The sequence below is a fragment of the Aeromonas sp. 602200 genome (genome assembly GCF_049173895.1).
Classification (GTDB): Bacteria; Pseudomonadota; Gammaproteobacteria; order Enterobacterales; family Aeromonadaceae; genus Aeromonas; species Aeromonas veronii_A.
Window position 1 is genome coordinate 229,008 of record NZ_JAAKSL010000001.1, and the last position, 115,343, is coordinate 344,350.

Below are 115,343 nucleotides of genomic sequence, written 5' to 3' on the forward strand. Positions count from 1 at the left end.
TGGCATGGTGTGGGGTTGGCTGCCCTGCGGGCTGGTCTACTCCATGCTGACCTGGAGCGCAGCGGCCGGTTCGGCCAGTGGCGGGGCGCTGATCATGCTCTTTTTTGGTCTCGGCACCCTGCCCACCCTGTTCGCGTTGGGCGGGCTCGCCGATCGCCTGAGATACTGGCTCACCCTGCGCAGTTTGCGCCTTGGCGGTGCCCTGCTGCTCATTTTGTTCGGGGTGCATACCTTCTGGATTGGCATTGCTTCCTTTTGAAACCCTATCCAAAACGGATGAGTTGATGGTAAACTTGTTTGATATAAATCAATTATTCGTATGAGCCTATGATCCCGGAAAAGAAACCTGGCAGACGTATCCAGAGCGGTGGCTGTGCAATTCATTGCCAGGATTGCAGCATCAGTCAGCTCTGTATTCCCTTCACTCTGAACGACAACGAGCTTGATCAGCTGGACAGCATCATCGAGCGCAAGAAGCCGATCCAGAAGGGTGAAGAGCTGTTCAAGGCTGGCGATGAGTTCAAATCGCTCTATGCCATCCGTTCCGGGACCATCAAGTCTTACACCATCACCGAGCAAGGGGATGAGCAGATCACCGCGTTCCACCTCGCTGGCGATCTGGTCGGTTTTGACGCCATCCACAAACAGGCCCACCCCTCCTTCGCCCAGGCGCTGGAAACCGCCATGGTATGCGAGATCCCCTTTGAAGTGCTCGACGATCTCTCCGGCAAGATGCCCAAGCTGCGCCAGCAGATCATGCGTCTGATGAGCAACGAAATCATGGGCGATCAGGAGATGATCCTGCTGCTCTCCAAGAAGAATGCCGAAGAGCGCCTCGCCGCCTTCCTGCACAATCTGTCGGTACGCTTCTCCGAGCGCGGTTTCTCCGCCAAGGAGTTCCGTCTCTCCATGACCCGTGGTGACATTGGCAACTATCTGGGACTGACCGTCGAGACCATCAGTCGTCTGCTTGGCCGCTTCCAGAAGTCCGGTCTCATCAGCGTCAAAGGCAAATACATTACCGTACTGGATCAAGTCGCCCTTGGCATGATGGCCGGTGCCACTCGCCCACCCTGCGGCTGATTTTTCCGCTTACCCTCTCGCTTTTTTCCTGCTTTCCCTACCGGATCCTTTCCTCTGGAATGTGATCCGGTACGTTCCCCATACCCTCCTCCTGCGCTAAGCTGTAATGGCTAAGATTCTGCTGTCATTGGACTTTTCCAAGGAGGAGAAGATGGTCAAATATCAGAATATTCTGGTGGTTATCAATCCAGAAGAGGAGCGTCAAATCGCCCTCGAACGGGCAGTCAAAGTCGCCGAGCTGGACGAAAACGCCCATCTGACCCTGCTGCTCACCATCTATGACTTCTCGTATGAAATGACTGCCATGCTCTCGGTGGACGAGCGGCAAGAGATGCGCGACGGCGTCATTTCACAGCGACGTGAGTGGCTGGACGAGATCCTGACCCCCTATCGGGCACAGGGGATCGAGTGCGAAGTGAAAGTAGTCTGGCACAATCGCCCCTTCGAGTGTGTCATTCAGGAAGTGCTGGAGCAGCGCCACGATCTGGTGGTCAAAGCCACTCACCACCACAGCTTCCTGCAAACCTTTATCTTTACTCCCACCGACTGGCACCTGCTGCGCAAATGCCCCTGTCCGGTGCTGCTGGTCAAAGAGGGTCACTGGCAACGGGGCGGCAACATCATCGCCGCCATCAACTGCTCAAGCGACGATCCGGATCAGAAACTGCTCAACGAACGGATCACCCAGGAGGGAAGCGACATCGCCGAGCTGCTGGGCTCCAACCTCTATCTGGTCAACACCTACCCGGGCACCCCGGTCAACGTGGCCATCGAGCTGCCGGAGTTTGATCCCAACGCCTACAACGAGGCGATCCGCAAACACCATGAAAGCCTGCTGCTCAGCCATGCCGACAAGTTCGGTATCGGTCATCTCTGGACCCGGGTTGCAGAGGGGCTACCGGAAGAGGTGTTGCCGGATATGGCCGAAGAGCTCAAGGCGACCTTGATGATCATGGGCTGTGTAGGGCGTACCGGTCTTTCTGCAGCTTTGCTCGGCAATACCGCCGAACATGTGATTGACCGCCTCTCCTGCGACATCCTGATCCTCAAACCGGCGGACTACAGCTGCCCGGTCGACAGTCGTCGCAATCGATCATAAGGTGCCTGGCACCTTGCCCTCCCCCGGGACATGGCTATAATAACGCGCTTATTTGTGTCCCGGGTTTTACGAGCATGCTAGAAGAGCTGAACGCCAAAGAAAAATACAGTTTCAACAAACTGCAAAAGCGCCTGCGGCGCAACGTAGGTCAGGCCATTGCCGACTTCAACATGATTGAAGAGGGCGACAAGGTCATGGTCTGCCTCTCCGGCGGCAAGGACAGCTTCGGTATGCTCGACATACTGATGAGCCTCAAAGCCAGCGCCCCCATCCATTTCGATCTGGTTGCCGTCAACCTGGATCAGAAGCAGCCCGGTTTCCCCGAGCACGTGCTGCCCGAGTACCTGGACTCCCTCGGCATCGAGTACAAGATCGTCGAGGAAGATACCTACTCCATCGTCAAAGAGAAGGTACCGGAAGGAAAAACCACCTGCTCTCTGTGCTCACGGCTGCGCCGCGGTATTCTCTACCGCACCGCCCAAGAGCTGGGTTGCACCAAGATTGCCCTTGGCCACCACCGCGACGACATCCTCGAGACCCTGTTCCTCAACATGTTCTACGGTGGCAAGCTCAAGTCCATGCCGCCCAAGCTGGTGAGCGACGATGGCAAGAACGTGGTGATCCGCCCGCTGGCCTACTGCAAAGAGAAGGATCTGATCCGCTACGCCGACGTCAAAGCCTTCCCCATCATTCCGTGCAACCTGTGCGGCTCGCAAGAGAACCTGCAGCGTCAGGCCATCAAGCAGATGATGCAGGATTGGGATCGCCGCTTCCCCGGTCGTATCGAGACCATGTTCACCGCCATTCAGGACGTGATCCCGAGCCACCTGCTCGATCACAAGCTGTTTGACTTCAAGAGCATCAACCGTGACTCCGGCATCATCGATGGCGGCGACAAGGCGTTTGATCCGCCCGAGATGCCAAAGGCGCCGCTGCTGGATATCGACGAGATGGACATGCTGGATGTGATTGAAGTGCGCTAAGCCGCGCTCACAGGGCAAACGCCACGCAATAAAAAAGGAGCGATAATCGCTCCTTTTTTGCTTTCTGGATTGGCCTGTCACTGCGGTGACAGCACCACCAGCATCAGCCTTTGTGCAGCCAGGGGGTCAGTCGCAGCACGTCACCCTGCAGGCGCAGTTGCCCAGCAGCGAACGCGGCCAGTTGCTCATTGCTAAGCAACAGATGGCCTTCCTGCCAGGGCAGCGCTTCCTGACGGGCGCCATCAATCAGATAAGCAGTGCCGCTCTGCTGCACCAGGGTAATACGTACCCCTTCCATCTTCGGCAGGAAGTGCTTGCCGACCATGCCCGCCATCTTGTCGAGCAACGACTGCATCTGCTGCTGACGTGCCGCCAGCTCCGCCAGCGGCAGCTCGGGCCCGTTCGGCGCGTCGGCCATCACCTGTACCGTCATATCGCAAGTGGCGTGCTCTTCTTTAAGGCCAACGGTCACGATCCCCTTGTCGAGGTTGAGATCCTCATCAAAAGGCAGGCGCAATTCGCTATCAACCGTTACCTCGCCCGCCACTTCCTTGCTGTCGGTTGCAACCCGGGCAAAGGTGAGGCCGCAGCGCTGACCATTTTGCGGATCGGTCAGATAAAACCCCAGTCTGGCGTGACCAAACTCCCCTTTGGCAAAGGTCTTCATCTGGCTGTAGAAGGTGCTGTATTGCAGATCCAGCACAGGCTCAGCCAGCGCCAGCCCAGGCAGCAAGAGCGTGGCCAGCAGGCTCTGGCGCACAGCCTTGGTCACTCCATATCGACGGGTCATTCAACGTCCTTTTGCATCATGCATTGAAATGGTTGGGGCCTTCTGTCACCTCGTTAACCTCTACCCCCACCCCGCAAAGATCCCGATAGAGGATCCCCTTGCAGTTGAAATAGAGCGGTGCCACCCAGATAAGCCCCAACCCCATGGGGATCAGAGCCAGGAAGAAGAGCGCGGTCATCACGCCGTGGAACAGCACAATGCTGGGCCAGCCGCGTGCAAAGAGCTTGAGAGAGACCAAAATGGCCTGGGGCGGCGTCAGGCCGCGCTCCAGCACCAGCGGGACGGTAAAGAGCAGCCCCATGCCGATCAGGGCTGAGGGGATGAAAGAGAGTACGGCGGGCAATCCCAGCAGATCGAACAGCGGGCCAAACAGGCTGGTGAGCAGACTGCCAAGCAGGCTCAACATGCCGAGGCGTACAAAGTGGCGGAAGAAGTCGAACACCTGGTTGGCACGGGCACGCACCCCGACCGACTGCTGCAACCCCAGCATATCGAGGGAGCTGGTCATGGGGGCCATCACCACCGTCATCAGCAAGCTCAGCACCATGGCCACATTCATCTGGCTGTCATCCCCCAGGTAGGGCAACAGCAGCACATTGCTGAGCAGGATCCAGATCGCCGTCACCCCGACAATCGCCAGCAGCAGGCCAAATCCGGTACGGCGGGTCTGTTGCCATCCCTCCTGGATGACCCCTTTCAGATCAAGGCGGTAGCCCTGGTTCAGAGACTGCTCAAGGGAGCCGCCAATACGCATTTTATTACTCAATTGACTATCCAATATCGAAAACGACCAAATCAGGTGGCACATTATAGCGATTTGGTCTGCTATTCGTAGCCGTTTTTCCTGCGCACTTGCGGCTAATTCAGGCCAAAAAGCCTTTGATTTCATAGATTGGCTGCATAGAATGCGGCCCTCTTTCAACACGATGGCCACTGGCTGGGGTGAGACTGGCGGATGATGAACAATCCACAGGTAATTGTCGCGCTGAACAAGATCAGCAAAAAATACGATGGCAAGGTGATCCTGAGTGACCTTGACCTTGAAATCTACGATGGTGAATTTCTTACCCTGCTGGGCCCCTCCGGCTGTGGCAAGACCACCCTGCTGCGCCTGCTGGCCGGGCTCGAATCGGTCGATGGTGGCACCATCCATCTGGCCGGTGACGAGATCACCCATATCCCCGCCGAACACAGGCACATCAACACCGTGTTCCAGAGCTATGCGCTCTTCCCCCATATGACGGTGTTTGAAAACGTCGCCTTTGGCCTCGAGATGCAGAAAGTACCGGCCAGCGAGATCCGCCAGCGGGTCGAGGAGACCCTCGCCATGGTGCAGCTCACCGAGCTGGCCAACCGCCGCCCGGATCAGCTCTCCGGCGGTCAGCAACAACGGGTCGCCATTGCCCGCGCCGTGGTCAACAAGCCCCGCCTGCTGCTGCTCGACGAATCCCTCTCGGCGCTCGACTACAAGCTGCGCAAACAGATGCAGAGCGAGCTCAAGGCGCTGCAACGTCGCCTTGGCATCACCTTTGTCTTCGTCACCCATGATCAGGAAGAGGCGCTCACCATGTCTGATCGCATCCTGGTGATGGAGGGGGGCCAAATCATCCAGCGCGGCACCCCGCGCGATATCTACGAGTCGCCAGCCAACCTGTTCGTGGCCCGCTTTATTGGCGAGATCAACGTGATGGATGGCAAGCTGATCAATCAGCGTGAACCCGGTATCTGGCAGGCCGAGGTAGAGGGGCGCGAATGCCTGCTCCATACCACCTTGCCATTCCAGCCAGACGACAAGGTACTGGTGCTGCTGCGCCCGGAAGATCTGCGCATTCTCGATCAGGATGACGATCAGAGCGGTGCGCTGCGGGGCAATATCCGCGAGCGTAACTACAAGGGGGCGACGCTGGATTCGGTGATCGAACTCGAAAGTGGCAAACAGCTGCTTATTTCCGAGTTCTTCGACGAGGATGACCCCGACTTTGACTACCGTCTGGGTCAGGAGGTGGCGATCCACTGGGTCGACAGCTGGGAGGTGGTGCTGCCCTATGAGCCTCACTAATCTGCGGGTACCGCACAGCTTTGCCCACAATGGCTTTCGCAACGGGGCCATCGCGCTGATCCTCGGCTGGCTGACGCTGTTTGTCTTCCTGCCCAACCTGATGATCATCGGCGTCAGCTTTCTGACCCGTGATGAGTCCGAGCTTATCGCGCCGCTCTTTACCCTGAGCAACTATGGACGCCTGCTGGACCCCCTCTATTTCGAGGTGCTGCTCCACTCCCTCTGGCTGGCGCTGCTCGCCACCGCCATCTGCCTGCTGGTGGGCTACCCCTTTGCCTGGCTGCTGGCCCATCTGCCAGCGCGTATCCGCCCGCTGCTGCTGTTTCTGGTGGTGGTGCCGTTCTGGACCAACTCCCTGATCCGCACCTATGCGCTGAAAGTGCTGCTCGGCACCCGGGGGCTGATCAACGGCTGGCTGCTGGATCTGGGGCTTATCGAGCGGCCGCTGCAGATGATGTATACCGAGGTGGCCGTCATCATCGGGCTGGTCTATGTACTGCTCCCCTTTATGGTGCTGCCGCTCTACTCCAGCATCGAGAAGCTGGATGGCCGTTTGCTGGAGGCGGCGCGAGATCTCGGCGCCAACGGCTGGCAGCGGCTGGTGCGGATCATTTTGCCCCTCACCCTGCCCGGCATCATCGCCGGTTGTCTGCTGGTGTTTCTGCCCGCCATGGGGATGTTCTATGTCTCCGACTTGCTGGGAGGTGCCAAGCACCTGCTGATCGGCAACCTGATCAAGACCCAGTTCCTCAACAGCCGTGACTGGCCCTTTGGCGCCGCCATCAGCGTGATGCTGACGGTGCTGATGGCGCTGTTGGTCTACTGCTACTGGCGGGCGGGCAAGCTGCTCAGCAAGAAGGGGGAGCTGGCATGATGCGCGCACTGAAGGCTCTGTTCTTGCTGCTGGTGTTTGGCTATCTCTATGTACCCATCGGGGTGCTGATCGCCAACTCCTTCAACCTGTCGAAATATGGCATCGACTGGCGCGGCTTTACCCTGGGCTGGTATGAGAAGCTGTTTGCCAGCGCCAGCCTGATGCAGGCGGCCCAGCACTCCCTGACCATCGCCGCCCTCACCGCCACCGCAGCCACCCTGATCGGCACCCTCACCGCCGTGGCGCTGTTTCGCTACCGTTTTCGCGGCAAGCAGTATGTGAGCGGCATGTTGTTCGTGGTGATGATGTCCCCCGATATTGTGATGGCCATCTCCCTGCTGACCCTGTTTGTGGTGACCGGCATTGCGCTCGGCTTCTGGTCGCTGCTGATCGCCCACATCACCTTCTGTCTGCCGTTTGTGGTGATCACCGTCTACTCGCGGTTGTGCGGTTTTGATGTGCGGATGCTGGAAGCTGCGCGGGATCTGGGGGCTGGCGAGTGGATCATCCTGCGCCGCATCATACTGCCGCTGGCCCTGCCAGCGGTGATGGCGGGCTGGCTGCTCTCCTTTACTCTGTCGTTGGACGACGTGGTGGTCAGCTCCTTTGTTACCGGCCCGGCCTACGAGATCCTGCCGCTCAAGATCTACTCCATGGTCAAGGTGGGGGTCTCCCCCGAGGTCAACGCCCTGGCCACCCTGATGCTGGTCGCCTCCCTCGGGATGGTGCTGCTGGCACAACTGTTACTGCGCAAACGGCAGGGCTGACCCTGCCCGTTTCGTCCCCGCCACCTTTGGCGAACTCTGTCACGGTGGGCCGCAAGGCCCCATAACCCCAAGGAGTTGTTGATGACAATCCAACACAAGGCCGGCGCCCTGCTGGCAGCCGCCCTCACCCTCACCACCCCGCTGCTGAGCCAGAGCGCTCACGCGGCCGACGACAAGGTGGTCTACTTCTACAACTGGTCGGAATATGTGCCGGACGGCCTGCTGGAACAGTTCCAGCACGAGACCGGCATCAAGGTGATCTACTCCACCTACGAATCCAACGAGACCCTCTACGCCAAGCTGAAAACCCATGGCGACGGCTATGACGTGGTGGTGCCCAGCACCTACTTCATCTCGAAAATGGCCAAAGAGGGGATGCTGCAGCCGCTGGATCGCGCCCAGCTACCCAACTTCAAGCACCTCGACCCCACCCTGCTCAACCACGAGTACGACCCGGACAACCGCTATTCCATCCCCTATATCTGGGGCGCAACCGGGATCGGCACCAACACCGACATCATCGAGCAACCGGTTACTAGCTGGAAGCAGCTCTGGGCGCCAGAGTGGAAAGAGAGCCTGCTGCTGATGGACGATGCCCGCGAGGTGTTCCATATCGCGCTGGTGCAGCTGGGCTACAGCCCCAACACTCAAGACAAGGCGCAAATTTCTGAAGCCTTCGAATACCTGAAAAAGCTGATGCCCAACGTCAAGGCGTTCAACTCCGACAACCCGGCCGACCCCTTTATCGCCGGTGAGGTCAATATCGGCATGCTGTGGAACGGCTCGGCCTACGGCGCCCAGCGCGAATATCCCTCCATCCAGATGACCTACCCCGAAGAAGGCGCCGTGCTCTGGATGGACAACCTCGCCATCCCGGCCAAAGCCAAACATGTGAAAGAGGCCCACGCCCTGATCAACTTCCTGATGCGCCCCGATGTGGCCGCCAAGGTGGCCGAGGCGATTGGCTACCCCACCCCGGTCAAGGATGCTATTCCACTGCTCACCCCGGCGTTTCGCAATAACCCCATGGTCTTCCCGAGCGACGAGATCAAGCGCAAGGGCGAGTTCCAGTCCGATGTGGGTGATGTCTCCCGCCTCTACGAGCAGTACTTCCTGCAGCTGAAAGCCATGGTGGCCAAGGCCGGTTAAATCGGCGGTTAATCGGCCCTCACGGGCTTAATGGATAAAGGGGGCAATATTTGCCCCCTTCTCTTTTTAACCACCAGCTCAATTTTTAAGCACGACAGTCATAGACACAGAGAGGCACAGGCGCGCATCGATTAACAGCAAAATATATAGATAGTCATCTTTAAGCCAGACAGACCACAATTTTTGTAAGTGCTCCACTGCAGCCGGCTTCAGATCAAATTTGTAGGGAAATATGAGGGGGGCGATGTATTTCTCCATTTAGAAGGGAGGAACTCATAGCGACCCCACTGTGGAGATATAGGCAAAATGGATGTGTTTATGGGGAATAACTGTGCAATTTTATCGAAACAGCTAACGTCCGATTACGATTCGCTAATCTAACTAACAGTCTTTATACCCCCTTTTCATAGGACAAATTATTATTTAGTGGATCGCCATATGCACTCTCTAAAACAGTATTTTGTTTATAGCTTGACATTTTTTCCTCCATAACGAATTTAAAATTAACTATCGATGGTAGCGGTTTATTATGAACTTTATAGTTACGTCTATATGTGTTTACTTCACTTTGATTCAGTCGCTTACAAACAACACCACCTTTTGATTTGTTAAGACCAACATCTGGTCGGCATGAAATATTTACACTCCCCAGTTTTAACTCACTCCAATTGCTGTATGCTGAAGATAAAAAATACCCTTGACGATTATGTTGATCTGAAGGGTTAGCTTTCAAATTAGCCTCCAACTCGGAACCTGCCTTCACTATAAAATAGCCAACAGAATCTAACACCCAATTACATCGGCCAGGCAATAAATAGTCTTTTGACACTTTTACACTGAATCTGTTTGATTGATATTTCTTAATGGGGTTATCTATTTGCCATCCCCTGAGTCTAGTATTTGCAGGTATAACTCCGAACGCATAAAAAGTTTTGCTGCAAGTAGAGTCAGTTTTATTAGATGCAATGAAAGTACTATTAACAGCTAATTGATACCCCTTATCAAAAGGAAACTCGCCCTGAATAGTAAACAATTCTGTTGGGGTGGGATTAATCTCTGGCTCAATATAGGGCTCTTTAAGCCACCAGTACCACCCTCCGCATATCACTGCCAAAGCTACAAAACCCGATATCAGTTTGGTTTTATTTTTGATATTGCTTGACTTTCCCTTGTCATCATCCATTGATCACCTCTTTATTTTCCTTAACCTACTTCCTACCTTTCCTTAAAACTCTCAATTTCGCTGAGTTTCACTCCCCTTCTCTTAGTAAACAACATGGCTACTGCATATATATTTTCAACTCCCTACATGCTATTTTATAACCGGATTAAAGCATGATAAAACATTACAGCTACCATGACAGCAGTGGAAAGTTTGTAGAAGAACATGGTATCAAACGCAAACGATTGCAGTCATCAAAAAGTTATCTAAAAAGGCCGTTTTCTGTTTGATGATCTAAATGAAGATCAATCTTGTTAGATAGGATTCATTGTAACGACCCAAACATTAGAATATCTGATGACGATCAGATCGTGCAAGAGCGGGAGAACAACCAAGGACGCTACTGTGCCCCAGTCCTTTCAGTACCAACCACCCATCCTCAGGTATCAACTATCCCATCAAGTTCAACACCATCTGATTTGCGCCCTTAGCCGAGGAATTTATGAAATGGGCAAACAAACCGATTAATTCTGCGCTTTTTCATCGCCCCTTAGGGGTGTAGATTGGTTGGGGGCAAACGTTGCCCCCTCTCTTTTTTCATGACCCCTCGAGATATCACGGAAAACACGCTTTTCGCCGATATCGCGGGTGGCCTGAGCCAATCAGGAGTATTCATGTCCGATCTGACCCTCTATTTCGCTCCCGGCACTTGTGCCATGGCCGTGCAGATTGCCCTGCTGGAAGCGAATGCCCTGTTTCAACCCCGTCTCGTCAACCTCGCCGCAGGGGAGCAGCGTGATCCTTCGTATCTTGCCATCAACCCCAAAGGGCGGGTGCCTGCCCTTGTCACCGAGCAGGGCACCCTGACCGAGACCCCGGCCCTGCTGTACTATGTGGCACAGCGCTTCCCCGATGCCAAACTGGCGCCGCTGGACAACCCGTTCCTGCTGGCCCGCATGCAGGAGGTCAACAGCTTCCTCGCCTCCACTGTGCATGTCTCCCATGCCCACGGTCGCCGTGGCAGCCGCTGGGCCGATGACGAGCAGGCCATTGCCGCCATGCAGCAGAAAGTCGCCAGCAATATGCGCGATGGCTTTGCCCAGATTGAGCAGCACTATCTCGCCGGTCCCTGGGTACTCGGCGAGCAGTTCAGCGTGGCGGACATCTATCTGTTCGTGGTCGCGGGCTGGCTGAAAAGCGATGGGGTCGAGATCAGTGAATTCCCCAAAGTGGCCGATCATTATCAACGCATGCTGAGCCGTCCGGCGGTCGCCAAGGCACTGGCCAACTAACCATAAAATCAATAGCTCGATAAATAACAAGGGTGTCAGGGCTCTGCTGACACCCTTCCGGCCTCCTCCCCTGTACTTCTTCTCCCGCCTTTGAGATCGTTTTCACATTTCCGTGGTTTTGCCGTGGCCCTTCCTTAGTAAAAAGCCTATCTTTGCGCCATGACGCAACCGGTTGCGTAACCGGTTGCCTAGCGGTTCACAGATTGACGGGCCAAGGCCTGATGAGGTGCTGTATGAAACGAGGCGTACTGCTCAATGCTCCCCTGAGTGCTCTGGTGGCACAGATGGGCCACACCGACGAGATCACCGTCTGCGATGCAGGCTTGCCCATTCCGGCAGGTCCGGAGCGGATCGATCTGGCGTTGATGGCGGGCACCCCCAGCCTTGAAACCGTACTGACCGCCCTGCTCACCGATCTGGTGGTGGAGAAGGTGATCATGGCGAGCGAGATCAAGCAGATCAGCCCCGCCGCCCATCAGGCGCTGGTCGATCAGCTTGAGGCCCACGCAGCCGCCCAGGGCAAGCCCATCGCCATCGAATACTGCCTGCACGAGGAGTTCAAGACCCGCTCCCGCCAGAGCAAGGCGATCGTGCGCAGCGGCGAGGTGACTCCCTACGCCAACCTCATCCTCTGCGCCGGTGTGGCGTTCTGACATTCTTCAAAGAAGGCCTCTTCAAGGAAGCTGCAAATGAGCACAACCTCCCCCCTCTCACCCATTCTGGAGCTGACCGGGATCGTCAAGACCTTCCCCGGTGTGCGCGCCCTCGACGAAGCGGGTCTGCGGGTCTATCCGGGCCAGGTGATGGCCCTGCTCGGTGAAAATGGCGCCGGTAAATCCACCCTGATGAAGGTGCTGACCGGCATCTATCAGGCCGATGCGGGCAGCGTCAGCTATCGCGGTCAACCGGTTCATTTCAAGGGGCCGCGCGACTCTCAGGATCAGGGGATCAGCATCATCCACCAGGAGCTGAACCTGCTGCCGGAGTTGTCGATTGCCGCCAACATCTTCCTCGGTCGCGAACCGCGCACCCGTTTTGGCAGCATCGACCACAAACAGCTGCGCGAGCGGGCAAGCACCCTGCTGGCACGACTTGGCGTCAAACACGGGCCGGATACCCGACTCGGGGATCTCTCCATCGGCGAACAGCAGATGGTGGAGATCGCCAAGGCGCTGTCGTTCGATGCCAGCGTCATCATCATGGATGAACCCACCGATGCGCTGACCGATACCGAGACCGAGCAACTGTTCAAGGTTATCCGCGAGCTACGTGAGCAGGGTTGCGGCATCGTCTATATCTCCCACCGTCTCAAGGAGATCTTCGAGATCTGCGATCGGGTCACTGTGCTGCGGGACGGCAAGTGGATCGGCGAGAAGGCGGTGAGCGATCTGGATGAAGACAAGATCATCGAGATGATGGTGGGCCGCCGGCTGGAAGAGCAGTACCCGCGCCTTGAGCGCGAGCTCGGCCCCGTCAGCCTGCAGGTGAAAGATCTGGCCGGTCCCGGCGTGCGCGGGGTGAGCTTCTCCCTGCGTCAGGGAGAAATTCTGGGCTTTAGCGGCCTGATGGGCTCCGGCCGCACCGAGCTGATGAAACTGATCTACGGCGCCAGCCCCATCAGCGCCGGTGAAGTGGCAGTGGACGGTCATGCTCTGGTGCCCAAAAGCCCGGCCGATGGGCTGGCCGCAGGCATCGCCTATATCTCCGAAGATCGCAAGGGGGATGGGCTGGTGCTGGAGCTGTCGGTGCGCGAAAACATGAGTCTGTGCGCCCTCGACGAGTTCATCAGCAACTGCAAGATCGACGGCAAGGCCGAGCGGCAGGCGGTGAGCGACTATGTGCGTCTGTTCAACATCAAGACCCCGAGTCAGGATCAGCTGATCAAGCTGCTCTCCGGCGGCAACCAGCAGAAGGTGGCCATCGCCAAGGGGCTGTTGACCCGGCCCAAGGTGCTGATCCTCGACGAGCCGACCCGCGGCGTCGACGTGGGGGCGAAAAAGGAAATTTATCAGCTGATCAACCAGTTCAAGAAGGAGGGGATGAGCATCATTCTGGTCTCCTCCGAGATGCCGGAAGTGCTCGGCATGAGTGATCGCATCATGGTGATGCACGAAGGGCGCATCAGCGCAGAGTTCAACACCCGCGATGCCAATCAGGAGAAGCTGATGGCGGCGGCAGTCGGTAAACAGTGGCAAGCAGAGCAAGAGGCATCCCAATGACAACCCAAACCCTTTCCCGCCGTGGCGTCATGAGCAAGGCGTGGTGGATCGAGAACAAATCCCTGGTCGCCCTGCTGGTGCTGATTGGTGTCGTCTCCGCGCTCAATCCCAACTTCTTCAGCGTCGACAACCTGCTCAACATCCTGCGCCAGACCTCGGTCAATGCCATCATGGCGGTCGGCATGACGCTGGTTATCCTCACCGCCGGTATCGATCTGTCGGTTGGCTCTGTGCTGGCCCTGTGCGGTGCGCTGGCCGCGACTATGGTAGCGATGGAGCTGCCTATCTGGCTGGTGGTTCCCCTCACCCTGGGTGCCGGTGCCCTGCTTGGCGGCGTCAGCGGCCTCATCATTGCCAAGGGCAAGGTGCAGGCATTTATCGCCACCCTGGTCACCATGACCGCCCTGCGCGGCATCACCATGGTCTATACCGAGGGTCGTCCCATCTCCACCGGTTTCAGTGACGGCGCCGATCACTTCGCCTGGCTCGGTACCGGTTACCTGTTCGGTCTGCCGGTACCCATCTGGCTGATGGCCATCGTCTTCCTGCTCGCCTGGTTCATGCTCAACCACACCCGTCTCGGTCGCTACATCTACGCGCTGGGTGGCAACGAATCGGCTACCCGCCTCTCCGGTATCAATGTGGATCGGGTGAAGCTGGCGGTGTATGGTCTGTGCGGCGCGCTCTCGGCACTGGCAGGGCTTATCGTCACCTCTCGCCTCTCCTCTGCCCAGCCGACGGCGGGCATGGGTTACGAGCTGGATGCCATCGCCGCCGTGGTGCTGGGTGGTACCAGCCTGATGGGCGGCAAGGGCCGCATCATGGGTACCCTGATCGGTGCCTTGATCATTGGCTTCCTGAATAACGCCCTCAACCTGCTCGACGTATCCTCCTATTACCAGATGATCGCCAAGGCCAGCGTGATCTTGCTTGCCGTGATGATCGATAACAAAAGCAATCGTTGATAAGACAAGCCACACACAAGGAATGAAATGATGAAAAAGCTCAATACCCTGCTCGCTGCCGCCATCATGTCCGTGCTGGGCACCGCCCAGGCCGCCGATCAAACCCTGGCCATGGTGGTCTCCACCCTCAACAACCCCTTCTTCGTCACCATGAAAGAGGGTGCCGAAGCCAAAGCCAAAGAGCTTGGCTACGAGCTGGTGGTACTGGACTCCCAGAATGACCCGGCCAAAGAGCTCTCCAACATGGAAGATCTCACCGTACGCAAGGTCGGCGCCATCCTGATCAACCCCACCGACTCCGAAGCTGTCGGCAACGCTATCCGTCTGGCCAACCGCGCCAGCATTCCGGTGCTGACCCTGGACCGCGGCGCTGCGCAGGGTGAGGTCAAGGCTCACATTGCCTCCGACAACGTGGCGGGCGGCAAGCTGGCCGGTGACTTCATCACCGAGAAACTGGGTACCGGCGCCAAGGTGATCCAGCTGGAAGGGATTGCCGGTACCTCCGCCGCCCGCGACCGTGGCGAAGGTTTTGCCCTGGCCGTGGCGGCCAACAAGCTGCAGGTGCTGGCTTCCCAGCCTGCCGACTTTGACCGCACCAAGGGTCTGAACGTCATGGAAAACCTGCTGGCCGCCCATCCGACCGTACAGGCAGTGTTCGCCCAGAACGACGAGATGGCATTGGGTGCCATCCGTGCGGTGCAGGCCGCCGGCAAAGAGGTGATGCTCGTCGGCTTCGACGGCACTGACGATGGCAAAGCCGCCGTTGCCAAGGGTAAACTGGCCGCCACCGTGGCCCAGCAACCGGCCCTGATCGGTGCCATCGGTGTCGAGACTGCCGACAAGGTGCTGAAAGGTCAGCCGGTCGAGAAATCCATTCCGGTACCGCTGCAAGTGGTCAGCAAGTAAGTTCTCGAGGGGAGGTTCGCCTCCCCTTTTCCCATCAATTGCGGTGCCTCCCGGCTTGAGCTCACTCAGTTATTGTGTTCAAGCCAAGATGCATCAGGAGTAGTCAACATGAATCGTCTCGTCGTTCTGGGCAGTGTCAATGCAGACCATGTGCTGCGCGTTCCCCACTTTCCTCGCCCGGGTGAAACCCTGACCGGCCACAGCTATCAGGTGGTGCCGGGTGGCAAGGGGGCTAATCAGGCAGTCGCTGCCGCCCGCCTTGGCGCCCCCGTCTCCTTTATCGCCCGTATCGGTGATGACGCCATCGGCCACCAGATGAAGAGCGGTTTTGCCAAAGACGGTATCGATGTGAGCGCCGTCGAACTCGATCCCAAGCTCCCGACCGGTATCGCCATCATCTATGTGAGCGATGAGGGGGAGAACAGCATAGGTATCTCCGCCGAGGCGAACGGTGCCATCACCCCTGCCGTGGTGAAAAACCACGAAGCGATGATCGCCGACGCCCACACCCTGCTGTTGCAGCTGGAAGTGCCGCTCGAGAGCGTCCATGAGGCTGCACGGCTGGCCCGCGCCCATGGCACCCGGGTGGTGCTCAACCCCGCCCCCGCCCGCCCACTCTCAAGCGAACTGCTGGCACTGGTGGATCTCATCACCCCCAACCAGACCGAAGCCGAGCTGTTGACCGGCGTGAAAGTCACCGATGAAGCGAGTGCCCGCGAGGCGGCCGCCCGCTTCCACCAGATGGGGATTGCGGACGTGATGATCACCCTGGGGTCGCAGGGGGTCTATTGCAGCAACGCACAGCAGCAACAGCTGATCCCGGGCTTTCGGGTCAAGGCGGTGGATACAACAGCCGCGGGCGATACCTTCAACGGCGCCCTGCTGGCGGCGGAACTGGCCGGAGCCGATTTCCACGGTGCGGTGCGCTTTGCCCACGGGGCGGCGGCACTCTCCGTCACCCGGTTCGGTGCCCAGAGCTCCATCCCGAGCAAGCAGGAGGTTGACGCCTTCCTGCTTGAGCAGACTGCGCAGGGGAACTGATGGCCAATATCAAGGAGGTGGCGGCGAGGGCCCAGGTCTCCACCACCACCGTTTCCCATGTCATCAACGAGACCCGTTTCGTGGCCGAGGAGACCCGTGAGCGGGTCTTCGCGGCCATGCGCGAGCTCAACTATGCCCCGAGTCTGGTGGCCCGCAGCCTTAAGGTGAAGGAGACCAACAGTATCGGCATGCTGGTCACCACCTCCAGCAACCCCTTCTTTGCCGAGGTGGTGCGCGGGGTGGAGCGCTACTGCTTCGAGCAGGGCTACAACCTGATGCTGGGCAACACCGAGGGTCAAGCCGAGACGGCCCTCTCCTACCTCAAGATGATGCTGCGCAAGCGGGTCGATGGCCTGCTCATCATGTGTAGCGAAGGGCAGCAAGAGGTGTTCAATCAGCTCGACTGGCTCAAGAGCCTGCCGGTGGTGGTGATGGATTGGGGGCTGGTCAGTGAGGATGTGGATCTGATCGCCGACAACTCCTTCCACGGTGGTTATCTGGCGACCCGCCATCTTATTGAGCTGGGCCATACCGCCATCGGTTGTATCACAGGCCCCCACAGCCGTGCCCCCGCCAACCAGCGGCAGGCTGGCTTCGAACAGGCGCTGCAGGAGGCAGGGCTCACGCTCAATCCTGACTGGATTCAGGAGGGTGATTTTGACTGCGCCAGCGGCCATCAGGCGATGACTCGTCTGCTGGTATTGCCCAAGCGCCCCTCCGCCCTCTTTGTCTGCAACGACATGATGGCGATGGGGGCCATCAGTGCCGCCCATCAGGCGGGGCTAGTGATCCCGCGCGACCTCTCCATCGTCGGCTACGACAATGTGGCGCTGGCCGAATTTATGTCGCCGCCACTCACCACCGTCAACCAGCCCAAGGAGGAGCTGGGGCGCCTCGCCGTCACCCGCTTGTTGGCGCGGATCAACGGCGAAGCGGTGGAGAACCACCTGATCACCGTCGACCCTGACCTGGTGATCAGACAATCCTGCGCCCCTCGCCCCTGACTTTCAGGGGCAATAAACGAAACAAGGCGACCCCGAGGTCGCCTTGTGTCATTTTGTCTCTTGCCAGTGCAATACCGCTTTTTGCCCTCAGGCCAGCGACCGGGTCTCCCTGACTGCCAGCACTTGCAGTGGCTCCAGCCCCAATCGTCTGGCCAGAGGTTGCAACAACTCGCCATCTTCATCACCCTGCGGCAACCAGTAGCGGACAGGCCAGCCGGCGGCCAACTGCGCCGCGGTGGTGCTGCCAATCTCTCTGAGCGCCAGAGTGCAACCCTGCTGCCGCAATCCCGCTAGCAGGGCACCATCCGGCTGTAGCGTCGGTACCAGCAACACTAGCGGCGTGCAGGAAGCCTCCGGCAAATAGGCCAGTAGATGGGTCAGCTGGGCCTGATTGTCGAGCGGGACCAGCAGTGTCCGACCATCGGCATACTGCGCCTCGTGCGTTTGCAGCACACGGGCCAACACGGGCCCCAGTACGCCGCACTCCTGCAGCCAGCGCATATGGCATGGGACTCCCTGCTCACGCCACTCAAGCGCCAATTGCCACATCTCGTTGCCCTGCCCGTCCGTCAGCGGCTGCAATGCCACTCGCAGCGGTGCTGGCTCGCGCCCCGCCAACCACTCTCGCAGCTGATGAAGCTGCTGCTGACTCAACTGCAACTGCTGCAGCATGGCTGGCTCAAACCAGCTGATCGCCCCCTCCTGGCTACGCTTGGCCTGGTTAAGGGCCAGGATGGCCTGATCCAGCAACCGGGCGGCATCCTGTTGCTGCGCCTTGGCAACCCCGAGCCGACAGGCCAGATCGAAGCTGCACTCCCGGGTCACGAACTCGAAATGGAGCAGATCCACCAGCTCATGAATGGCGGTTTCCAGCGCATCATCTGCCTTGGTCAGCACCACGGCAAATTCGTCACCACCGAGGCGGTAAGCGTGACTGCCATGAGCCTGTTGCAGCTTGTTGGCCACCATCTGCAACAACCGATCACCGACCTGATAACCCAGCAGATCATTGACCTGCTTGAAGCGCTTGAGATCGAGCACCACCAGGGCGCTCACATCATCGGCATGCAGAGCGCGAGAGAGCTGCTCCTGCAGGGCACGGCGGTTGCCAAGCTGGGTCAGGGGATCGAGCAGGGCAAGCCGACGGTTCGCCAGATTGGCGCGAATGAGGGCTGCGACCAGAGCGCCGCCAGTCAGCAACAGGATCAGTTGCCAGATCTGCAGCCAGAACAGGCTGTTGCGGATTTGGCTGACCGAATGCTCTCGCTCCTGGCCGGAGAGGATCTGATCCCCTATCTGTTCGATGAGACGGGTCTGGCTGGCGATCGCCTCCTGCAAGCGGGCAAGCTCAGCCCCCTCGCGCAGCGCACCGGCCTCCATCTGGGGTTCGAGCTGCTTGATCTGCTCGAACAGGGTGGCCAGCGCCTTGCCGAGCCCGTGCCGCTGGCGCATCTCGGCGGTCTCGCTGCTGATGAGGAAGATGTCGAGCCGGTTCCACAGCAGATCGTAATCGAGGCTCAGGGTCTCCATCGACAGTCTGCCAGCCCGATAGAGCTGCAGATCGTAGAGGAAACGCTGGGATTCGAGCATTACCTGGCTGATGTTCCAGTGGACATTGCGGTAGAAAGTATCGACCAGCTGCTCCTGCCGATACTGCAGATAGAGGCTGCTGCCGGACGAGAGCAGAAACAGCAGCGACACCGCAACCAACAGCAGATTTTGGCGGGATAGCCCCATCAATCGACGATCTCGATGCGGGTCACCTGCCACACCATGCAGTTGTGAATGGCAGGGACGTCCAGCTTGGGATAGGTGGTGAACGGGATGAGCAGCCAGAGCGGCCCCTTGTTGCGCCGGGTCAGCGGTTTGCCGTCCTCCTGACGCACCAGGGTCAGCGGCACGCCGTCGAACAGGGCCAGATCCACCACCTGCTGATAACCGTTGAGGGCCGAGACGGCGATCTTGCGAGCATCCGGGATCCCTTGCGCCGCCAGCACGGCTGACAGGGTCGGCCCGCGATAGTGGTGGGCGCCCTGAGTCCAGGGGGTAGTCGTGGTGAATTCGGTCTGTGGCAAGGCGGAGAGGGCCGCCTCATCGAGGGTCACCTGCTGGCCATCTGGCAGTACCAGAGTCATCAGGGGGATGGAGGCCGATGCGCTGGCACTGGCCAGCATCAGGAGAAAAAAAGCGATCCATTGCTTGACTGCGGTCATGGTAATTTGCGCCAACTGCGTCCCATTTTTTAAATGGTTGCCAGTGTGGCGATTTCACCGAACCATTGCAACTGTCCCGTCGCACAGTAGCTCAGGGACCGCGCATCTCCATCCAGTTGTGCCCCTCGACTTGCCTCGGTTGATGAATGCCGCACGCCTCCAGCAACTCATCGACATAGGCGGGCACCAGCAAGGAGGCCGGCCCATAGCGTTTTTCGTCAAACTGGCTACCTACCTCGCTCGGCTCGAGATTGAGCTCGATGGTGTGCGCCCCGTTGAGGCCCGCCTCATGGACAAACCCGGCCGCCGGATAGACAGCGCCAGAGGTGCCGATGGAGATAAAGAGATCGCACTGGGCCAGCGCACTGTAGATGCGATCCAGCCCGAGCGGCATTTCGCCAAACCAGACCACATGGGGGCGCATCGGCTGAGGGAACTGGCAGCAGGAGCATAGCTCGTCCTGATGGAGATCACCGCGCCACTCGATCACCTGACCGGACTCTGGGCAGCGGGCCTTGAGCAGCTCCCCGTGCATATGGATAAGGTTCTTGCTACCCGCGCTCTCGTGCAGATTGTCGATGTTCTGGGTGACCAGGGTGACCGTGCCGGGCAAAAGCCGCTCGAGACGGGCCAGCGCATAGTGGGCCGGATTGGGATGAACCTGGGGCTGTTGCAGCTGTTTGCGGCGGGAGTTGTAAAAGCGCAGCACCAGTTCGGGATCCCGGGCATACCCCTCGGGGGTCGCCACGTCCTCGACCTTGTGCTCTTCCCACAAACCGTCGCAGGCACGAAAAGTCTTGATGCCGGATTCGGCAGAGATCCCCGCGCCGGTCAGGATCACGATATGTTTATATGACTGCGCCATAAGCTGCTCCGTCTATCCCCGCACAATAAATGTGACCTTAGCACAGGGAAAAAAGTGTCACTATTCGCCCTTGGTCTTAAGCGGCGCCGCTGGCGGTGCGGGCAACCAGGCATCCAGTACCGACAGATCCAGCCTGACAAAGACCATCTCCCGCCCGGTTACCAAGGTCAGCGGCAAGCCAAGGCGCTTGAGCAAGGTCAGCATGGGCCGGTTCTGGGCCAGCACTTCCGCCGTCCACTCCCGGATCCCGTCCGCCCTGGCAAGCAGTGCCAGCGCCAGTAGAATCCGTCGCCCCGCCCCCTTGTGCTGAAAGTGATCCGCCACGATGCAAGAAAACTCCGCCCGATCGGGATGAAGGCGACGGCGGATTGATTGCGCCTGAGCCAGCGGCTCACCAGCCAGATCGGTCAGCAACAGCGAGATCTGTTGCTCGGGATGGTAATTGAGAAATTGGGCCACCTGTTCCGGTGGCGGTGTCCGTTTCGGACGCATAAAGCGCAGATAGATGCTCTCTTCACTCAATGCATCGTAAGCAGCCAGCATGCGGGCAGGCGCCACCCCATGCAGCTCACGCAGCAAACACGGCACCTCGGAGACCTGCATCGCCAGTGGCAGCGCGGCCCGGGAAACCGGATGGGGCCAGCCCTCCAGCCCTTTGCCAAGGCGCTCCCGGTGCATGGGCCAGCAGAGGTAGCGCGGCATGGCTTACCAGCGCCCCGTCATACCGCGCTCTCGCCACACCTCGACGTCGAGCAGGTTGTAAGGATCATCCAGATAGACGGCGATCCCCAGCTCCCGAACCCTGGCCATAAAGCGTCCCAGCAGGGAGTCCATGGCCAATGACTCTATTTCGGGTAAAAGCGCCTGCCCCAGCAGCAAAGCGCTCAACGGCAAACGCTCCAGCAGATCGAATGGCAAATGCTGGCTGTTATCGAGTAGCAACGCCAGCTTGCTCCCCGCCAGACTCGCTTGCAGTACCAGCGCAAACCGCTCTCCATTGCTCAACAGGTGATCCCGACGATGGATCAATAATGTCAGCTCTGTGGGGCTACGTGACTGATCCGTCAACCACTCTTTAAGTGCCTCCCAGCGGCTGGGCAAGCCGGTCACCGCCAGCCAGACCGGATGAGGGGTCGCGGGACTGGAGAGCAGCCCTAGCTGACCCTGCACCTCCCCCTGCCAACGGCGGATGGAGCGGCGCTGGCCGCTCAAGCGCTGCTGACGCAGAGGCCCCAGATAGAGTCCGCGCAGCAACCTGAGCAACTCGTTGCCATCGAGTGGCTTGGCCAGTGCAGCCAGCACATTGAAACCGGCATCGTGCAGCAGACGGCGGGCACCGTCGATCAATGTCTGCTCGTGCGCCGACAAGAGAATGATCGGCAACCCGCTGCGCTGAATTTGCGGCTGGCTCATCAGCAGGCTGATGGCATCCTGCTCCACCAGACTGAGATCACACACCAGCAGACTGATGTCGCCAGCCTCCAACGCAGCAAGACAGGCAGTTTCATCCTGCACCCACTGGCAGGAGAGCCCCAGTTCGGCGATAGCTTGCTGTAACTGCATCCCCTGAAACGGGTGATCTTCTAGCAGCAGTACCCGCTTGGCCGCCAGCCAGTTGTTCCAGTCACGGTAACTGGCGGCAAGTCCTCCCAGCCAATCTTCACCAATGGCATAAATTCCCTGATGATGCTGCAACTCGGGGAAATAGTCCGCCTGCTGGTGAGCGGCAGGATCGTAAAGGGCAATGGCTCCTGCCGCAAACAACCCTTCCCACTGCCAGCAGGCATCCGGTTGGGTGCGCTGCAAAGTGACATAGGAGGGGAGTGTCGTGCTCTTTGCCAGCTCATGGGAGGCCCGATCAAGCGCATACAGCAAGACAGGGCAAAAATCTGCCGCCTCGTGCTCTTCCGAGTCGAGCAACGCCAGCAGTTCTTCATCAGTAATGATCATCTTGGGTCCTTTTCGAGAAATGCTGGCTGAACTCATCCAACGCCCGATTCAAACTGCTCTGGAGAGCTGGATGGGGGGCTTGTTGCCACTCGTCAATCACCGTCACCAGCGCCGTGGCTCCTACCATTCTGGCGGCCCCCTTCAGCTTGTGTAAAGCAGCATTCACGCCAACTTCATCTTCTTCTGTGCAGCAGCGTTCAAGTTCGGCCAAATCATCACGGGTAGCCTTCAGATAAAGGGCAGCCAGTTCATCGGTCAGCAACGAGGCAACCGGCGTCGGGGCGACAGCATTGCTCCCCTCTTTGGCAATATGGCGCAGCAAGGTCGCCAGCACCTTGAGGGCGACCGGCTTGTCCAGATGACCATCGCAACCGCAGGATTGCAGCTCCCTTGCCGCTTGCTCACTGAGATCTGCGGTGATCACATAGACCGGAAGACGGGCCCAACGCGCGGATTTGCGCAATTGCCTGCACAGTTCGGCCCCGTTCATCACCGGCATCTGCAGGTCTGTCAACACAAGATCCACCTGGTGCTTCACCAGCATCTCCAGCGCCAGCTGCCCATTGGCGGCACTGACTACGCTTGCACCGAGTTGCCCCAGTTGCATACAGATCAGCTCCCGGTTGACATCGTGATCCTCAACCAGCAGTACCCGCATACCAAGCCCGGGCTGCATCTCACCCACAGGTTGCTCTGATGTCATCCGTGGCTGGAACAGGCTGATCATGGTGCCCGGCACCCAGGACTCCCCCTGCCATGACCAGTGATACAGACTATCCTCGTCTCTCTCGGCCTGCAGCAGATCAACCGCACGACTGGCAACATGAATACCGAGCCTGGACAACCAGGGCGTGACCCCCAAAACCTCATCGTGAGGCAGTGAGAGGGATAACTGGCGTACTCTTGGCTGCCAATCGATATCTTGCTGAACCTGTTGCAACGGCAACTCGCAGAAGAAGCGGCTACCACCGCCCGGGCGTCCCTCGACATCGATCAACCCGCCCATCTGCTCGAGCAGCTGCTTGCAGATCGCCAGACCAAGGCCGGTGCCCGGCGCCCGCAACTGCCCTTCAACAGCAAACTGCTCGAATGGCATAAAGAGAGTAGGGCGCATCTTGGCGGTGATCCCCGGCCCTTCATCATCGACCCCGAAGCGCAAGGTCGATGCGACTACCTCGACCCACAGCACCACTTCCCCACGCAGGCTGAACTTGATGGCATTGGAGAGCAGGTTGTGGAGCACTTGCCGTACCCGATGGGGATCGAGAGTCAGCAAGGCTGGCAAGGCGGGGTCAAGCCGCAATCGTAATTGCAGCCGCTTGGATCTGGCCTTGCTCCAGTGCACCGCCGCCACGTGCTCGCACAGCTCGGCGAAATCGGTGGGCTGGGGCGAGAGGGAGAGTTTGCTGTTTTCGTTGCGACTAAAGTCGAGTACATCGTTGAGCAGGCCGAGCAGCTCATCCCCCGCCTGACGCACCCGCGCCAGCGCCGAATCCTGTTCTCTCGACAAAGGGGTGCTGGCCAGCCACTCAAGCAAGCCGAGCATGGCGTTCATCGGTGTACGGATCTCGTGGCTAATCGCCGCCAGGAAACGGCCCTTGGCCTGCACCGCCTGCTGCGCCTGTTCATGGGAGTGCTGCAATGCTTGATCCTGCTCGACCCGGGCAGTGGCATCCTGCATCACCGCATAAATTCGCCAACCATGCGGTTGACTGCGGCCACGGCCATAGAGCTGCAACCAGCGCAGACCCTTGGTCGGATGGTGATAGCGCAGGGTGAATGCGAAGGGTTTGCCAGCCTGCAACATGGCGAACATCTCACGGCTTACCCGGCGGCGATCCTCGCGCTCCAGCATAATGAGCACCCGTTTGGGCTCACGGCGGATCTGCTGGCTCGCCAGCCCCAGCAGCTCGTAACAGCCTCGGCTGATAAACTCGATGGCCCCTACCCGTCCCCGCTCGAACATAAACTGCAGCACCACGCCGGGGACTGTATTGGTCAGGGCACGCAGGCGGCGCTCTGCCTGACGCAGAAAACGGGCCTGCTCACGCAGCACACTGATATCCGACAGGGCGATGAGATCGGTGGCAGGTGCTTGCTTGTCCAGCCGCAGCGGATGCTGGGCATAGGCGAAGGCCTGCTCCCCCAGCACCAGCTCCCCTTCGCTCTTTTGCGGCTGAACCGGCGGCAGCATCAACTGCTGAGAGTAGCGCAGGGCCAGACGTCGCCCCTGTTTATTGGATTTGATCACCTTGCCCTGGCTGTTGCGCAGATAGACGGGCACCGGCAACGCCTGAAACATGGTTTCCCGCAGCTCGCTCTCGATGGCCAGCGCCTTCTCGGCGGCGTGACGCTGGGCCACTTCCCTTGCCAGTTGCTGGCGGGAACGCCAGATCCCGCCGATGACAATACCGCTGATCAGCAGTGCCATGGCGATGGAGCCAAACCAGGCGGCGTAGCTCACACCGGGTTGCTGCACGACGAGCAAGCTGCGCCAGCGCTGGTTAAGTTCGTCGATCTGGGTGCTGGTCAGCGCCATCAGGTTGCGGTCCATCACACCGGCTAGCTCGGTCTGACTCTTGTTGATGGCAAAGCCTAGGCCGAAACGATCTTCCAGCTCCTCGATATCGAGCCCTTCCAGCAAGTTGGTACGCTGGGGATATTGCAGCTGATATAGCTCGCTCAGCATGGCGTCAGCCTTGCCTTGCTTGATCGCTGCTAACCCCTGCTCGAGGCCGTCGGTGCGAAGCCACTCCTGATCACCAAGCAGGGCGAGCAAGGAGGGATCGTAGAGGGATTCAGGTACCAGAATACGCTGCCGCTTGAGCTGGGTGATGCGATCGGCAGCCAACTTGCGCTTGCTGATCAAGGCAAACCGATTGGTGGAGATCGTCCGACTGAAAATGAACTGATCCGTCAATGCCGGGGATTCCGGCAAGCCGGCCATCATATCCGCCTCACCAAGGCGCAGCTTTTCTACGGCCTCCGCCTTGCTGGCTGCAGGTACCAGCTTGTATTTCAGGCCGGTCTCCTGGGTGACCCAGCGCAGCACATCCGCGCTCCACCCTTTCGCCTCCCCCAGATCATTGACACCGCTATAGGGCATCAACTCGGGATTGACCACAAGACGAATGGTGCGCCCGCGGCCGGATAACCAGGCCTGCTCGGTATCGCTGAAGTGGGGTTGGTTGACGTAGAGCGACCCCTGATCGAGATAACGGGCCAGATCGGTATAGATAGTACCGGCGGGCATATGACGGATCAGGGTGTCCACCAGATTGGCCAACTCAGGCTGATCACGCATCATCAGGCGATAGCTGATGATCCGATCCTCACCAAACAGGCGGCGCAGGCGCAAACCATCGGCAGGAAACTCGCGCATCAGATAGCGCAGTTGCAGATAGTCCCCCAGATAGGCATCACCCTTGCCACTCTGCAGCGCATCGTAGACCTTCTCTCCGCTCTTTAGGGAAATAATGCGTGCCTGAGGATAGAGCTCGTGCAGCAGGCGGGCAGAGTCTGCCACCGAGTAGACCAGAAAGCGGGCCTGTTTGAGATTTTCACCCTTGTAGAGGATGGCGGCATCTGTCTCCATCATCGGACGACTTAACCGCATGCCCTCCACGGCCTTCTTGCGGGTTCCGACATAGGGAATGATGTCGCATTCCCCCTCTGCGAGCCCGTTGCGCAATGTCTGCCAATCGGGCAACTCTTTGAGCACCAGCGGAATCGGGAACAGCTCCTGCAACCGGGCAAGACGATCCTTGAGCAGTCCCCCCTCGGCCATCAGGTATGGTGGAGGAAGCGTCGCAGGATAGCAGAGCGAAAGCTGGCTAAGTGAATTTACATAGGCTTGGGTCGCCGGCGCCAACGGCAGCACTGTTGTCTGCAAAGGCTTGGCGTGCAACGGCAGTGCCAGTACGGCACCCAGAAGAAAAACGGGGAATTTGGTCATCTGAAAACAAAAGCCAGGCATCTGCCTGGCTTTTTATCACTCGTTGGGTTCAACATTTTCTACCCTGGCCTTGAGCTTCTGGCCAGGCCGGAAGGTCACCACGCGGCGGGCGCTGATAGGAATATCCTCGCCCGTCTTGGGGTTGCGTCCGGGACGCTGATTCTTCTCACGAAGGTCAAAGTTACCGAAGCCTGAAATCTTGACTTGTTCACCACGCTCAAGCGCCTGTCGGATTTCCTCAAAGAAGGCTTCCACCATATCTTTGGCTTCACGCTTGCTCATCCCGAGCTGGGTGAACAGGTGCTCTGCAATGTCGGCTTTGGTAAGCGCCATAGATCAATCCCTCAAGGATGCATTCAACTCTTCACCAAGGGCCCGCACGACATTGTCTACGGTCTCGGCAATCTCTTTCTCCTCCAGGGTGCGCTGGGTGTCTTGCAATACAAGACTGATGGCCAGGCTCTTCTTGTCCTCTGCCATACCAGCACCCTGGTATACGTCAAACAAGTTTATTCCAACTACCTGATTTCCGCCAACTTTTTTAATTACCGCAAGCACATCACCTGCCAGAACCTGACGATCGACCACCACGGCAATGTCGCGACGGTTCGCCGGGAACTTGGAAACTTCGGCAGCCACAGGCACCTTGGCCGGGGTCAGCTTGTCCAGCTCCAGCTCAAACATCACCGCGCGGCTCTTGAGGCCCAGCTTCTTCTCGAGGCTCGGGTGGATCACGCCGATGTAGCCGATGATCTCGCCATTACGCAGAATGGCTGCGCTCTGGCCCGGGTGCAGGGCGCTGTGCTCGGTGCGCTCGAAGGTAAAGGTGGCCCCTTCGGCGGTCAAATCCAGCACCGCTTCCAGATCCCCTTTCAAATCAAAGAAGTCGGCTGCGCGGGTTTTGATATCCCAGTGCTCGTCGCTCTGGTTGCCAGTAATGATACCGGCCAGCATCGGCTCCTGACGGATGCCGTTCTCGGCGCTTTCATCCTTGATGAAACGCAGACCCTGTTCAAACAGACGCACCCGCGGCTGCTGACGGTTCTGGTTGTAAACAACGACCTGCACCAGACCCGGGAACAGAGAGACACGCATGGCGGACATCTCGACCGAGATCGGGTTCGGCAGCACGATGGCATCGCTCTGCGGGAACAGGGTTTGCTGGGTCTTGGGATCGACGAAGCTGTAGGTGATCGCTTCCTGGAAGCCGCGGTCAACCAGCAGGTCGCGCACACGCTTCAGGGTCACCTGCCCTTCTGCCTGCTCCACCATCGCCAAGGAGGCAGCGGGTTTCAGGTTCGGGATGTTGTTGTAGCCGTAGATGCGAGCCACTTCCTCGATGAGGTCTTCCTCGATGGCGATATCGAAACGCCAGGAGGGTGCCAGCGCAGTCCAACCGTCAGCATCCACAGTGACTTGCATGCCGAGGCGAGTCAGGATCTCGACCACCTGAGCATCCGCCACGCTGATACCGATCACCTTGTCGAGCTTGCTGCGACGCAGTTTGATGGGTGCCGCTTTCGGCAGATGGGCATCGGATTTGACCTCGATGACCGGACCCGCTTCACCGCCGCAGATATCCAGCAGCAGACGGGTGGCTCTGTCCATCACCTTGGCTTGCAGCTCCGGATCAACCCCACGCTCGAAGCGATGGGAGGAGTCGGTGTGCAGACCGTAAGCACGGGCACGACCGGTGATGGAGAGCGGCGCGAAGAAGGCGCACTCCAGCAGGATGTCGGTGGTGGTCTCGGATACACCGGTGCGGTTGCCGCCGAAGATACCGGCCATGCAGGCAGGACCTTTGGCATCGGCAATCACCAAAGTGGTCTCTTTGAGCTTCACTTCGTTGCCGTCGAGCAGGGTCATCGGCTCATCGGTGTGGGCACGACGCACCACCAGTTCCCCTTCCAGGGTAGCCAGATCGAAGGCATGCATCGGCTGACCGTATTCCAACAGCAGGTAGTTGGTGATGTCGACAATGGCGTCGATGGAGCGGATACCACCACGGCGCAGCTTCTCTTGCATCCAGAGCGGGCTCTGGGCCTGCAAGTTCAGCCCCTTGATGACGCGACCCAGATAACGGGGGCAATCAGCTGGTGCTTCAACCCGGATCGGGAAAGTTGCATCAATGGTGGCAACAGCCGGCGTCCAGGTCGGCTCGACCACGTCCACGCTGTTGAGCACGCCGATTTCGCGGGCCAGACCGGCGATACCGAGGCAATCGGCACGGTTCGGAGTCAGATCCACGTCGATGGAGACGTCGTTCAGATTGAGGTAGTCACGAATATCGGTACCGATGGGGGCATCGGCCGGCAGCTCGATGATGCCATCGGCTTCAACGTCGATACCCAGCTCACTGAAAGAGCAGAGCATGCCATGGGACGGCTGGCCACGCAGCTTGGCTTTCTTGATGGTGAAATCACCCGGCAGGGTCGCCCCTACTTTGGCCACGCACACTTTGAGGCCCTGGCGGCAGTTCGGCGCGCCGCAGACGATGTCCAGCAGCTCGGCTTCACCCACGTTGACCTTGGTCACCCGCAGCTTGTCGGCGTCAGGATGCTGGGCGCACTCGACCACTTCACCCACGACCACATTGTTGAACTGGCCAGCCACCGCTTCCACGGCGTCCACTTCCAGACCGGCCATGGTGATCTGCTCGGCCAGTGCATTGTCACTCAACTCGGTGCGGACCCACTCCATCACCCAGGATTTACTGAATTTCATGTTCTCTCGCCCTTACTTGAACTGCTTGAGGAAGCGCAGGTCGTTTTCGAAGAAGGCACGCAGGTCGTTGACCCCGTAACGCAGCATGGTCAGGCGCTCAACGCCCATGCCGAAGGCAAAGCCGGAGTATTTTTCCGGATCGATGCCGACCGAACGCAGTACGTTCGGGTGCACCATGCCGCAGCCTAGCACTTCCAGCCACTTGCCGTTCTTGCCCATCACGTCGACTTCGGCGCTCGGCTCGGTGAACGGGAAATAGGAAGGACGGAAGCGAATGGTCAGGTCTTCCTCGAAGTAGTTGCGCAGGAAGTCGTGCAGAATGCCCTTCAGCTCGGTAAAGCTGGCATGCTCGTCAACCAGCAGACCTTCAACCTGATGGAACATCGGGGTGTGGGTCATGTCGTAGTCGTTACGATAGACGCGACCCGGCGCAATGATGCGGATCGGCGGCTGCTGATGCTCCATGGTGCGGATCTGCACACCGGAGGTGTGGGTACGCAGCATCAGATCAGGATTGAAGTAGAAGGTATCGTGATCGGTACGCGCCGGGTGATGAGCCGGAATATTCAGCGCATCGAAGTTGTGGAAGCCATCTTCAATCTCGGGACCACGGGCAACCTTGAAGCCCATCTCGCCAAACAGGCGCTCGATGCGCTCTATGGTGCGGGTTACCGGGTGCAGACCGCCATTCTCGATGCGGCGACCCGGCAGGCTGACGTCGATAGTCTCGGCAGCCAGCTTCTGGTTCAGCACGGCGACTTCGAGCGCTTCACGACGCTCGTTCAGCACATCCTGAACCTGCTGTTTGGCCTGGTTGATCACGGCGCCCGCGGCGGGACGCTCTTCGGCAGACAAGGCACCCAGGCCCTTCATCTGCTCGGTAAAAAAGCCCTTTTTACCCAGATATTTGACCCGGATTTCGTCGAGGGTCGCGATATCGCTCACGCCCTCAATTTCGGCTCTGGCTTGGCCGACTACTTCTTCAAGCTGTTGCATGTCTTCCTCGTCACCACTCCCGATACAGGAGCCTTTAGGCTAAATAAGGTCAAGAGGGGAATAATACAAAAAAAGCCCCTTCGCTGACCATAGTTAAGGTGGGCTTTTCTCCCTACAAATCATTTTGTTATATCAAGCGAGTCTCATCGATTTACCGTCACTCTTTAAATAGTAGAATAAAGACACAGTTTGTTGGCATACAATCCATTTATAGAACTAGTGATCTCCCACATGTCACTTTGTATGGAGAAAACTGTAGCGCGTGTAAAACAGTGGACAAAACGTGGACGGGAGAAAGAAAAACGTGATGTAAAACCGTGAATGACATGTCTAGTCCTGAAATAGGTTTACACATTTTCAACTAGCATTTTTCTACTCAGAACCCTCTATGTACCGCATCGGGGGTTCTGTATTTCAACGCATGATGCGGCCGCTCCGCGTTGTAAATATCCACCGCTTCACGCACCATTTCCCGCGCTTGCGTCAAATCCTGCGGGCTTTGCAACAACAACTCTCCTTTCAAAATCCCGTTCACCCGCTCCGCCAACGCATTCTGGTAACAGTCATACCCATCCGTCATCGAGCATTTCACCCCGTACCGTTCATGTAATGATTGATACAGCCCCGAGCAATACTGCACGCCGCGGTCAGAGTGATGGATGAGTTCACCGTCGCCACGCCGTTGCTTCAGTGCTTTCCTGAACGCCATCGCCACCGACTCGGCGTGCATCCCTTCGTGTACGTGGTGGCCTACTATCTTGCGTGAGTAGGCATCCGTCACTAGGCTCAGGTACAGCGGTCCGCTCCCGGCTGGCAGATAGGTGATATCTGCGACCCAGACCTGCTCCGGTGCTACCGGCGTGACCTGCTCTGGCCCCGCCTTGAGCAAGTTGGGATGACGGTAGAAACGGTGAAAGCTGTGGGTGGTCTTGTGATACGCCCGCCTGGGCAGCACCAGCAGGCGGTGCTCGGCCAATATCTGAAACAGCCTGTCACGCCCGACCTTGAGCCCGTCATCATCCTGACCCTGCAGCAGATAATGCAGCTTGCGAGTGCCCACCCGCGGTTGTCGCAGTCGAACCTGACGCACAAAGCGCACCACCTGTAGCCCTTGTGCATGGCGCTCGTCGGCGACCCGATTGCGCTTGTAGTAAGCCTGCCGGCTTATCCCGAGAAACAGGCAAGCCCTGACAATGGTCAGCCTCTCGACTTGCCGCTGCGAGAGGACTTGCCGGGTCGCTTTTTTACGATGGAGACGCCGTAGTCATTCTTCAGTACATCGACGACGGCCTCAAAGAACTGGGCTTTCTGACTCATCAGCGCCAGCTGTTGCTCAAGTTCCTTGATGCGCTGTTCTGGCGTCTGGTTGTCGGGGTCAGGCATGGTGATGCTCCTGCCGGCACGTACAGAAGCCCCCTGGCTCCAATCTTGCCGACCATGTTTACGCAACCATACCAGAACGGTGGAACGGCCCTGAATGCCATAACGCACCTGAGCCTGTTTGTAGGTGAGCTCGCCTTCTTCAATCTGCTCGACCAGTGCCAGTTTAAAAGTCAGCGAGTAATCGCGCTGTGTCCGTTTCACACCTTGTCCCATCGGGTTCTCCATTTATTGGGGGGGGAAGGTGTAAACCATATTCAGGACGGGACAACAGATACAAAAAAGGAGGCCTAAGCCTCCTTTATTTTTTATAACAGTGCTGGAATTAGACCAGAGCTGCTTTAGCTTTTTCAACCAGGGCGGTGAAAGCCAGCTTGTCGTGAACGGCGATATCGGACAGGATCTTGCGATCGATCTCGATAGAAGCCTTCTTCAGACCGTTGATCAGACGGCTGTAGGACAGACCGTTCTGACGGGCAGCAGCGTTGATACGCGCAATCCACAGCTGACGGAATTGACGCTTTTTCTGGCGACGGTCACGGTAGGCATACTGACCAGCTTTGGTTACCGCTTGTACCGCTACGCGGTAAACACGGGAACGGGCGCCGTAGTAACCCTTGGCGGCTTTCATTACTTTCTTGTGACGAGCACGAGCAGTCACACCACGTTTAACTCTTGGCATTTTTCACATCCCCCCTTATGCGTACGGCAGACAAGCGACAACACGTTTGTGGTCGGCAGCGGAAACAAAGAACTTCGGTCCCAGCTGACGCTTACGCTTACTGCTCTTCTTGGTCAGGATGTGACGCAGGTGGTTGTGCTTGCACTTGAAGCGACCTGAGCCAGTCTTCTTGAAGCGCTTTGCGGCGCCCCGGTTGGTTTTCATCTTCGGCATTTCATACTCCGCATTGTGAGTGACAACAAAATCGCAAGGCGAACCGACTCATGGAGCGAGCCCCATGAGTCAATTTCTTGTGGGCCTTAAGATTTCTTCTTAGGTGCGAGGACCATCACAGCTTGACGGCCTTCGACTTTCGGGAACGATTCGACTACGGCTAACTCTTCCAGATCGTTCTTGACGCGCTCAAGAACCTTGATACCAAGATCCTGGTGTGCCATTTCACGACCACGGAAGCGCAGGGTGACCTTAGCCTTGTCCCCGTCTTCCAGAAAGCGAACCAGGTTGCGTAGTTTTACCTGATAGTCGCCTTCGTCAGTGCCAGGACGGAATTTGATCTCCTTGACCTGGACGACTTTCTGCTTTTTCTTCTGTTCTTTGGTGGTTTTGCTCTTTTCGTAGAGGAATTTGCCGTAATCCATGATCCGGCAAACGGGCGGCTCGGCGTTCGGACTGATCTCGACCAGATCCACTTCGGCCTCTGCGGCCAAGTTCAGTGCTTCCTGGATAGATACGATGCCAAGAGCTTCGCCATCCAGACCAGCCAAACGAACTTCTTTCAGACGGATCTCTTCATTGATCCGGTGAGCGCGGGCTTGCGGTTGCTTGCCCAGTTTTTTTCCGCCTTTTATAGCTTATTCCTCCACTTTCTTTTGTCCGCGGGTCTGAACTTCCTGGGTCAGCAGAGCGATGAACTCTTCAACAGGATAAGTGCCCAGGTCAGCCCCTTTACGAGTCCGTACTGCAATCTTACCGGCTTCAACTTCTTTATCGCCGCAGACCAGCATGAAAGGTACTCGCTTCAAAGTATGCTCGCGGATTTTAAAGCCAATCTTCTCATTTCTCAAGTCCGCTTTTGCGCGAAGGCCCGCATCATTCAATGCTTTGGCTACTTTCACCGCATAATCGGCCTGATTGTCCGTGATATTCATGACCACAGCCTGAGTCGGAGCCAACCAGGTCGGGAACAGACCGGCGTACTCTTCAGTCAGAATACCGATGAAGCGCTCGATAGAACCCAAGATGGCCCGGTGGATCATCACAGGTACATGGCGATCGTTGTTTTCGCCCACATAAGTGGCACCCAGACGACCAGGCAGGGCAAAGTCGAGCTGCACGGTACCACATTGCCACGCACGATCAAGGCAATCGTGCAGGGTAAATTCAATTTTTGGACCGTAGAACGCCCCTTCACCCGGCTGCAAATCGTACTTCAGACCGTTGAGCTCCAGCGCTTCGGCCAGCGCTTTCTCGGCGCGATCCCACATCTCGTCAGAGCCGATACGCTGCTCGGGACGAGTGGAGAGCTTGACCACGATGTTCTCGAAGCCAAAGGTACCGTAGACGTCATAGACCATACGAATACAGCCGGAGACCTCTTCCATGATCTGCTCTTCGGTACAGAAGATGTGAGCGTCATCCTGAGTGAAACCGCGCACCCGCATCAGACCGTGCAGGGAACCGGACGGCTCGTTGCGGTGGCAGGAACCAAACTCGGCCATACGCAGCGGCAAATCACGGTAGGACTTCAGACCCTGGTTGAAAATCTGGACGTGACCCGGGCAGTTCATCGGCTTGATGGCGTACTCGCGGTTTTCGGACTGGGTGGTGAACATGGCCTGGGCATACTTCTCCCAGTGACCTGAACGCTCCCACAGGACGCGGTCCATCATGAACGGACCTTTCACTTCCTGATAGTCGTACTCTTTGAGCTTGCCGCGGATAAAGGTTTCCAGCTCACGGAAGATGGTCCAGCCATCGTTGTGCCAGAACACCATACCGGGTGCTTCTTCCTGCATGTGATACAGGTCGAGCTGCTTGCCGATCTTGCGGTGGTCGCGCTTGGCGGCCTCTTCCAGACGCTGCAGATAGGCCTTGAGTTGCTTCTTGTCAGCCCAGGCGGTACCGTAGATACGCTGCAGCATCTTGTTGTTGGAGTCGCCACGCCAGTAGGCGCCGGACATCTTCAGCAACTTGAAGTGGTGGCAGTGACGCATGTTGGGCACGTGCGGGCCGCGACACATGTCGATGTACTCTTCGTGATGATAGAGACCTGGCTGGTCATCACGGGCAATGTTCTGATCCAGGATTTCGACTTTGTAAGACTCGCCGCGCGCCTCGAATACATCGCGCGCTTCTTGCCAGGAGACTTTCTTCTTGATGACGTCGTAATCCTTGGCTACCAGCGCCAGCATGCGCTCTTCCAGGGCAGCCAGATCTTCATCGGTCAGGGTACGGTCAAGATCAACGTCATAGTAGAAGCCGTTGTCGATGACAGGACCGATGGCCATCTTGGTCTGGGGCCAGAGTTGCTTGATAGCATGACCCAGCAAGTGGGCGCAGGAGTGGCGCAGGATGTCCAGACCTTCTTCGTCTTTGGCGGTGATGATGGCCAGCGCAGCATCGGCTTCGATCAGCTCGCAAGCATCCACTAGTTCACCGTTTACCCGACCGGCAATGCACGCCTTGGCGAGACCGGGACCGATGTCCGCAGCCACATCCATGACGGAAACAGAGTGGGCAAATTGACGTTGGCTGCCGTCAGGCAGAGTAATGATTGGCATTATGTGTTTCCTTATACAGTGGTGACCCCTACCAAAGGTCACATGCGGGATGGAAAAGAGATTCAAAAAGGTGATGTTCTGGTTCTCCACAGCACTTTGCGAAGACGGCCTGACACGTCAACCACATGTCTAACGTGACAAACCAAGCCAAGACGGCCCCATGCTACCAGAAGTCGGGCGTGCTGTATCGGATTTGCAGATATTTTCTACAGTCAAATGAGTCGCCTACCGACTATTCGCCAAGCAGGGATTGCCAGTTGAAGTCAAAGTCACTGCTCCCCTCCTCTGCCAGCGCCAGCTCTTGCAGCACCTGAAGCGCCAGCTTGTTGCCCTTTTGTGCCGCCTGATAGAGCCACTGTTTCGCCTGTGGCAAATCGACCCTGCCGCTGACCCCCATCAGATGAAGGACGCCGACTTTCAGCATGGCCGGGACGTCACCATTACGGGCAGCCTGATCCATCCAGTGAAAGGCTTGGCGCAGATCTCGCTTGACCCCAACACCGCGCAGATAGAGTTCTGCCAGCCGATATTGGCCGAAGGCATCCCCTGCCTGCGCCGACTGGCGATAGAGGCTGATGGCCTGATGGATATCCTGCTCGCTCCCCTGCCCCACCTCATGACTCCAGCCCATCAGGGCTTGCGCCCGAGGTTGGCCTTGATCGGCCAGTGGCGACCAGATCCGGGTCGCCTCATCGAAGTGACCGGTACGCCAGGCACGGTTGGCAGCAGCCATCTCATACTCGGTGGAGAGCGGAAGCAGACGCCAGATAACCAGCGCAAACAGACCGATAAACAGCCAGCGGGAAGTGGTGGGGCTCATGATGATTTCCGTGATCCAGTTCTCATTTCGTCTATGTAAACGAAATGTAGCGTTGCGATCAAGCTAGAGATCCCCACGAAAACCCTTTTTGCACCCGGTCGACCAGCAGTTGTTGTCATTTATCCGGGGCACCTGCAAAATAACTGTATGTATGAACAGTGTCGGTGCACACCATGGCAGGACGAGGCAGTCCCCACAATATCGATCACCGTTTTAGCGGCCCCCTTGTCGAAGCGGTCGATGACGGCTGGCAACCATCAGATTGGGATGCCGCCTTTACTCCTTCTGTCCCTGGCACCGAGGTGCGAGAGATCGATGCACGCAGCATCATCAGCTACAACAGCTCGCCGGATGTCCCCTTTGGTCGCTCCATCAACCCCTATCAGGGGTGCGAACACGGCTGCATCTACTGCTATGCCAGACCCAGTCACGCCTATCTGGAGCTCTCCCCTGGCCTCGATTTCGAGAGCAAGCTGTTTGCCAAACGCAATGCAGCCGACCTGCTGCACCGGGAGTTTGCCAAACCTGCCTATCAGCCACAGACCATCTTCATTGGCGCCAATACCGACCCCTATCAACCCATCGAGCAGCGCTATCGCCTAACCCGCCAGTTGTTGGAAGTGATGCTGGCACACCGCCACCCGGTCGGACTCATTACCAAGAGCGCCATGATCTTGCGCGACCTCGATCTGTTGACCGAGCTGGCCAGAGAGGGACTGTGTCAGGTGATGGTGTCGGTGACGACCTTGAACGAAACCCTGCGGCGACAGTTGGAGCCCCGCGCCAGCACGGGTGCCGGCCGCTTGAAAGTGATCGAGAAGCTGGCCAACGCTGGCGTGCAGGTGGGGGTACTGGCCGCCCCCATGATCCCGCGGCTCAATGAACCGGAGCTGGAGCAGATCATCAAATCGGCCGCCGAGGCAGGCGCCAGCTGCGCCGATTACATCCTGCTGCGCCTGCCCCACGAGCTGGCGCCGCTATTTGGGGACTGGCTCGATACCCACTATCCGGGCCAGAAGGAGGCTATTTTGAATCAGTTGCGAGCCAGCCGCGGTGGCGGGCTCAACAGTACCGCCTTCGGCACCCGCATGCGCGGCGAGGGGCACTTTGCCGATCTGCTGGCCCAGCGCTTTCGCCTTATCAGCAAGCGCCTTGATCTGGGCAGACGCCATATTCAGCTCAGGCTGGATGGGTTTATCCGCCCCGGGGAGCAGCTGTCGCTCTTCTAATCCCCCCTTTTACGCCCTGCATACATCAGATGCACAACCCTTGCCTGCCAAGAGGTTGAGAGGAAGGCCTGCCGCAACACATCCTGTGGAAACCCCGCTTTTCAGAATTTTCCAACGAAGTAGCCATGTCGCGACAAGAAAGCGCTACCCGGTAAAGAGAGGGCTAACGCCTTAGCCTGCGCGCTGATCCCGACCCTGCTGCACCATTTCAACCGGCAGTCGCGAGGGTTCATGAGCCACTTCGTGCTCATCCTCTTCATACTGCGGCACCTCTGATTCGCCCCATACCCGGCTCCACCAAATTTCCCACGTGATCCAACTGGTCATATGCAGCTCCTGACGGTGAAGGTGATAGCAACAACGCACCACTCGCCCGGCAGGATAGCGGCTGGGAATGACAGGGAAATGACAAAAAAATCAGTTGTAAAAAGGCAACTGGCGGTGGCGAGGAAAAGCCGAAACAGTTCACATATTCGGCGAAATCACTCTGAAAGCGGTCACAAATCTGCAGGTTGTGGATTGCAGCTCACGCTGTTCCCACCAAAGCTGGGTTGCCCATTCAGGCATCTATAAAAACAGGGACACAATAATGAAACACACAGCGGGAATATGGGCGATCGCAGGCATGCTGATCGCCCCCTTGGCGCACGCCGACGTCATACTGCACGCCTTCAACTGGAAGTACAGTGAAGTGACCGCCAAAGCCGACCTTATCAAGTCGGCCGGCTACAAACAGGTACTCATCTCGCCGCCTCTCAAGTCATCAGGCAACGAATGGTGGGCCCGTTACCAGCCGCAGGATCTGCGCCTTGTCGACTCACCCCTTGGCAATAAACAGGATCTCGAGCAGCTGATCGCCGCCATGAAGGCGCGGGGCATCGCCGTCTATGCCGATGTGGTGCTCAACCACATGGCCAACGAAAGCTGGAAACGCCAGGACCTCAACTATCCCGGCAACGAGCTGCTGCAAAGCTACGCCAGCAACCCGGCCTATTTCGAGCGCCAGAAACTGTTTGGCGATCTGGGGCAAAACTTCCTCTCCGGTCAGGATTTTCATCCCGAAGGGTGCATCAGTGACTGGAGCGATCCGGGTCATGTCCAGTATTGGCGTCTCTGTGGCGGTGCCGGTGACAAGGGGCTGCCGGATCTGGATCCCAACAACTGGGTAGTCAGCCAGCAACAGGCCTATCTCAAGGCGCTCAAGGGGATGGGGATCAAGGGCTTTCGGGTCGATGCGGTCAAACACATGAGCGATTACCAGATCAATGCCGTGTTCACCCCCGAGATCAAACAGGGGATGCATGTGTTTGGCGAGGTGATCACCACAGGGGGCGCAGGCAGCGCCGATTACGAGCGCTTCCTCAAACCCTACCTCGACAGCAGCGGCCAGGGTGCCTATGACTTTCCGCTGTTTGCCTCCCTGCGCGGGGCGCTAGGGTATGGCGGCAGCATGAACCTGCTGGCAGATCCGGGAGCTTATGGTCAGGCGCTGCCGGGTAGCCGCGCCGTCACCTTTGCCGTGACCCACGACATCCCCACCAACGACGGCTTCCGCTATCAGATCTTAAGCCAGACTGACGAGAAGCTGGCCTATGCCTATCTGCTCGGCCGCGATGGTGGCTCGCCACTGGTCTATTCGGATCACGGCGAGACCCAGGCCAAGGATGGACTGCGCTGGCAGGATTACTACCAGCGCTCCGATCTCAAGGGGATGATCCGCTTCCACAATGCGGTGCAGGGTCAACCGATGCAGCTGATCGGCAGCGGTGACTGCTTCGTGCTGTTCAAACGGGGCAAACAGGGGCTGGTCGGCCTCAACAAGTGCGACTATGAGCAGGAGTACTGGCTCGATACCGCCAAATTCGAGATGAACTGGTATCGCAACTATCGTGACGTGCTCGACCAAGACGCCGTGGTCAACGTGCAGAGCCAGTGGGTACGGGTCGCCATTCCCGCCCGCAGCGCCAAAATGTGGCTGCAGGAGTGATCCAGCCGTAAGATCAGCGGAGAGTCATAAAAAGCAGACAAATAAAAAGAGCGACCACCAGGGTCGCTCTTTTTGCTCAGAGACGTTGCTCGGGTAACTGATAACGATTACTCGTCGCCCGCTTCCCCTGCATCGACCGCATCAGTGCCGGTCGCGGTATCGGTACCTTCAGATACCTCACCGTCAACAGCCAGTGCGTCGTTCTCGTCTTCGTCGCTCTCGGCGATGCGCTGCAGGCCAACCACGGTCTCGTCTTCACCGGTACGGATCAGACGGACACCGCCGGTGTTACGGCCAATGACGCTCACCTCGGCAACACGGGTACGCACCAGGGTGCCGCCGTTGGTGATCAGCATGATCTGGTCGGTATCTTCGACCTGGATCGCATCGATCACCTTGCCGTTGCGCTCATCCACCTTGATGGAGATAACGCCCTGGGTACCACGGCTCTTGGTCGGGTATTCGGCCAACGCAGTCCGCTTGCCGTAACCGTTCTCGGTGGCGGTGAGGATGGCACCTTCGCCGCGCGGAACGATGAGGGAAACCACCTTGTCACCGGCGCCCAGCTTGATGCCACGGACACCGGCGGCGGTACGACCCATCGGACGCACGCCCTTGAAGGTGCCCTTGCTTTCGGTGCCTTCGCCGTTGTCGCTGCCATCATCGTCGTTGCCAGCATCATCGTCGGTTTCGACCTCATCGCTGGCATCCGCATCGGCGCGACCGCTGCCTTCGGCGAAGCGAACGACTTTGCCCGCGTCGGAGAAGAGCATGATCTCGTTGCTGCCGTCGGTGATATCCACCCCGATCAGCTCATCGCCCTCTTTGAGGTTGATGGCGCGGATACCGGAGGAGAGCGGACGGCTGAAGTCAGAGAGGCTGGTCTTCTTCACGGTACCGTTGGCGGTGGCGAAGAAGACATACTTCTCGGCGTCATATTCCTTCACCGGCAGGATAGCGGTGATACGCTCACCCTCTTCCAGCGGCAGCAGGTTGATGATCGGACGACCACGGGCGCCACGGGATGCTTCCGGCAGCTGGTAAACCTTGAGCCAGTAGACCTTGCCACGGGTGGAGAAGCACAAAATGGTGTCGTGGGTGTTGGCCACCAGCAGACGCTCCACAAAGTCCTCTTCCTTGATCCGGGTGGCCGACTTGCCACGACCACCGCGGCGCTGGGCCTCGTAGTCGGAGAGCGGCTGATACTTCACATAACCCTGGTGAGACAGGGTAACCACCACATCTTCCGGGGTGATCAGATCTTCGATGTTGATCTCGGCACTGGACATGCTGATCTCGGTGCGACGCTCGTCGCCATACTGCTCGCGCACGGCCAGCAGTTCATCGCGGATCACTTCCATCAGACGAGCCGGGCTCGCCAGGATGTGCAGCAGCTCGGCGATCAGGTCCAGCAGAGATTGGTACTCTTCCAGGATCTTCTCGTGCTCAAGGCCGGTCAGCTTGTGCAGACGCAGGTCAAGGATGGCCTGGGCTTGTTGTTCGGTCAGGAAGTATTGACCTTCACGGATACCGAACTCGGGCTCCAGCCACTCGGGCCGTGCCGCGTCGTCGCCCGCTTTTTCCAGCATGGCGGCCACGTTGCCGAGTTCCCAGCCCTTGGCAACCAAGCCCGCTTTCGCGTCGGCCGGGGTCGCGCTGTGACGGATCAGCTCGATGATGGGATCGATGTTGGCCAGCGCAACCGCCAGACCTTCCAAAATGTGCGCCCGATCCCGCGCCTTGCGCAGTTCGAACACGGTCCGGCGAGTCACCACTTCACGGCGGTGCAGCAGGAACGCATCCAGGATCTCTTTAAGGTTCATCACCTTGGGCTGGTTGTTATCGAGCGCCACCATGTTGATGCCGAACGTGGTCTGCATCTGGGTGTGCTTGTAGAGATTGTTCAGCACAATCTCGCCGGACTCGCCGCGCTTGATCTCGATAACGATGCGCATGCCGTCTTTGTCAGACTCATCGCGCAGGGCACTGATGCCCTCGATCTTCTTCTCTTTGACCAGCTCGGCGATCTTCTCGATCAGTCGAGCCTTGTTCACCTGATAGGGGATCTCGTGAACGATGATGGTCTCGCGACTGGTCTTCTCGTCCACTTCAACTTCAGCTTTGGCCCGCACATAGATGGAGCCACGACCGGTACGGTACGCCTGCACGATGCCGGAACGACCGTTGATAATGCCGCCGGTGGGGAAATCCGGGCCGGTGATGTAGGTCATCAGCTCGTCAATGGTGAGGTCGCCGTTTTCGATCAGCGCCAGGCAGCCATTGACAATCTCGGTGAGGTTGTGAGGCGGAATGTTGGTCGCCATGCCCACCGCAATACCGGAGGAGCCGTTGACCAGCAGGTTGGGAACCTTGGTAGGCATGACCGCCGGGATCATCTCGGTGCCGTCATAGTTCGGCACCCAGTCCACTGTCTCTTTGTCCAGATCAGCCAGCAGCTCGTGGGAGATGCGGGCCATCCGCACTTCGGTATAACGCATCGCCGCGGCGCTGTCGCCGTCGACTGAACCGAAGTTGCCCTGACCATCGACCAGCATGTAACGCATGGAGAAATCCTGCGCCATCCGGACAATGGTGTCATACACAGCGCTATCGCCGTGCGGGTGATATTTACCGATTACGTCACCGACCACACGGGCCGATTTTTTATAGGGCTTGTTCCAGTCGTTCCCCAACTCGTTCATAGCAAACAGAACGCGGCGGTGAACCGGTTTCAAGCCATCACGCACATCCGGCAGAGCTCGTCCTACGATCACGCTCATGGCGTAATCAAGATAGGAACTCTTGAGCTCTTCTTCGATGTTGACCGGCGTGATCTCTCTGGCCAGATCGCTCATAGAAAGCCTTATCCCTAATTAGTTGTTCTTTGGCTTAAACAGCGCGACATGGTAACACACTGAGCCAAATACCTTAAGCCACAAATCGGGTATCAGATCGGGCTGGTGTGACAAAGTCCGTCCGTTATAATGCCCGCCAGGACAATAGATTGCGCCCATGACTCAGAAGCGGGCGCCCTGCCACAGGATCTTCGAAAAATGAACAGTGATGCCAATGTCGATCTGACAGAAATCGCCAAGTTTGAAGCCATCGCCTCCCGCTGGTGGGACATGGAAGGTGAATTCAAACCCCTGCATCAAATCAATCCGGTACGCCTTGACTGGATCACCGACAAAAGTGGCGGTCTGTTTGGCAAGCGCATTCTCGATATCGGATGTGGTGGCGGCATCCTCTCCGAGAGCATGGCCCGCCGTGGCGCCAGGGTCACCGGCATCGACATGGGCAAGGAGCCCCTCGGCGTCGCCCGCCTGCACGCCCTTGAGCAGGGTGTCGAGCTCGAGTACCGCCAGATCACTGCCGAAGCCCATGCCGCCGAAGTGCCGGGCCAGTATGACGTGGTCACCTGCATGGAGATGCTGGAGCATGTGCCGGACCCCGCCTCCGTGCTGCGCGCCATCGCGACTTTGGTACGCCCGGGCGGACGGGTGTTCGTCTCCACCATCAACCGCAACCCCAAATCCTATCTGATGATGATCATCGGGGCCGAATACCTGATGAAGATGGTGCCCAAGGGTACCCACGATCACAAAAAATTCATCACCCCGGCCGAATTGTGTCGCATGGGTGAAGCAGCTGGCCTGCTGGTGCGGGATATGAGCGGTGTCCACTACGCCCCGCTCACCAACCAGTTCAAGCTCGGCAAAAATGTCGACGTCAACTATATGGTGGAGTTTGTCCGCCCGGAGCACGGCTGATGAGCGCCTCTCGCCCTCTTCCCCTGCGCGGTGTGCTGTTCGATCTGGATGGCACCCTGCTCGACACAGCCCCGGATCTGGGTGCCGCCGTCAACCACGTGCTGATCAGCGAAGGCTTTGCGCCGCTCTCTGACGACATAATTCGTCAGACCACCTCCCACGGAGCGCTCGGGCTGCTGAAAGCGGGCCTCGGCGATGAACTGCTTGAAGAGCTGGGGGCCACGCGCCTGCGCAATGCCCTGCTCGACTACTACGCGGCCAATCTCTGCGTCGGTACCCGTCCCTATGAGGGAATGGTGGATCTTATCGAGTGGCTCGACGAGAAACAGCTCCCCTGGGGCATAGTCACCAACAAGCCGGGCTTTCTCACCGAGCCACTGCTGGCGGCCCTGCCACAGCTCGCCAGCTGCGGCGTCACCGTCAGTGCCGATACCCTGCCAGTACGCAAGCCCGACCCCGCCCCCATGTTCTTTGCCTGCGAGAAGCTGGGGGTCGAGGCGGCTCACTGCCTCTATGTGGGGGATCATGTGCGGGATATCGAAGCAGGCCGCAATGCCGGCATGCGCACTGCGGTCGCTGGCTGGGGCTATCTCAATGATGAGGAAGATCCCGCCCAGTGGGGCGCCGATCTGCAGTTTGATACCGTGCAGGCCCTGCACCACTGGCTGCGCTATGAGTTTACGGCCAAGGCGTAACGCGCAGCCTTACCGGCTGATATGCGATAACGGGGCGAAGAGACTCTTCGCCCTTGCATCTCTTCCTTTACGCTCCTGCGTCCTGCGCCACCATCACTCGTCTATTCATGGATAATAAAGGCAGCTTTCTGCCTGTTGGATACCCATTTGACAAGCTCGCAACCGTCACAAAACGGCCACAAACCACCGTCATCTGATGCAAAGCCCTTGCCACGCTGAGCCCGCGGCTGCGACAACTGGACAGCTTTTGACCCTTGTTGCATAAGGGATAATCAGCCGCCGTTTGCTAGTAAAAAGCCCCCCGTTTCGCAAGCAAAAAAAGTTATTTAAATTTTCCATCTTCGATCGGGAGACTTGCTTTTAGCGGAGCGGACGAATGAAAACCCGCTCACTGTGAGCGGTCACTAACTGATGGGGCAAGACTCACAATTTATCCACAGCTCGTCACTTATCCACACATTGCAATGGCGGGCTGACCTCACTATCTTGTAGCTCGAACTTAAAATAACACTACATCTTGTGATTCATCGCACAATCTCTACCCAACTCCCGCACACCGCCGGAGCCTGGGTGGCGCCATTGTGCGATGGTTTTTCGGGAATCAACTGAAGGTCATCAGCCAATGAACTTGTTTGTGACGAAGCGTAACGGACACAAAGAACCCATCGATCTGGATAAAATTCACCGCGTGCTGGACTGGGCCGCCGAAGGGCTCGACAACGTGTCGGTCTCCCAGGTAGAGCTCAAATCCCACATCCAGTTCTATGACGGTATCCGTACCGCCGACATTCACGAAACCATCATCAAGGCGACGGCTGACCTCATCTCCGAGCAGACCCCGGACTACCAGTACATGGCCGCCCGTCTGGCCATCTTCCACCTGCGCAAGAAGGCCTACGGCCAGTTCGAACCGCCCCACCTCTACCAGCACGTGGCTCGTCTGGTGGACATGGGCAAGTACGACAAGCACTTGCTGGAAGACTACACCCAGGCTGAATTCGAAGAGCTGAACGCGCACATGGATCACTGGCGCGACATGAACTTCTCCTACGCGGCGGTCAAGCAGCTGGAAGGCAAGTATCTGGTACAAAACCGCGTCACCGGCGAGATCTACGAGAGCCCGCAGTTCCTCTACATTCTGGTAGCGGCCTGCCTCTTCTCCAAGTATCCGAAGGATACCCGTCTGGACTACATCAAGCGCTTCTATGATGCGGTCTCGACCTTCAAGATCTCGCTGCCGACCCCGATCATGAGCGGCGTGCGCACCCCGACCCGTCAGTTCAGCTCCTGCGTACTGATCGAGTGCGACGACAGCCTGGACTCCATCAACGCCACCGCCAGCTCCATCGTGCGTTACGTTTCCCAGCGCGCCGGTATCGGCATCAACGCCGGTCGCATCCGCGGTCTTGGCAGCCCCATCCGTGGTGGCGAAGCGTTCCACACCGGTTGCATCCCCTTCTACAAATACTTCCAGACTGCCGTGAAGTGCTGCTCCCAGGGCGGCGTGCGCGGCGGTGCGGCCACCCTGTTCTACCCGCTGTGGCACACCGAAGTGGAAAGCCTGCTGGTGCTGAAGAACAACCGCGGCGTGGAAGAGAACCGTGTTCGTCACATGGACTACGGCGTGCAGATCAACAAGCTGATGTACCAGCGCCTCATCAAGGGCGGTGACATCACACTGTTCTCCCCGTCCGATGCGCCGGGTCTGTACGACGCCTTCTTCGCCGATCAGGACAAGTTCGAAGAGCTCTACGTCAAGTACGAGCAGGATCCGGCCATTCGCAAGAAGACCCTGAAAGCGGTAGACCTCTTCTCCTTGATGATGCAAGAGCGTGCCGGTACCGGTCGCATCTACATCCAGAACGTCGATCACTGCAACACCCACAGCCCGTTCGACCCGAGCGTGGCGCCGGTACGCCAGTCCAACCTCTGCCTCGAGATTGCGCTGCCGACCAAGCCGCTCAACAACATCGACGACGAGAACGGCGAGATCGCTCTGTGCACCCTCTCTGCCTTCAACCTGGGTGCCATCGACAAACTGGAAGATCTGGAAGAGATGGCCGATCTGGCCGTGCGCGCCCTCGATGCCCTGCTCGACTATCAGGACTACCCGATTGCCGCCGCCAAGCGTGGCAGCATGGGTCGTCGCACTCTGGGGATCGGCGTCATCAACTACGCCTACTATCTGGCTAAAAACGGTGCCCGCTACTCTGACGGCTCCGGTCTGGCGCTGACTCACCGCACTTTTGAAGCGATCCAGTACTACCTGCTGAAAGCCTCCGTGCAGCTGGCCCGCGAATTCGGCCCCTGCCCGCTGTTTGGCGAGACCACCTATGCCCAGGGCATCCTGCCGATCGACACCTACAAGAAGGATCTGGATGCGCTGTGCAACGAGCCACTGCATCTGGATTGGGAAAGCCTGCGTGAAGAGATCAAGTCCGTGGGTCTGCGCAACTCCACCCTGACCGCCCTGATGCCGAGCGAGACCTCCAGCCAGATCTCCAACGCCACCAACGGCATCGAGCCGCCGCGCGGTCTGGTGTCGGTCAAGGCCTCCAAGGACGGCATTCTCAAACAGGTGGTGCCCGAGTATGATCGCCTGAAAGATCAATACGAACTGCTCTGGAAGCAACCGAGCGTCGACGGCTACCTGCAGCTGGTCGGTATCATGCAGAAGTTTGTGGATCAGGCGATCTCCGCCAACACCAACTACGATCCGGCCCGTTTCGAAGGCAACAAGGTGCCGATGAAGCAGCTGCTGAAGGACTTGCTGACCGCCTACAAATACGGCCTCAAGACCCTCTACTATCACAACACCCGTGATGGTGCAGACGACACCCAGACCGACCTGCAAGATGACGGTTGTGCTGGCGGGGCTTGCAAAATCTAAGTCACGGCAAGATCTGATAACCGGGCGGGAGCGACAAGCTCCCGCTCTCCTGTTTTCTCCATACAGACATTCTGGTAACCATGGCCTATTCAACTTTCTGCCAAACCCAAAACGACCAGCTCAAAGAGCCGATGTTTTTTGGCCAATCGGTCAACGTAGCCCGTTATGATCAACAAAAGCACGAAGTGTTCGAGCGGCTGATCGAAAAGCAACTCTCCTTCTTCTGGCGCCCGGAAGAGGTGGATGTCTCCCGTGATCGCATCGACTATCAGGCCCTGCCGCCGCACGAGCAGCACATCTTCATCTCCAACCTGAAGTACCAGACTCTGCTGGACTCCATTCAGGGCCGCAGCCCCAACGTGGCCCTGCTGCCGCTGGTATCCATTCCGGAGCTGGAAACCTGGATTGAGACTTGGGCCTTCTCCGAGACCATCCACTCTCGCTCCTACACCCACATCATCCGCAATATCGTCAACACCCCCGCCCAGGTGTTCGACGACATCGTGACCAACGAGCAGATCTTGAAGCGCGCCGGCTCCATCAGCCATTTCTACGACGACCTGATCGAAGCGACCGCGCTCTACAACCTGCATGGTGAAGGTACCCACACCGTCGCTGGCCGCGAGGTGACCATCACCTTGCGCGAGCTCAAGAAGAAGCTCTATCTCTGCCTGATGAGCGTCAACGCGCTGGAAGCAATCCGCTTCTACGTCAGCTTCGCCTGCTCCTTTGCCTTCGCCGAGCGTGAACTGATGGAAGGCAACGCCAAGATCATCAAGATGATCGCCCGCGACGAAGCGCTGCATCTCACCGGCACCCAGCACATGCTGAACCTGATGCGCAGCGGTCAGGACGACCCGGAGATGGCCGAGATCGCGCTGGAGTGCGAGCAAGCCTGTTTCGACCTGTTCAAAGAGGCCGCCATTCAAGAGAAAGAGTGGGCCGAGTACCTGTTCCAGGGAGGCTCCATGATCGGCCTGAACAAAGACATCCTCTGCCAGTATGTCGAGTACATCACAAACCTGCGGATGGCCGCGGTCGGCCTGCAGCCAGCCTTTGCCGGCACCAAGCAAAACCCGATCCCCTGGATCAACACCTGGCTGTCGTCCGATAACGTGCAGGTCGCCCCGCAAGAGGTGGAGGTCAGCTCCTATCTGGTGGGTCAGATCGACAGCGAAGTCAATGCCGACGACCTGGGTGATTTCGAGCTGTGAGTGACGCCACCAACACGCTGACCCCTGCCCCGCACGCACCTGCCGAACAGCATGCGGTCGTGGCACCACGGGTACATACCCGGGATGGTGCCGTGCTGCACGCCCATCCCGGCGAAAGCGTGTTGGAGACCCTGGAGCGCCATGGTCATCATGTGGAGTTCCAGTGTCGCAGCGGCTATTGCGGCGCTTGCCGCACTCCGCTGATGGCTGGCAAGGTGCACTACCCCAATGTGCCGCTGGCATTTGTCGCCCAAGGGGAGTGTCTCCCCTGCTGCTGCAAACCGGTCGGCGCCATCCGGCTGGATATCCAGAAGAGCTGACACCGCCACCAGCTACCACTCTCACAAAATAGAAAGCCGCCGGAGCAATCCGGCGGCTTTCTTTGTCTCTTCACATTGCTCGAGCGCCCGATTACAGATGCCCAAACCCTCAGAGTATTACAACCAGGGGGCAGCAGTCGGCCCGTGGTGCAGGCCCAGCTTCCAGACACGGCCAAAGTGCTTGTAGTGACCGGCCGCGACACCTGCCTTCTCACCCATGCCGTGGTAGAGATCGAGGTGACCCTTCTTCACCGCCCCGCCCACATCCAGCGCAATCAACAAGCGCAGCTGGTGCTTGCCGGTCCAGTTGCCCTCTTTATCGAGCAAGGGAACTTCGGCCAGGATCGGGGTACCCATCGGCAGCAGGGTCTTGTCGGCAGCGACGGCCGCCAGCGGCAGCAGCGGGATACCGGCGGCACCGATCACATCATTAGTCGGGCGACGCTCGAAGAAGACATAGGAGGGGTTCTGCTCTACCAGCTCCTTGACCCTGTGCTCAGGTTGCTGGTTGGCCCACTCCTTGATGGCCTTCATCGACATCTGCTCCTTGGGCACTTCACCGCGGTCAATCAGCACCCGGCCAATGCTCACATAGCCGTGGCCGTTCTTGCCGCTGTAACCCAGATATTGCAGCCTATCGTCGTCACCGTAGTGAACAAAGCCCGATCCCTGCACGTCCATCAGGAAGTTGTCGATAAGGGATTTGCTGTAACCCAGCTCCAACCCGCGGTTGGCAAGGGCGCCCTGGTGGATCTGTGCCCGGGTCGGACAACGGCTGCCGCAGTTGGGCATGGCATAGATGGGGTACTTATACTCGGCATCCGGGCGGTGACGCACCTCCAGCACCGGCGAGTAGTAGCCGGTAAAGAGCACGTTGCCCATCCGATCCGCACCGCCCAGCTGGGCCAGGCTGATGCCGTAACGGGTGATGTCGGCCGGATTGCCGCCGTTCGCTACCCAGCGGGAGAGCAGACGATATAGTTCACCATAACGGCTCGCCATCCGCCCTGAACGCTGCATGACAATGCGACTCTGGGGGCCAAACTTGCTGTAATCGACACTGGCACGACTGTTGACCCGCTCGACCCGCACCAGATCCCCCGGCAAGGTACCGTCCAGATACTGCTTGCCCAGATTTTCCGGCACCTCGCAGTTGAGAAAACATCTGTCATCAGTCTGTTTTTTGGGCACCTCTGCTTTGTCAGAGTTACCCGCACACCCGGCCAACCCCAGCACTATCGCGGCCAGCCAGAATCCGTGTTTGTTCATATGTCCTCATTTAACACCAAGAGTCCTGCTCGGCGGCAAGATGCCAAATTTGCCGGGGGAAAGCAAACGACATCAATCACTTGAAGAGAGATTTCTCCAAAGGGAGGATGCTGGGTTATAACAAGGTGACAGGATATGCGAGGTAATGGATGGAACAGCTCGAAATATTCCCGTTGCAGAGCCCCTGTATCGGGGTCTGCGAGGTGAACAACAAGGGCTATTGCAAAGGATGCCTGCGCAATCGCGAGGAGCGTTTCAACTGGCAGAAAATGAGCCCGGCCCAGCAACAGGATGTAATGCGTCTGTGTCGCGCCCGCAAGGCGCGGGTTGAGGCTGCGCGGCGCAAAGCGCTGGAAGGAGCGCAACCCCAGTTGCCAGAACAACAAGGCTGGGAGTTTTAACCACTCCCTATCTTCCCCTCACAGGTTACCTGTCCTCCCGACAAAACCAAAAGCGGCCCGCAGGCCGCTCTTGGTTATGACGTCTTGCCGGGTGGCGAGGCTTATGCCGTGGCCAGCTTGGCCTGCTCTTCGCCGCGCTTGAGCATGGCGTAGGAGACACCGGTCAGCAGCGAGCCTGCTGCAATGGCCACGATATACATCATGACATTGCTGATGGCGTGCGGGATGAACAGCACAAACAGACCGCCGTGGGGTGCCATCAGCTCACAGCCGAACAGCATGGAGAGCGCACCGGTCAGGGCGCCGCCAATCATACAGGCTGGGATAACGCGCATCGGATCCTTGGCGGCAAACGGGATGGCCCCCTCGGAGATAAAGCACAGGCCCAGCACGAAGGAGGCTTTACCCGCTTCCTGCTCCGCCTTGATGAACTTGGAGCGGGCCAAGAAGGTCGCGATCCCCATGCCCAGTGCCGGCACCATACCAGCGGCCATGACCGCTGCCATCGGGGCATAGGTTTTGGAGGCCAGCAGGCCGACACCGAAGGCGTAAGCAGCTTTGTTGACCGGGCCGCCCATGTCGAAGCACATCATGGCCCCGATGATGACACCCAGCAGCACGGCGTTGGCAGAGCCCATGTTGTTGAGGAACTCGGTCATGGCATTCATGATGCCAGCCACCGGGCCACCCACCACGTAGATCATCACCAGGCCGGTAAAGAGGCTGGCAAAGAGCGGAATGATCAAGATGGGCTTGAGCGCTTCCAGGGTCACCGGCAGGCGCACCTTGTCGCTCAGGTACTTGGCGCTGTAACCGGCGAGGAAACCGGCCACGATGCCGCCGAGGAAACCGGCGCCCAGCGAGCTTGCCAGCATGCCGCCGATCATGCCGGGAGCGAGACCCGGGCGGTCAGCGATGGAGTAGGCAATGTAACCGGCCAGCACCGGGATCATCAAGGCAAAGGCGGAGCCACCACCGATCTTCATCAGGGCAGCAGCCAGGGTGCCTTCCACCTTGAACGCTTCGATACCGAACACAAACGAGAGCGCAATGATAAGGCCACCCGCCACCACCATCGGCAGCATGAAGGAGACACCGGTCAGCAGGTGCTTGTAGGGGCCGGCTTTTTCCTCTTTCTTGGGCTGGCTGGCACCGCTGTGGCGATAGAGTGTCGCCTCGTTCCACGCCTTGTCGAGTTCGGCGCGGGTTTTCTTCAATGCCGCGCCCGTGCTGGTACGATAGACCGGCTTACCGTCAAAGCGCGCCATGTCCACTTCGATATCGGTGGCGAGGAATACCAGATCGGCAGATGCAATCTCCTCGGCAGTCAGGGCATTCTGGGCACCGACCGAGCCTTGAGTCTCGACGCGGATCTGATAACCCAGCTGTTTGGCCATGGTCTCCAGCGCTTCTGCCGACATAAAGGTGTGGGCAACGCCAGTCGGGCACGCTGTCACTGCCACGATGCGCTTGCCAGCGGCGGCGGGTTTAGCTGCTGCGGGAGCGGCTTGATGACGATAGACGCTGGCACCGCTGGTGGCTGCTTCCAGCAAGGCGGCCGGATCCTGCAGGGCGAGATCCATGCTGCCCTGATAGACTCGCTTGCCATCATAGGCGGCGAGATCCACCGGGGCACTGGCGACAACCAGCACCAGATCGGCGGCGGCAATCTGCTCTTTTGAGGGGATCTGGCGCGGTTGCACGCTGGAGCCGACGTCGAGGGTGAGTTCCCAGCCAGCCTGTTTGGCCTGCTGTTCTATCCGTTTTGCAGCGAGAAAGCTGGTGGCAATGCCCGCCGGGCAAGCCGTAACCAAGATTGCTTTCATTGGGCATCTCCTGAGTTTTCCATTGAGGGGGTATTGCACTGAACCGGTGCCAGCGCATCCAGACGCTCTACGCGCACCTGTTCAAGTAAAGGGTTGAGCACATTGATATCGTCAAAGCCGACCGCCACCTGACTGACCGCCAGTGCCGAGACGGCGGTGGCCAGCCGCAGGGTCTGCTCCGGCGCCCAGCCAAGGCTCAGACCATGGGCGAGACCGGCTACCAACGAGTCGCCAGCACCCACAGTGCTGACCACCTGCATCCGCGGCGGAATGGCCTGCCAGACGGCATCCGGGGCAAACCAGATGAGGCCATCGGCGCCGTTGGAGATCACCACGTTGGGGATGCCGCTTGCCTGCAGCGCGCGGGCACACTCGGCCTGCTCGCCCAGAGTCTTGACGGGGCGGCCCGCCCACTGGCTCAGCTCCTCCAGATTGGGTTTGACCAGGGTCGGCGCCGCCTTGATCCCTTCGCTTAACGCCGCACCGCTGCAATCGAAGATCACCTGCTTGCCCTTGGCCTTGAGCAGACGGATCAGATGGGCGCAGTAATCGGGAGCAACCCCTTTGGGCAGGCTGCCCGCCAGCACGAACCAGTCGGCGTGAGGTGCCAATTGGTCGATGGCCAGCTCCAGCGCGCTCACCTCCCCTTGCTCGATGGTGAGCCCCGGCAGGTTGAGATCGGTGACCCGACCAGACTGCTCGGAGATCTTGACGTTGATGCGGGTGCTGCCCGCCACGCGCACAAAGTGATCATCAAGCGCGCGCTCGGCAAACAGGGAGACAAAACTCTGTTCATTGTCAGCGCCCAGCCAACCGGTGACGCCCACCTCGCGGCCCAAGTCCTTGAGCACCATGGCGACGTTGATCCCCTTGCCTGCGGCACGCAGGTTGGCCTCGCTCACCAGATTGACCTCACCGAGGCTCATCGCCTCGAGGCGAGTAGTGAGATCAAGGGCCGGATTGAGGGTGATGGTAACAATCTTCATCAATGCGCCCCCTCGCCCAGACCCGCTGCGATGGCCTCACCGATCCCCTTGAGGGCGGCTTCGGCATCTGCCCCCTCGGCGCGAAATGCCAGACGATGCCCACACTTGACCCCAAGGCCGATCACCTTCATCAGGCTCTTGGCGGAGACCGCTTCGCCGCTACCATCCAGATTGGCAACCCGGATGTCGGATTCAAACTCTTTGGCCACCTTGACCAGCATGGCGCCCGGACGGGCATGCAGACCGTGGGGGTTGATGATGGTGAAGGTTTCGGAAAGACCGCTCGCTGGCCCTGCCTGCAGCATGGCCAGTCCCTCGCCGCCCGCCAGTGTAGCGAGTTGGCCGGCAGCCGCCAGTTTGGCCAGATTCTCCAGCTGCGGCAGATGGCCGCTATCTGCAGCGCACAGCAGCAGCATGGCGCTGACCGTTTGTTCCCCTGCTATAAGTGCGCTGCTCGGGGTGGCCAGCACCCAACCGGTCTGGGCCGCTTGTGCTCGAGCGAGCCAGACGCCCTCGCCCAGATAGGCGGGATCGCTTGCCAACAGGGCGCTTACCATGGCGGCATCGCCCCAGCCCGCCGATTTGGCGCGGGCGGCTGCTCCCAGCAGCAGCTGGTCGCCATCATCGGCCGGGAAGTCAGCCAGGGTCAGGTATTGCACCTCTTTGGCGGTAGTGGCACCGGTCAAGATGTTGATGATGGTGTCGGCATCGGTGGCCTCTTTGAGCTGGGCTGCCGCCTGCTCATCACCCAGCACATGGGTGAGCTGGCGCAAAATGCCCAGATGCTCGTCGGACTTGGCGGCGATACCGATGGCGACATAGGCGATCTGCCCCTCATCCCACTCGATACCATTGGGGAACTGGGCCACCATGACGCCTGTGCTCTTCACCAGATGACGGGTATCGGTGGTGCCGTGGGGAATGGCGATGCCGCTGCCAAGGTAGGTGGCATGCTGCGCTTCACGGGCCAGCATCCCATCCACATAGCCCGCTTCCACCAGACCGGCTTCGGTCAGTTTGCCTGCCAGCAGGGCAATGGCGTCCGACTTGGTTGCCACCGACTGTCCCAGCAAGATCTGCTCTCGCGCCAACTTCAACATAGAGACTCTCCATCAGGTTCCGGCCGCGCCGGTACGTCACAATTGAACATTCGGGTAACTCGCCAGCTGACAATAGACCCGATCGCGGTTCACTGTGATCGGGGCCCGATTTTCAGGCCACAGGGTCTCTTCGTTGCTGACAGGCTGAATCGTTTCACTTACACTCAGACTGAATCGTTTCAGCGAATTGATCAAGTACCCACAAAGAGTGCTTTTCAATGATATGATCCCGCGCACACTTTTCGGTGCCCTCACCCGGCAGTGACCGTGGGCCTTGCAACTCAAACAGAGCCAATATGATGAAACTGGATGAAATCGCCGCCCTCGCCGGTGTCTCGCGCACCACGGCAAGCTATGTGATCAATGGCAAGGCCGACCAATACCGCATCAGTCAGGCCACCCGCGACAAGGTGATGGCCGTTGTCACCGCCCATAACTATCAGCCGGACAGCCGCGCCGCCTCCCTGCGTGGCGGCCAGACCAAGACTCTGGGCTTTATCCTGCCCGACCTTGAGAACGCCAGTTACGCCAAACTGGCCAAACGGCTGGAACAGGGGGGCCGGGCGCAGGGCTATCAGCTGCTGATCGTCTGCTCGGAAGATGAGCCCGCCACCGAAAAAGAGCTGGCCCAGATGCTGGTGAGCCGCCATGTGGATGCCCTGCTGGTGGCCAGCTGCCTGCCGCCGGACGACCCCTTCTACGGTAAATTGCAGGCGCAAGGCAGCCAGATCCTCGCCATCGACCGGGCGATGGCCGCCAACAAGTTCGTCACCGTCGCCAGCGAAAACGAGAAAGCGAGCTTTGATCTCACCAGCTCCCTGCTTACCCCGACCTTACGCCATATCGCCTTGATCACCGCGCTGCCAGCACTCACGATCAGTCAGGAGCGAAAAGCCGGTTTCGAGCAGGCGGTCGCCAGTCACAGCGCGGCTCGCCACCTGTGCGAGGGGGATCACTTCTCCCGCCTTGAGGGGTATCGCCTGATCAAGGATCTGCACCTGCAGCTGGGTCAGCTACCCGAGGCACTGATCACTACCTCCTATATCCTGATGGAGGGGGTACTGGACTACCTGCTGGAGCAGGAGACCGATATGAGCCAGCTCGCCATGGCCACCTTCGGCGACGATCGGCTGCTCGACTTCCTCCCCTTTGGCATCAACTCCCTGCCCCAGCAGCACGATGCGCTGGCCAGCCAGGCGCTGGAGCTGGCGCTCAAGGCGGTCAATGGCGACTACCAGAGCGGGCTGCACTATGTAAGCCGCACCCTCAAGCGCCGTCGCTAACCTGACCGCAGCAGACCCGATTTGCTGTCAATGGGTGGGTAAAGCGAACAGATGACAATAAGGCTGCCAGGATTGGCTGCCTTATTGTTTTTCCCCACAACCCTACCCGCCCGCTTTGCTGTTTCTACCGTCTGGCCGACTAAACAACCGGCCTCAACACTCCTTTCACCCCGCAACTAAACGCCAACGCCACGACAAGGCACTCCCCCATCCGTGCAGCAACCACTTGGCTGACCTGTATCAATGAGCCCCTGCCAGTCATTTTTTCGGTGCTTTTTTCTGCAATTAGCCATCACTGTCATCATTTATTTCCACTTGTTGCCACAAGCCAGCACATGATCCGTATAAAGGGGTTGTTTCCGCTATTTCGATCCGCTAACGTGGCAACCATATTTTACAACTGACAGGTTTTAGGTACAGATGTTCCCGTTCCGATATTGCTAGCCTCCGGCCCTATCACCGGAGGCACCTTCTGATAACGCCAATCGGCCCCCTTTTGTTGACGTCAATGCTGACATCGCCTGTTTGCACTGACACCGCTACGTTCGGATGGATAACATGAATACCAAAACTCTGGGTTGTACCCTGTTGATTGCCGGCACCACCATAGGTGCCGGCATGCTGGCCCTGCCGCTGGCCTCCTCCTCCCTCGGCGGCCCCGCCACCCTGATGTTGATGGTCGGCCTCTGGGCCCTGATGGCCTTTACCGCCATGCTGCAAGTAGAGGCAAGCCTCAACACCGGCAAATGGTACCTGCACCAGCTGGCGGACCATCTGCTCGGCCCCTGGGGCAAGCGTATCGCCTCCTTCTGTATCCTGATGCTGTTCTACTCGCTGGCCTCCGCCTACATCAGCGGTGGCAGCAGCCTGCTGGCACAGGCGCTGGCCGATGCCGGCATCACCCTGAGCCAGGAGCAGGCCGCCTGGGCCTTTACCCTGCTGTTTGGCGGCATGGTCTGTGTCGGCACCCGCTCGGTGGATTACCTCAACCGGCTGATGTTCACCGTCAAACTGGTGATCATGGTGGGCGTGCTGGCGTTGCTGCTGCCGCGTGCCCAGGGCGAACACCTGCTCGCCATGCCGCTCGGGGAAGGGCTGCTGCTGGCGGGCCTGCCGGTGATCTTCACCTCGTTCGGCTTTCACGGCTCGATCCCGAGCGTGATGCTCTACCTCGGCGATTGCCCCAAGCAGCTGCGCCGGGTCTTTGTCTGGGGCTCCGCCCTGCCGCTGATCCTCTACGTGCTGTGGCAGGTGGCCATTCTGGGGCTGCTCGGCCAATCCTCCCTGCTGGCCAATGGCGGCGCGCTCGACAGCCTGCTCGCCAGCGTCGGCAAGCTGGTGAGCTGGCCCGCCTTCAATCAGGCGATGCACCTGTTTGCCGATCTGGCGCTCGCCACCTCCTTCCTCGGGGTGACGCTGGGGCTGTTCGACTTTATGGCCAAGGTGACCCGCCGCAAGGACAACTGGCAGGGCCGCACCCAGACCGGCCTCATCACCTTTGTGCCGCCATTGCTGTTTGCCCTCTACTTCCCGCAGGGCTTTATCATGGCCCTCGGATACGCTGCCATTGCGCTGGCGATCCTCGCGGTACTGCTGCCGGTGGCGCTGGTGTGGCAGAGCCGCAAGCAGGTTCCCGCCCACCACTACCGCGCCCCGGGTGGCGTAGTGGCACTGGGTCTTGCCGCCGCCATGGGCGTGCTGATTGTTGGCGTACAGATCAGCGTCAGCCTTGGAATGCTGCCAGCGCTGTAATCCCCGATACTGAATGCCCCGAATAGCAAAGCCCCGCCAATCTGATTGGCGGGGCTTTTTACACTCAACTAACTCCATTTAATTCATTTTTTCGAATGGTGACGTCCAAAACCGGATTTATTTGGCCAAGTACGCATCTTCCTTTTCTCTTCTATGATGTAACTTTCTCGCCATAACCAATCACCCAATAAATTAGCTACGGTATGATTTAGTCGCACACGAGCGGTCTCATCACTAAAAGGTAACTTTTCAAGCTGGGCCATTACCTTAGGATGATTAAAATCAATGCCATTCCAAGCATGTCCATACATATTTCGAATTTTCCGTATTGCCTCAACTTCAGAAAACTCTTGTTCTTCTATTAGTCCAAGTGAATACGCGGCCAGAATGCGAGAACTAAATGTACCTAAAGGAGCATTAAATCCTTCAAGTAATTTTTTACTTTCTGTAGAGTCTATAAGAAAGGCAGAAATCATACCCGCGAGCACCTCATCAAGAATAGAGCCTGCCATCAACACAGCCCCTCTATCAGACTCTTTATAAAAATCATTCAAGAATGTTGCGAGTCGCAAAATTTCAGGTGGTGTATCTTCCCAAGCCATTTACCTAATCTCCAATTTTTAAAGTTAGTTAAAAATACCATTTAATACCCACTAAATATTGGAAAGCCAAGATGGTTCCATTTTTCTCGTTATGATTGATTTGATATCAAAAACTTCATATCACAAAAACGCCAACAATACCTCATAGCAATCAATAATAATGTTATCTATTTGTAATTTACCGAGTCTCAACATCATTATATTTTGACTGGGATTATATCAAACGTATATCATCTTAGTGAGTGAAAAGTTATTTGTCATGCTGATTTCGTTCAGTCTTTTGATAATAATCAGCTGTGGAGCGAATGAAAATATGCAAGCACATTAACACCAGCTCTTAGCCCCTCCATCAGCCATGCCCCCCCCAAACCTTCAGCTATATACCGACCTTTTTACTACCCAACCCTGAATAATCAGTTCAAAAACCGTTCATGCCCCTTCGCTACACTGCCCGCTCGTTTATCGCGTTCAGGAGTTTGAAAACAATGATGTTGCACCTCAAGAGGAGCACCCTTGCCCTCATCCTGCTTGCCGCCAGCGGCGCACTTAGCGCAGCCGAAATCACCAACAACAATATTACCGAAGCGGAGATCAAGGCCGCGCAGGATGGTTGGGGCGCGGCGCTCATCAAGATCAGCGATGACTATCGCGCCGGTGGGATTGAGCGCGCCAAGGCGACTGCCGAGTCGGTGCTCGACAGCGCTTATGGTTACCAGCAGGGGCCGGTGCTGTTCAAACCCACCCTGGCCGGTGGCGAGCAGACCTTTCGCACCAACCGCGAGGGGGCGCTGGCCTACTTTGTCGGCAACAACAGCGCCTATCCGGCCGATAGCGGCTTTGCCCTGAAAAACTGGCAGAGCTACCGCTATGACAATGCCGCCGTCTATATCAACGGCAACATGGCGCTGACCATGGGCAAGGTGCATCTGGTGGATCGCGACAACAAGGAGACCACGGTCGACAAGAGCTGGGGTTTCAAGAAGGGGAATGATGGCAAGGTGCGCATCGTGCTGCACCACTCCTCTCTCCCCTACGGCGCCTGACTGGCGAAGTGCAGCTGACAGAGCACGCCACCTAAAACCAGACAACAAGCCCTGCCAGACTGGCGGGGCTTTTTTATCCGGCAAGGGTGCTTTGGGCGCCAGGGCCGAGCCCCCTTTACTGCTACCCTCAAGGGCAAGCCATTGAGCGCGCAACAGATCCATGCTTATCCATCACCTCGGGAGCCCTACGCCATGACCATACTGCCCATCTATGCAGCCCTGCTTGCCCTGCTCTTTGTCCTGCTCAGCGTACGCACCATTCGCACCCGTCACCGCCAGAAAGTGGCGCTCGGCCATGGCGATGATCCCGCCATGCTGCGGGCCATGCGGGTGCACGCCAACTTTGCCGAGTATGTCCCCCTCGCCCTGCTGCTCATCTATTTCGTCGAAACCGGCAGCCATGCCCCCTGGCTGGTTCATCTGCTAGGGAGTGCCCTGCTGCTTGGTCGCCTCTGTCACGCCTTCGGCATGAGCCGCACACCGGAGCATTTCCGCTATCGGGTGGTGGGAATGGGGCTGACTTTCACCGTCATTTTGCTGAGTGCGGCCTGTCTCCTGATCACCGCCCTGCTCTCCTGACCAGAGCAGGTCAGCCAAACGCGGATCTGCAGAAGCAGAAATAGAAAAGCCCTGCCGATATGGCAGGGCTTTTCGTTTAACCGATCAGGGTGGAGAGTGGCTCTCCTTGCCCTTACTGGTTATGGCTGGCGCGACGGGGACGACGGGCCTGAGCCGGTTTGCCAGCGCCCTCAGCCGGACGCTGACCACCTTGCGGCTTGGGCTTGCCGCCGTTGCCAGTGCGATTGCCACCACCGTTAGCACCGGCGCCATTGCCGGAGCGACCGGCGCCTTGACGCTGGCCTTGACCTTGCTGACGCGGCGCACGGCGCTGCTCACTCGGATCGCGCGGCTCTTTGCGCAGCGGCGCGCCGATACCACGGGCGATGTTGTCGAGGGTCTCGCGGGAGGCTTCAAAACCAGCCACCTGCTCGCAGGGGATGTTCTGCTTGGTCAGACGCTCGATGGCTTTGATCAGTTTGCCTTCATCGGCCGCAACCAGGGAGATGGCGTGACCGGCCGCGCCGGCACGACCGGTACGACCGATACGGTGCACGTAATCTTCCGCCACGTTCGGCAGCTCGAAGTTCACTACCTGCGGCAGCTTGTCGATATCGAGGCCACGGGCCGCAATGTCGGTCGCCACCATCACGCGCACACTGCCATCCTTGAAACCGGCCAGCGCGCGGGTACGGGCGCCCTGGCTCTTGTTGCCGTGAATGGCGGCAGCACTGATGCCGTCTTTTTCAAGCTTCTCGGCAACGCGGTTGGCGATGTGCTTGGTACGGGTAAAGACCAGCACCTGCTGCCAGTTGTTGCTGGAGATCAGGTGGCTCAGCAGGGCAATCTTGTTGGCCTTGTCGCACGGGTGCACCAGCTGCTCGATACGCTCGGCGGTACTGTTGCGCGGGGCAACTTCAATGACAGCCGGGTTGTCCAGCAGGCCAGTGGCCAGCTCGCGAATTTCATCGGCGAAGGTGGCGGAGAAGAGCAGGTTCTGGCGCTTCTTCGGCAGCAGGGTCAGGATGCGGCGGATGTCGCGGATAAAGCCCATGTCGAGCATGCGATCCGCTTCGTCCAGTACCAGGATCTCCACCTCGTCAAACTTGACGGCGTTCTGGTTGTAGAGATCGATCAGACGGCCCGGACAGGCCACCAGCACGTCCAGACCACGGCGAGTCGCCATCATCTGCGGGTTGATGCTCACGCCACCGAATACCACGTGGCTGCGCAGGGGCAGATGCTTGCCATAGTTGCGCACGCTCTCGCCCACCTGGGCGGCCAGCTCGCGCGTCGGGGTCAGTACCAGCGCACGGACGCGGTTCGGAGAGACCTTGCGCTTGCTCTCCATCAGACGTTGCAGCATCGGCAGGGTAAAGCCTGCGGTCTTGCCGGTCCCTGTTTGGGCCGCCGCCATCAGATCGCGGCCAGCCAGAACGGCGGGGATCGCTTGTTGCTGAATGGGAGACGGGGTGTCGTAGCCTTGTTCGGCAACGGCACGCAACAAGGGTTCGGCCAGACCGAGGGAAGTAAAACTCATAGTTACCTGCTAGGGATAGGGGCGCCGACAATCCGGGATGGGGCTCCTCTGCTGAGCCGATGCCATCTCGCCAGACTCGGGCCTGTTGAGAACACAACGATTTCCCCGGGGAGCAGAGCAAAGGGGAAAGAATAGGGGCGCAGTCTAACGGAGTTGTGCCGGATAAACGAGAAAAATGTGATGCTCCTCCCAGCACGCACAGAAAAGCCCTCTGCTCTCCACCGAATAATCCCGTTGACCAGTGAAGCACGCACCACACTATTAACTGACAACTTATTACCTGTCCCGCCATCGTGATGCGCGGGTCGCAGGCGCACGGGATAGCAGAGAACAAAAAGCAGAATAACGAGGTTAAGCTATGAGCACGCAATATCGTCCCCACGGCAACTGGCAGGCCAAGCTCTGCCTGCTGCTGCTTTTGCTGACCCCTTCCCTGCAGGCCAGTCAGACCCTGACCGTGGCCTGGAGCCACTGGCCCCCCTTCAGTCAAATCAACAACAGGGGTGAGCTGGACGGGCTGGATGTCAGCCTGACTCGCCAGATCCTCACCCAGGCGGGCTTTGCCCCCAAATTTCGTGAGATCCCCTGGGCGCGGGCACTCCATCTGGTGGAGCACGATCAGCTGGATGTGGCGATGGCCGCACTACCACTACCGGAGCGGCAGAAGTATGCCCGCTTCTCTGCACCCTATCGCCAGAGCGCCTATGTGCTGTTGAGTAATAACCCGATTCCAGGCCATCAGGATCGCTGGGGAAAGCTCGATACCTTGTCCAAACTGTGCCACAACAAGGATCTCAAAATTGGCAAACTGCGCGGTACTCGCCCCATTCATCAAATGGACGAGTGTCCTGCCCTCAAGGGGGCGACCGAGTACAATGCCGATGATCGACTAATCGAACTGCTGCTGGCCCGCCGTCTCGATGGCATCATTATGGAGTGGCAATATGCACGCTATCGGCTCTCCCAATTGGGCGCCGAGGGGTTTATCAGTTGTCAGCTGTTGCTGCACCATCAGCCGGTCAGCCTGATGTTTGCCAAAAACAGCATGAGCGAAGAGCAGCTCCTCAAGGTCAACGAGGCCATTCACGCTATGCCCAAACACCATGGGAAGTTCTCTCCCCCCAACTGCCGTCTCGATGCCGATCCGCAGGACGCTGATCACTCTTGATAACCGACGAGTGATAGAAGTACCGCAGAGCATAAGAACAAAGGCGACCCGAAGGTCGCCTTTGATTTGGTTGACGAACCAGCACCCTGAACAGGGTGCGATCAGTCGATGTGCAGCAAGAACGATCAACGCAGCTGTGGGGTATGGGTCAACACCCCCTGATTCTGGGCACGATGGCGCAGCAGGTGATCCATCAACACCAGCGCCAGCATGGCTTCGGCGATGGGCACGGCGCGAATGCCGACACAGGGATCGTGACGCCCCTTGGTGATCATCTCGATTGCCTCGCCTTCGGTATTGATGGTCTTGCCCGGCACAGTGATGCTGGAAGTCGGTTTGAGCGCCATGCTCACCACAATATCCTGACCCGACGAGATGCCGCCCAGAATGCCGCCCGCATGGTTGCTGGCAAAGCCCGCCGGGGTCATCTCGTCGCGATGCTCGGAGCCTTTTTGCTCCACCACCGCAAAGCCATCACCGATCTCCACCCCTTTCACCGCATTGATGCCCATCATGGCATGGGCAATGTCGGCGTCGAGACGATCAAACACCGGCTCACCCAGGCCCACCGGCACATTGCGCGCAATGACCTGCACCTTGGCACCGATACTGTTGCCCTCTTTTTTCAGGTCGCGCATATATTGATCGAGCGCTTCCAGCTTGCCCGCATCGGGGAAGAAGAAGGGATTCTGCTCAATCTGCGCCGCGTCAAACGCCTCAGCCTTGATGGGGCCGAGCTGGGAGAGAAAACCGGTGATCTCGATGCCATGTACCTGTTTCAGGTACTTCTTGGCAATCGCCCCCGCCGCCACTCGCATCGCGGTCTCGCGGGCAGATGAGCGACCACCGCCACGATAGTCCCGCTGACCATACTTCTGGTGGTAGGTGTAGTCAGCATGACCCGGCCGGAACAGATCCTTGATATCGGAGTAATCCTTGGAGCGCTGATCGGTATTCTCGATGAGCAGCCCGATGGAGGTGCCGGTGGTCTTGCCCTCGAACACCCCGGAGAGGATCTTCACCTCGTCCGGCTCGCGGCGCGGCGTGGTGTAGCGGGAAGTGCCGGGCTTGCGCCGATCCAGATCCCCCTGCAGATCCGCTTCGCTGATCTCCAGCCCAGGCGGGCAACCATCGACCACGGCGCCCAGCGCCAGGCCGTGGCTCTCGCCAAAGGTGGTGACCCGAAAGAGTTGACCAAAACTGTTCCCTGCCATGCGCGCTCCTGCTTAGTTCTTGTAGATGGCGAAATGATCCTGATACTGCACCAGCTCTTCACGGGTCATCACAAAGACGCCGTGACCGCCGTTTTCGAATTCAACCCAGGTAAAGGGGATCTCGGGGAACTGGGCTTCCAGATGGATCATGCTGTTGCCTACTTCAACCACCAGCACACCGTTATCCTTGAGGAAATCGGCGGCATGGGCCAGCAGACGCTTGGTCAGCTTGAGACCATCGGAGCCGGACGCCAGCGCCAGCTCAGGCTCGTGACGGAACTCGTCCGGCAGATCCGACATATCTTCGGAGTCCACATAGGGCGGATTGGAGACGATGAGATCGTACTTGTCGCCCGCTGGCAGATCGCGGAACAGATCGGAACGGATCGGAATGACCTGCTGCTCCAGCCCGTGATCGTTGATATTGCGCTCGGCCACGTTCAGCGCATCGATGCTGATGTCGATGGCATCCACTTCCGCTTCCGGGAACTCGTGGGCCATGATGATGGCGATACAGCCGGAGCCAGTGCACAAGTCCATGATCCGGGTCGGTTCATGTTTGAGGAAGGGCGCGAAACGGTTGGCGACCATCTCGGCAATAGGGGAACGGGGAATGAGCACCCGCTCGTCCACGTAGAACTCCCAACCGGCATACCAGGCCTTGTTGGTCAGGTAGGCGGCCGGTACCCGCTCCTGTACCCGGCGGATAATCAGCTCGGCGATGCGGTGACGCTCGCTGCTGGTGAGACGGGAGTGGCGCATGGCCGGGTCTACATCCGGTGGCAGATGTAACGCGGGCAGTACCAGCTGCACAGCTTCATCCCAGGCGTTGTCGGTTCCATGACCGTAAAAAATCCCGGCGTCGTTGAAACGACTCATGGCCCAACGCAACATGTCCTGGATGGTGTGCATCTCGGCAACCACCTCATCGATAAATATCTTGTCCAAATCCACCTCCAAGTCGAGTAATATCCGGCCCGAGCCCCGTTTACGTTGCGGGCAAGACGCATTCCTAATACATGAGCATCTGATGAAAAAAACGCCCTCACCGACAGACGAGGAAACCCTGCTGTTCCGCGATGCGATAAAAGGTACCCGGAAAATCAAGCAAGATACCATAAGGGCCGAGTTACGCCCGGTCAAGCAGAAACGCGAATTGCGCGAAACCCGCGAAAAGCTTGGGGTTGACCACTATTTCAGCGATGAGTATCAGCCCCATCTCGACGATGATGGGCCGACCCGTTACGTGCGGGAAGATGTGTCAAAATTTGAGCTGAAAAAGCTCAAGCGGGGCATTTATCCGCCGGAGATCTACCTGGATCTGCACGGCATGAACCAGCAGCAGGCAAAACAGGAGCTGGCCGCCCTGCTCACCCTCTGCCAGAAAGAGAACATTCACGTCGCCTCGGTGATGCACGGCATCGGCAAACATATTCTCAAGCAGCGCATTCCCAGCTGGCTGGCCCAGCACCCCAATGTTCGCGCCTTCCATCAGGCTCCCCGCGAATGGGGCGGCGACAGCGCCATTCTGGTGTTGCTGGATATCGAAGAGTAGAAAAAGCAGCGCACAAACTAACTCTGCCCAACCGGTCGATTGAATCGCAATGGTGATATAGAGGAGTCAAGATTGACCACCAGCATGCCGCCGTTGGGCAACTGCCACGCGAAGAAGTCATCAAATCCGGCGGTCGTTAGGGCGCGGGTCACCTTGGCGACCACACCGTGCGCCACCAGCAATACCCGCTCCCCCTGCATGGTCGAGGCCAGTGCCGTTAGTCCCTGCGAGACTCAGGCAATCACCTCATCCAGCCTCTCACCGCCAAGCGGAGCCTCCGCCCAGCGCCGGGTGATGTTGCGCACCCACAACTCGGGATAACGCGCCTTGGCCTCTGCCTGCGTCAGTCCCTCAAACAGACCGACATGCCGCTCACGAAAGGCCGGAGCAAGCTCCACAGGCAACCCCAACTGGCGTGAGAAGAGCGCGGCGCTCTCTCTTGTTCGCAGCAGGGGCGACGCCAGCAACCGATCGAACGGGGCCAGTGTGGTCGCTATCTCATTGGCCAGCCAGCATATATGCCGCGCGCCATCTTGGTTGAGCCCGATATCCAACGCCCCTTGATAGCGCCCCTCGGCGTTGGCTTGGGTCTCTCCATGGCGGATCACTATCAGCTCCATGGTGTACTCCTCTTTCTACGTGGAATATCGCAAAACTACTTCCCTTTCGGATAACGGGGATGATCGTCCTGGATCGGCAACCAGGAGAGCTGGCTGACGGTATGGATGTGATAGGTTGGTGCGACCGTTTCGGGGTTATCAAGTGAGACAATAGCCAGCGTCAGGTACTCGGGGTATTGAATGCTGCGATAGCTGAGGGTGGCGCCACAGGTTGCACAAAAGCCGCGTCGAATCGCCTCCGACGAGGCGTACTCAGTCAATACGCCGCATAGCCATTGCACCTGTTTCACCCGAAAATCCATCCAGGCGCCGGTCGTGCGCTGACAATCCCGGCAGTGGCAAAAATCGGTAGCAAAGGGAGCAGCTAGCACCTTGTAGCGGATTGCACCACAATGGCAACCCCCCCTCTAATATACCGTCACGAGAAATCACCATCTTGTTTACCATCCAGTCCACGTTTGAAGGCATATATTGCCAGCCTAACATCCCGTTACACTAAGTTGATTAGTGCAGAAAACCAATGAAATTTGCGATTTATCAGCGCTCATTTCAGATAGAATTGACACATTTCACCATTGTTCAGACAGAAGATAACCACTCTCACCTCCCATCATAACAACTATGGGGGCTCTGATTATTCATCCCCCTGACAATATGAGATATTGCCACTCACTACTGGCCTGCGAATATAAGACAAGCTCACCCGAGCCCATATAAATCTGTTCGTCGCAGCCATATTCCACGCTATTTAATTGGAACCTGCATGATGAAGTTATTCACTCCCCTGGTGGTTGCCACGGCGATCTTCTCTTCCGTGGCGATAGCAACCCCCTCTCCCCATATCGTCGGCGCCACCCTTGGCTATGGCACCCAGTCATTCAAAGCACAAAATGGGGATCAGGCCGATGGCGGTGACAATATGACTGCCGATCTCTATTACCGTTATATGTTCAACGATTATATCGGTATCGATTCAGGAATATTGTTTGGTACCGGTGGCGTAGTCAGCGCCCTCTTCGATGCAACCCTCAATGACGTAAAAGATATCCATTACAAAGGGATCCGCTCTGCCTTGTATGCACAATTCCCGGTCTCTTCCGGCAACAGCTTTTATGCCAAACTGGGTGCCAACGCCCACAGAGTCGAATACACCATCAACAAGGAAGATCAGAGCAACTCCGGGGTCGGTTTGTATGGCGCTGCGGGTTGGCAATATCGCTTTGATTCGGGTATCGGACTCAATGCAGAGTACCAATATATCCCCATGCCTCGACTCGATGTCAAAGGGGTCAGTGTCGGTCTCAACTACCGTTTCTGATCCCGCCTGATGGGGCGACAACAGGCCGATAACGGGTAAAAAGCAGGGAGATATCTCCTCCCTGCTGCCTGCTTGTTTCCACTACCGATAGATCATGGTGATTGACCATGATCCCAACGGCAACCTTATTTGGTCACCACCACAGCCCAGGGGCCACCTTTGGCGGGATCATCCCCTTGCGTCCACCATTTGGCCTGATAGACGGCGCCCTTGTAGCTCACCTTGTTGCCCGCGGTATAGACCTTGCTGGCCTCCCAGGCAGGCTGGCCATCAATGGGCGGGTCAACCGGATCGACCGGGGCAGGATCGAGCTTGGCGACGATCCGCACTTTCGGCCAGTTGGCGTGGGAACCGTAGAAGTTGGTCACGCACTTCTCGTAATCACCCGGCACCAGCGCAGAATAAGCGGTCTGGAAGCCCACCAGCTCACACTCGAAGGAGTAACCGCCCGGGCGATCAGGATAGTACTTCCAGTTGCCATCCCAGTTGGTGTAGAGCACGTCGGTAGCGCCGTTGAGATTGAGGCTGCCATAGGGAGTCTGCTGCCAGCAGGTGTTCTTCTCATCCGCCTTGACCGGGATCTGGTAGTGGTTGGCCAGCCCTTCCCAGTAGCGGATGCGATTGACCGGCTGCCCTTTGTCCTTGTTCTGTTCACCACACTCGATACCGCCGTTGATGACGTTGATGGTGGTACCGAAGCCATAGCCGATACCGGCGTCAGCTTCCCGTTTGGAGGGTACCCAGGTGCGATCAATCACGTGCAGCATGGCCGGTTTCGGGGCCTGCGGGGTGAGGAAGAACCAGATGGCAGAAGCGAGGTTGAGCCAGGAGTCCGCCACCAGCCCCGGGTTGTTGAGCAGCACTGAGGCATCGCCATCAAACATCGCCTCGGAGAAGGCCCCGTAGTTGAAGTGGTAAGAAAGCTGCTTGGCGCCGCGGCCAAAGTAACCTTGTCCGGTACTGCAGGGCCACTTCTTGTTCTGCCAGTCGTTCTGGCCACAGCCGGTGGTATAACCGGTCTGTCCCTCTGACCAGCCCATCTCCCGCACATGCACCAGCGCCTGTTGCCACTCCTCCAGCCCCAGCGGGTTATCGGAGACGTTCTCCTTGGCAATATGGCCGCCGGTCTCCTGAGAGAAGTGGGCAAAGGCCGTCACAATGGATTTTTTACAGATCGCATCAGAATCGCGCCCGTCGTTATATTCGCCGCAGAACGCAGGAAATTTACCGATGGCCCGCAAGAAGCGGACATAGGTATATTCCGGCGCGGCCATCTGGGTTAAATATTCCCATTCAGATTGGGGAAATACCCGTTCAACCCGTTTTACGTTGTCAGGATTGCTTGCCAGACCCGGTTCAATGGCATCGACTATTTTATTTGACCGGGTGGCCAGTGCCTTGGCCCATATTGTATACATGGGGTTGGCCGTCTTGGCCTTTTCCACCGCGGCCAGATCCGGGGCCGCAATCACATATCCTCCCGCATTTTGTGGATCGGGTTGAATATTCATGGTTGCACTTATTACGGCATAGCTGGGCAATACGCAAGCGGCAGCGATCAGCCAGGCACAACGCTTGGGTTTGAACATGTTTATCGTCCTTGTTTGAATTAATGCGCTCCAAGAGTAGGTGTTCCAACAACTAAATTCACGATGAAAATTAAGAAATGCGCGTAATTTGTGAACCATTTCACCTTGTGCTACTCAACGCAGCTAAAACGACATAAAAGAACTCAAACGATGACCATTTTGGCCTGTTTTGCCACCCGTATGGGGAGGCGAAAGACGATCAGATGATCTGTCACCAATTAATTATTCGTGGCAAAAAAAAATGGCTGACCCGCTTCACCAGTCAGCCATCAACAATGTTCAAATAACGCTCACAAAGAGCTCGCTGTCAGGCGCGCACGGCACGGATCAGGATATTGCGCGGGGTCATGGGTTTGGCACAGAACTCCCCCACTTCGACCCGATAACCCTGCTCTTGCAAAAAGAGCGCGCGATCCAGCGCCAGCCAGATCTCGAGAGGACGGCGAAACAGATGACGCACCAGCTCCATGCGGGCGACATCACCAAAGCGACGCTCCCCGTGCTCCAACCAGGCGGGATAGTCGAGCCCGGCGGGCAGCACAATCCCTTTGCGTTCAGCAGCCCAAACGCAGAATGCCTCGAAGGTGCCGGTCAGCAGGCTCTTTTGCATATTGGGCACCGGCAGATACTCATCCACCCCGCGCACCTGACGCTGCAGGCAGTCAAACCCGAGCCGCCACACCACTTCCTGCTCGCGCAGGCGGGCGATCCGCGCACCGCCGGTGACCGTCTCCTGTAGCGGCAACTTGAGATCCGCTTTGCTCAACACCAGCTCGCTGGCGCTGGCCGCGGCCGACAGCGGGCGATAGTGGCTGGTACGGATCAGGTGGTAACAACAGGGAGAGATGGTCACTCCGCGGGCACCGCGCTCGGCCACCCGCTCCAGCAGATGGGTGTGGAGCTCGCCGCAGGCATGGAGTGCCATGGCGTGATGTTCGGGGGCGATCAGCGCCGCCGATTCAGGGGCAAAGGCATCGGCGCAGGTAAAGGTCATATTGGCGCCATCCCGCTCGGCCAGCAGCCGACCTTCGTCACAAAGCTGCTCTTGCAACTCCAGACTGAGGATCGGAGCCTGTCGATGAAGTGACACCAGCCGCCCAAGGTGGCCCTTACCGGCACACCACTCCAGATAGGGGCCCTGATGGGCAGGCAGACAGGCGGTGAACGACTCGATCTGAGCCTGCTTGCGCCCCGGCATATGCAGCGCCATCTCCTTGCTGCAGGTGATGGGCTCAGGGGTAAATTGGGCTAGTTGGCTCAACTGCTGCAGCTCAGCACCCTCGGCAATCCAGGGGGCAAGCAGCGTACTGAGTGCATCCATATCCGCATCGAGCTCTGCCAACTGGGCAAGGGTCAGCCCATTGAGCAGTGCCGCCAGTTCGGGCGCCTCATCGGCAAAGGCCATGGTCAGATGATGATATGGCTGATATTGCCACCAGCGTCGGTAGCGGGTGAGCAGTCGATCCAGTTGTTGAAAACGTTGAGCCAGCACGAATGCCCCTGCCTTGCAGTCAAAAAGGAGGCTCATTCTAGCGATCCCGCTTCAAATTGCACTCTCAATACCTGACGATCAGCGCCGCGCAACAGCACGGCCAACCCTGTGAGCCAGGGCAGACCTGACAAAGTGCGGGGTTTTATGCTATATTCCGCCCCCTCTTTCACGCGCCCCGCCCAACGCGGGTCGCTTTACACTAGCTATGGGACCTACAACATGACCATCAACGCCATTCTGCAAGCGCGCGCGGGCGCCAAGTGTGAACTGTGCAGCGCCGAGCAGGCGCTGACCGCCTTCGTGGTGCCTCACGCCCCCGCCAGCGACGATGATCACAGCGTTGCTATCTGTGACACCTGCCGTGGTCAGCTGGAACAACCGGATACTCTGGTGGTCAACCACTGGCGTTGCCTGAGTGACAGCATGTGGAGCCAGGTGCCTGCGGTGCAGGTGATGGCATGGCGCCAGCTCAAAGCTCTCTCCGGCAAGGGTGAGGTGTGGGCTCAGGATCTGCTGGACATGATGTACATGGAAGACGAAGCCAAGACCTGGGCTGAAGCTGGTATTGCTGACGAAGATGACGACAGCGTACCGACCGTTGACTCCAACGGCGCCGTGCTGCAAGAGGGCGACTCCGTCACCCTGATCAAGGATCTGGACGTGAAAGGCGCCGGTTTCACCGCCAAGCGCGGCACCCTGGTCAAGGGCATCCGTCTGACCAACAACCCGCTCCATATCGAAGGCAAGGTCAACGGCGTGCAGATCGTACTGGTTGCTGCCTACCTGAAAAAGGCCTAAAGCCAAGGGCGATTGCTCTGCTGTCTGCTGCCAGAGCACAAGCACAACGAAAAAGGATGGCGTGGCGCTATCCTTTTTTATGCCCGCTTGCCGAAAACGGCCAACCTGAGCCCATAACAGGCCAGCCAAAGCAACAAGGCGCATCCGGATGGATGCGCCTTGTTTACATGGCCTATGCCGTTTTAACCGACAGCGGAAACGGTCACTCAGGAGGAGAGTTTGCCATCCAGCTCGGCAATCTTGGCCGACCAGTAGGCCGGGCCGGTTTCGTGGATATTGTTGCCTTCGGAGTCGACCGCAACGGTCACCGGCATATCTTCCACTTCAAACTCGTAGATCGCTTCCATGCCGAGATCGGCAAAGGCTACCACGCGCGCCTTCTTGATAGCCTTGGCCACCAGATAGGCTGCGCCACCGACGGCCATCAGATAGACGGCCTTGTGCTGTTTGATGCTCTCGACGGTTTTCGGGCCTCGCTCGGATTTGCCGATCATGCCGATAAGGCCGGTTTCACCCAGCATCATGTCGGTGAACTTGTCCATCCGGGTGGAGGTGGTGGGGCCAGCCGGGCCAACTACTTCGTCACGCACCGCATCGACCGGGCCAACGTAATAGATGAAGCGGTTGGTGAAATCGACCCCTTCCGGCAGCCCTTCGCCATTTTTCAGCATGTCGGCGATACGCTTGTGGGCGGCATCGCGACCGGTAAGGATCTTGCCGGAGAGCAGCACGGTATCACCGCTCTTCCAGCTGGCCAGTTCGGCCTTGGTGATGCCATCGACGTTGACGCGGCGCACGTTGCCACCCGCTTCACGGGTGATCTCCGGCCAGTCGCTCAGTTTCGGCGGGGTCAGCTCGGCGGGGCCTGAACCATCCAGCTCGAAATGAACGTGACGGGTCGCGGCGCAGTTGGGGATCATCACCACCGGCTTGGAGGCGGCATGAGTCGGCGCAGATTTCACCTTCACATCCAGCACTGTAGTGAGGCCGCCCAGCCCCTGGGCACCGATCCCCAGCTTGTTGACCTTGTCGTAGAGCTCGACCCGCAGCTTCTCTTCTGTGGTTTGCGGGCCACGGGCAATCAGCTCCTGAATGTCGATGTGCTCCATCAGGGCCTCTTTGGCCAGCACCGCCGCTTTCTCGGCGGTACCGCCGATGCCGATGCCCAGCATACCGGGCGGGCACCAGCCTGCGCCCATGGTCGGCACGGTTTTCAGCACCCACTCGACGATATCGTCAGAGGGGTTGAGCATCACCATCTTGGATTTGTTCTCGGAGCCGCCGCCTTTGGCCGCGATGCTCACTTCCACCTTGTTGCCGGGGATCATGTCGATATGCACCACGGCAGGGGCGTTGTCTTTGGTGTTTTTGCGACTGCCGGCCGGATCGGCCAGCACGGAGGCGCGCAGCGGGTTGTCAGGATTGGTGTAGGCACGACGGGTCCCTTCGTCCACCATCTCCTGCACTGTCATGTCGCTGTCCCACTGGACCTGCATGCCAATTTTGACGAAACAGGTCACGATACCGGTGTCTTGGCAGAGCGGACGATGACCTTCGGCGGACATGCGGGAGTTGATCAGGATCTGGGCCAGCGCATCTTTGGCGGCCGGGTTGGCCTCACGGTCATACGCCGCTTTGGCAGCCTGAACAAAATCCAACGGGTGGTAATAGGAGATGTACTGGAGGGCATCTGCGATAGAATCGATGAAATCCTGTTTTTTTATAATGCTCATATCATCCTCACTGGTCCTTGTCTCTGCCACGGAGCAGGGCAAGGGCTTCCATATGATGGGCCGTGCTGACGTGCTGGCTAAAAACTATCAACCAGCAAAAAACGAACGACACGGCAGTTTTTTCTTAAGTCACCGACACCTATGATACGCTTGCCCACCAGCACCGACTAGGGTTCGGGAACCAAACTGTTGCCTGTGTAACATAAAATGACGCCAACACTTCATATCCATCATCTAGACCATAGTGCTGAACTCCATCAGCTTTTTGCCCGCCTGCAACATCAGCCATGGGCCATGTTGCTGGAATCGGCGGGACCACTCGGTGCCGATAATGGCTTTGATATCATCACTGCCGATCCGCTGGCGACCCTCGAAACCCGTGGCCAGGTCACCACTCTGCGTGCCGGGGCGGATATCAGCAAATACCACGAAGATCCCCTCGCCCTGCTGGCCCATACCCAGCAACAGCTGCTGGGGGAGCTGGAACTGTGTGCCACTCACCTACCCTTTATTGGCGGCGCCCTCGGTCTCTTTGGCTATGATCTCGGCCGTCGCTTCGAGCGACTGCCAGTGCAGGCCGCCGCCGATATCGCGGTGCCAGACATGGCGGTGGGCATCTACGACTGGGCGCTGCTGCGCAATGTGGCGACCGACGACTGGCAGCTGGTGCACTGGGGGGATGAAGCGGGTCTTGCCAACCGGCTGGCCTGGCTTGAACAGCAGCAGGCCAAACCGGCCCCCGCTTTTGCCTTGCAGGGGTCGTGGCAGAGCAATATGAGCCGCGCCGAGTATGGCGAGAAGTTTGCCCGTATTCAGGAATATCTCGCCGCGGGAGATTGCTACCAGATCAACCTGACCCAGCGTTTCAGCGCCCCCTATCAGGGTGATGAGTGGCAGGCCTATTGCCTGCTGGCAACCGCCAACAAGGCCCCCTTCTCTGCCTTTATCCGCCTGCCGGAGAGCGCGCTGCTGAGCCTCTCTCCCGAGCGGTTCCTGCTGCTCGATGGCCGCCATATTGAAACCAAACCCATCAAAGGCACTCGCCCTCGCCACCCCGATCCGGCGACCGATCGGCAAGTCGCGCAGGAGCTGGCGCAGGCGGACAAGGACAGATCAGAGAATCTGATGATCGTTGATCTGCTGCGCAACGATATCGGTCGGGTCAGCCGGCCAGGCTCGGTCAGCGTGCCTCATCTCTTTGCGGTGGAGTCGTTTCCAGCGGTACATCATCTGGTCTCCACCATCCACGGTGAGCTGGATGCACGCTGGCAAGGAGTCGATCTGCTGCGGGCCTGTTTCCCGGGTGGCTCCATCACCGGCGCCCCCAAGATCCGCGCCATGGAGATCATCGAAGAGCTGGAGCCCCAGCGCCGCAACGCCTATTGCGGCAGCATCGGCTATCTCAGCCAGCACGGCCGGATGGATACCAGCATCTGCATTCGCACTTTGATCGCCGAAGCGGGTCGTCTGCACTGCTGGGCCGGTGGCGGCATCATCGCCGACTCCGACGCCGACAGCGAATATCAGGAGACCTATGACAAGGTCGCCCGCATCCTGCCGCCGCTGTCGGCGCTTTAACCCTCCCCACTGTCAGGCCAACGCACAGGAGAGCTCCCCGCCATGGATCGCCACGAACTGCTGACCCGCTTCCAGTTGCAGCGACCCGCCCCGGCCCATCGACTCGCCATCGGCGGGCTCAGTCCGGCTGCGGTGTTGATCCCGGTGGTGATGCGCGACGAGGGGCTCAGCGTGTTATTGACCCGGCGCAGCCCACGGCTGCGTCATCATGGGGGACAGATCAGCTTTCCTGGCGGCCGACAGGATCCCGGCGACGAAAACCTGATTGCCACGGCGCTACGGGAAACCGAAGAGGAGCTCGGCATTCCGGCACGGCTGATTGAAGTGATCGGCACCCTCAACCCGCTCAATACAGTGTCACGATTCGAGGTGCTGCCGGTGCTGGGGCTGCTCGATGGCAACTATCCCCTCATCCTGAGTCCGGATGAGGTGGATCACGCCTTTGAAGTGCCGCTGACCCATCTGCTGGATCGGCGTAACCACATCCCCCTGACCCTTTCCAGAGGGGGGAAAGCTCACACCATCTACTGGATCCCCTGGCAACAGCACTTTATCTGGGGGGCTACCGCCAGCATGATCAACCAGCTAGCCCAGCATCTCGCAAAATAACAATTTACCTACATTTTGCTGAGCGAGATTTAATCATTAACACTAAAATAACGTGCCAATTGATAAACAATAATTGAATTTTTCTTGTTTTGATCACATTTCCATAAGAAAGTGCGGTTTTTCGTGCCGTAAAGATGAATTTGATCAACATTTTTGATTAGAAAAACCGTATCCTTGCGCCGACTTAATAAGAACCACACATTCGGGGTGAGATAGATGTCAAACACAGTCACTGGCACGCAGGGAGTTGCGGCGTCAACAGAGCAAGGGATCCGCTCTACTCAAACCACTCGTTGGGAAAAACGCGACTCTACCTGGGTCATCAGTCTGTTCGGGACCGCGGTTGGCGCGGGGATCCTGTTCCTGCCGATCAACGCGGGTATGGGCGGTTTCTGGCCGCTGGTCGTCATGGCGCTGCTGGTAGGTCCCATGACCTATCTGGCACACCGTGGTCTGGCCCGCTTCGTCCTCTCCTCCAAAAAGCCAAATGCAGACATCACCGAAGTGGTGGAAGAGCATTTTGGCGTGGGTGCCGGTAAATTAATCACCCTGCTCTACTTCTTCGCCATCTACCCCATCGTGCTGATCTACGGCGTGGGTATCACCAACACCGTCGAAAGCTTTATGGTCAACCAGCTGCAGATGAGTGCCCCGCCGCGCTGGATCCTCTCCATCGTGCTGATCATGGGCATGATGTCGGTGATGCTGGCGGGTGAAAAGCTGATGCTGAAAGTGACCGAGCTGCTGGTTTATCCGTTGATCGCCATTCTGGCCGGTATCTCTTTGTATCTGATCCCGGACTGGACCGGTGCCGCGCTGGAGCAAGTGCCCTCTGCCAAGGATTTCGCCACTACCCTGTGGCTGACCATCCCGGTACTGGTTTTCTCCTTCAACCACAGCCCGGCTATCTCCAGCTTCTCCCTGGCCCAGCGCCGCGACCACGGTGATCAGGCTGTCGAGAAAGCCGATGCCATCCTCAAGCGTACCGCCATGGTGCTGCTGGGCTTCGTGATGTTCTTCGTCTTCTCCTGCGTCATGAGCCTTACTCCGGCTCAGCTGGCAGAAGCCAAGGCCCAGAACATCGCCGTGCTCTCCTATCTGGCGAACCAGCATGCCAGCCCCATCATTTCCTACTTCGGTCCGCTGGTTGCGTTCGTCGCCATCGTCTCCTCCTTCTTCGGCCACTATCTGGGTGCCCGTGAAGGTCTGAAAGGGATGATCGTGCAGAACATGCGCAAGTCAGGCAAAGAGCCGAACGCCAAGAAAGTCGAGATGTTCATCATCGCCTTCTTCATCCTGACCCTGTGGGGCACTGCCATTGCCAACCCCTCCATCTTGGGCATGATTGAATCCTTGGGCGGCCCGATCATCGCCACCATCCTGTTCATCATGCCGATGTACGCCATCAAGCGCGTACCGGCCATGGCGAAATATCAGGGTCATATCAGCAACGTATTTGTCGCTGTGATGGGGATGATCGCCATCTCCGCCATCCTCTATCAGCTGGTCGGTTAATCCCCCAGCTGCCACTGATAGCAAAAAGCCAGCCGAACACTCGCTGGCTTTTTTATCTCTGCAATCTGTGCCTCCTCGATTCCCCTGCTCTCCCCTTATTACTCCCTTTGTTGGATATCTGTATGTTCACCAGCGCCATGATTGAACATGCTTAGGGTTTTACCATGTACCGCCCCCATACCCGCAGCTCAATATCGCCAACACGTTTACTCCCCCTCACCAAACCATGATGGCGTGTCTGATAGGACGAGTTGGGTTCATCTGCCGCAGCCAGCTATCTTCGTTCTTCTGTGATGCTGTGATGCTGTGATGCTGTGATGCTGTGATGCTGTGATTGTCCTGAAGATCTGGGGTAAGCCATAGCAATCGGCTCTTGGCAGAGCAAACAAAGGTGTGTAACGCACAACAGAAGGAGGAAGCACGACTCGAAGGGATAAAGATAAGGCAGCGCCCTGGAGAAGGGCGACAGAATGTTCGGCACATCAGCCAATGAGATTGATCAAAGAGGGATACAGCGCAAAGCTGACAATAAAAAGCGCCCTCCGAAGAGGGCGCAAGTGTGTTGCGAAACTGACCGTTGCGAGATCAGGCTTCGCGGCTCGGTACCGGAGCCACATCCAGCAAGGTTTCATCTTCGGCCATGCACGCTGCGGCGGTGAACAGCACGTCGGTGGAGCTGTTAAGGGCTGTCTCGGCAGAATCCTGCAGCACACCGATGATAAAGCCGACGGCCACCACCTGCATGGCGATGTCGTTGCTGATACCAAACAGGCTACAGGCCAGCGGGATCAGCAGCAAGGAGCCACCGGCGACACCGGACGCGCCACAGGCGCTGACGGTGGCAACCACGGAGAGCAGCACAGCCGTTGCCATGTCCACTTCCATCCCCAGGGTATGTACCGCCGCCATGGCGAGCACAGTGATGGTGATGGCCGCACCCGCCATGTTGATGGTGGCACCCAGCGGAATGGAGACCGCATAGGTATCCTCCGGCAGACGCAATTTTTCACACAGCGCCATGTTAACCGGAATGTTGGCGGCAGAGCTGCGGGTAAAGAAGGCTGTCACGCCACTCTCTTTGAGGCAAGTCAGCACCAGCGGATAAGGGTTGCGCTTGATCTTCCAGAAGACGATCAACGGGTTGACCACAAAGGCGATAAACAGCATGCAGCCGATCAGCACCACCAGCAGTTGGGCATAGCCAAACAGGGCATCGAAGCCGGTCTCAGCCAGAGTGGAGGCAACCAGACCCAAGATCCCGAGCGGGGCACAGCGGATCACCGCTTTCACGATGGCGGAGACACCGTGAGACAGGTCAGTGATCAGCGCCTTGGTGCTCTCGTTGGCATGGCGCATGGCGATACCCAGACCGATGGCCCACGCCAGGATCCCGATATAGTTGGCATCCATCAGCGCCTTGACCGGGTTGGTCACCACGTTGAACAGCAGGGTCTGCAGCACCTCGGTGATCCCGCCTGGCGGGGTGATCTCGGCAGTATTGGCCACCAGATGGAGGTTAGAGGGGAACAGGAAGCTGGCAATCACCGCGACCACGGCCGCAGAGAAGGTACCAAACAGATAGAGCAGCAGGATCGGTCGCATATTGGTCTTCTGACCCTGCTTGTGACCAATGATGGCCGCCATCACCAGTACGAATACCAGCAGCGGGGCTACTGCTTTCAGTGCGCCAACAAACAGACTGCCGAGCAGACCTGCCGTTTTCGCCCACTCGGGCGCAAATAGTGCCAGCAAGATACCGAATACCAGACCAACCAGGATCTGGCTGACCAGACTGGTGCTATTGACCAGCCGAAGGAGGGGGTGTTGTTGTGTCATCAAAAAAGTCCCTAAGCACCGTAGTGCATGAATCATGAGTCCTGTCTGCAACCACTCATCGGGAGACCCCTGTCGCCCGAATGTGGTGTCTGTGGCCAGCCTTCTGTCGGGCCGATCCGCCAGTCACCGGATTGCATGACGGAATATCCCATTCGCCATCTTTTTTTTCCAGAGACTCACCAAAAAATATCCCGTTTCCATCACAAAAAACCGCAACAAAACCTTAACCACAGCGCAACCACCCATTTTTGTACGTTTTATCGACACTCTCTGCCCTCACCCTCACGACCATTCCTGTGCCCCCCGTGACCGTGTCGCTGTGCTATCATCCCCCATTTGCCGCGGAGCCTTGCCATGATCCCATCCCTGCTCAACCAATATTTTGGTTTCTCCGCACTCAGGCCAGGTCAGGAAGCGGTGATCAGCCGAGTGCTGGCAGGTCAGAGTGCCGCCGCCATCTTTCCCACCGGCTCCGGCAAGTCCCTCTGTTATCAACTGCCTGCCCTCGCCCTGCCTCACCTGACCCTGGTGATCTCGCCGCTGCTGGCGCTGATGCACGATCAACTCGCCTTCCTCAAAAGCAAGGGAATAAGCGCCGCTACCCTCGACTCAAGCCAGAGCCCGGAGGAGAGCCGACGAGTGATGCAGCAGGCGCTGGATGGCCAGCTCAAGATCCTGATGATTTCGGTAGAACGACTCAAGAACGAGCGCTTTCGCCGCTTTATCCATCAAGTGCCGCTCTCGCTGCTAGTCGTCGATGAGGCGCACTGTATCTCGGAGTGGGGCCACAACTTTCGCCCCGACTACCTCAAGCTGCCGAGCTATCGCCATGACCTGAAGATCCCACAGGTGTTACTGCTGACGGCCACCGCTACACCGGCGGTGATTCAGGATATGCAGACCAAATTCGGCATCGCGCCGGAGGGGGTCGTGGTCACCGGTTTCTACCGCCCCAATCTTGATCTGGCGGTCATTCCCCTAGCGCCCGACGCGCGGGATGGCTGGCTCGCGCAGCAGTTGGCCAACGATCCGGCGGCCCCCACCATCGTCTACGTCACCTTGCAACACACCGCCGAAGCCTGCGCCGAACAACTCGTTAGAGAAGGGATCAACGCCCGCGCCTATCATGCCGGACTCGACTCGGCGCTGCGCAGTCAGATCCAGCACGATTTCATGGCGGGCAAGGTGGACTGCATTGTCGCCACCATCGCCTTTGGCATGGGCATCGACAAAGCGGATATCCGGCGGGTCATTCACTACGATCTGCCCAAATCCATCGAGAACTACAGCCAGGAGATTGGCCGCGCCGGACGGGATGGCCAACCATCGCGCTGTATCGTGCTGGCCAACCAGAGCCAGCTGCCGGTGCTGGAGAACTTCGTCTACGGCGATACGCCGGATTTGAGTGCCATCCTCCAGCTCCTTGCCATCATCAAGCAGAGCGGGCACGAGTGGGAATTCACCCTGCTGCGCCTCTCCAACGACACCAATATCCGCCAGTTGCCCCTTAAAACCCTGCTGGTCTATCTGGAGATAGCAGGCATCATCACTCCGGCCTATAGCTATTACGCCGACTACCGCTTCAAATTTGTGCTGGATAAAGGCGAGATAATGAGCCGCTTCAATCCGGATCGCCGCCAGTTTCTGGAGCAGCTATTCGCCTGCGCTCCACAAGCCCGCAGTTGGTGCACCATGGACTTTGACGCCCTCTGGCAGGGCTATCAGGGGGAGCGACAGCGGGCGGTTGCGGCGCTCGACTACCTGCAGCAGCAAGGCTGGATCGAGCTTGAAAGCAAACAGATGACCGAGGTCTACCGGATCACCCGTCAGGGGTGGGACTGCGAGCAGGAGGCTAACGCGCTCCATGCGCTCTTCTTGCAAAAAGAACAGAGTGAGCTGGCCAGACTGCAAGCCATGCTCGACTTTTTCACCTCAAGTGAGTGCCTGAGCCACCGCCTCGCCCGCTATTTTGCCGATGAAGTGGCGCCGGTTCATTGTGGCCACTGTTCGGTTTGTCGCGGCGAGGTGGCACATCTCCCTCCCCTACCCTCACTGACCATGCCAAACGAGGCGGGGATCCGCGCCTGGTGCGATCCGCTGATTGCCAAGACCGGTTCCGTGGATGCGCGTGTTCTGGCCCGTTTCCTGTGCGGTATCGCCACACCGCTGACCAGCCGGGTCAAGGCCAAATCGCTGGCGGGTGCAGGCCAGTTGGCCGCGCACCCGTTTGCCCGCGTCCTGGCGGCAGTGCAACAAGCCTACCCTTGCTAGATGAGTGCTGGTGGCTTCAATAGCCACCAGCAGAAACAAGCGTTTAAAGACGCAGAAAAAGAAGACCCTCGCGGTTGCGAGGGTCAAGCCAACGGAAACGTGCTTAAACAGAGCTTGGTGAGGCAACAGTCAACTCTCTTGCTAAAGCGTCTTGCTGCTCACACATCGCCAATCTAGGGCACTCAAAATGTAGCGTCAATGTAAAAATTAGAGCCAAAACTCCAAACAAAGTGATTTACGTTGACGTTCACGTAATGACATTCTCATCCATAACCCCGCCAACCCGCAGCCCCATTGCCTTTCGTCAAACCCCTTAATCTTTTCGCAATAAGTTCCCTGTTTCCCATAAACATTTATTTTTTATGTCTTTGACATTTACCTCACTATCGTGGCAAAAATAATTTAACAGTCAGTAACATAGCGGTGTTGTTGACTGACCCTCCCCGCAAAAGGATCGGGCAGGTTTCTTCAGAATTTAACCTATCAACCGTGATGGATTACTGGAGTCTGTTGACTAGGCTTTAAAAGCGCACAACACAAAAGCAGTCATCCACTTTTTTCAGGGTAAGCGACTATAACGAGGGCAAAGTTATGGGCATATTCGAGCATTACCAACAGCGATATGAAAAAGCGAGAGAAGAGGAATATACCATCCAGGAGTTCCTGGATATGTGTAAGCAGGATAAAGCCTGCTACGCCTCCGCAGCCGAACGTCTGCTGACCGCCATCGGTGAGCCGGAGATGGTAGACACCTCAGCCAACCCCAGACTGAGCCGACTCTTCTCCAACCGCGTCGTGGCACGCTATCCCGCCTTCAAGGATTTCTACGGGATGGAAGAGGCTATCGAACAGATCGTCTCCTACCTCAAACACTCCGCCCAGGGGCTGGAGGAGAAGAAACAGATCCTCTATCTGCTGGGCCCCGTTGGCGGCGGTAAATCCTCGCTGGCAGAGAAACTCAAATCCCTGATGCAGAAGGTGCCCATCTATCGTATCAAGGGCTCACCGGTCAACGATCACCCCTTCTGTCTGTTCGACATCGAAGAGGATGGGGAAATCCTGGAAAAAGAGTACGGCATCCCGCGCCGTTACCTGCGTCCCATCATGTCCCCCTGGGTGGCCAAACGCCTGCACGAGTTTGGCGGCGACATCACCAAGTTCAAGGTGGAGAAGGTCAACCCCTCCATCCTCGATCAGATTGCCATAGCCAAAACGGAACCCGGTGATGACAACAACCAGGACATCTCCTCACTGGTCGGCAAGGTCGACATCCGCATGCTGGAGCACTTCGCCCAGGATGATGCCGATGCTTACTCCTACTCCGGTGCGCTCTGTAAAGCGAACCAGGGGATCATGGAGTTTGTCGAGATGTTCAAGGCGCCTATCAAGGTGCTGCACCCGCTGCTGACTGCAACACAGGAGGGGAACTACAACGGAACCGAGGGGCTCTCCGCCCTCCCCTTTGACGGCATTCTGCTAGCCCACTCCAACGAATCCGAATGGCAGCAGTTCCGCAACAACAAGAACAACGAGGCCTTCCTCGACCGGGTCTACATCGTCAAGGTGCCTTACTGCCTGCGCGTCTCGGAAGAGGTGAAGATCTACGAGAAGCTGCTGATCAACAGCGAGCTGACCGAGGCCAAGTGTGCCCCGGGTACCCTCGAGCTGCTGGGCCAGTTCTCTGTGTTGTCACGGCTGAAAGAGCCGGAAAACTCCAGCATCTACTCCAAGATGCGGGTCTATGATGGCGAAAGCCTGAAAGACACCGACCCCAAGGCGAAGAGCTATCAGGAGTATCGCGACTACGCCGGTGTAGACGAAGGTATGAATGGTCTCTCTACCCGCTTTGCGTTCAAGATCCTCTCCCGCGTCTTCAACTTCGACCACGCGGAAGTGGCCGCCAACCCGGTGCACCTCTTCTATGTGCTGGAGCAGCAGATCGAGCGCGAGCAGTTCCCGCAAGAGCTGCACGATCGCTACCTTGAGTTCATCAAGGGTTATCTGACCCCGCGCTATGTGGAGTTCATCGGCAAGGAGATCCAGACCGCCTATCTCGAGTCCTACTCCGAGTACGGGCAGAACATCTTCGATCGCTACGTCACCTACGCCGACTTCTGGATCCAGGATCAGGAGTACCGTGACCCCGAAACCGGCCAGCTGTTTGACAGAGCATCCCTCAACAGCGAGCTGGAGAAAATTGAAAAACCTGCAGGGATCAGCAACCCGAAAGATTTCCGTAACGAAATCGTCAACTTCGTGCTGCGTGCCCGGGCAAACAATGCAGGCCGTAACCCCAACTGGACCAGTTACGAGAAGCTGCGCACCGTGATCGAGAAGAAGATGTTCTCCAACACGGAAGAGCTGCTGCCGGTTATCTCCTTCAACAGCAAAACCTCGGCTGAGGAGCAGAAGAAGCACGATAACTTTGTCGAACGGATGATGGAGAAAGGCTACACCCGTAAACAGGTGCGACTGCTCTCCGAATGGTATCTCAGGGTACGCAAGTCATCCTGACCCTGACTGTTCAAGGGGGAGTTATGGCGCATTTTATCGACCGCAGGCTCAACGGCAAAAACAAAAGCGCTGTCAATCGGCAGCGCTTCATCCGCCGCTACAAGAAGCAGATAAAACAAGCGGTCTCGGATGCTGTCTCCAAGCGCAGCATTCAGGACGTAGACAAGGGCGAGAGCATCAGCATCCCGACCAAGGATATCGGCGAACCCCATTTCCATCAGGGGCAAGGCGGTAAACGGGAGATGGTGCATCCCGGTAATGATCAATTCGTCTCCGGCGACAAGATTGACCGCCCCAAAGGAGGGGGCGGCGGACAGGGTTCCGGCGAGGGGCAGGCATCCAATCAGGGTGAAGGGGCCGATGACTTCGTGTTCCAGATCTCCAAGGATGAGTATCTCGATCTGCTGTTTGAAGATCTGGAGCTGCCCAGGCTGCAGAAAACCCAGCTCAACCAGCTAATGGAGGTGAAAACCTATCGGGCGGGCTACACCTCCAACGGGGTGCCCGCCAATATCAACGTGGTGCGTTCCCTGCAAAATTCACTGGCGCGGCGCATGGCGCTGCAAGCGGGCAAGAAGCGCCAACTGCATGAACTGGAAGATAGGCTGGCTCTGCTGGCCGCCGATCCCAACGAGCACTTTGCCGAAATCGCCCTGCTCGAGAAGGAGATCAGGGAGCTGAAACGACGGATCGATGCGGTGCCGTTTATTGACACCTTCGATCTCAAGTTCAATAACTTCGTCAAACGGCCCGTCCCTTCCAGTCAGGCAGTGATGTTCTGTCTGATGGACGTCTCGGGCTCCATGGATCAGGCCACCAAGGAGATGGCCAAGCGTTTCTATATCCTGCTCTATCTGTTCCTAAGCCGGACCTACAAGAACGTCGAGGTGGTCTATATCCGCCACCACACCCAGGCCAAGGAGGTGGACGAGCACGAGTTCTTCTACTCCCAGGAGACCGGCGGCACCATCGTCTCCAGCGCCCTCAAGATGATGAATGACATCATCAACGAGCGTTACCCCGCCAACCAGTGGAATATCTATGCGGCGCAGGCGTCGGATGGTGACAACTGGGCAGATGATTCACCGCAATGCAGGGAGATCCTGGTGCGGGACATCATGCCAAGGGTGCGGTACTACTCCTACATCGAGATCACTACCCGTGCCCACCAGACCCTGTGGCACGAATATGAGTCGGTAGCCAGCCAGTTCCCCCACTTTGCGATGGAGCACATTCGCAAGGTCGAGGATATCTATCCGGTGTTCCGCGAGCTGTTCAAGAAACAAGCGGCGTGAGGAGGTCACATGATCGAAACTGAAAAACGTGTAGCGCCACTGGATGACGGACCAGACTGGAACTTCGATCTGCTGGAGACCTATCACCAGGAGATCGCCCGGGTCGCCCGTTTCTACAAGCTGGACACCTACCCCAACCAGATCGAGGTGATCACCGCCGAGCAGATGATGGATGCCTACTCCAGCGTCGGCATGCCCATCGGCTATCAGCACTGGTCGTTCGGCAAGCGTTTTATCCATACCGAGCGCAATTACAAGCGCGGACAGATGGGACTGGCCTACGAGATCGTCATCAATTCCGATCCCTGCATTGCCTATCTGATGGAGGAGAACACCATGCCGATGCAGGCGCTGGTGATGGCCCACGCCTGCTACGGTCATAACTCCTTCTTCAAGAACAACTACCTGTTCAAGGCGTGGACCGATGCCTCTTCCATCATCGACTACCTGCTGTTTGCCAAAAAATACATCACCGAGTGTGAAGAGAAGCACGGCATCGAGGCGGTGGAGCAGTTGCTCGACTCCTGCCATGCCCTGATGAACTTCGGGGTCGATCGCTACAAGCGTCCCCAGAAGATCTCGATGGCAGAGGAGAAGCGGCGTCAGAAGGCGCGGGAAGATTATCTGCAGACTCAGGTCAACGAGCTGTGGCGTACCCTGCCCAAGCAGCATAAAGCGGCGGGTGTGGAGGACAGGCGCTACCCCGCAGAGCCCCAGGAGAACATTCTCTACTTCATCGAGAAGAATGCCCCCTTGCTGGAGCCCTGGCAGCGAGAAGTGGTACGCATCGTGCGCAAGATCAGCCAGTATTTCTATCCACAAAAGCAGACTCAGGTGATGAACGAGGGGTGGGCCACCTTCTGGCACTACACCATCCTCAACCACCTCTATGACGAGGGCAAGCTGAGCGATCGCTTCATGATGGAGGTGCTGCACAGCCACACCAACGTGGTCTATCAACCGGCTTACAACAGTCGCTACTACTCGGGGATCAACCCTTATGCGCTGGGGTTTGCCATGTTTACCGACCTGCGCCGCATCTGCGAGAACCCAACCGAGGAGGATAGATACTGGTTCCCGGATTATGCCGGCAGCAACTGGGTGGAGACCCTTCATTTTGCCATGCAAAACTTCAAGGACGAGAGCTTCATCAGCCAGTTCTTAAGCCCCAAAGTGATGCGCGACATGAAGCTGTTCGCCATTGATGACGACGATCTGAAGAACTACATCAAGGTCTCCGCCATCCACAATGACGAGGGGTACCGTCAGGTGCGCAACACCCTGTCAGCTCAATACAATCTCAGCAATCTGGAGCCCAATATTCAGGTCTACAACGTCGCCGTGAAGGGGGATCGATCCCTCACCCTGCGCTATGTGCCCCACAACCGCATCCCCCTTGGCGACTCACGCCATGAGGTGCTCAAACACCTCCATCAGCTGTGGGGGTTTGATGTAGTGCTGGAGCAGGATAACGGCGAGCTGCCGCCCGATATCATAGGTCGTTGCCCGGAGCGCAAACCGGGGATCTGACCCGTGACCCGATATCTCGACGGCCCACTTCGGTGGGCCGTTTTTTAATCGGTTGCTTCTGCCAGCATGAGCGCTGCCCAAGCCGTACAACCCGAACAAGCCACAACACAGAAGGAGGCCCGCATGGTGTGCGGGCCTCTTTGCCTTGCGGTCACTCTGCAGCGATTATCAGTAGAAGGTCTGCTGCTCCGCGGCCATCGCCTTGAGGCGGGCACAGGGAGCAAACCGGTCGCCGTGGCGCTTCTGGTAATACTCCAGACGACCAACCAGATGATCGATCCCGAGTGTATCCATATAGCGGAACGGGCCGCCGAGGAACGGCGGGAAGCCGATGCCGAAGATGGCCCCGATATCGCCATCACGGGCCGAGGCCACCACACCGCTATCCAGCGCCATGGCCGCTTCGTTGAGCATCAGCAGCACGCAGCGCTCGGCGATCTCCTGACGGGCCAGCTTGGCAGACGGCTTGATGCCGAGCACGCCATAGACGCTCTCGTCCACCGTCTTCTTGCCCTCTTTGCCGGTCAGCTTGTTGCGCGGTGCCGCCTTGCCATAGAGGTAGAAGCCCTTGCCGTTCTTGCGCCCCTTGCGATCGTCTTGCAACAGCTTGTCGAACGCCTTGGGTGCCTGGAACTGCTCGCCGCCCAGCTCTTTCTCGAGAATGGGGGAGATCTTGGCGCCCACATCGATCCCCACCTCGTCCAGCAAAGTGATGGGGCCAACCGGGAAGCCAAAGTCCAGCAGCGCGCTATCCAGCACCTCCACCGGCTCCCCTTCCAGCACCAGTCGCGCCGCTTCATTCATGTAGGGCGCCAGGATGCGGTTGACGTAGAAACCAGCTTCGTCCTTCACCACGATAGGCGTTTTACCCTGAGCACGGGCAAAGGCCAGGGTGGTCGCGACCGTCTCGGCACTGGTGCCAGCGTGGGGGATGATCTCCGCCAGTGGCATCTTGTCCACCGGGCTGAAGTAGTGCAGCCCCACGACTCGCTCTGGGTGCGCCGCCTCTGCCGCAATCTGGTTGATGGGCAGGGAGGAGGTATTGGAGGCAAACACTGTGTGTTCAGCGCACTCACGCTCTACGTCTTTCACCATCTGGTGTTTGAGATTGAGATCTTCAAACACCGCCTCCACCACTATGTCGACCCGGTGAAAACCGGAGTAGTCGAGGGTACCGGTCAACAGGCTCATCTGCTTTTCCAGCTCGCTGCGCAAAATGTGACGGCGCTTGAGCTTCTTGGCCAGAATGTCATAACTGTAGCGCATGGCATTGCCGATCCCGGCGCTTGCCACATCCTTGATCCGCACCGGCACACCCGCCTTGGTAGCGGTGACGAACGCAATGCCGCCCCCCATCAGACCACCGCCCAGCACAGCGGCATGGGCCACCTTGCGCGGCTCGGCTCCCTGATAGGTGACCTCTTTCTTCATCTCGGTGGTGGCAAAGAAGATGGAACGCAGGGCGGCAGACTCAGCAGTCATCACCAGCTCGCCAAAGTGACGGGATTCGGCGGCCAGACCGGCCTTCATCCCCTCCTCCACACCGATACGCACCACGTCCAGGATCCGCTCCGGCGCCGGGTAGTTACCACGGGTCTTGGCTTTCACCCCCTTGCTGGCCTGATCGAACAGCACCTTGCGGCCCAGCTTGTTGGTCTCCAGCACCTTGCCCTGCAGATCCCGCTTCAACTGATGGCGCGGTTTGCCCTTCTTGGCCAGCTTGATGGCAGCATCCAGCAAGATTGACGGCGGCACCACATCGTCCACCAGCCCCAATTTCTTGGCTTGTTTGGCCCGCACCTGCTTGCCGGTCAGCATCAGATCCAGCGCCTTGGCCACCCCGATAAGGCGCGGCAGACGCTGGGTACCGCCAGAGCCCGGCAGCAGGCCGAGCTGAACTTCCGGCAATCCCAGCACAGATTTGCCATGATCGGTCACCACCCGACCATGACAGGCCAGCGCCAGCTCCAGCCCGCCACCGAGGCAGGGGCCATGAATGGCGGCGATGACCGGAATGGTCAGCCCCTCGATCTCGGCAAAGATCTCCTGCCCTTCTCGTGACAGGGTCTCGGCATCCTTGGCACTGGTGCAGGCGGCCAGCATGGTAATGTCAGCGCCGGCGATGAAGGAGTCCTTCTTGCCGGAGGTGATCACCAGCCCGATCAAATCTTTGTTGCGTTTTACCTCGTCCAGTACAGAGCGGATCTCCTCGACAAAGGCGGCCTTGAGGGTATTCATGCTCTCGCCCGGCACATCCATGGTGAGGATGCCGATGCCATCTTTGCGAACATCCAGGGAAAAAGTCTTAGCGTTCATCATTCAACCTCCAACACCATAGCCACGCCCAATCCACCCGCCGCACAGGCGGTGTTGAGCCCCAGTCCCCCGCCGCGACGACGCAGCTCATGCAGGGTCTGGGTGATCATCCGCGCACCGGTCGCGGCAAAGGGGTGGCCATAGGCCAGCGAACCACCGAGGACGTTGAACTTCTCCATGTCCACCTCGCCGATGGCCTGATCGCGGCCCAGCTTGTCACGGGCAAACTCGTGGCTGGCAAACATCTTGAGGTTGGCCAGCGTCTGGGCGGCAAAGGCTTCGTGCATGTCGATCAGGGTCAGATCACTGAGCGTGATACCAGCTCTGTCCAGCGCCAGCGGCGTGGCGTAGGAGGGCCCCATCAGCATGTCTTGCCAGACATCGATGGCCGAGAAGGCGAAGCTGCGGATATAACCAAGCGGCTCGAGGCCCAGCTCTTTCGCGCGACCTTCGCGCATCAGCAACACGGCAGCGGCGCCATCGGTCAGCGGCGTGGCGTTGGCAGCAGTGACTGTGCCATGAACCCGGTCAAACACCGGTTTGAGCTTGGCGTAGCTCGCGAGATCCGAGCTTTCACGGATATTGTTGTCCCGCTCCAGCGGTGACTTGTAGGGCGGTACATGGGCGGTAAACACCTCACCGCTGAGCTTGCCATCAGCCCAAGCCTGCGCGGCCAGAGTGTGGGAGCGGTGAGCCAGCGCATCTTGCGCCTCGCGGCTGATCTGGTGGCTCTTGGCCATCTGCTCAGCGGTCTGCCCCATGGAGAGGCCGGTCGAATATTCCGCCACCGCAGGCGGCACCGGCAGCAGATCCTTGACCCTCAATGTCCGCAGAATATTGAAGCGCTGCTGCAGATTGCGCGCCTTGTTGAGATCCACCAGGGCGCGGGCCAGCTTCTTGCTCACCCCGATGGGCAGCACGGAAGAGGAGTCAGCGCCGCCGGCGATGGCGATGTCTACGGTACCGGCCATGATGGATTCGGTGACGTTGGCCACCGCCTGAAAACTGGTGGCGCAGGCGCGGGAGACGCTATAGGCATCGGTATTGACGCTCATGCCGGTACCGAGCACGATCTCGCGAGCAATGTTGGGTGCTTCCGGCATCTGAACTACCTGGCCAAACACCAGCTGGTCGATAAGCTTGGGATCGAGATCGGTACGGGCGAGCATCTCGCTCACCACCAGTTTGCCGAGATCGACTGCAGGCACGCCATGAAAGGCGGTGGCCTGCTTGGCAAAGGGGGTACGCAGCCCCGCCACGACGGCAATCCGTTCGCCCTGGCGAGTCGTCAGTTTCAATGGCTGTTTCATCCTGGCTCCTTGGTTTAAAAGGCAGAGGTCTGACCTCATTGCGCCACATCTTAACAATCCAATCACAAGTTTCATACAGCTGATTGAAACTAAATTAAGCGCGGCAAGGCCCCTTTGCTCGCCCTTGGGAAGCAACTGGAGTATAAAAAGATCAACTTCCATAAAAACAACGGGTTTATCGCATGGCAGCGGCCGACTTCAGAGCACTTAGGGACTATCTTGGCAGTCAGATCCTGGGGCAGGAGGAGCTAATAGAAGGGCTCCTGATTGCCCTGTTATGTGAAGGACATGTGTTAATCGAAGGGGCCCCCGGTCTTGCCAAAACCCGCGCAGTCAAGGCGCTCGCTGGCGCCGTCGAGGGACGCTTTGCCCGTATCCAGTTTACCCCCGACCTGCTTCCCGCCGATCTCACCGGCAGCGAGGTGTTTCACCCGCAGGATGCCAGTTTTGTTTTCCAGCCAGGCCCCCTCTTCAACCATCTGGTGCTGGCGGACGAGATCAACCGGGCACCGGCCAAGGTGCAATCTGCACTGCTGGAAGCCATGGCTGAACACCAGATCACCGTAGGCAAAAAGAGCTGGCGACTGCCACCTCTATTTATGGTCGCCGCCACCCAGAATCCCATCGAGCAGGAGGGAACCTATCCCCTGCCGGAGGCGCAGCTCGACCGCTTTCTGCTCAAGTTAATGGTGGACTACCCGAGCCCCACCATGGAGCTCGCCATCTTGCAGCTCAACACCAGCGGCGAACAGCTTGGCGCGGCACCAGTGACCCTGAGTCAGACCAGCTTGCAGCGTGCTCGCAGCGAAGTGCTGGCGGTGACCATGCAAAGTCGACTGGAGCACTATCTGGTGGAGCTGGTCTGCGCCACTCGCCCGGGCAGTGGTCTTTGCCCTGCCCTTGAGCCATTGATTGCCGTGGGGGCCAGCCCTCGGGCTACGCTGGGGCTGGCTCGCTCCGCCCGCGCCCGAGCCTGGCTTGCCGGACGAGATTATGTGCTGCCGGAAGATATCCAGCTGCAAGCCTATCCGGTGCTGCGCCATCGCCTTATTCCCAGCTATCAGGCACTGGCCGACAATCTGGATAACGACATCCTGATCGCCCAACTGCTGGATCAGGTGCCATGTCCCTAGCGCCGGACCTCCATCCCGATATCGCCCTGTCGCTGCCACGGCTGCTCAATATCCGGCTCTGGGCGAAAGCCAAGAAGCCACCTAACTTAGGCCGAATCAATAGCGAACGCGGCAAACCTGGCCGCTCTCCCGGACTCACGTTTCGCGAGCTGCGCGCCTATCAGGCGGGTGACGAGGTACGCCATATCGACTGGCGAGTGACGGCGCGCCTCGGTCGTCCCTATACCCGCCTCTATAGCGAGGAGCTGGATCAGGCGCACTGGCTGCTGCTTGATCTCTCCCCCGCCATGTATTTCGGCTCCACACGGCAGCTCAAGGCGCGTCTGGGATGCGAGCTGGCAGCAGCCCTGATCTGGCAAGGGGAGAAGCAGCACAACACCCTGATCTGCCACGGGCTTATCCCAAATCACCAGAGCCAGCGCGGCAGCGTGCTGCCCCTGCTCGAATCCCTCTGCCATCACTACCAGCAAGGGCTGGCACGTCGGGTACTATCCCATTCACTGGCCGACACCTTGGCCAGCGTGAAGCTGCCCCATGGTGCCAAACTGACGCTGATCACCGACCACAGACCCTGTGAGTCAGCGCTCTGTCAGCAGTTGCAGCTGCTCTCCCGCCGCCACGATATCCACTATTGGCAGATCCGCGATCCCCTTGAGGCTGCCCTTCCCCCTGACGGCCAGCTGCCGGTGGCCATCGATCGGCCAGCCCAGCACTATCAGGGCTGGCTGGATGGGGGCCATGCCGGTTTCTCCCGCCGCTACCAGCAAGCTGCCGAACAGCAGCTGGCCCATGGCAAGCAGCTGTTGCTGCCGCTGGTGCAGCGCCTCTATCTGCTCGATAACAGCCAGACGCTGCAACAGCAGTGGCAGGAGGGGTTATGTCATCAGGGATGAGCTCGCCCACCGAACTCGACAGCGCCAGTCCCGCCTCCGAGGCCATCACTCCGCCGCTGGCCGCCCTGATGCGCGACATCCACCCGGGGCCGGATCTGATTGAACAGAGTCTTGACCCCAGAGTGCAGGCGCTATTGTGGCTATTGATCACAGCGTTATTACTGCTGCTGATCGCCCTGATTGCCAAGAGGGTGATACGTTACCGCCGCTGGTGTCGTCAGCTGGAGGGAGATCCGGCACTGCTGGTGGCACGCATACAGGAGGCCCTGCGTCATGAAGCACTGCAACGCTGGCCCGAGGCGCGCCAGCTTCAGGGAGAGGCGTGGCTCGCCTTCGTCGATCGTCACGGTGGCAGCGATTTCAGCCAGTTCTCGTCTCACTGGAGCAGTTGGCTCTATGGCAGCCAGAACCCGACTCGCGAGCAGAGCGAACAGCTTCGGCAACATTATCGCCGCTGGGGTAAGAGCCTCTTCTTGCAACGCTATCCCCGCTTGACGCGTAAAGCTGCGCGGAGGCAGCCATGATCCTGGCCTGGCCCTGGTTTGCGCTGGCGCTGGTGCTGCCCTTGCTGGTGCGCTTCGGCTTGCCACCCCTGCGCCGCGGTTATCTGGCTCATCCCGGGTTTGCGCTGCTGCGCCCTCAGGCCGGATTGCCGCTCTGGCGCGCCATGCTGCTCTGGTGCGCTCTTATTCTCGCCCTCTGCCGCCCCCAGTGGTGGGGGGAACCGGTTATCCAATATGAAGGGAGTCGGGATCTGCTGCTGGCAGTGGATCTGTCAGACAGTATGCGTACTCCGGATATGCTCGACAACGGCGAACAGCAAGCGCGCCTGACGGCGGTGCGCCAGCAGATCAAGGCGTTGATCGCCAAGCGGGCTGGTGACAGGGTGGGCCTCATCGTCTTTGCCGATCACGCCTATCTGCTCTCTCCCCTCACTCAGGAGATCCCGGCGCTGTTGACCTTGAGCGACGAGCTCGATTTTGATCTGGTCGGCCGTACCACCGCCCTTGGCGAGGCGATCCAGCTGGCACGTCAGCATGGGGAGCCGGGTCGCCCCACCGCCCTGCTGCTGGTCACTGATGGCCGCAATACCGCAGGCAATGCCGATCCGCTGCAGGAGGCCAAACTCGCCGCAGCGCAGGGAATACGGATCTACACGCTGGGGGTCGGGGCCGATCCCGATACCTTTATCCAACCCTACGATGAGGCGGGCAGCGGTCAGGCCGATCCCAGCAGCGAACTTGACGAGCCGCTCCTGAAAGAGCTGGCCGAGACAGGCCAGGGGCGTTACTTTCGGGCACGCACCCAAAGCGATCTCGATACCATCAATGCGACTCTCAATGCCCTTGAACCTGCCCCCATGCCGATTGCCCAGTACCAGCCGGTGATCGAGCTCTATCCCTGGCCGTTGGCACTGCTTTGTGGCTTGCTGCTTCTGCCATCAGGGCACGGCAGACTGGAGTTTCGCATGGTGCGTAACTGGCTGGCACGAGGCACGCGCAGATGGAGCTGATCTTGCTCCGCCCCCTGTGGCTGATCGCACTCATCCCCTGGCTCTGGCAAGGGTGGCACCGTCGTCGCCAGCCCCCGCTGCTCGCACCTGCGATGCAGGCTTATCTGCTGCCAGCATCCCGTCCTCAACGTCCCTGGCTCTGGCTGGCAACCCTGCCCGTCATTTTGGCCCTGAGTGGACCGGCACTGCGCGGTGAGCTGCAACAGCAACCTGCGGCACCGCTAGATATCTGGCTACTGGACTTGTCACGCTCGATGACCGCCACCGATCTCAAACCGGATCGGGCGACCCGGGTCAGGTGGCAGTTGCAGCAACTGCTGAGCCGTGCTCAGGGCGAGCGCATCGCGCTGATCCTCTACGCAGGCGATGCCTACCTCGCCATGCCGCCCACCCGGGATCATCAAGCCCTTTCGCTGCTGCTGCCCGACTTGCGCCCCGATATCATGCCGCTGCAGGGCAGCAACCCGGCACGGGCGGTGGAACTTGCCATGAAGCAGCTGGCCCCTGGAGAACAAGCGCGTCTGCTGCTGATCACCGACGACCTCACCCGGAATCAGATGACCCAAATCGCCGCCCTGTGGCCCTGCCAGCAACGCCTTCTTTGCCGCGACACCCAGTCGGCACGCCTCGATATTCTGCTTGCCAGCAGTGGTCAACCGGCCCCCATGCCCGCCATTCCGGCCAATGAGTTGGGGTTTGCCGCCCGCATGCCCGCGCAGTTGCCCGCCCCCGATAGTCAGGCCATTGCCGCACTGGCCAATCGCCTCGGCGGTGAGCTGCAATGGCTTGGTAGCGATGTACCCCGATTTGCTCCTCTCCCCGCCACGACCTCGGCCCTCACCCCGGCACCACTGGATCTTGGCCCCTGGCTGCTGATCCCCTTGTTACCACTGGCCTTGCTGGCCAGAGTCGGCGCCCGGTTGATGATGGCGCTGATGGTGGGTGCTCAGCTGCTTGCGCCACAAGACCTGCAAGCGGCAGAGAGGGGAGACCTGCAAGCGATGCAGGCTTATCAAGAGGGGGATTTTCAGCGGGCAGCCCGCACCTTCAACGATCCAGTCTGGCGCGGCAACGCCTGGTATCGAGCTGGTGCCTACCGGCAAGCCATCTCAGCCTATCAGGAAGCGGCGAGCGCCACTGCCCACTACAACCGCGGCAATGCCCTGCTGCAACTGGGGGAGTTTGCCGCAGCCAAAGAGGCCTATCTGGCCGCTCTGGCGCTCGAACCCGGGCATGAAGATGCGCTCTATAATCTCTCTCTGTTACAGGGAGCTGCGGCGGCCGCTCCCGATACCAGCAACAGTAAGCAGCCCGAACCATCGGCAGCTCAGCAGGCGACGGCAATGCCCTTGCCCTCCTCTCCCCCGGTGTTGCTGCTGGAGCAGCGACTGCGTAAAGAGGCGCTGCGCCGGGATCTTATCAAGGTGGAGGAGCCCTGGTGACGCGGGCAGGATGGGGGTTGTTGCTCGCACTGGTGAGTCCACTTTGCTGGGCCTTACCCCCCCGGGCAGAGCTGCTGCCGGGGGCTGACCCCAGCGATTGGCTGCTGATCATCGAAGCGGATGGCGAGCGCCAGAGCAGCGAACTGGAGATCACCCCCCTACTGCGCCAGTTTGCAGTGGGCAGAGTGACCATGAGCCGGGTCACCACCCCGGTACAACAACTGACTCGCTGGCAGATCCCGCTGCACCAGAGCGGTTCACCTGCAAATACCGAGGTGGTGATTGCCCCGCTCAAGCTGGGAAATGAGTTTACCCCCTCGCTCACCCTGCCATTGAGAGAGGCGAAAACTGCCTCGCTGCCGCAACCCGCAGCCCCCTCGCCCCTCGAGATGCAGGCCAGCCTTGAGCATCAGGGCCCGCTCTATCCCGGCCAGCCGGTGATCTACCGGCTGACACTGTGGCTGCCCACCAGTATGCAAAACCCGGCCCTGAGCGAGCTTAGCTCTGCCCACTTCACTATCCGTCGCCTCGGTAGCGACGAGTGGATCGCCCCCGCTCAGGCTGGTCTGCCCGGCAGGCTCACCCGCAGCTGGCTCGTTCAGGCAAAAGCGCCTGGGCTATGGCTCCTCGACTCACCCCGCTTGCAGGGGCAGCTCACGCAGCAGGGGAGCAAGCCGCAAAAACTCTCGGCCCGCGCGGCACCGCTCGAGGTGAGGGTCGACAAGGCCCCCGCCACGCCGGTGGCCACCCGGCTGACCCTGAGTCAACGGCTTGAACCGGCCTCCAAGGGGGAAGTGGGTGAACCGCTGATCCGGATCCTCACCCTGACCATGGAAAATGGTGACAGCGGCCAGATCCAGCTTGCCCCCCTGATGGCCCATCAACTGCCAAGCGGCATACAGGCACATCCCGATGGCGAGCAACAGCAGGAGCGTTACCGAGATGGCAAGCTGCTGTTTGAGCGACAGTGGCGCCAGACTCTGGTCGCGGAGCAGAGCGGCGACTACCAGCTGCCCCCCATTGATCTGCCCTGGTTTAATACCCAAAGTGGCCGGATTGAGCAGGCCAGCCTGCCCGCCATCACGCTGACGTTTCAGGCAACGACAAATCGGCAACCTGATCAGCAGACATCGCAGGTGGCACTGCGAGAGAGCCTTTGGTGGGTCGTGCTGGCCATAACGCTGCGTACGCTATGGCGCAACGGGCCCCGCTGGCGCGCCTTCTATCAACTGCAACGAGCCCTTGCCCGACACCAGCCGGATGCCAGTCGCAAGACGCTGATCCGGTGGGCGACCTTGCGATGGCAGGTCTCCTATTATCAATTAGGCCAGTTGCCTGACGCTGGGCATAATCGGCTCGGCAACGCGCTAGCCGCACTCGAGCGAGCCTGTTTTTCACGACCCTCTTCTGGCCCCCCCATCGAGTGGCGCGCTCTGGCGCGTACCCTCAGGGCAGATGAAGCTGCCGGTATTGCGCACCTGATTTACCTGCTGGCGCACGGGAGTTACCGCTTCCGCCGCCACGCCCCCTGACAAGGATTGCTCTATGGTACTGCTGTTTTTTAGAAAAAAACGTGCTCAGCAGCATATTGGTGGAAATGATCCGGCCATTTCGCCGGTCTCTGATCCCATGGCTGACAAACAAACCAAATTTGAAGCACTGGTTCATGCGCTGCACGGCGATCTATACCGGTATGCCTACTGGCTGACCCGGGATCCCAACGTAGCGGAAGATCTGGTGCAAGAGACCTTTCTGCGAGCATGGAAGGCTATCGACACCCTGCAGGATGACAAGGCAGCCAAAGGGTGGCTGATCACCATCCTCAGACGGGAAAACGCCCGCCGCTTTGAACGCAAACAGCTGGAACTGATTGATCTCGACGATCACCCTCAACCCCAGCACGATGCGCTGCACAGCGAACAGGAGATGGAGAACGAGTGGTTGCACCGTCACATCGCCCGGTTGCCCGAGGAGTATCAGGAGCCACTGCTGCTGCAAGTCGTGGGAGGATTCAGTGGTGAGGAGATTGCCGAGATGCTCGGCCTCAACAAGAACACCGTTATGACCCGACTGTTTCGCGCCCGCAACCAGATCAAGGAGGCGATGGAGCAGAAGAACCAAGCAAGAGGACACGGACATGGATGAACTCGAATTTCGCCGCAACGCCATGATCCAGCCCAACGATCAACAACCGGACTTTCTCAAAACTGCTGAAGCAAGCCAGGCCAATCGGATCTACCTCGACGAGATGAAGCAGTTCGACAGAAGCCTCAAGCGCACCATGCAGGTAGAGGTTCCCGCCGGACTGGCCGAGCGGATCCTGCTCAGGCAAGCCATGCTGCAAGACAGTGACGCGCCAGATGATATGCCGCCATCCCGCCCCCTTGGCACGGCACCGGTCAAGATCCGGACATCGACATCCTGGCGCCAGATCGCCCTGGCTGCATCGGTCGCCTTCCTGCTGGGAATGAGCACCCGCTGGATCACGCTGCCAGAAACGGCTCCTGCGGCCCTCTCCCTCGCACAGGTGGCGATGGCTCATGTCTATGGTGAAGAACCCTTTATTGAAGGTGTCGATGAGCAGGTCAATCTGCATAGCATCAATGCCAAGATGGGGAAGTATGGCGCCACCTTAAGCGGGATGGATGGGCTTAAGGTGACCTATGTCAATCACTGCTCGTTTTATCAGGGACCGGCCTTGCACATGGTGATCCAGGGAAAGATGGGGCCAGTCACTCTCTTTTTAGTGCCCAAACATGTGCCATTAACCCTGCAACAGGACACCTTTGATGATGGCACCCTCAAAGGGGAGATAGTCCAGCTCAAAGGCGCCAATATGGTACTGATTGGCGAGATGAAAGAGCCACTTGCCCCTGTTGCCAACGCCCTGCAGTCACGCCTGCAGTGGGACATTTAACATCGCTGGTTAACAACCTCAGAGCCATCCTCAATAGCAGGCGGCGGTCACGAGACGCTGCCTGTTCCCTCCCTGTTTACTCCCCTTTGTCACTCATTTGCCTCAAGATTTCGAAAAATTGACAAAATTATTTTTGTGACGGAGATCGGCAATCCAGGTCAATATTCCGCCTTTAGACCCTGAAAATGATGAATTAAACAGCAAGTTAAAACAAATGATTAACACATCGATCACTTTTATGTATTCTGCTGTCACTGGTCTGATTTCTTACCTCCTACCAGATCCATAGAATCACGCCAGAATTGATTGGGAAGAAGCTGAAATAAAAACGGATTTTGTCGAGGTTTGCATTGAACGTGCAGCCAATATCGGCAAAAAAATCTGCCTACAAGAGAGAACACCATGACGACAACTATTTTCAAGAAGAGCCTGATTGCCGCCACCATCGCGCTGGCCACCGGTCAAGTCCATGCCGCGGCATTCCAGTTGAACGAGCACTCGGCCTCCGGTCTGGGTCGCGCCTATGCCGGTGAAGCGGCTATCGCCGACAACGCCTCCGTGCTGGCCCGTAACCCGGCTGCCATGACCACCTTCGACAAGATGGCGGTTTCTGTCTCCGGCACCTACATCAAGCCGGATGTCGATGTGAATGGCAGCGTTGCTACGCCTCTGGGTACAGTTCCTGCCAGCGAATCAGGTATTGCTCCGTCAGCATTCGTTCCTGCCGCTTATTTTATTCAGCCGCTGAATGACCAGTGGGCTTGGGGTATCGGCCTCTTCTCAAATTACGGGCTATCTACCGAGTACTCCAAAACCTTCCCGGCTGGTGCCGGTGCCGGTGATACCGAGCTGATGACTCTCAATATCAACCCGAACATCGCCTATCGCATCAATGAGCACTTCAGTGTGGGTGCCGGTATCAACGCCGTTTACGGTGCTGCCGAACTCAACCGCTATGCTGGTCTGCTGGGTCCGCTGAACCCACCGAGCCAGGGTGGCCCGTTGGCAACAGATACTCGCCTGGCTCACCTGAAAGGCGATACCTGGGGCTTTGGCTGGAACGTTGGCACTCTGTACGAAGTCAATGAGAACCATCGCTTTGCTCTGACCTACCGTTCACAGGTCGATATGAGCTTTGATGGTGACTTCCAGGGGCTCACTTCAGGGAACCGCACTGTTGACGGCAATCTGAAACTGGATCTCCCTGCTCAGGCCGAGTTTGCCGGTTATCACCGTTTGAATCAGCAATTCGCCGTTCACTACTCTGTCAACTGGACTGACTGGAGTGCCTTCCAGGAGCTGAAAGCAACCAGCGGCCAATGCGCTGGCGGCGTATGTCTGCAAAAGGATGAGAAGTTTAAAGACTCTACTCGTTACTCAATCGGCGGTACCTGGTATATCAACCCGGCTTGGGAAGCGCGTATTGGCTTTGCTTATGACAACAGCCCAATCGAGCCCGAATACCGCAGCCTGAGCATCCCGGATTCTGACCGTGTCTGGTATAGCGCTGGCGCGACCTACCATATCAATACTGATATGAGCATTGACTTTGGTATGGCCTATCTGGACGGTAAAGAGGTTGATGTCAACGAAGGTCTGCGTAACCACTCAGACCCTCTGCGTTGGAAAGGCTCCTCCCACGGCAATGCCTTCCTGGCCTCTGCCCAGTTCAATATGAAGTTCTGATTAGAACGCCACCGAAAAGAGCGCCGACAGGCGCTCTTTTTTTATCCGAAAAAACAGTTTCAGCGCACAGCTGTAGCACACACGTGTTTATTTTTCTTTTTCAATCAAGCTATTAGACTACATCATCCCAGCATTAAATCTTGTTTTCTCCGGATAACCACCATGAGCGTTGCCTTACTGGTCATACCATATAAAATCCTGCCTCCATCCATATGACCTATTGAAACCTCGGGTAACAGCAAGGATTTTCCCATGCATTCCATCATCAAACCGTCCGCCATCGCCCTGCTGGTGATCGCGGGTCAAACCCATGCCGCCGGGTTCCAGCTGGCTGAACAATCCGCCACGGGCCTGGGACGCGCTTTTGCCGGTGAAGCCGCCATTGCGGATAACGCCAGCGTACTCTCCCGCAATGCCGCAGCCATGACCCGTTTCGATCAGATGGCGCTGTCTGGCGGAGCTATCTATGTCAGCCCTGACGTCAATATCGAAGGCCACACACGTTTGCCGACGCAAGCCGGCATCGTCACCTCCGATGCGAGTGCACACGATATCGCGGCCTCGGCCTGGGTGCCCAACGCCTATCTCATCATCCCGCTGAATGAGCAGTGGCGCCTCGGCTTCTCGGCCACCTCTTACTATGGTCTTGGCATCAAGATGCCGGATAACTACAGTGCCGGCCACTTTGGCAATGTTTCCGATATCAAGACCATGGATTTGGGAACCTCTCTTGCCTATCGCATCAATGAGATGTGGTCAATTGGCGCAGGGATCTCTGCTATTCAGGGCGAGGGCGAAGTCGGTGGCACCTTCCCCTCTCGCAATCTGATAGCAAAACATCTGCAAGGGGATGGCTGGGCATGGGGCTGGAATGTCGGCACCTTGCTGGAGTTGTCGGAGCAAACCCGGATTGGGCTCTCATACCGCCACGATGTCAATTTGACACTCTCGGGTGATGCCATTCTTGGCCTGCCCAACGGCAAGGAGCTAAAAGACACAGGTTCTCTGGATCTTCCGCTACCCGCAACGGCAGAGCTTGCTGCATTTCACCAGCTGACCGAAAAACTGGCGATCCATGGCAGCCTGAACTGGACCAACTGGAGCAAATTTGTCCAGCTGGAAGCCGATCTGGATACACTGCCCAACATGCATATCAAGGATGAACACTGGGAAGATAGCTGGCGCTATGCGATCGGGATGACCTATCAACTGACTCCCCAGTGGCAGCTGCGCTCGGGAGTTGCTTACGATGCGAGCCCGGTACCAGCGGATCGCCGTACTATCTCCATTCCTGATGCCGACCGGATCTGGTACAGCCTGGGGATGGGTTATCAGTTCACCCCCAACCTGACCATGGATCTGGGGTTAACCCTGATCGATGGCAAGAAGGTTGATGTTACTGAAAAAATGGAGTTGCAACCGGGCAACCCGCAGAGCACCTCCACCTTCCAGGGCACCTCCGAGGGAGATGCCTGGCTGGCTGGCGCCCAAATGAGTTATCTCTTCTAAGTTCCCTCCCTGCAGAAAAACACTATGCCAATTATTGCCTTACCGAACAGGGTCAAAACTGGCATAGTGTTCTGCAACACCATAAAATCAACCCAGTACCCATACTGGAGCAAGGCATGTATTCCTACGTAGCCAGACAGCCGATCCTCGACAGAGACCTCAATACCCATGCCTATGAGCTGCTCTTTCGCGATAGCCTGAATAATGTCTTCCCGAGCATCTCCTCACAACAAGCCACCTCCCGGTTGGTGGTCGAGCAGTTTCTGCAACAGAATATCGATCAGCTGTTGGGTGGCCGCCCCTGCTTTATCAATTTTCCCCACTCACTGTTACTGGAAGGACTGGCCGAGTGCCTGCCACCCGAAAAGGTGGTGATCGAAATTCTGGAGGATGCCCCTCCGGATGATGCCCTGCTGGAAAAGGTGAAGCAGTTGCACAAACTGGGCTATCAGCTGGCACTCGATGACTTCACCATGTCGCCGGATTGGGAGCGCTTCCTCCCGTTTATCCACATCATCAAGTTTGATCTGCGTGACACGCCCCTGTTGCAGATCAGGGTGTTCATCAAGCGCCATCAGGCGCTGGGACTCACCTATCTGGCAGAAAAAGTTGAGGACAAGGCTGAGTTCGAACGAGCCAAAAAGCTGGGGATCCAGCTGTTTCAGGGCTTTTTCTTCAGCCGCCCCGAGATGGTCAAACAAGCCACTATGGAGCCCGCCCAGGTCGTGGTCATGCAGTTGCTCAATGTGGTCAACGAGACAGAACCCGATATCAACAAGATCGAGCAACTGCTCAGCCAGGATATCTCTCTGTCACTCAAGTTGCTGCGCTATGTCAATCATCTCAAAGGCCATGCCAACCCCATCTCCTCGTTTCGCCAGGCTGCGATATACTTGGGCAATACCCAGCTAAAGCGTTTTGTTTCACTGGTGGCTGCGACCAGTGCAGGCAAGGGGAAAAGTGCCGAGCTCTACCAGATGTCGATGATCCGTGCCCGTTTCTGCGAGTTGCTTGCGCATACCCATGCGCCGACCCTGCAGGCTCAGCAAGCGTTTATCACCGGTCTCTTTTCGCTACTGGATGTGCTTATGGAGCAGCCGATGGACAAGCTGCTGGGGACTATCCCCCTGATCGAGGATATCCGGCTGGCGCTGCTCGAGCGCAAAGGCACTCTCGGTTTCTATCTCGCATTTTGTGAAGACTACGAGAATGCCAACTGGCCCAAAGTCACGGCCCGAACAGCCCGCCTGGGGTTGAATGAAGATAAGGTAAGCCACCTTTATCTCGCGGCAACGACCTGGGTGAACGAGCAACTGCAAGCGATGGATACCGGCGATTAAGGGATCTCTACCGCAATAGCGGTCGCCTCTCCGCCACCGATACAAAGAGACGCAATGCCTCGTCTCCCTCTCCGCAACCTCAATGCCGAGATCAGCGTCACCAGAATACGTGCTCCACTCGCGCCAAGCGGGTGACCCAATGCGCAGGCGCCACCATGAACATTCACCTTGTGATGGGGGATCCCGCACCCGCTCATGGCCAGCATGGTGACCATGGCAAAGGCTTCGTTGACTTCGAACAGGTCAACCTCATCCACTGACCAGTCGAGACGAGCCAGCAGTCTGGATATTGCGCCAACGGGAGCGGAAGTGAACTCGGCCGGCAATGCCGCATGGCTCTGATAACCGACGATCCGCGCCAGTACAGGTACCTGCCAAGCTTGTGCAGTGGCACCATCCATCAATATCAGCGCCGCCGCGCCGTCCGAGATGGAGCTCGAATTGGCCGCCGTAATGGTGCCATCTTTACCAAATGCAGGCTTCAGGGTCGGGATCTTCTCCGGCCTCCCTTTGCCCGGTTGTTCGTCTTCGGCCAGCAACAAGCGATCACCGCGATAGACACTTGCCAGCTCGGATGCAAACGCGCCGGCTTGCTGCGCAGTGCGGGCACGCTGCAACGACGCAAGGGCAAACTCATCCATGGCACTGCGGGTCAAACCGGCATGATCGGCGCTGCGCTGGGCGTGTATTCCCATCAACTGGCCATCATAGGCATCCTGCAATCCGTCGAGGAAAAGGTGATCAAACAGCTGTTGATGGCCCATCCGAAAACCATTGCGGGCATTATCCAGCAGATAGGGGGCCCTGCTCATGCTCTCCATCCCCCCAGCCACCACAACCTTGTTATCGCCCAGACGAAGGGAATCTGCCGCCAGCATCACCGCCTTCATGCCGGAGCCACACACCTTGTTGACCGTGGTAGCAGGCACACTCTCTGGCAATCCCGCTTTTAACATCGCCTGCCTTGCCGGCGCTTGTCCCACACCTGCCGAGAGCACATTGCCCATAAACACTTCATCGATCTGCTCGGGAACAAGCCCGCCCTGTGCCAACGCAGCGGCAATGGCACAGGCCCCCAGCTCCGGGGCCGCCACCTCTGCCAGTGCCCCTTGAAACGCCCCCATTGGCGTACGTTTTGCCGCCACAATTGCAATATCCATTTGCCCGCCTCTTTTAGTTACATGGTCATAACATAGGTTTTCTATGCCATGGGAACAAGAGTTGCAGTGCAGTTTACGTTTAGGTAAGGTGCCAGCAGGATTTAGCTCGCCAAGAAGTTTATATGAACAAAAACAAGGATGAAGCCCGGAGCTACAGCATCAGTGAACTGGCTCGGGAATTTGATATTACGACGCGCAGCATCCGTTTCTATGAGGATCAAGGGTTACTCAATCCCGCCAGAGAAGGGCAGACCCGCATCTACAGCAAGCAGGATCGGGTTCGTCTCAAGTTGACCCTGCGTGGTAAGCGGCTCGGTTTCAGTCTGGCCGAGATCCGGGAGTTGTTTGATCTGTATGATGCCGACAAGAGCAGCCGCACCCAGCTGCAAACCATGCTCGGGCTGGTTACCGAGAAGCGGGAGACGCTGCAGCAGCAGATGGAAGATATCAGGATGGTGCTGCTGGAGCTGGATGCCGCGGAGCGGCGCTGTCAACAGGCATTGCAGCAACTGGGTCGTTAAAGAAGGGGGCCGTGAGATCCCCTTCTCATGCTTCAGATAACAAAAAGCCACTCCTGAGAGTGGCTTTTCTGCTACCTGACGGTTCGTGATTAAACGCGAACGAAGTCCAGGTGAACCAGCTTGTAACGTACCGGGTGACGCTGGATAGCTTTCACTTTCACGTTAACTTCTTCGCCGTTGATAACCAGAGTCAGTACGGACTCATAGAATTCCGGCTTTTCTTGGGCCAGGATGAATTTCTTGTGGTCAACAGTGATGGACTGGGCTTCTTTGCCTGCACCGTAAACGATGGCAGGAACTTGGTCAGCTTGACGCAGGCGGCGGCTCGCACCTTTCCCCAGGTCAGAACGGACTTCAGCTTGGAATACGAAAGACATAGTGTGTATCTCTTTTAAAGGAATGTATGGTGCAGACTGCGACCGGTCAGCACCTCGCAAAACGAGCGCGAATACTACCATGGGCCAATAGCGGATACAAGGCTCATCCCGCGCTTTAACGCCCCTGCTCAAGACGAGCAAATTGCTGTTGCCGCTGGGCCGGACTCAACGCATCAAACTGCGCAAGCGTCTCGGCGCGAGGACAGTAGAGCCCCTCCCCGGTTTTGACCCGGATACTGTTACCAAGGCCCGCCCTGTTTTCTGCGGCCAAGGCCAGCAGATAGCTGTAAGTATCTGCCCCCACCCTGCTGGATAGCTGATTGGCGATGCGCCACAGCGTCTCACCCGCCGCGACCCGATGGCACACTGAGCGCCCCTCGCCAACCGCCGGCGCAGAGAGTGTCAGTGTGGTGCTATCAGATGACACGCTGGCCGCCAGCAGACCATCACTGCGACTCCCCCTCTCGCCAACTGCGGCACCAAGCAACGCCAGCAATGGCTCTGCTTCGTAGCGGGGGGCGACCGCCAACTGAACCGGCATGGCACGAGGAACGTTGAACTCGGCGATAAAGGGCGCTATGGGTTGCGATGGCTCAAAAGGTGAAACACTGCCATGCTGCACGGTTGCAGCGACCTGGCCGGGGGCGACCCCGTAAGCCATCTCGTCGATGCGCCGCAGTCTTGCCAGATAGGTTTTGGAGAGCTGCGCCTCCCCCTCGAACAGATCGAAAGGGGGGACCAGCCGAGCGGGAAAGAGGATCTGCCAGCGACCATGCTTCTGCTTTTGGGCCAGCGGCGGAAACTGATTTCCACGCCAAGCCACAAACATCGCAGGCGGCGTGCGCGCCAGCGGGTAATATTCCGGGTTCAACTGCACCCAAGTTTGTTCCGCGATGGGTTGATAACCGCTGATCACCACCTGCGCCACACTCAACCAGATCCCCAGCATCCTTGCCTCCCTGATTTGCGGTTTGAAGGGGCTACCTGACCGGCGACCCCTTCTCATCACCCGCTATCATGCTGTTAAAACAGTTAGATAGCAGCTTAGCACTGAGCGATGGCGTTAAGCACCCGTTTATCGGAGACCGGATAAGGGGTCCCCAGATTCTGAGCGAAGAACGACACCCGCAGCTCCTCAATCATCCAGCGGATATTGACCACCTCGGTGGGAATAAGCTGGGATTTGGGGATCTTGGCCAGCAGCGCCTTGTACTCCGACTCCACGCTGTGCACTTTGAGCATGTAGACCCGATCTCGGTTGGGATCGATGGCGAGCTTCTCCAGGCGACGCTCGATGGCGCGCAGATAGCGCAGCAAATCAGGCAACCGCTGCCAGCCGGTCTCGGTGACAAAACCTTTGTGAATAAGGTTGCCGAGCTGCTGCTGGATATCCGACATGGCAAAAGCGGTGTCGAGCTGCATCTTGCCCTTGAGCCGCTTCTTGATCTCATGGGAGAGGGTCAGCACGGCTTCCACCTGCTTGGCCACCTCCACTACCGCATCGTTGAGCTCGGCGCGGACAAACTCCTTGAGCGCCTCGAAACCGGCCTCGTCCCAAGCCAGCCCGCCATGCTGCTCGATCAGCTTGTCGCAGCCACAGGCGATACAGTCGTCAATCAGCTCCGCCACCTTGCCAAACGGGTTGAAATAGAGCCCCAGCTTGGCCTTGTTGGGCAGCTTCTCCTGCAGATACTTGATGGGAGATGGCACGTTGAGCAGCACCAGCCGGCGCTGACCGGCCCACATCAGCTGCTGCTGCACCACAGGGCTCTCCACCAGCTGAATAGCAACCGAGTCCTTCTCGTCCACCAACGCCGGATAGGCTTTCACCTCGAAGCCGCCGCGCTTCTGGCTGTACTCCTGGGGCAGCTCGCCAAAGCTCCACAGGGTGAGACCGGACTGCTCGATGTCATCATCCGCCACTTGCGACAGGGTCTCCTGCACCTTGCCACGCAGCGACTCTTTCAAGGCTTCCAGATCTTTCCCTTCAGCCACCTTCTTGTGCTTGTCGTCCACCACCCGGAAGGTGAGTTTCAGGTGATCGGGCACAGCAGCCCAGTCCCAGGATTCACGGGGCACGGTCACGCCGGTCATGCGGCGCAGCTGGCGCTCCATTTCGTCCAAGAGCGGCCCCTGCTCGGGGTTGATGCTGGCAAGCAGCGCATCGGCATAGTTTGGCGCCGGCACGAAGTTCTTGCGCATCGGCTTGGGCATCGACTTGATGAGGGCCACCAACAGCTCATGGCGCAGCCCGGGGATCAACCACTCGAACCCCTTCACCTCCACTTGATTCAGGAGCGGAAGCGGAATATGCAGGGTCACACCATCCGCCGCCTCTCCCGGCTCGAACTGATAGGTCAGCTTGAGCTTGAGGCGCCCCTGCTGCCAGAAGTTGGGGTAGTCAAGATCGCTGATGTGGGCGGCGTCCCCCTTCATCAGCATCTCTTTTTCGAAGTTGAGCAGTTCGGGATCCCGCTTTTGCGCCTCTTTCCACCACTTGTCGAAGTGGCGGGAGGAGATCACCTCCTCCGGCAAACGAGCATCGTAGAAGCGGAACAAGTCCTCATCATCCACCAGGATGTCGCGCCGACGGGATTTGTGCTCCAGCGCCTCCACCTCGGCCAGGAGCTTGCGGTTATCGCTGAAGAAACGGTGACGGGTCTCGAAATCCCCCTCCACCAGCGCGCGGCGGATAAACAGCTCGCGGCACAGCGCCGGATCGATACGGCTGAAGTTGATGGTGCGCTCGTTGACCAGTGTCAGGCCATACAGCGTCACCTTCTCCTTGGCCATCACGGCGCCGTTTTTCTTCGACCAGTGGGGGTCGCTGTGGTGCAGCTTGATGAGATGACCCGCCAGCGGCTCTACCCACTCGGGTTCAATCTTGGCGTTGATGCGGGCGTAGAGGCGCGAGGTCTCCACCAATTCTGCGGCCATCACCCACTTGGGCGGTTTTTTGAACAAGCCAGAGGCCGGGAACAGGTGGAAACGGCCATTGCGGGCGCCAAGGAATTCGGGCTTTTCCAGATCCTTGTTGCCGATATGGCTCAAGAGGCCTGTCAGCAGGGCGCAGTGCACCGTCTTGAAATCTGCCGGTTCATGGTTGGCTTTAAAACCAAGCTCCTTGACCGTCTGACGCAGCTGGAAATGGATGTCCTGCCATTCGCGCACCCGCAGGTAGGAGAGAAACTCCTTCTGGCACATGCGGCGGAATGGATTGCTGCCAAGGGCATCCTGCTGCTCTTTCAGGTAGTACCACAGATTGACGAAGGCGAGGAAGTCGGAATCCTTGTCCTCAAAGCGCCTGTGTTGCTCGTCGGCGGCCTGCTTTTTCTCCATGGGACGCTCGCGGGGATCCTGAATGCTGAGGGCAGCGGTGATCACCATCACCTCGCTCAGGCAGCCGGTCTGCGCTGCGCTGATCACCATCTTCGCCAGACGCGGATCAAGGGGGATGCGCGAGAGCTGGCGACCGGTTTCGGTCAGCTGCAGTTTGGCCTCGCGATCGCCGGTGGCGGGAAGCTCGCGCACCGCCTCCAGCTCTTTCAAGAGAGTCAGACCATCCTTGATATGGCGGGATTCCGGCGGCTCGACGAAGGGGAACGCCTCCATATTGCCAAGGCCGAGCGCAAGCATCTGCAGGATGACCGATGCCAAGTTGGTGCGCAGGATCTCGGGGTCGGTAAAGGCGGGACGGCTGTTGAAATCCTCCTCCGAGTAGAGGCGGATACAGATGCCGTCCGCCACCCGACCGCAGCGCCCTTTACGCTGGTTGGCACTGGCCTGGGAGACCGGTTCGATGGGCAGGCGCTGCACCTTGGTGCGCCAGGAGTAGCGGCTGATGCGGGCGGTGCCCGGGTCAATGACGTAGCGAATGCCCGGCACCGTCAGCGAGGTCTCCGCCACGTTGGTGGCGAGCACGATACGCCGTCCGGCATGTTGCTGGAACACCTTGTTCTGCTCGGCGTTGGAGAGACGGGCGTAGAGCGGCAACACCTCTGTATCGCGCAGATTGAGCTTGCGCAGGGCATCGGCAGTATCGCGGATCTCCCGCTCGCCGTTCATGAAGATGAGGATGTCCCCGAGCCCCTCGCGGGCCAGCTCTTCCACCGCATCGAAGATCCCCTGCAGTTCGTCTCGCTCTTCCAGCCCTTCGCTCTTGTCACTGGTAAGTGGACGGTAGCGTACCTCAACCGGGTAGGTGCGGCCGGAGACCTCGATCACCGGCGCCTTGTTGAAATGGCGGGAGAAACGTTGCGGGTCGATGGTGGCCGAGGTGATGATCACCTTGAGATCCGGGCGCTTGGGCAGCAGTTGCTTGAGATAGCCCAGAATGAAGTCGATATTGAGGCTGCGCTCGTGGGCCTCATCGATGATGATGGTGTCGTACTGGGTGAGCATCCGGTCGTTCTGGATCTCCGCCAGCAAAATACCGTCAGTCATCAGCTTAATGTGGGTCTGCTCGCTCACCTGATCGGTAAAGCGCACCTTGTAACCCACGTAGTGACCGAGTTCGGACTCCATCTCCTCGGCAATACGGGCCGCCACAGTGCGGGCCGCCAGACGGCGCGGCTGGGTGTGGCCGATGAAGCCCTTGACCCCACGCCCGAGCGCCAGACAGATCTTGGGGATCTGGGTGGTTTTACCCGAGCCGGTTTCCCCGGCGATGATCACCACTTGATGCTCTTCAATGGCTTTGGCGATCTCCGCCTGCTTCTGACTGACCGGCAAGTTGTCCGGATAGGTGACCTTGGGTACGCCCGCCAAACGGGACTGGTAACGCGCCTGCGCCGCATCCAGATCGGCGGCAATGGTCTCGAGTACCGCAGCCTGTTTGCCCTCGGGCAACTTCTTGGCACCGTGCAGACGGCTGGAGAGACGGCGGGCGTCGAGGTTCATGCAGGCAGAGAGACGGCGGCGCAGCGCCTCGATAGAGAGAGACAAGGTACGAATTCCTTAAAAGAGTGCCCGACAAGGGGGCCATATCGATAGCTGGGGGAGATCCTAAAGAGCACAGACAGCAGGTGCAAGCCTTAACATGAGACACTGGAGAGGCAAATTAGCCTCCATACCAGGCTACGGATGGGTGAACGCACCATCTCCCAAAACAATGAAGCAGGCCATTGGCCTGCTTCTGTTGCATGTTGCATCCGGTCAGCCCTTAGCCGTGATTGTGTACAAAACAGGTGGTCAACTGGGCATGGATAGCCTGCATCACATTATGGCGATTGATTACCCCGAGCAGCCTGCCCTCCTCCACCACCGGATAGATCTTGGGTTTCTGTCCCATCATCATCTCCGCCAGGGTGAGGATGCTGGTATCTGGCTCAACAGTCAGTACCTCCTTGCGCATCACATCCTTGACCTGAGCGACCTGCTCACAGTGATAAGCTTCCTTGAGCATCACTGCAATGCAATCCTGCTCGGAGATCCAGCCGATCAAGTGTCCCTGCCCATCCACCACTGGCCCTCCCAACTGGTGACTGTTCAAAAATTTCTCGACCGCAGCCTGCACCATCATGTCTGCAGTGAAGGTTATAGGTCTGCTCTGCATATAATCCCTGGCTTTTAGCGATTCCATATCAATTCCCCTATCCATAGTCCAATCAGGCTGGCGTCTTGCGCGTCAGTACCGGCACCACGCACGGCTTGCTCCAAGCATAGCTGGCTCACTGCCGGATGGGTCAGCCTCTCCTCCCCCATCAACCGATTGCATATCTGTTTTCATTGGTCGGCATGGCCGCAGCCATCATCTGTGGCAGATAATCCGCCAACGTCGCCACCACGACAGGATCTACCCGACCCTGAGCCGCCAGTTGATGCATAAAAGCCAGAGCATCACGAGCAGGCAGCCCACGTCGATAAGGTCTGTCCTGCACCATGGCCTGGAAAATATCGGCCACCCGCAGGATGCGCGCTTCGAGCGCCATGGCGGATACCGGCAGATGGAACGGATAGCCCTCCCCGTCAGGCTCCTCATGGTGATAGGCCGCCCAGCAGGCTATCTCCTCAAACCCTTCGATATGACGCAGGATCTGGTAGGTTTCGAAACTGTGAGTATTGATGATTGCCCGCTCCTCCGGCGTCAAGCCGGCAGGTTTGTCCAATATTTCATCAGGAACCCTCAACTTGCCGAGATCATGCAACAGCCCTGCAATTTCGAGCATGTCACAATGGACACTACTAACCCCCAGCCGCTCGGCCAGGGCACGCGAAAGACGGCTCACTCCGAGGGAGTGCGTCATAGTGAATGGACTTTTGGCATCAACGATACCCGAGAAGATCCTGGCCAACGCTTTTAGCTCACCATTATCGGTGATGCAGGACTCCCGCTGCCTCAGCATCTCGTGCATGTAATCATTGATGGCTCGCGCCTCCAGTTGCAACCAGAACGCCTCCGAGCGAGAGGCTTGGAGAAAACCATCCAACAGATCGGTGGCAAAGAATTCGTCACGGCAATCCTGCAGGCGAGCACGGATCTCGTGTGTATGCATTAACAATGAGCCATCGCCATAGAATGGGGCAGTCAGCGCATCGCAACGATCCACCAGAAAGATAAGGTTGGCCTGACGAGCAACCTGGGGGTCCACATCGGCCATCTCGCGCAAGAGATGCCAGTGGGTATGATGATAACGGATAGGCAGTGCCAACGGGGCCAGCAAGCGGAAATCCTTGAGCAGCTGATATCCTACCTCGCAGTGACGCTGGGAGGACTCCCAATCGAACTCACTAACCAGATGGTGATGGGTGATGGTCGAGGAGACACCAATATCGTGCAGCACGCCGAGCTCAAACAACAAACAACATTCAGCTGTATCCAGCCCCAATACCCGACCACACTCGGCCGCCATGATCCCGACCCGTTTACCATGGGCCACATCGCCAATTCCTACCAGATCCAGTGACGCAGACAAGGCATAAACGACCTGTCTGAGATCCACCTGAAGCGAGCACGAACCGGCTTCCTGCGCTCTGTTCATGATCCCTGTCCCATGCTGTTTTGTGATGATGCAAGGGTGTCGTTTTACTCCTTGCTACTGATAAATCTAGTCATTAATCCCATGGTTTACCTCATCACGGTTTTGCAAAAAGCAGTGCAAAGAGGCTTATAGAGCCCTTGTATCCCTACTACCGCTCAACCGGGCCTCTTTCACGCGAACAAGACCTGCTGCTCGATGGCATTGCCGGGATACACCCAACCGGCGTAGAAGGATAAAAGCGATCATCGCACAGCATGTGCGAGCAGTCGCGACACCATAAGGTTCCGCACACTGGTGTTAAACAAAGCTCGTTATTGCAGCTAAATGCAGTCGCGCGGTGCTTCGGATGGCTGAAGAGGTTTCAGATATGAAAAACAGGCGAGAGGTTATGCTGTATGGAAATGGTATTCACCTGACAGTTGCCCACAAAAGGGAGTGGTCATACGGCTTCAAACCGGATAACAAAACGGTACCCCTACCGTGTTATCTTGAGTCACCATATGACCACCAACGAGAAAGTAGCACGTCGTAAACTCAGCCTGCTAGAGCTTGCCAAAGAGCTCAATAATGTCAGCAAAGCCTGCAAGCTCATCGGCTACAGCCGTCAGCAGTTCTACGAAATTCGCCGTAATTACCAGACCTATGGCGCCGAGGGATTGCTCGACAAATTGCCCGGCTGTAAAGGGGCTCATCCCAACCGGGTTGCGCCCGAGATTGAACAGGCCATCCTCGATTACTCCCTCACCAGACTAACTCATGGCCCGCAGCGGGTCGCACAAGAACTGGCTCTGCAAGGCATCAACGTCAGTGCGGGCGGTATGCGTGGCGTGTGGCAACGGCACGACTTGCTCTCCAAACACGACCGCTTGCTGCGCCTTGAGAAAACGCACCGGGAGCTGACCATTGAGCTCAATGACGAGTAAATTCGCCTGTTCGAGCGTCTCAGCCCAGAGTTTCGAGAACATCAGATTGAGGTCCACTACACCGGAGAACTGGTGGCTGTCGACACCTTCTTCGTCGGCGCGATCCAAGGGGTTGGCAGGTGTATCTGCAAACCGTGCTGGACTGCTACAGCCGCCACGCCTGGGGACGGCTCTACATCAGCAAGCTGCCGGTGACCTCGGTCTATGTGCTCAATGAAACGGTACTGCCGTTTTCCGAGGCCCACGAGGCACGGGTCTATACCATTCTGTCGGATAACGGGCGCGAGTTCTGTGGGCGCCCAGACCATCATCCCTACGAGCTGTTCCTGCAACTGGAGGGGATTGAGCACCGGACAACCAAGGTACGCAGGCCGCAGAGCAACGGCTTTATCGAACGGCTGCATCGCACACTGCTGGATGAACACTTCCGTATCAAGGGGAGGACGACCTGGTATGAGTCGGTAGAGCAGATGCAGACAGACCTGGGTAGCTACCTGGCGCACTACAACACCCAGCGGCCGCATCAGGGCAGGATGATGGAGGGACTGACGCCCTACAGCATGTTCAAGAAGGGTCTGAAATTGATACCGAAGGAAGTGCGCTCTAAAGTAGCGTAAACAAGACACCGGCTTGAGGCCGGTGTCAGGTGATAACTAGATCTGTACACACTTGCGCATGAGGGATACCACCTTTCCCAAACCCATCGACCACCAGCCACTGCGCTGGATAAAGTCACACATCATGGCCTGGATTGACAGCCACAACCGGATCAGTGGCAACGCCTAGCTCCCGCTGGATCACTGTCCACCAGCGCTCATAGGCAGCCGCTTGATCCTCAAGCCAGTCATGTTTGTTGTAAACAGCCATCACGCCAGTCAGGGTGTGCCCCAGCATCACTTCGGTGATATGGGGCGACACCCCCAATTCCGATAGCCTGGTCGACAGCGTTCGACGAGCATCATGAATCCGCCAATGGGGGATCCCTAGGCTGCTGCGCAAGCGGCTCACCAACCGATTACATGAGTGGATCTCTAGCGGACCATTCCCCTCCCCCTGACCTGGGAACAGATAGACCGGGTCCACCGACGCCATGGCGGCTCGTTCGAACAATTGCTTGCCCACCCGATGTGATGGGGCGGCGGATAGGCCTGCCGGTCTTGCTGATCTCCGCCGGCACGGTCCAGACCATAGACTCGTAATCCAGGTCCTGACGCCTGAGCGTTCTGGCCTCGGAAAGCCTGCCCCCATAGACCAGGCAGAGCAGATGCATCACCTTGTTGCCGGTGCCAGTCCGACTGGCCTCAATGGCCCGCCAGATCTTCGCAACCTCTGGTACCGTCAACACCCGGTGACCGGTCTTAGCGGGAGCGCCAACATCCCTGGCCCGCAGACTCATCTGTTGGGCATGTAGATCGTGCCGCGGCGAGCCTGCCAGTTGAAGCACGCCTTCAATGCCGTGATCACAGCCCGGGTTACCCCTGGTGCCCGCTCACTGATGGTATCGAAATAGCTCAACCACATGTCCATGGTGATCTGGTTGATTGGCCGGTCAGGCAAGCGGTTCTTCACTGACGAGAAGGTATAGCGATAGTATTTCTGGGTGCCTTCTCGGCACTCCCGCATCACGTACTTCTCGAACCACTCATCAAACAAGGCTGCAGGCGTAGGCTCGTCGCCCGAGGCACTGATCCGCGCAACACCGCTTTTGAGCTTATCGGCCTTTATCCGGGCCTCTCGCAAGGTCAGAACCGGGTACCGACCAAGAGAGGTCCGAACCCGCTTCCCGTCGACCACATGCCGAACTTGGAACGCAACTACCCCTTCGGTGAGACCTGGACACTCAACCCATCACCGTCGCTCACTTCGCTCGGGCCAGCATATGGTTTACCATTCACCCCTCGAAGCCAGCTATCTGATAACGCCATTGCTACCCCATTAAAATTTTGTACCACTCTCATGGGGGTATTTTGTACCAGATAATGTACCAGCAGGCCATTGAACAACGTCAGGTTTGGGTGAACGATGAAAGTGTCTTCGGAATTTTCACCTCACCAGAACGGCACTAAACCCTGAAAAATCAATCAGAAGCGCGAACACACAAGAACACATGAGCACATCAGCGAAGCAGACCACCCAGCCCACTTACTACTTCCACGACTACGAGACCTTCGGCATCAGCCCCGCCAAGGACAGGCCGTCGCAGTTTGCCGGTATTCGTACCGATGCGGATTTCAACCTCATTGGCGAGCCGCTGGTCATCTATTGCAAGCCTCCGGCAGACTACCTGCCGGATCCGGAGGCGTGCCTGATTACCGGTATCACGCCGCAAAAGGCGATGAAGGATGGGCTGTGCGAGGCGGATTTCATTCGCCAGATCCACGAGCAGTTCGCCACGCCGAATACCTGTGTGCTTGGCTACAACAGCATCCGCTTCGATGATGAAGTGACCCGTTATACCCTCTATCGCAACTTCTATGACCCCTATGCCTACAGCTGGCAGAACGGCAACTCCCGCTGGGATATTCTCGACATGCTGCGGGCCTGCTATGCCCTGCGCCCGGAGGGGATCGAGTGGGCGTTTGACGATGAGGGCAAGCCGAGTTTCAGACTTGAAAAGCTGACGGTCGCTAACGGCGTGACTCACGCCAATGCTCACGATGCACTCTCGGACGTGCTGGCCACCATCGAGATGGCCAAGCTGGTGAAAAAAGCCCAACCCAAGCTGTTTGGTTATCTCTTTGATCTGCGGAACAAAAACAAGGTGAAGGCGCTGATTGACGTGGTGACCATGAAGCCGCTGGTGCACGTCTCCGGCATGTTCTCCCCCTGGCAGGGTTGTGCAAGCTGGGTCTCGCCGCTCGCCTGGCACCCCACCAACCAGAACGCGGTGATCATGGTGGATCTGACCCGTGACCCCACCCCGCTCATTGAACTCTCCAGCGAGGAGATCCGCGAGCGCCTCTATACCAAAAAAGAGGAGCTGGGGGATCTGGCTGGCATTCCGGTGAAACTGGTGCACATCAACAAGTGCCCGGTGCTGGCGCCGGCCGCCACCCTGACGGCGGAACGCGCCGACGAGCTCGGCATCAATCGTGAGCAGTGCCGCAAGAGCCTGGATCTGCTGCGCGCCCACCCCGAGGTGCGGGAAAAACTGGTGGAAGTGTTCAATCAGGAGTTCGCCGGCAGTAATGACAGCGACCCCGATACCCAGCTCTACGCCGGATTCTTTGGCCATGGCGACAAGTCCACCATGGATCTGGTGCGTGCCACCCCCGCGGATCTGCTAGGTGAGCGGGAGTTCGCCTTTACCGATGCCCGGCTGCCGGAGATGCTGTTCCGCTACCGCGCCCGCAACTGGCCGCACACCTTGAGCGAAACAGAGCAGAAACGCTGGCGCCTGCACTGCAGCGACTACTTCAGCCGCCGTCTGCCGGACTATGTGCCCCGTCTCGAAGCACTGGCCGAGCAGAACCAGAGTAACGAACGGAACTTTGCGATTCTTAAGAGTCTCTACCACTATCTGGAAGATTTATGAGTTGTGAGTAGTTTCACAATAAATCCTTCCCTCTCATCCCCTTCTTCAGGTCATAATGACGAAGGGGATTTCCCCAAAAAACCAATATCTTGCAACATCCTGAGTGGATGTCTCCCAAGCAAGAGATCTTTTTGGCCGAACGGAAGCCATTTGCTGATGCCTCGTCACCACGCACTGCTCGGATTACTGGCCCTGCTGCCGCTGGCAGCCAACGCCGCATACCGGTTCGATGTGCCGGATTATCTTGCTCGCCTGCCCGAGCAGACCTATCGCATCGTAGAACAGAACTTCAATACCCTTTATCAGCAGACTGATTTCACTCCCCTGATCACCAACAGCTACTTCAACGGCTCCCATCTCTACAAGTTTGTCGGGGTACCGCTGGCCATCAGCGCCCAGTCAGGTTTCCAGCTGGAGGTGTTTGGTCAGGTCTATAACCGCGCTTCGCAAGCCTATATGCACCTGAGCGAGGATATGTCCCTTTATCGGGTGATGAGGGTCGATCTGATGGGGAACCCCAATGATCAACTGGCCATCGGTTTTGGTCTGGGGGTGCCCATCACCCCGTTGCTAACCCTCAAGGCGATCGCCTCCGGCAGTGATATCCCGGGCTATGGCTCTGCCAAATATGCCGTTGGTTTTGAGTGGCGTTACTGAAAAACGTGACTGATAACCGCTAATTGAAACAATTCAGGCTCCATGATGGAGCCTGAATTGTTTATGGTGAGGCTGTGATCAGGTGTAGTGGATCACCCGCCCCTCGCCCCCTTGCAGGGTCACGGTTGTGCCGACTGCCTGCCCCTGCCAAAAATCGGTTCCCCCTTCCGGCAGCAGAAACTCCTGTGGTTGCCCCTCCCAGTTGAACAAGCAGAGCAGAGTGCCCCCCTCAGGCAGGCTCACTTCGCCGCAGGCAAAATCCATCGACTCGAA

At 58.2% G+C, this 115,343-nt stretch carries 95 protein-coding genes and 4 pseudogenes (2 of these 99 cut by a window edge); 54 read left to right on the top strand and 45 right to left on the bottom strand.

Features of this window, described 5'->3' with window-relative positions:
- The 4 genes from G5221_RS01050 to ttcA form a co-directional block, all read left to right on the top strand.
- On the top strand, positions 1-259 hold the end of the coding sequence (locus tag G5221_RS01050) for a sulfite exporter TauE/SafE family protein (protein WP_421262631.1). Its footprint begins 428 nt before the window's first position; only the last 259 of its 687 coding nucleotides appear in the window; the start codon falls outside the window, past its left edge; it ends in the stop codon at positions 257-259.
- Positions 260-327: 68 nt separating this feature from the next.
- Positions 328-1,083 (top strand): FNR family transcription factor, encoded by a 756-nt coding sequence (locus tag G5221_RS01055; protein ID WP_005336632.1) that lies wholly within the window; start codon positions 328-330, stop codon positions 1,081-1,083.
- 151 nt (positions 1,084-1,234) lie between these two features.
- On the top strand, positions 1,235-2,182 hold the full coding sequence (uspE, locus tag G5221_RS01060; protein ID WP_139462500.1) for a universal stress protein UspE: 948 nt from the start codon (positions 1,235-1,237) through the stop codon (positions 2,180-2,182).
- A 74-nt stretch (positions 2,183-2,256) separates the two neighbouring features.
- Positions 2,257-3,165 carry a tRNA 2-thiocytidine(32) synthetase TtcA gene (gene ttcA / locus G5221_RS01065; RefSeq protein ID WP_005336634.1) on the top strand — a complete coding sequence of 303 codons (909 nt, stop codon included), beginning with the start codon at positions 2,257-2,259 and terminating at the stop codon, positions 3,163-3,165.
- 103 nt (positions 3,166-3,268) lie between these two features.
- Here ttcA and G5221_RS01070 read toward each other — a convergent pair whose 3' ends face one another.
- Positions 3,269-3,955, bottom strand: coding sequence for a DUF2987 domain-containing protein (locus tag G5221_RS01070; protein ID WP_179903886.1), 687 nt, complete (start codon positions 3,953-3,955; stop codon positions 3,269-3,271).
- A gap of 16 nt (positions 3,956-3,971) precedes the next feature.
- Positions 3,972-4,709 (bottom strand): hypothetical protein, encoded by a 738-nt coding sequence (locus G5221_RS01075; RefSeq protein WP_005351939.1) that lies wholly within the window; start codon positions 4,707-4,709, stop codon positions 3,972-3,974.
- A gap of 201 nt (positions 4,710-4,910) precedes the next feature.
- Between G5221_RS01075 and potA the strand changes: the two genes are divergently transcribed.
- From potA to G5221_RS01095, 4 genes are all read left to right on the top strand, one after another.
- Positions 4,911-6,014, top strand: coding sequence for a spermidine/putrescine ABC transporter ATP-binding protein PotA (gene potA / locus G5221_RS01080; RefSeq protein ID WP_421262632.1), 1,104 nt, complete (start codon positions 4,911-4,913; stop codon positions 6,012-6,014).
- A complete protein-coding gene (gene potB, locus G5221_RS01085; protein WP_042083135.1) occupies positions 6,001-6,888 on the top strand; it encodes a spermidine/putrescine ABC transporter permease PotB in 888 nt (295 codons plus the stop codon). The genes potA and potB overlap by 14 nt, the downstream gene beginning before the upstream one ends.
- Complete coding sequence (gene potC, locus G5221_RS01090) at positions 6,885-7,655, top strand: spermidine/putrescine ABC transporter permease PotC (RefSeq protein WP_005336644.1); 771 nt, start codon at positions 6,885-6,887, stop codon at positions 7,653-7,655. Before potB ends, potC begins: the two co-directional genes overlap by 4 nt.
- An 81-nt stretch (positions 7,656-7,736) precedes the next feature.
- Positions 7,737-8,804 carry an extracellular solute-binding protein gene (locus tag G5221_RS01095; protein WP_421262633.1) on the top strand — a complete coding sequence of 356 codons (1,068 nt, stop codon included), beginning with the start codon at positions 7,737-7,739 and terminating at the stop codon, positions 8,802-8,804.
- 391 nt (positions 8,805-9,195) lie between these two features.
- Here the strand turns inward: G5221_RS01095 and G5221_RS01100 are convergent, their stop codons facing one another.
- A complete protein-coding gene (locus G5221_RS01100; RefSeq protein ID WP_266134629.1) occupies positions 9,196-9,987 on the bottom strand; it encodes a hypothetical protein in 792 nt (263 codons plus the stop codon).
- A gap of 653 nt (positions 9,988-10,640) precedes the next feature.
- On the opposite strand from G5221_RS01100, the gene G5221_RS01105 reads away from it, so the two are divergent.
- From G5221_RS01105 to G5221_RS01135, 7 genes are all read left to right on the top strand, one after another.
- Complete coding sequence (locus tag G5221_RS01105; RefSeq protein ID WP_266134628.1) at positions 10,641-11,258, top strand: glutathione S-transferase family protein; 618 nt, start codon at positions 10,641-10,643, stop codon at positions 11,256-11,258.
- Between the two features lie 233 nt (positions 11,259-11,491).
- Positions 11,492-11,911 carry a D-ribose pyranase gene (gene rbsD / locus G5221_RS01110; RefSeq protein WP_058052594.1) on the top strand — a complete coding sequence of 140 codons (420 nt, stop codon included), beginning with the start codon at positions 11,492-11,494 and terminating at the stop codon, positions 11,909-11,911.
- A 36-nt stretch (positions 11,912-11,947) separates the two neighbouring features.
- Positions 11,948-13,477: a ribose ABC transporter ATP-binding protein RbsA gene (gene rbsA, locus G5221_RS01115; protein WP_337072223.1), complete on the top strand. Its 1,530-nt coding sequence runs from the start codon at positions 11,948-11,950 to the stop codon at positions 13,475-13,477.
- Positions 13,474-14,442 (top strand): ribose ABC transporter permease, encoded by a 969-nt coding sequence (rbsC, locus tag G5221_RS01120; protein WP_421262634.1) that lies wholly within the window; start codon positions 13,474-13,476, stop codon positions 14,440-14,442. The genes rbsA and rbsC overlap by 4 nt, the downstream gene beginning before the upstream one ends.
- Positions 14,443-14,472: 30 nt before the next feature.
- Positions 14,473-15,348 (top strand): ribose ABC transporter substrate-binding protein RbsB, encoded by an 876-nt coding sequence (gene rbsB / locus G5221_RS01125; protein ID WP_421262635.1) that lies wholly within the window; start codon positions 14,473-14,475, stop codon positions 15,346-15,348.
- Between the two features lie 108 nt (positions 15,349-15,456).
- Positions 15,457-16,389, top strand: coding sequence for a ribokinase (rbsK, locus tag G5221_RS01130; RefSeq protein WP_421262636.1), 933 nt, complete (start codon positions 15,457-15,459; stop codon positions 16,387-16,389).
- On the top strand, positions 16,389-17,393 hold the full coding sequence (locus G5221_RS01135; protein WP_421262637.1) for a substrate-binding domain-containing protein: 1,005 nt from the start codon (positions 16,389-16,391) through the stop codon (positions 17,391-17,393). Before rbsK ends, G5221_RS01135 begins: the two co-directional genes overlap by 1 nt.
- 87 nt (positions 17,394-17,480) lie before the next feature.
- Here G5221_RS01135 and G5221_RS01140 read toward each other — a convergent pair whose 3' ends face one another.
- From G5221_RS01140 to G5221_RS01210, 15 genes are all read right to left on the bottom strand, one after another.
- Positions 17,481-19,130, bottom strand: coding sequence for a diguanylate cyclase domain-containing protein (locus tag G5221_RS01140; protein ID WP_421262638.1), 1,650 nt, complete (start codon positions 19,128-19,130; stop codon positions 17,481-17,483).
- On the bottom strand, positions 19,130-19,606 hold the full coding sequence (locus G5221_RS01145) for a hypothetical protein (protein ID WP_005336679.1): 477 nt from the start codon (positions 19,604-19,606) through the stop codon (positions 19,130-19,132). The genes G5221_RS01140 and G5221_RS01145 overlap by 1 nt, the downstream gene beginning before the upstream one ends.
- Positions 19,607-19,697: 91 nt before the next feature.
- The gene (cobB, locus tag G5221_RS01150; protein ID WP_005351956.1) at positions 19,698-20,471 is read right to left on the bottom strand and encodes a Sir2 family NAD+-dependent deacetylase; all 774 of its coding nucleotides are present in this window, start codon (positions 20,469-20,471) and stop codon (positions 19,698-19,700) included.
- Positions 20,472-20,531: 60 nt separating this feature from the next.
- Positions 20,532-21,173: a GNAT family N-acetyltransferase gene (locus G5221_RS01155; RefSeq protein WP_267529324.1), complete on the bottom strand. Its 642-nt coding sequence runs from the start codon at positions 21,171-21,173 to the stop codon at positions 20,532-20,534.
- 3 nt (positions 21,174-21,176) lie between these two features.
- On the bottom strand, positions 21,177-22,421 hold the full coding sequence (locus tag G5221_RS01160) for a response regulator (protein WP_421262639.1): 1,245 nt from the start codon (positions 22,419-22,421) through the stop codon (positions 21,177-21,179).
- Positions 22,408-26,397: an ATP-binding protein gene (locus G5221_RS01165; protein ID WP_421262640.1), complete on the bottom strand. Its 3,990-nt coding sequence runs from the start codon at positions 26,395-26,397 to the stop codon at positions 22,408-22,410. Before G5221_RS01165 ends, G5221_RS01160 begins: the two co-directional genes overlap by 14 nt.
- 15 nt (positions 26,398-26,412) lie before the next feature.
- Positions 26,413-26,709, bottom strand: coding sequence for an integration host factor subunit alpha (ihfA, locus tag G5221_RS01170; protein WP_005300715.1), 297 nt, complete (start codon positions 26,707-26,709; stop codon positions 26,413-26,415).
- 3 nt (positions 26,710-26,712) lie between these two features.
- Positions 26,713-29,100 carry a phenylalanine--tRNA ligase subunit beta gene (pheT, locus tag G5221_RS01175; protein ID WP_421262641.1) on the bottom strand — a complete coding sequence of 796 codons (2,388 nt, stop codon included), beginning with the start codon at positions 29,098-29,100 and terminating at the stop codon, positions 26,713-26,715.
- 12 nt (positions 29,101-29,112) lie between these two features.
- Entirely contained in the window at positions 29,113-30,096 is a 984-nt protein-coding gene (gene pheS / locus G5221_RS01180) for a phenylalanine--tRNA ligase subunit alpha (RefSeq protein ID WP_042053694.1), read from the bottom strand.
- Between the two features lie 376 nt (positions 30,097-30,472).
- A protein-coding gene (locus G5221_RS01185) for an IS3 family transposase (RefSeq protein ID WP_421262642.1) occupies positions 30,473-31,692 on the bottom strand; the annotation gives its coding sequence in 2 pieces (ribosomal slippage) (positions 30,473-31,344 and positions 31,344-31,692; 1,221 coding nt in all).
- A 109-nt stretch (positions 31,693-31,801) separates the two neighbouring features.
- Positions 31,802-32,158, bottom strand: a complete 357-nt coding sequence (gene rplT, locus G5221_RS01190; RefSeq protein WP_005300683.1) for a 50S ribosomal protein L20 — start codon at positions 32,156-32,158, stop codon at positions 31,802-31,804.
- 15 nt (positions 32,159-32,173) lie between these two features.
- Positions 32,174-32,371: a 50S ribosomal protein L35 gene (gene rpmI / locus G5221_RS01195; RefSeq protein ID WP_005300673.1), complete on the bottom strand. Its 198-nt coding sequence runs from the start codon at positions 32,369-32,371 to the stop codon at positions 32,174-32,176.
- A gap of 86 nt (positions 32,372-32,457) precedes the next feature.
- Positions 32,458-32,988, bottom strand: a complete 531-nt coding sequence (infC, locus tag G5221_RS01200) for a translation initiation factor IF-3 (protein ID WP_234923365.1) — start codon at positions 32,986-32,988, stop codon at positions 32,458-32,460.
- Positions 32,989-33,009: 21 nt separating this feature from the next.
- Positions 33,010-34,938 (bottom strand): threonine--tRNA ligase, encoded by a 1,929-nt coding sequence (gene thrS / locus G5221_RS01205; RefSeq protein ID WP_005336690.1) that lies wholly within the window; start codon positions 34,936-34,938, stop codon positions 33,010-33,012.
- Between the two features lie 232 nt (positions 34,939-35,170).
- A complete protein-coding gene (locus G5221_RS01210) occupies positions 35,171-35,758 on the bottom strand; it encodes a tetratricopeptide repeat protein (RefSeq protein WP_421262643.1) in 588 nt (195 codons plus the stop codon).
- Positions 35,759-35,931: 173 nt separating this feature from the next.
- Here G5221_RS01210 and G5221_RS01215 point away from each other — a divergent pair, with 173 nt between their 5' ends.
- Positions 35,932-36,987: a PA0069 family radical SAM protein gene (locus G5221_RS01215; protein WP_323912451.1), complete on the top strand. Its 1,056-nt coding sequence runs from the start codon at positions 35,932-35,934 to the stop codon at positions 36,985-36,987.
- A 171-nt stretch (positions 36,988-37,158) separates the two neighbouring features.
- Here the strand turns inward: G5221_RS01215 and G5221_RS01220 are convergent, their stop codons facing one another.
- Positions 37,159-37,314 carry a hypothetical protein gene (locus tag G5221_RS01220; protein ID WP_005336695.1) on the bottom strand — a complete coding sequence of 52 codons (156 nt, stop codon included), beginning with the start codon at positions 37,312-37,314 and terminating at the stop codon, positions 37,159-37,161.
- A gap of 262 nt (positions 37,315-37,576) precedes the next feature.
- Between G5221_RS01220 and G5221_RS01225 the strand changes: the two genes are divergently transcribed.
- The gene (locus G5221_RS01225; RefSeq protein WP_162628383.1) at positions 37,577-38,974 is read left to right on the top strand and encodes an alpha-amylase family protein; all 1,398 of its coding nucleotides are present in this window, start codon (positions 37,577-37,579) and stop codon (positions 38,972-38,974) included.
- A 107-nt stretch (positions 38,975-39,081) separates the two neighbouring features.
- Here the strand turns inward: G5221_RS01225 and gyrA are convergent, their stop codons facing one another.
- On the bottom strand, positions 39,082-41,829 hold the full coding sequence (gene gyrA / locus G5221_RS01230) for a DNA topoisomerase (ATP-hydrolyzing) subunit A (protein WP_216953553.1): 2,748 nt from the start codon (positions 41,827-41,829) through the stop codon (positions 39,082-39,084).
- Between the two features lie 198 nt (positions 41,830-42,027).
- Between gyrA and ubiG the strand changes: the two genes are divergently transcribed.
- The 5 genes from ubiG to yfaE all read left to right on the top strand — a co-directional run bounded on the left by ubiG (position 42,028) and on the right by yfaE (position 47,863).
- Positions 42,028-42,744: a bifunctional 2-polyprenyl-6-hydroxyphenol methylase/3-demethylubiquinol 3-O-methyltransferase UbiG gene (gene ubiG / locus G5221_RS01235; protein ID WP_042053701.1), complete on the top strand. Its 717-nt coding sequence runs from the start codon at positions 42,028-42,030 to the stop codon at positions 42,742-42,744.
- Positions 42,744-43,439 (top strand): HAD family hydrolase, encoded by a 696-nt coding sequence (locus tag G5221_RS01240; protein WP_421262644.1) that lies wholly within the window; start codon positions 42,744-42,746, stop codon positions 43,437-43,439. The genes ubiG and G5221_RS01240 overlap by 1 nt, the downstream gene beginning before the upstream one ends.
- Positions 43,440-44,061: 622 nt before the next feature.
- Positions 44,062-46,329 (top strand): class 1a ribonucleoside-diphosphate reductase subunit alpha, encoded by a 2,268-nt coding sequence (nrdA, locus tag G5221_RS01245; RefSeq protein WP_005345365.1) that lies wholly within the window; start codon positions 44,062-44,064, stop codon positions 46,327-46,329.
- 80 nt (positions 46,330-46,409) lie between these two features.
- Positions 46,410-47,543, top strand: a complete 1,134-nt coding sequence (nrdB, locus tag G5221_RS01250) for a class Ia ribonucleoside-diphosphate reductase subunit beta (RefSeq protein WP_216953550.1) — start codon at positions 46,410-46,412, stop codon at positions 47,541-47,543.
- Positions 47,540-47,863: a class I ribonucleotide reductase maintenance protein YfaE gene (gene yfaE, locus G5221_RS01255; RefSeq protein WP_021230069.1), complete on the top strand. Its 324-nt coding sequence runs from the start codon at positions 47,540-47,542 to the stop codon at positions 47,861-47,863. Before nrdB ends, yfaE begins: the two co-directional genes overlap by 4 nt.
- Positions 47,864-47,980: 117 nt before the next feature.
- Here the strand turns inward: yfaE and mltA are convergent, their stop codons facing one another.
- Positions 47,981-49,132 carry a murein transglycosylase A gene (mltA, locus tag G5221_RS01260; protein ID WP_421204889.1) on the bottom strand — a complete coding sequence of 384 codons (1,152 nt, stop codon included), beginning with the start codon at positions 49,130-49,132 and terminating at the stop codon, positions 47,981-47,983.
- Positions 49,133-49,281: 149 nt separating this feature from the next.
- Between mltA and G5221_RS01265 the strand changes: the two genes are divergently transcribed.
- On the top strand, positions 49,282-49,533 hold the full coding sequence (locus G5221_RS01265) for a DUF1289 domain-containing protein (protein ID WP_216953548.1): 252 nt from the start codon (positions 49,282-49,284) through the stop codon (positions 49,531-49,533).
- Between the two features lie 101 nt (positions 49,534-49,634).
- Here G5221_RS01265 and fruA read toward each other — a convergent pair whose 3' ends face one another.
- From fruA to fruB, 3 genes are read right to left on the bottom strand one after another with little or no spacing between them, the layout of a single operon-like run.
- The gene (fruA, locus tag G5221_RS01270; RefSeq protein WP_421262645.1) at positions 49,635-51,359 is read right to left on the bottom strand and encodes a PTS fructose transporter subunit IIBC; all 1,725 of its coding nucleotides are present in this window, start codon (positions 51,357-51,359) and stop codon (positions 49,635-49,637) included.
- The gene (gene pfkB, locus G5221_RS01275; RefSeq protein ID WP_421262646.1) at positions 51,356-52,345 is read right to left on the bottom strand and encodes a 1-phosphofructokinase; all 990 of its coding nucleotides are present in this window, start codon (positions 52,343-52,345) and stop codon (positions 51,356-51,358) included. The genes fruA and pfkB overlap by 4 nt, the downstream gene beginning before the upstream one ends.
- Entirely contained in the window at positions 52,345-53,445 is a 1,101-nt protein-coding gene (gene fruB / locus G5221_RS01280) for a fused PTS fructose transporter subunit IIA/HPr protein (protein WP_421262647.1), read from the bottom strand. Before fruB ends, pfkB begins: the two co-directional genes overlap by 1 nt.
- 296 nt (positions 53,446-53,741) lie before the next feature.
- On the opposite strand from fruB, the gene cra reads away from it, so the two are divergent.
- Positions 53,742-54,728, top strand: a complete 987-nt coding sequence (gene cra, locus G5221_RS01285) for a catabolite repressor/activator (RefSeq protein ID WP_421262648.1) — start codon at positions 53,742-53,744, stop codon at positions 54,726-54,728.
- A gap of 558 nt (positions 54,729-55,286) precedes the next feature.
- Entirely contained in the window at positions 55,287-56,480 is a 1,194-nt protein-coding gene (locus tag G5221_RS01290; RefSeq protein ID WP_421262649.1) for an aromatic amino acid transport family protein, read from the top strand.
- 83 nt (positions 56,481-56,563) lie between these two features.
- On the opposite strand, the gene G5221_RS01295 is transcribed toward G5221_RS01290, so the two are convergent.
- Positions 56,564-57,082: a transcriptional regulator gene (locus G5221_RS01295; RefSeq protein ID WP_181222411.1), complete on the bottom strand. Its 519-nt coding sequence runs from the start codon at positions 57,080-57,082 to the stop codon at positions 56,564-56,566.
- 485 nt (positions 57,083-57,567) lie between these two features.
- Here G5221_RS01295 and G5221_RS01300 point away from each other — a divergent pair, with 485 nt between their 5' ends.
- The gene (locus tag G5221_RS01300; protein ID WP_421262650.1) at positions 57,568-58,125 is read left to right on the top strand and encodes a hypothetical protein; all 558 of its coding nucleotides are present in this window, start codon (positions 57,568-57,570) and stop codon (positions 58,123-58,125) included.
- A 192-nt stretch (positions 58,126-58,317) separates the two neighbouring features.
- The gene (locus tag G5221_RS01305) at positions 58,318-58,704 is read left to right on the top strand and encodes an MAPEG family protein (protein ID WP_227342837.1); all 387 of its coding nucleotides are present in this window, start codon (positions 58,318-58,320) and stop codon (positions 58,702-58,704) included.
- Between the two features lie 112 nt (positions 58,705-58,816).
- Here G5221_RS01305 and G5221_RS01310 read toward each other — a convergent pair whose 3' ends face one another.
- On the bottom strand, positions 58,817-60,223 hold the full coding sequence (locus G5221_RS01310) for a DEAD/DEAH box helicase (protein ID WP_421249830.1): 1,407 nt from the start codon (positions 60,221-60,223) through the stop codon (positions 58,817-58,819).
- 358 nt (positions 60,224-60,581) lie between these two features.
- Here G5221_RS01310 and G5221_RS01315 point away from each other — a divergent pair, with 358 nt between their 5' ends.
- Positions 60,582-61,391 (top strand): substrate-binding periplasmic protein, encoded by an 810-nt coding sequence (locus tag G5221_RS01315; protein ID WP_106843347.1) that lies wholly within the window; start codon positions 60,582-60,584, stop codon positions 61,389-61,391.
- Between the two features lie 125 nt (positions 61,392-61,516).
- On the opposite strand, the gene aroC is transcribed toward G5221_RS01315, so the two are convergent.
- Complete coding sequence (aroC, locus tag G5221_RS01320) at positions 61,517-62,605, bottom strand: chorismate synthase (protein ID WP_201951171.1); 1,089 nt, start codon at positions 62,603-62,605, stop codon at positions 61,517-61,519.
- Between the two features lie 12 nt (positions 62,606-62,617).
- Positions 62,618-63,553 (bottom strand): 50S ribosomal protein L3 N(5)-glutamine methyltransferase, encoded by a 936-nt coding sequence (gene prmB / locus G5221_RS01325; protein WP_005345333.1) that lies wholly within the window; start codon positions 63,551-63,553, stop codon positions 62,618-62,620.
- An 82-nt stretch (positions 63,554-63,635) separates the two neighbouring features.
- Here prmB and smrB point away from each other — a divergent pair, with 82 nt between their 5' ends.
- Positions 63,636-64,160: an endonuclease SmrB gene (gene smrB, locus G5221_RS01330; RefSeq protein ID WP_005333198.1), complete on the top strand. Its 525-nt coding sequence runs from the start codon at positions 63,636-63,638 to the stop codon at positions 64,158-64,160.
- 17 nt (positions 64,161-64,177) lie between these two features.
- Here the strand turns inward: smrB and G5221_RS01335 are convergent.
- Both G5221_RS01335 and G5221_RS01340 read right to left on the bottom strand, forming a co-directional pair.
- Positions 64,178-64,780: pseudogene (locus G5221_RS01335) on the bottom strand (histidine phosphatase family protein).
- 35 nt (positions 64,781-64,815) lie between these two features.
- Positions 64,816-65,151, bottom strand: coding sequence for a GFA family protein (locus G5221_RS01340; protein ID WP_421211118.1), 336 nt, complete (start codon positions 65,149-65,151; stop codon positions 64,816-64,818).
- Between the two features lie 392 nt (positions 65,152-65,543).
- On the opposite strand from G5221_RS01340, the gene G5221_RS01345 reads away from it, so the two are divergent.
- On the top strand, positions 65,544-66,098 hold the full coding sequence (locus G5221_RS01345) for a porin family protein (protein WP_337072204.1): 555 nt from the start codon (positions 65,544-65,546) through the stop codon (positions 66,096-66,098).
- A 125-nt stretch (positions 66,099-66,223) separates the two neighbouring features.
- Here G5221_RS01345 and G5221_RS01350 read toward each other — a convergent pair whose 3' ends face one another.
- Positions 66,224-67,687, bottom strand: coding sequence for a chitinase (locus G5221_RS01350; RefSeq protein ID WP_227342829.1), 1,464 nt, complete (start codon positions 67,685-67,687; stop codon positions 66,224-66,226).
- 307 nt (positions 67,688-67,994) lie between these two features.
- Positions 67,995-69,215: a methyltransferase gene (locus G5221_RS01355; RefSeq protein WP_421262651.1), complete on the bottom strand. Its 1,221-nt coding sequence runs from the start codon at positions 69,213-69,215 to the stop codon at positions 67,995-67,997.
- 183 nt (positions 69,216-69,398) lie between these two features.
- On the opposite strand from G5221_RS01355, the gene G5221_RS01360 reads away from it, so the two are divergent.
- A complete protein-coding gene (locus tag G5221_RS01360) occupies positions 69,399-69,977 on the top strand; it encodes a PhnA domain-containing protein (RefSeq protein WP_421262652.1) in 579 nt (192 codons plus the stop codon).
- Positions 69,978-70,183: 206 nt separating this feature from the next.
- Here G5221_RS01360 and G5221_RS01365 read toward each other — a convergent pair whose 3' ends face one another.
- A complete protein-coding gene (locus tag G5221_RS01365; protein WP_005351759.1) occupies positions 70,184-71,710 on the bottom strand; it encodes a fumarate hydratase in 1,527 nt (508 codons plus the stop codon).
- A gap of 294 nt (positions 71,711-72,004) precedes the next feature.
- Between G5221_RS01365 and pabB the strand changes: the two genes are divergently transcribed.
- The 3 genes from pabB (at position 72,005) to G5221_RS01380 (ending at position 75,412) form a co-directional block, all read left to right on the top strand.
- Positions 72,005-73,288, top strand: a complete 1,284-nt coding sequence (gene pabB / locus G5221_RS01370; protein WP_235688993.1) for an aminodeoxychorismate synthase component I — start codon at positions 72,005-72,007, stop codon at positions 73,286-73,288.
- A 42-nt stretch (positions 73,289-73,330) separates the two neighbouring features.
- On the top strand, positions 73,331-73,897 hold the full coding sequence (locus G5221_RS01375) for a CoA pyrophosphatase (RefSeq protein WP_005351753.1): 567 nt from the start codon (positions 73,331-73,333) through the stop codon (positions 73,895-73,897).
- 216 nt (positions 73,898-74,113) lie between these two features.
- Complete coding sequence (locus G5221_RS01380; protein ID WP_005351750.1) at positions 74,114-75,412, top strand: serine/threonine transporter; 1,299 nt, start codon at positions 74,114-74,116, stop codon at positions 75,410-75,412.
- Between the two features lie 585 nt (positions 75,413-75,997).
- Here the strand turns inward: G5221_RS01380 and sstT are convergent.
- Positions 75,998-77,248, bottom strand: coding sequence for a serine/threonine transporter SstT (sstT, locus tag G5221_RS01385; RefSeq protein WP_421262653.1), 1,251 nt, complete (start codon positions 77,246-77,248; stop codon positions 75,998-76,000).
- Between the two features lie 354 nt (positions 77,249-77,602).
- Between sstT and G5221_RS01390 the strand changes: the two genes are divergently transcribed.
- The 4 genes from G5221_RS01390 (at position 77,603) to G5221_RS01405 (ending at position 84,858) form a co-directional block, all read left to right on the top strand.
- A complete protein-coding gene (locus G5221_RS01390; RefSeq protein WP_421262654.1) occupies positions 77,603-79,519 on the top strand; it encodes a RecQ family ATP-dependent DNA helicase in 1,917 nt (638 codons plus the stop codon).
- A 591-nt stretch (positions 79,520-80,110) separates the two neighbouring features.
- Positions 80,111-82,033 carry a PrkA family serine protein kinase gene (locus tag G5221_RS01395; RefSeq protein WP_005345315.1) on the top strand — a complete coding sequence of 641 codons (1,923 nt, stop codon included), beginning with the start codon at positions 80,111-80,113 and terminating at the stop codon, positions 82,031-82,033.
- A 23-nt stretch (positions 82,034-82,056) separates the two neighbouring features.
- A complete protein-coding gene (locus G5221_RS01400) occupies positions 82,057-83,328 on the top strand; it encodes a YeaH/YhbH family protein (RefSeq protein ID WP_064341232.1) in 1,272 nt (423 codons plus the stop codon).
- A 9-nt stretch (positions 83,329-83,337) separates the two neighbouring features.
- Complete coding sequence (locus G5221_RS01405; protein WP_236345989.1) at positions 83,338-84,858, top strand: SpoVR family protein; 1,521 nt, start codon at positions 83,338-83,340, stop codon at positions 84,856-84,858.
- Between the two features lie 168 nt (positions 84,859-85,026).
- Here the strand turns inward: G5221_RS01405 and fadJ are convergent, their stop codons facing one another.
- Both fadJ and fadI read right to left on the bottom strand, forming a co-directional pair.
- A complete protein-coding gene (gene fadJ / locus G5221_RS01410) occupies positions 85,027-87,174 on the bottom strand; it encodes a fatty acid oxidation complex subunit alpha FadJ (RefSeq protein WP_421262809.1) in 2,148 nt (715 codons plus the stop codon).
- Positions 87,174-88,484 (bottom strand): acetyl-CoA C-acyltransferase FadI, encoded by a 1,311-nt coding sequence (gene fadI / locus G5221_RS01415; protein WP_058057647.1) that lies wholly within the window; start codon positions 88,482-88,484, stop codon positions 87,174-87,176. Before fadI ends, fadJ begins: the two co-directional genes overlap by 1 nt.
- 182 nt (positions 88,485-88,666) lie before the next feature.
- On the opposite strand from fadI, the gene G5221_RS01420 reads away from it, so the two are divergent.
- The 11 genes from G5221_RS01420 to G5221_RS01470 all read left to right on the top strand — a co-directional run bounded on the left by G5221_RS01420 (position 88,667) and on the right by G5221_RS01470 (position 100,917).
- Positions 88,667-89,617, top strand: coding sequence for an AAA family ATPase (locus G5221_RS01420; protein ID WP_204383142.1), 951 nt, complete (start codon positions 88,667-88,669; stop codon positions 89,615-89,617).
- On the top strand, positions 89,608-90,510 hold the full coding sequence (locus G5221_RS01425) for a DUF58 domain-containing protein (RefSeq protein ID WP_204383141.1): 903 nt from the start codon (positions 89,608-89,610) through the stop codon (positions 90,508-90,510). The genes G5221_RS01420 and G5221_RS01425 overlap by 10 nt, the downstream gene beginning before the upstream one ends.
- Positions 90,495-91,034: a DUF4381 domain-containing protein gene (locus G5221_RS01430; RefSeq protein ID WP_204383140.1), complete on the top strand. Its 540-nt coding sequence runs from the start codon at positions 90,495-90,497 to the stop codon at positions 91,032-91,034. The genes G5221_RS01425 and G5221_RS01430 overlap by 16 nt, the downstream gene beginning before the upstream one ends.
- The gene (locus tag G5221_RS01435) at positions 91,031-92,023 is read left to right on the top strand and encodes a VWA domain-containing protein (protein WP_204383138.1); all 993 of its coding nucleotides are present in this window, start codon (positions 91,031-91,033) and stop codon (positions 92,021-92,023) included. Before G5221_RS01430 ends, G5221_RS01435 begins: the two co-directional genes overlap by 4 nt.
- Positions 92,014-93,465: a VWA domain-containing protein gene (locus G5221_RS01440; protein WP_338454794.1), complete on the top strand. Its 1,452-nt coding sequence runs from the start codon at positions 92,014-92,016 to the stop codon at positions 93,463-93,465. Before G5221_RS01435 ends, G5221_RS01440 begins: the two co-directional genes overlap by 10 nt.
- 20 nt (positions 93,466-93,485) lie before the next feature.
- Positions 93,486-94,997: a BatD family protein gene (locus G5221_RS01445; protein WP_204385366.1), complete on the top strand. Its 1,512-nt coding sequence runs from the start codon at positions 93,486-93,488 to the stop codon at positions 94,995-94,997.
- Positions 94,998-95,010: 13 nt separating this feature from the next.
- Positions 95,011-95,610: a sigma-70 family RNA polymerase sigma factor gene (locus G5221_RS01450; RefSeq protein ID WP_421262655.1), complete on the top strand. Its 600-nt coding sequence runs from the start codon at positions 95,011-95,013 to the stop codon at positions 95,608-95,610.
- On the top strand, positions 95,603-96,382 hold the full coding sequence (locus G5221_RS01455; protein WP_421262656.1) for a DUF3379 domain-containing protein: 780 nt from the start codon (positions 95,603-95,605) through the stop codon (positions 96,380-96,382). The genes G5221_RS01450 and G5221_RS01455 overlap by 8 nt, the downstream gene beginning before the upstream one ends.
- A 402-nt stretch (positions 96,383-96,784) precedes the next feature.
- On the top strand, positions 96,785-98,068 hold the full coding sequence (locus G5221_RS01460; RefSeq protein WP_227342806.1) for an outer membrane protein transport protein: 1,284 nt from the start codon (positions 96,785-96,787) through the stop codon (positions 98,066-98,068).
- A gap of 252 nt (positions 98,069-98,320) precedes the next feature.
- A complete protein-coding gene (locus tag G5221_RS01465; RefSeq protein WP_227342804.1) occupies positions 98,321-99,577 on the top strand; it encodes an OmpP1/FadL family transporter in 1,257 nt (418 codons plus the stop codon).
- Positions 99,578-99,693: 116 nt separating this feature from the next.
- Positions 99,694-100,917, top strand: coding sequence for an EAL and HDOD domain-containing protein (locus G5221_RS01470; protein ID WP_216953530.1), 1,224 nt, complete (start codon positions 99,694-99,696; stop codon positions 100,915-100,917).
- On the opposite strand, the gene G5221_RS01475 is transcribed toward G5221_RS01470, so the two are convergent.
- Complete coding sequence (locus G5221_RS01475; protein WP_421262657.1) at positions 100,914-102,077, bottom strand: thiolase family protein; 1,164 nt, start codon at positions 102,075-102,077, stop codon at positions 100,914-100,916. The genes G5221_RS01470 and G5221_RS01475 overlap by 4 nt on opposite strands.
- A 122-nt stretch (positions 102,078-102,199) precedes the next feature.
- On the opposite strand from G5221_RS01475, the gene G5221_RS01480 reads away from it, so the two are divergent.
- Entirely contained in the window at positions 102,200-102,598 is a 399-nt protein-coding gene (locus G5221_RS01480) for a MerR family transcriptional regulator (protein WP_216953528.1), read from the top strand.
- An 89-nt stretch (positions 102,599-102,687) separates the two neighbouring features.
- Here the strand turns inward: G5221_RS01480 and rplY are convergent, their stop codons facing one another.
- The 5 genes from rplY to G5221_RS01505 all read right to left on the bottom strand — a co-directional run bounded on the left by rplY (position 102,688) and on the right by G5221_RS01505 (position 109,955).
- Positions 102,688-102,975: a 50S ribosomal protein L25 gene (gene rplY / locus G5221_RS01485; RefSeq protein WP_005345280.1), complete on the bottom strand. Its 288-nt coding sequence runs from the start codon at positions 102,973-102,975 to the stop codon at positions 102,688-102,690.
- 115 nt (positions 102,976-103,090) lie between these two features.
- Positions 103,091-103,924, bottom strand: coding sequence for a hypothetical protein (locus G5221_RS01490; RefSeq protein ID WP_227342801.1), 834 nt, complete (start codon positions 103,922-103,924; stop codon positions 103,091-103,093).
- A gap of 95 nt (positions 103,925-104,019) precedes the next feature.
- Positions 104,020-107,919 (bottom strand): ATP-dependent RNA helicase HrpA, encoded by a 3,900-nt coding sequence (hrpA, locus tag G5221_RS01495; protein WP_421262658.1) that lies wholly within the window; start codon positions 107,917-107,919, stop codon positions 104,020-104,022.
- 217 nt (positions 107,920-108,136) lie between these two features.
- On the bottom strand, positions 108,137-108,556 hold the full coding sequence (locus tag G5221_RS01500; protein WP_227342797.1) for a CBS domain-containing protein: 420 nt from the start codon (positions 108,554-108,556) through the stop codon (positions 108,137-108,139).
- A 121-nt stretch (positions 108,557-108,677) separates the two neighbouring features.
- Entirely contained in the window at positions 108,678-109,955 is a 1,278-nt protein-coding gene (locus G5221_RS01505; RefSeq protein ID WP_421262659.1) for an HD domain-containing phosphohydrolase, read from the bottom strand.
- A 220-nt stretch (positions 109,956-110,175) separates the two neighbouring features.
- Between G5221_RS01505 and G5221_RS01510 the strand changes: the two are divergent.
- Positions 110,176-110,320: pseudogene (locus G5221_RS01510) on the top strand (IS5/IS1182 family transposase); the annotation flags it as partial.
- A 135-nt stretch (positions 110,321-110,455) separates the two neighbouring features.
- Positions 110,456-111,495 (top strand): annotated as a pseudogene (locus G5221_RS01515) (IS481 family transposase).
- A 115-nt stretch (positions 111,496-111,610) separates the two neighbouring features.
- Here G5221_RS01515 and G5221_RS01520 read toward each other — a convergent pair.
- Both G5221_RS01520 and G5221_RS01525 read right to left on the bottom strand, forming a co-directional pair.
- Positions 111,611-111,970 carry a tyrosine-type recombinase/integrase gene (locus tag G5221_RS01520; protein ID WP_421262660.1) on the bottom strand — a complete coding sequence of 120 codons (360 nt, stop codon included), beginning with the start codon at positions 111,968-111,970 and terminating at the stop codon, positions 111,611-111,613.
- A gap of 300 nt (positions 111,971-112,270) precedes the next feature.
- Positions 112,271-112,690 (bottom strand): annotated as a pseudogene (locus G5221_RS01525) (hypothetical protein); the annotation flags it as partial.
- 295 nt (positions 112,691-112,985) lie between these two features.
- Here G5221_RS01525 and sbcB point away from each other — a divergent pair.
- Positions 112,986-114,413 (top strand): exodeoxyribonuclease I, encoded by a 1,428-nt coding sequence (gene sbcB / locus G5221_RS01530; protein ID WP_421262661.1) that lies wholly within the window; start codon positions 112,986-112,988, stop codon positions 114,411-114,413.
- 156 nt (positions 114,414-114,569) lie between these two features.
- Positions 114,570-115,070 carry a hypothetical protein gene (locus tag G5221_RS01535; protein ID WP_005360277.1) on the top strand — a complete coding sequence of 167 codons (501 nt, stop codon included), beginning with the start codon at positions 114,570-114,572 and terminating at the stop codon, positions 115,068-115,070.
- A gap of 78 nt (positions 115,071-115,148) precedes the next feature.
- Here G5221_RS01535 and G5221_RS01540 read toward each other — a convergent pair whose 3' ends face one another.
- Positions 115,149-115,343 carry the final stretch of a glycoside hydrolase family 36 protein gene (locus G5221_RS01540; protein ID WP_421262662.1) on the bottom strand. It continues 1,515 nt past the right edge of the window, so the window shows 195 of its 1,710 coding nt (coding positions 1,516-1,710); its start codon lies off the right edge, out of view; its stop codon occupies positions 115,149-115,151.

What these genes read in the sequence shown, in the direction of transcription:
- G5221_RS01055 (WP_005336632.1), top strand. Translation starts at nt 328, where the DNA reads ATGATCCCGGAAAAGAAACCTGGCAGACGTATCCAGAGCGGTGGCTGT.
- uspE (WP_139462500.1), top strand. Translation starts at nt 1,235, where the DNA reads ATGGTCAAATATCAGAATATTCTGGTGGTTATCAATCCAGAAGAGGAG.
- ttcA (WP_005336634.1), top strand. Translation starts at nt 2,257, where the DNA reads ATGCTAGAAGAGCTGAACGCCAAAGAAAAATACAGTTTCAACAAACTG.
- G5221_RS01070 (WP_179903886.1), bottom strand. Translation starts at nt 3,955, where the DNA reads ATGACCCGTCGATATGGAGTGACCAAGGCTGTGCGCCAGAGCCTGCTG.
- G5221_RS01075 (WP_005351939.1), bottom strand. Translation starts at nt 4,709, where the DNA reads ATGCGTATTGGCGGCTCCCTTGAGCAGTCTCTGAACCAGGGCTACCGC.
- potA (WP_421262632.1), top strand. Translation starts at nt 4,911, where the DNA reads ATGATGAACAATCCACAGGTAATTGTCGCGCTGAACAAGATCAGCAAA.
- potB (WP_042083135.1), top strand. Translation starts at nt 6,001, where the DNA reads ATGAGCCTCACTAATCTGCGGGTACCGCACAGCTTTGCCCACAATGGC.
- potC (WP_005336644.1), top strand. Translation starts at nt 6,885, where the DNA reads ATGATGCGCGCACTGAAGGCTCTGTTCTTGCTGCTGGTGTTTGGCTAT.
- G5221_RS01095 (WP_421262633.1), top strand. Translation starts at nt 7,737, where the DNA reads ATGACAATCCAACACAAGGCCGGCGCCCTGCTGGCAGCCGCCCTCACC.
- G5221_RS01100 (WP_266134629.1), bottom strand. Translation starts at nt 9,987, where the DNA reads ATGGATGATGACAAGGGAAAGTCAAGCAATATCAAAAATAAAACCAAA.
- G5221_RS01105 (WP_266134628.1), top strand. Translation starts at nt 10,641, where the DNA reads ATGTCCGATCTGACCCTCTATTTCGCTCCCGGCACTTGTGCCATGGCC.
- rbsD (WP_058052594.1), top strand. Translation starts at nt 11,492, where the DNA reads ATGAAACGAGGCGTACTGCTCAATGCTCCCCTGAGTGCTCTGGTGGCA.
- rbsA (WP_337072223.1), top strand. Translation starts at nt 11,948, where the DNA reads ATGAGCACAACCTCCCCCCTCTCACCCATTCTGGAGCTGACCGGGATC.
- rbsC (WP_421262634.1), top strand. Translation starts at nt 13,474, where the DNA reads ATGACAACCCAAACCCTTTCCCGCCGTGGCGTCATGAGCAAGGCGTGG.
- rbsB (WP_421262635.1), top strand. Translation starts at nt 14,473, where the DNA reads ATGAAAAAGCTCAATACCCTGCTCGCTGCCGCCATCATGTCCGTGCTG.
- rbsK (WP_421262636.1), top strand. Translation starts at nt 15,457, where the DNA reads ATGAATCGTCTCGTCGTTCTGGGCAGTGTCAATGCAGACCATGTGCTG.
- G5221_RS01135 (WP_421262637.1), top strand. Translation starts at nt 16,389, where the DNA reads ATGGCCAATATCAAGGAGGTGGCGGCGAGGGCCCAGGTCTCCACCACC.
- G5221_RS01140 (WP_421262638.1), bottom strand. Translation starts at nt 19,130, where the DNA reads ATGGGGCTATCCCGCCAAAATCTGCTGTTGGTTGCGGTGTCGCTGCTG.
- G5221_RS01145 (WP_005336679.1), bottom strand. Translation starts at nt 19,606, where the DNA reads ATGACCGCAGTCAAGCAATGGATCGCTTTTTTTCTCCTGATGCTGGCC.
- cobB (WP_005351956.1), bottom strand. Translation starts at nt 20,471, where the DNA reads ATGGCGCAGTCATATAAACATATCGTGATCCTGACCGGCGCGGGGATC.
- G5221_RS01155 (WP_267529324.1), bottom strand. Translation starts at nt 21,173, where the DNA reads ATGCCGCGCTACCTCTGCTGGCCCATGCACCGGGAGCGCCTTGGCAAA.
- G5221_RS01160 (WP_421262639.1), bottom strand. Translation starts at nt 22,421, where the DNA reads ATGATCATTACTGATGAAGAACTGCTGGCGTTGCTCGACTCGGAAGAG.
- G5221_RS01165 (WP_421262640.1), bottom strand. Translation starts at nt 26,397, where the DNA reads ATGCCTGGCTTTTGTTTTCAGATGACCAAATTCCCCGTTTTTCTTCTG.
- ihfA (WP_005300715.1), bottom strand. Translation starts at nt 26,709, where the DNA reads ATGGCGCTTACCAAAGCCGACATTGCAGAGCACCTGTTCACCCAGCTC.
- pheT (WP_421262641.1), bottom strand. Translation starts at nt 29,100, where the DNA reads ATGAAATTCAGTAAATCCTGGGTGATGGAGTGGGTCCGCACCGAGTTG.
- pheS (WP_042053694.1), bottom strand. Translation starts at nt 30,096, where the DNA reads ATGCAACAGCTTGAAGAAGTAGTCGGCCAAGCCAGAGCCGAAATTGAG.
- rplT (WP_005300683.1), bottom strand. Translation starts at nt 32,158, where the DNA reads ATGCCAAGAGTTAAACGTGGTGTGACTGCTCGTGCTCGTCACAAGAAA.
- rpmI (WP_005300673.1), bottom strand. Translation starts at nt 32,371, where the DNA reads ATGCCGAAGATGAAAACCAACCGGGGCGCCGCAAAGCGCTTCAAGAAG.
- thrS (WP_005336690.1), bottom strand. Translation starts at nt 34,938, where the DNA reads ATGCCAATCATTACTCTGCCTGACGGCAGCCAACGTCAATTTGCCCAC.
- G5221_RS01210 (WP_421262643.1), bottom strand. Translation starts at nt 35,758, where the DNA reads ATGAGCCCCACCACTTCCCGCTGGCTGTTTATCGGTCTGTTTGCGCTG.
- G5221_RS01215 (WP_323912451.1), top strand. Translation starts at nt 35,932, where the DNA reads ATGGCAGGACGAGGCAGTCCCCACAATATCGATCACCGTTTTAGCGGC.
- G5221_RS01220 (WP_005336695.1), bottom strand. Translation starts at nt 37,314, where the DNA reads ATGACCAGTTGGATCACGTGGGAAATTTGGTGGAGCCGGGTATGGGGC.
- G5221_RS01225 (WP_162628383.1), top strand. Translation starts at nt 37,577, where the DNA reads ATGAAACACACAGCGGGAATATGGGCGATCGCAGGCATGCTGATCGCC.
- gyrA (WP_216953553.1), bottom strand. Translation starts at nt 41,829, where the DNA reads ATGAGCGATCTGGCCAGAGAGATCACGCCGGTCAACATCGAAGAAGAG.
- ubiG (WP_042053701.1), top strand. Translation starts at nt 42,028, where the DNA reads ATGAACAGTGATGCCAATGTCGATCTGACAGAAATCGCCAAGTTTGAA.
- G5221_RS01240 (WP_421262644.1), top strand. Translation starts at nt 42,744, where the DNA reads ATGAGCGCCTCTCGCCCTCTTCCCCTGCGCGGTGTGCTGTTCGATCTG.
- nrdA (WP_005345365.1), top strand. Translation starts at nt 44,062, where the DNA reads ATGAACTTGTTTGTGACGAAGCGTAACGGACACAAAGAACCCATCGAT.
- nrdB (WP_216953550.1), top strand. Translation starts at nt 46,410, where the DNA reads ATGGCCTATTCAACTTTCTGCCAAACCCAAAACGACCAGCTCAAAGAG.
- mltA (WP_421204889.1), bottom strand. Translation starts at nt 49,132, where the DNA reads ATGAACAAACACGGATTCTGGCTGGCCGCGATAGTGCTGGGGTTGGCC.
- G5221_RS01265 (WP_216953548.1), top strand. Translation starts at nt 49,282, where the DNA reads ATGGAACAGCTCGAAATATTCCCGTTGCAGAGCCCCTGTATCGGGGTC.
- fruA (WP_421262645.1), bottom strand. Translation starts at nt 51,359, where the DNA reads ATGAAAGCAATCTTGGTTACGGCTTGCCCGGCGGGCATTGCCACCAGC.
- pfkB (WP_421262646.1), bottom strand. Translation starts at nt 52,345, where the DNA reads ATGAAGATTGTTACCATCACCCTCAATCCGGCCCTTGATCTCACTACT.
- fruB (WP_421262647.1), bottom strand. Translation starts at nt 53,445, where the DNA reads ATGTTGAAGTTGGCGCGAGAGCAGATCTTGCTGGGACAGTCGGTGGCA.
- cra (WP_421262648.1), top strand. Translation starts at nt 53,742, where the DNA reads ATGATGAAACTGGATGAAATCGCCGCCCTCGCCGGTGTCTCGCGCACC.
- G5221_RS01290 (WP_421262649.1), top strand. Translation starts at nt 55,287, where the DNA reads ATGAATACCAAAACTCTGGGTTGTACCCTGTTGATTGCCGGCACCACC.
- G5221_RS01295 (WP_181222411.1), bottom strand. Translation starts at nt 57,082, where the DNA reads ATGGCTTGGGAAGATACACCACCTGAAATTTTGCGACTCGCAACATTC.
- G5221_RS01300 (WP_421262650.1), top strand. Translation starts at nt 57,568, where the DNA reads ATGATGTTGCACCTCAAGAGGAGCACCCTTGCCCTCATCCTGCTTGCC.
- G5221_RS01305 (WP_227342837.1), top strand. Translation starts at nt 58,318, where the DNA reads ATGACCATACTGCCCATCTATGCAGCCCTGCTTGCCCTGCTCTTTGTC.
- G5221_RS01310 (WP_421249830.1), bottom strand. Translation starts at nt 60,223, where the DNA reads ATGAGTTTTACTTCCCTCGGTCTGGCCGAACCCTTGTTGCGTGCCGTT.
- G5221_RS01315 (WP_106843347.1), top strand. Translation starts at nt 60,582, where the DNA reads ATGAGCACGCAATATCGTCCCCACGGCAACTGGCAGGCCAAGCTCTGC.
- aroC (WP_201951171.1), bottom strand. Translation starts at nt 62,605, where the DNA reads ATGGCAGGGAACAGTTTTGGTCAACTCTTTCGGGTCACCACCTTTGGC.
- smrB (WP_005333198.1), top strand. Translation starts at nt 63,636, where the DNA reads ATGAAAAAAACGCCCTCACCGACAGACGAGGAAACCCTGCTGTTCCGC.
- G5221_RS01345 (WP_337072204.1), top strand. Translation starts at nt 65,544, where the DNA reads ATGATGAAGTTATTCACTCCCCTGGTGGTTGCCACGGCGATCTTCTCT.
- G5221_RS01350 (WP_227342829.1), bottom strand. Translation starts at nt 67,687, where the DNA reads ATGTTCAAACCCAAGCGTTGTGCCTGGCTGATCGCTGCCGCTTGCGTA.
- G5221_RS01355 (WP_421262651.1), bottom strand. Translation starts at nt 69,215, where the DNA reads ATGAGCCTCCTTTTTGACTGCAAGGCAGGGGCATTCGTGCTGGCTCAA.
- G5221_RS01360 (WP_421262652.1), top strand. Translation starts at nt 69,399, where the DNA reads ATGACCATCAACGCCATTCTGCAAGCGCGCGCGGGCGCCAAGTGTGAA.
- G5221_RS01365 (WP_005351759.1), bottom strand. Translation starts at nt 71,710, where the DNA reads ATGAGCATTATAAAAAAACAGGATTTCATCGATTCTATCGCAGATGCC.
- pabB (WP_235688993.1), top strand. Translation starts at nt 72,005, where the DNA reads ATGTTGCTGGAATCGGCGGGACCACTCGGTGCCGATAATGGCTTTGAT.
- G5221_RS01375 (WP_005351753.1), top strand. Translation starts at nt 73,331, where the DNA reads ATGGATCGCCACGAACTGCTGACCCGCTTCCAGTTGCAGCGACCCGCC.
- G5221_RS01380 (WP_005351750.1), top strand. Translation starts at nt 74,114, where the DNA reads ATGTCAAACACAGTCACTGGCACGCAGGGAGTTGCGGCGTCAACAGAG.
- sstT (WP_421262653.1), bottom strand. Translation starts at nt 77,248, where the DNA reads ATGACACAACAACACCCCCTCCTTCGGCTGGTCAATAGCACCAGTCTG.
- G5221_RS01390 (WP_421262654.1), top strand. Translation starts at nt 77,603, where the DNA reads ATGATCCCATCCCTGCTCAACCAATATTTTGGTTTCTCCGCACTCAGG.
- G5221_RS01395 (WP_005345315.1), top strand. Translation starts at nt 80,111, where the DNA reads ATGGGCATATTCGAGCATTACCAACAGCGATATGAAAAAGCGAGAGAA.
- G5221_RS01400 (WP_064341232.1), top strand. Translation starts at nt 82,057, where the DNA reads ATGGCGCATTTTATCGACCGCAGGCTCAACGGCAAAAACAAAAGCGCT.
- G5221_RS01405 (WP_236345989.1), top strand. Translation starts at nt 83,338, where the DNA reads ATGATCGAAACTGAAAAACGTGTAGCGCCACTGGATGACGGACCAGAC.
- fadJ (WP_421262809.1), bottom strand. Translation starts at nt 87,174, where the DNA reads ATGAACGCTAAGACTTTTTCCCTGGATGTTCGCAAAGATGGCATCGGC.
- fadI (WP_058057647.1), bottom strand. Translation starts at nt 88,484, where the DNA reads ATGAAACAGCCATTGAAACTGACGACTCGCCAGGGCGAACGGATTGCC.
- G5221_RS01420 (WP_204383142.1), top strand. Translation starts at nt 88,667, where the DNA reads ATGGCAGCGGCCGACTTCAGAGCACTTAGGGACTATCTTGGCAGTCAG.
- G5221_RS01425 (WP_204383141.1), top strand. Translation starts at nt 89,608, where the DNA reads ATGTCCCTAGCGCCGGACCTCCATCCCGATATCGCCCTGTCGCTGCCA.
- G5221_RS01430 (WP_204383140.1), top strand. Translation starts at nt 90,495, where the DNA reads ATGTCATCAGGGATGAGCTCGCCCACCGAACTCGACAGCGCCAGTCCC.
- G5221_RS01435 (WP_204383138.1), top strand. Translation starts at nt 91,031, where the DNA reads ATGATCCTGGCCTGGCCCTGGTTTGCGCTGGCGCTGGTGCTGCCCTTG.
- G5221_RS01440 (WP_338454794.1), top strand. Translation starts at nt 92,014, where the DNA reads ATGGAGCTGATCTTGCTCCGCCCCCTGTGGCTGATCGCACTCATCCCC.
- G5221_RS01450 (WP_421262655.1), top strand. Translation starts at nt 95,011, where the DNA reads ATGGTACTGCTGTTTTTTAGAAAAAAACGTGCTCAGCAGCATATTGGT.
- G5221_RS01455 (WP_421262656.1), top strand. Translation starts at nt 95,603, where the DNA reads ATGGATGAACTCGAATTTCGCCGCAACGCCATGATCCAGCCCAACGAT.
- G5221_RS01460 (WP_227342806.1), top strand. Translation starts at nt 96,785, where the DNA reads ATGACGACAACTATTTTCAAGAAGAGCCTGATTGCCGCCACCATCGCG.
- G5221_RS01465 (WP_227342804.1), top strand. Translation starts at nt 98,321, where the DNA reads ATGCATTCCATCATCAAACCGTCCGCCATCGCCCTGCTGGTGATCGCG.
- G5221_RS01470 (WP_216953530.1), top strand. Translation starts at nt 99,694, where the DNA reads ATGTATTCCTACGTAGCCAGACAGCCGATCCTCGACAGAGACCTCAAT.
- G5221_RS01475 (WP_421262657.1), bottom strand. Translation starts at nt 102,077, where the DNA reads ATGGATATTGCAATTGTGGCGGCAAAACGTACGCCAATGGGGGCGTTT.
- G5221_RS01480 (WP_216953528.1), top strand. Translation starts at nt 102,200, where the DNA reads ATGAACAAAAACAAGGATGAAGCCCGGAGCTACAGCATCAGTGAACTG.
- rplY (WP_005345280.1), bottom strand. Translation starts at nt 102,975, where the DNA reads ATGTCTTTCGTATTCCAAGCTGAAGTCCGTTCTGACCTGGGGAAAGGT.
- G5221_RS01490 (WP_227342801.1), bottom strand. Translation starts at nt 103,924, where the DNA reads ATGCTGGGGATCTGGTTGAGTGTGGCGCAGGTGGTGATCAGCGGTTAT.
- G5221_RS01500 (WP_227342797.1), bottom strand. Translation starts at nt 108,556, where the DNA reads ATGGAATCGCTAAAAGCCAGGGATTATATGCAGAGCAGACCTATAACC.
- G5221_RS01505 (WP_421262659.1), bottom strand. Translation starts at nt 109,955, where the DNA reads ATGAACAGAGCGCAGGAAGCCGGTTCGTGCTCGCTTCAGGTGGATCTC.
- G5221_RS01520 (WP_421262660.1), bottom strand. Translation starts at nt 111,970, where the DNA reads ATGGCGTCGGTGGACCCGGTCTATCTGTTCCCAGGTCAGGGGGAGGGG.
- sbcB (WP_421262661.1), top strand. Translation starts at nt 112,986, where the DNA reads ATGAGCACATCAGCGAAGCAGACCACCCAGCCCACTTACTACTTCCAC.
- G5221_RS01535 (WP_005360277.1), top strand. Translation starts at nt 114,570, where the DNA reads ATGCCTCGTCACCACGCACTGCTCGGATTACTGGCCCTGCTGCCGCTG.